General features: G+C 71.7%; 103 protein-coding genes and 1 tRNA gene (1 of these 104 running past the window's edge). 47 read left to right on the forward strand and 57 right to left on the reverse strand.

Going from position 1 to position 115343, the window contains the following annotated elements:
- A partial coding sequence (locus AWQ70_RS24180) for an HNH endonuclease signature motif containing protein (RefSeq protein WP_505795657.1) occupies positions 1–1273 on the forward strand: 1273 nt, incomplete at its 5' end.
- An 826-nt stretch (positions 1274–2099) separates the two neighbouring features.
- Here the strand turns inward: AWQ70_RS24180 and AWQ70_RS24185 are convergent.
- Entirely contained in the window at positions 2100–3365 is a 1266-nt protein-coding gene (locus AWQ70_RS24185) for an MFS transporter (RefSeq protein WP_067180065.1), read from the reverse strand.
- 413 nt (positions 3366–3778) lie between these two features.
- On the opposite strand from AWQ70_RS24185, the gene AWQ70_RS24190 reads away from it, so the two are divergent.
- From AWQ70_RS24190 to AWQ70_RS24200, 3 genes are all read left to right on the forward strand, one after another.
- Positions 3779–6175 (forward strand): chitinase C-terminal domain-containing protein, encoded by a 2397-nt coding sequence (locus tag AWQ70_RS24190; protein ID WP_084517748.1) that lies wholly within the window; start codon positions 3779–3781, stop codon positions 6173–6175.
- 571 nt (positions 6176–6746) lie between these two features.
- The gene (locus AWQ70_RS24195; protein WP_067180071.1) at positions 6747–7385 is read left to right on the forward strand and encodes a copper resistance CopC family protein; all 639 of its coding nucleotides are present in this window, start codon (positions 6747–6749) and stop codon (positions 7383–7385) included.
- Positions 7382–8560, forward strand: coding sequence for a CopD family protein (locus AWQ70_RS24200; protein ID WP_245647129.1), 1179 nt, complete (start codon positions 7382–7384; stop codon positions 8558–8560). The genes AWQ70_RS24195 and AWQ70_RS24200 overlap by 4 nt, the downstream gene beginning before the upstream one ends.
- Here the strand turns inward: AWQ70_RS24200 and AWQ70_RS24205 are convergent.
- The gene (locus tag AWQ70_RS24205) at positions 8518–9717 is read right to left on the reverse strand and encodes a hypothetical protein (RefSeq protein WP_084517750.1); all 1200 of its coding nucleotides are present in this window, start codon (positions 9715–9717) and stop codon (positions 8518–8520) included. The genes AWQ70_RS24200 and AWQ70_RS24205 overlap by 43 nt on opposite strands.
- Positions 9718–9864: 147 nt before the next feature.
- On the opposite strand from AWQ70_RS24205, the gene AWQ70_RS24210 reads away from it, so the two are divergent.
- Positions 9865–12594 (forward strand): alpha/beta fold hydrolase, encoded by a 2730-nt coding sequence (locus AWQ70_RS24210; protein ID WP_067180077.1) that lies wholly within the window; start codon positions 9865–9867, stop codon positions 12592–12594.
- Complete coding sequence (locus AWQ70_RS24215) at positions 12591–13505, forward strand: ABC transporter permease (RefSeq protein WP_067180080.1); 915 nt, start codon at positions 12591–12593, stop codon at positions 13503–13505. The genes AWQ70_RS24210 and AWQ70_RS24215 overlap by 4 nt, the downstream gene beginning before the upstream one ends.
- A gap of 76 nt (positions 13506–13581) precedes the next feature.
- Here AWQ70_RS24215 and AWQ70_RS24220 read toward each other — a convergent pair whose 3' ends face one another.
- On the reverse strand, positions 13582–14007 hold the full coding sequence (locus tag AWQ70_RS24220) for an uL11 family ribosomal protein (protein ID WP_067180083.1): 426 nt from the start codon (positions 14005–14007) through the stop codon (positions 13582–13584).
- A 117-nt stretch (positions 14008–14124) separates the two neighbouring features.
- Between AWQ70_RS24220 and AWQ70_RS24225 the strand changes: the two genes are divergently transcribed.
- Entirely contained in the window at positions 14125–15063 is a 939-nt protein-coding gene (locus AWQ70_RS24225) for a helix-turn-helix domain-containing protein (RefSeq protein ID WP_067180086.1), read from the forward strand.
- Positions 15064–15315: 252 nt separating this feature from the next.
- Here the strand turns inward: AWQ70_RS24225 and AWQ70_RS24230 are convergent, their stop codons facing one another.
- The 14 genes from AWQ70_RS24230 to AWQ70_RS24290 all read right to left on the reverse strand — a co-directional run bounded on the left by AWQ70_RS24230 (position 15316) and on the right by AWQ70_RS24290 (position 28361).
- Positions 15316–16329, reverse strand: a complete 1014-nt coding sequence (locus tag AWQ70_RS24230; RefSeq protein WP_067180089.1) for a flavin reductase — start codon at positions 16327–16329, stop codon at positions 15316–15318.
- Positions 16326–16946 carry a 4-carboxy-4-hydroxy-2-oxoadipate aldolase/oxaloacetate decarboxylase gene (locus AWQ70_RS24235; protein ID WP_067180092.1) on the reverse strand — a complete coding sequence of 207 codons (621 nt, stop codon included), beginning with the start codon at positions 16944–16946 and terminating at the stop codon, positions 16326–16328. The genes AWQ70_RS24230 and AWQ70_RS24235 overlap by 4 nt, the downstream gene beginning before the upstream one ends.
- 2 nt (positions 16947–16948) lie before the next feature.
- Positions 16949–17599 (reverse strand): RraA family protein, encoded by a 651-nt coding sequence (locus AWQ70_RS24240; RefSeq protein WP_067180095.1) that lies wholly within the window; start codon positions 17597–17599, stop codon positions 16949–16951.
- Positions 17596–18282, reverse strand: a complete 687-nt coding sequence (locus AWQ70_RS24245; RefSeq protein ID WP_067180098.1) for an RraA family protein — start codon at positions 18280–18282, stop codon at positions 17596–17598. Before AWQ70_RS24245 ends, AWQ70_RS24240 begins: the two co-directional genes overlap by 4 nt.
- Positions 18279–19310, reverse strand: coding sequence for a DODA-type extradiol aromatic ring-opening family dioxygenase (locus tag AWQ70_RS24250; RefSeq protein WP_067180101.1), 1032 nt, complete (start codon positions 19308–19310; stop codon positions 18279–18281). The genes AWQ70_RS24245 and AWQ70_RS24250 overlap by 4 nt, the downstream gene beginning before the upstream one ends.
- A gap of 33 nt (positions 19311–19343) precedes the next feature.
- Positions 19344–20348, reverse strand: coding sequence for an amidohydrolase family protein (locus AWQ70_RS24255; RefSeq protein ID WP_067180104.1), 1005 nt, complete (start codon positions 20346–20348; stop codon positions 19344–19346).
- Positions 20349–20377: 29 nt separating this feature from the next.
- On the reverse strand, positions 20378–21835 hold the full coding sequence (locus AWQ70_RS24260; RefSeq protein ID WP_067180107.1) for a 4-hydroxyphenylacetate 3-hydroxylase family protein: 1458 nt from the start codon (positions 21833–21835) through the stop codon (positions 20378–20380).
- Positions 21836–21869: 34 nt separating this feature from the next.
- On the reverse strand, positions 21870–22295 hold the full coding sequence (locus tag AWQ70_RS40650; protein ID WP_245647134.1) for an FAD-dependent monooxygenase: 426 nt from the start codon (positions 22293–22295) through the stop codon (positions 21870–21872).
- A gap of 59 nt (positions 22296–22354) precedes the next feature.
- Entirely contained in the window at positions 22355–23110 is a 756-nt protein-coding gene (locus tag AWQ70_RS40655; protein ID WP_218004640.1) for an FAD-dependent monooxygenase, read from the reverse strand.
- A gap of 116 nt (positions 23111–23226) precedes the next feature.
- Positions 23227–24267 (reverse strand): alcohol dehydrogenase catalytic domain-containing protein, encoded by a 1041-nt coding sequence (locus AWQ70_RS24270; protein WP_067180110.1) that lies wholly within the window; start codon positions 24265–24267, stop codon positions 23227–23229.
- Positions 24268–24285: 18 nt separating this feature from the next.
- A complete protein-coding gene (locus AWQ70_RS24275; protein ID WP_067180113.1) occupies positions 24286–25479 on the reverse strand; it encodes a cytochrome P450 in 1194 nt (397 codons plus the stop codon).
- Positions 25480–25507: 28 nt separating this feature from the next.
- The gene (locus tag AWQ70_RS24280) at positions 25508–26680 is read right to left on the reverse strand and encodes an NAD(P)/FAD-dependent oxidoreductase (protein WP_218004641.1); all 1173 of its coding nucleotides are present in this window, start codon (positions 26678–26680) and stop codon (positions 25508–25510) included.
- Positions 26677–26868: a ferredoxin gene (locus AWQ70_RS24285; protein WP_067180116.1), complete on the reverse strand. Its 192-nt coding sequence runs from the start codon at positions 26866–26868 to the stop codon at positions 26677–26679. Before AWQ70_RS24285 ends, AWQ70_RS24280 begins: the two co-directional genes overlap by 4 nt.
- A gap of 32 nt (positions 26869–26900) precedes the next feature.
- Positions 26901–28361 (reverse strand): aldehyde dehydrogenase family protein, encoded by a 1461-nt coding sequence (locus AWQ70_RS24290; RefSeq protein ID WP_067180117.1) that lies wholly within the window; start codon positions 28359–28361, stop codon positions 26901–26903.
- 157 nt (positions 28362–28518) lie between these two features.
- Between AWQ70_RS24290 and AWQ70_RS24295 the strand changes: the two genes are divergently transcribed.
- Positions 28519–29697: a PucR family transcriptional regulator gene (locus AWQ70_RS24295; RefSeq protein ID WP_067180120.1), complete on the forward strand. Its 1179-nt coding sequence runs from the start codon at positions 28519–28521 to the stop codon at positions 29695–29697.
- A 15-nt stretch (positions 29698–29712) separates the two neighbouring features.
- On the opposite strand, the gene AWQ70_RS39215 is transcribed toward AWQ70_RS24295, so the two are convergent.
- Entirely contained in the window at positions 29713–29886 is a 174-nt protein-coding gene (locus tag AWQ70_RS39215) for a hypothetical protein (RefSeq protein ID WP_157530335.1), read from the reverse strand.
- A gap of 257 nt (positions 29887–30143) precedes the next feature.
- On the opposite strand from AWQ70_RS39215, the gene AWQ70_RS24300 reads away from it, so the two are divergent.
- Positions 30144–32255, forward strand: coding sequence for an ATP-binding protein (locus AWQ70_RS24300; RefSeq protein ID WP_067180122.1), 2112 nt, complete (start codon positions 30144–30146; stop codon positions 32253–32255).
- Between the two features lie 97 nt (positions 32256–32352).
- On the opposite strand, the gene AWQ70_RS24305 is transcribed toward AWQ70_RS24300, so the two are convergent.
- The 6 genes from AWQ70_RS24305 to AWQ70_RS24330 form a co-directional block, all read right to left on the reverse strand.
- Positions 32353–33297, reverse strand: coding sequence for a 4-epi-cubebol synthase (locus AWQ70_RS24305; RefSeq protein WP_067180125.1), 945 nt, complete (start codon positions 33295–33297; stop codon positions 32353–32355).
- Between the two features lie 146 nt (positions 33298–33443).
- Positions 33444–34358, reverse strand: a complete 915-nt coding sequence (locus tag AWQ70_RS24310; RefSeq protein WP_067180128.1) for an LLM class flavin-dependent oxidoreductase — start codon at positions 34356–34358, stop codon at positions 33444–33446.
- A gap of 132 nt (positions 34359–34490) precedes the next feature.
- A complete protein-coding gene (locus AWQ70_RS24315) occupies positions 34491–34973 on the reverse strand; it encodes a MarR family winged helix-turn-helix transcriptional regulator (protein WP_218004642.1) in 483 nt (160 codons plus the stop codon).
- A gap of 107 nt (positions 34974–35080) precedes the next feature.
- Entirely contained in the window at positions 35081–37348 is a 2268-nt protein-coding gene (locus AWQ70_RS24320) for a hypothetical protein (protein ID WP_067180134.1), read from the reverse strand.
- 15 nt (positions 37349–37363) lie between these two features.
- Positions 37364–46555: a calcium-binding protein gene (locus tag AWQ70_RS24325; RefSeq protein WP_157530337.1), complete on the reverse strand. Its 9192-nt coding sequence runs from the start codon at positions 46553–46555 to the stop codon at positions 37364–37366.
- Positions 46556–46788: 233 nt separating this feature from the next.
- Entirely contained in the window at positions 46789–47166 is a 378-nt protein-coding gene (locus tag AWQ70_RS24330) for an ankyrin repeat domain-containing protein (protein WP_373282370.1), read from the reverse strand.
- Positions 47167–47270: 104 nt separating this feature from the next.
- On the opposite strand from AWQ70_RS24330, the gene AWQ70_RS24335 reads away from it, so the two are divergent.
- Both AWQ70_RS24335 and AWQ70_RS24340 read left to right on the forward strand, forming a co-directional pair.
- A complete protein-coding gene (locus AWQ70_RS24335) occupies positions 47271–48176 on the forward strand; it encodes a proteasome assembly chaperone family protein (RefSeq protein WP_067180142.1) in 906 nt (301 codons plus the stop codon).
- Positions 48177–48187: 11 nt separating this feature from the next.
- Positions 48188–49354 (forward strand): Gfo/Idh/MocA family protein, encoded by a 1167-nt coding sequence (locus AWQ70_RS24340; protein ID WP_067180144.1) that lies wholly within the window; start codon positions 48188–48190, stop codon positions 49352–49354.
- A gap of 152 nt (positions 49355–49506) precedes the next feature.
- Here AWQ70_RS24340 and AWQ70_RS24345 read toward each other — a convergent pair whose 3' ends face one another.
- Positions 49507–50301: a tyrosine-protein phosphatase gene (locus tag AWQ70_RS24345; protein WP_067180147.1), complete on the reverse strand. Its 795-nt coding sequence runs from the start codon at positions 50299–50301 to the stop codon at positions 49507–49509.
- A 276-nt stretch (positions 50302–50577) separates the two neighbouring features.
- Between AWQ70_RS24345 and AWQ70_RS24350 the strand changes: the two genes are divergently transcribed.
- Positions 50578–51747 carry an SGNH/GDSL hydrolase family protein gene (locus AWQ70_RS24350; protein WP_169808733.1) on the forward strand — a complete coding sequence of 390 codons (1170 nt, stop codon included), beginning with the start codon at positions 50578–50580 and terminating at the stop codon, positions 51745–51747.
- A 102-nt stretch (positions 51748–51849) separates the two neighbouring features.
- Positions 51850–52419, forward strand: a complete 570-nt coding sequence (locus AWQ70_RS42085) for a hemerythrin domain-containing protein (RefSeq protein WP_067180151.1) — start codon at positions 51850–51852, stop codon at positions 52417–52419.
- 12 nt (positions 52420–52431) lie between these two features.
- Here AWQ70_RS42085 and AWQ70_RS24360 read toward each other — a convergent pair whose 3' ends face one another.
- On the reverse strand, positions 52432–53091 hold the full coding sequence (locus tag AWQ70_RS24360) for an ATP-binding protein (RefSeq protein ID WP_067180154.1): 660 nt from the start codon (positions 53089–53091) through the stop codon (positions 52432–52434).
- Positions 53092–53224: 133 nt separating this feature from the next.
- Here AWQ70_RS24360 and AWQ70_RS24365 point away from each other — a divergent pair, with 133 nt between their 5' ends.
- The gene (locus AWQ70_RS24365) at positions 53225–54004 is read left to right on the forward strand and encodes a helix-turn-helix domain-containing protein (protein ID WP_067180155.1); all 780 of its coding nucleotides are present in this window, start codon (positions 53225–53227) and stop codon (positions 54002–54004) included.
- Positions 53995–54291 (forward strand): DUF397 domain-containing protein, encoded by a 297-nt coding sequence (locus AWQ70_RS24370; RefSeq protein WP_067180158.1) that lies wholly within the window; start codon positions 53995–53997, stop codon positions 54289–54291. Before AWQ70_RS24365 ends, AWQ70_RS24370 begins: the two co-directional genes overlap by 10 nt.
- Positions 54292–54385: 94 nt before the next feature.
- Here AWQ70_RS24370 and AWQ70_RS24375 read toward each other — a convergent pair whose 3' ends face one another.
- From AWQ70_RS24375 to AWQ70_RS24385, 3 genes are all read right to left on the reverse strand, one after another.
- Entirely contained in the window at positions 54386–55033 is a 648-nt protein-coding gene (locus AWQ70_RS24375) for an HAD family hydrolase (RefSeq protein WP_245647130.1), read from the reverse strand.
- A gap of 34 nt (positions 55034–55067) precedes the next feature.
- A complete protein-coding gene (hrpA, locus tag AWQ70_RS24380; RefSeq protein WP_067180161.1) occupies positions 55068–58946 on the reverse strand; it encodes an ATP-dependent RNA helicase HrpA in 3879 nt (1292 codons plus the stop codon).
- A 218-nt stretch (positions 58947–59164) separates the two neighbouring features.
- A complete protein-coding gene (locus tag AWQ70_RS24385; RefSeq protein WP_067180163.1) occupies positions 59165–59752 on the reverse strand; it encodes a winged helix-turn-helix domain-containing protein in 588 nt (195 codons plus the stop codon).
- Between the two features lie 246 nt (positions 59753–59998).
- Between AWQ70_RS24385 and AWQ70_RS24390 the strand changes: the two genes are divergently transcribed.
- The 3 genes from AWQ70_RS24390 to AWQ70_RS24400 all read left to right on the forward strand — a co-directional run bounded on the left by AWQ70_RS24390 (position 59999) and on the right by AWQ70_RS24400 (position 62056).
- Entirely contained in the window at positions 59999–60898 is a 900-nt protein-coding gene (locus AWQ70_RS24390; RefSeq protein WP_067180165.1) for a carbohydrate kinase family protein, read from the forward strand.
- Positions 60899–60967: 69 nt separating this feature from the next.
- The gene (locus tag AWQ70_RS24395; protein ID WP_067180169.1) at positions 60968–61261 is read left to right on the forward strand and encodes a hypothetical protein; all 294 of its coding nucleotides are present in this window, start codon (positions 60968–60970) and stop codon (positions 61259–61261) included.
- 93 nt (positions 61262–61354) lie between these two features.
- Complete coding sequence (locus AWQ70_RS24400) at positions 61355–62056, forward strand: HAD family hydrolase (protein WP_067180172.1); 702 nt, start codon at positions 61355–61357, stop codon at positions 62054–62056.
- Between the two features lie 71 nt (positions 62057–62127).
- On the opposite strand, the gene AWQ70_RS24405 is transcribed toward AWQ70_RS24400, so the two are convergent.
- Complete coding sequence (locus AWQ70_RS24405; RefSeq protein WP_245647131.1) at positions 62128–62760, reverse strand: nucleoside/nucleotide kinase family protein; 633 nt, start codon at positions 62758–62760, stop codon at positions 62128–62130.
- 47 nt (positions 62761–62807) lie between these two features.
- Positions 62808–63221 carry a hypothetical protein gene (locus tag AWQ70_RS24410; RefSeq protein ID WP_067180175.1) on the reverse strand — a complete coding sequence of 138 codons (414 nt, stop codon included), beginning with the start codon at positions 63219–63221 and terminating at the stop codon, positions 62808–62810.
- Between the two features lie 206 nt (positions 63222–63427).
- Between AWQ70_RS24410 and AWQ70_RS24415 the strand changes: the two genes are divergently transcribed.
- A complete protein-coding gene (locus AWQ70_RS24415) occupies positions 63428–64153 on the forward strand; it encodes an FHA domain-containing protein (protein WP_067180177.1) in 726 nt (241 codons plus the stop codon).
- Positions 64154–64403: 250 nt separating this feature from the next.
- On the opposite strand, the gene AWQ70_RS24420 is transcribed toward AWQ70_RS24415, so the two are convergent.
- Together AWQ70_RS24420 and AWQ70_RS40330 are read right to left on the reverse strand one after the other, a co-directional pair.
- Complete coding sequence (locus AWQ70_RS24420; protein WP_067180180.1) at positions 64404–65861, reverse strand: serine/threonine-protein kinase; 1458 nt, start codon at positions 65859–65861, stop codon at positions 64404–64406.
- A gap of 140 nt (positions 65862–66001) precedes the next feature.
- Positions 66002–66223, reverse strand: coding sequence for a hypothetical protein (locus AWQ70_RS40330; RefSeq protein ID WP_157530339.1), 222 nt, complete (start codon positions 66221–66223; stop codon positions 66002–66004).
- Between the two features lie 292 nt (positions 66224–66515).
- On the opposite strand from AWQ70_RS40330, the gene AWQ70_RS24430 reads away from it, so the two are divergent.
- The 4 genes from AWQ70_RS24430 to AWQ70_RS24440 are packed head-to-tail and all read left to right on the forward strand — an operon-like array spanning position 66516 to position 69178.
- Positions 66516–67016, forward strand: coding sequence for a cupin domain-containing protein (locus tag AWQ70_RS24430; RefSeq protein ID WP_067180186.1), 501 nt, complete (start codon positions 66516–66518; stop codon positions 67014–67016).
- A 2-nt stretch (positions 67017–67018) separates the two neighbouring features.
- Positions 67019–67411 (forward strand): ArsR/SmtB family transcription factor, encoded by a 393-nt coding sequence (locus tag AWQ70_RS37940; protein ID WP_084517754.1) that lies wholly within the window; start codon positions 67019–67021, stop codon positions 67409–67411.
- A gap of 54 nt (positions 67412–67465) precedes the next feature.
- The gene (locus AWQ70_RS24435) at positions 67466–67864 is read left to right on the forward strand and encodes a YciI family protein (RefSeq protein WP_067180189.1); all 399 of its coding nucleotides are present in this window, start codon (positions 67466–67468) and stop codon (positions 67862–67864) included.
- A gap of 24 nt (positions 67865–67888) precedes the next feature.
- Positions 67889–69178 carry an RNA polymerase sigma factor gene (locus tag AWQ70_RS24440; protein WP_067180192.1) on the forward strand — a complete coding sequence of 430 codons (1290 nt, stop codon included), beginning with the start codon at positions 67889–67891 and terminating at the stop codon, positions 69176–69178.
- Between the two features lie 82 nt (positions 69179–69260).
- Here AWQ70_RS24440 and AWQ70_RS24445 read toward each other — a convergent pair whose 3' ends face one another.
- Positions 69261–69620, reverse strand: coding sequence for a MerR family transcriptional regulator (locus tag AWQ70_RS24445; RefSeq protein WP_067180347.1), 360 nt, complete (start codon positions 69618–69620; stop codon positions 69261–69263).
- A gap of 64 nt (positions 69621–69684) precedes the next feature.
- Between AWQ70_RS24445 and AWQ70_RS24450 the strand changes: the two genes are divergently transcribed.
- Positions 69685–70014, forward strand: a complete 330-nt coding sequence (locus tag AWQ70_RS24450) for a putative quinol monooxygenase (protein WP_067180195.1) — start codon at positions 69685–69687, stop codon at positions 70012–70014.
- Positions 70015–70093: 79 nt separating this feature from the next.
- On the opposite strand, the gene AWQ70_RS24455 is transcribed toward AWQ70_RS24450, so the two are convergent.
- From AWQ70_RS24455 to AWQ70_RS42630, 3 genes are all read right to left on the reverse strand, one after another.
- Entirely contained in the window at positions 70094–70789 is a 696-nt protein-coding gene (locus tag AWQ70_RS24455) for an alpha/beta fold hydrolase (RefSeq protein ID WP_067180196.1), read from the reverse strand.
- Positions 70790–71021: 232 nt separating this feature from the next.
- A complete protein-coding gene (locus AWQ70_RS24460; protein WP_067180199.1) occupies positions 71022–71285 on the reverse strand; it encodes a hypothetical protein in 264 nt (87 codons plus the stop codon).
- Positions 71286–71663: 378 nt separating this feature from the next.
- Positions 71664–71873, reverse strand: coding sequence for a hypothetical protein (locus AWQ70_RS42630; protein WP_505795695.1), 210 nt, complete (start codon positions 71871–71873; stop codon positions 71664–71666).
- On the opposite strand from AWQ70_RS42630, the gene AWQ70_RS39220 reads away from it, so the two are divergent.
- Positions 71796–72017: a hypothetical protein gene (locus tag AWQ70_RS39220; protein ID WP_157530341.1), complete on the forward strand. Its 222-nt coding sequence runs from the start codon at positions 71796–71798 to the stop codon at positions 72015–72017. The two genes, AWQ70_RS42630 and AWQ70_RS39220, sit on opposite strands and share 78 nt — an antisense overlap.
- Positions 72014–73465, forward strand: coding sequence for a hypothetical protein (locus AWQ70_RS24470; RefSeq protein WP_157530343.1), 1452 nt, complete (start codon positions 72014–72016; stop codon positions 73463–73465). The genes AWQ70_RS39220 and AWQ70_RS24470 overlap by 4 nt, the downstream gene beginning before the upstream one ends.
- Positions 73466–73703: 238 nt before the next feature.
- On the opposite strand, the gene AWQ70_RS24475 is transcribed toward AWQ70_RS24470, so the two are convergent.
- A complete protein-coding gene (locus AWQ70_RS24475; RefSeq protein WP_067180208.1) occupies positions 73704–74510 on the reverse strand; it encodes an MBL fold metallo-hydrolase in 807 nt (268 codons plus the stop codon).
- A gap of 59 nt (positions 74511–74569) precedes the next feature.
- On the opposite strand from AWQ70_RS24475, the gene AWQ70_RS24480 reads away from it, so the two are divergent.
- Positions 74570–74986, forward strand: coding sequence for a MerR family transcriptional regulator (locus AWQ70_RS24480; protein WP_067180211.1), 417 nt, complete (start codon positions 74570–74572; stop codon positions 74984–74986).
- A gap of 418 nt (positions 74987–75404) precedes the next feature.
- Positions 75405–77630, forward strand: a complete 2226-nt coding sequence (locus AWQ70_RS39225) for a P-loop NTPase fold protein (RefSeq protein ID WP_218004643.1) — start codon at positions 75405–75407, stop codon at positions 77628–77630.
- Between the two features lie 292 nt (positions 77631–77922).
- On the opposite strand, the gene AWQ70_RS24490 is transcribed toward AWQ70_RS39225, so the two are convergent.
- Together AWQ70_RS24490 and AWQ70_RS42430 are read right to left on the reverse strand one after the other, a co-directional pair.
- Positions 77923–78552 carry a GNAT family N-acetyltransferase gene (locus AWQ70_RS24490; protein ID WP_218004644.1) on the reverse strand — a complete coding sequence of 210 codons (630 nt, stop codon included), beginning with the start codon at positions 78550–78552 and terminating at the stop codon, positions 77923–77925.
- A gap of 244 nt (positions 78553–78796) precedes the next feature.
- Positions 78797–79060: a DUF6247 family protein gene (locus AWQ70_RS42430; RefSeq protein ID WP_245647132.1), complete on the reverse strand. Its 264-nt coding sequence runs from the start codon at positions 79058–79060 to the stop codon at positions 78797–78799.
- Positions 79061–79661: 601 nt separating this feature from the next.
- Between AWQ70_RS42430 and AWQ70_RS39230 the strand changes: the two genes are divergently transcribed.
- Positions 79662–79808 (forward strand): hypothetical protein, encoded by a 147-nt coding sequence (locus AWQ70_RS39230; protein ID WP_157530347.1) that lies wholly within the window; start codon positions 79662–79664, stop codon positions 79806–79808.
- A 56-nt stretch (positions 79809–79864) separates the two neighbouring features.
- On the opposite strand, the gene AWQ70_RS24500 is transcribed toward AWQ70_RS39230, so the two are convergent.
- From AWQ70_RS24500 to AWQ70_RS24530, 7 genes are all read right to left on the reverse strand, one after another.
- Positions 79865–79939 (reverse strand) — tRNA-Val (locus tag AWQ70_RS24500).
- Between the two features lie 226 nt (positions 79940–80165).
- The gene (locus tag AWQ70_RS24505; RefSeq protein WP_084517756.1) at positions 80166–81131 is read right to left on the reverse strand and encodes an ROK family protein; all 966 of its coding nucleotides are present in this window, start codon (positions 81129–81131) and stop codon (positions 80166–80168) included.
- Positions 81132–81209: 78 nt separating this feature from the next.
- Entirely contained in the window at positions 81210–81521 is a 312-nt protein-coding gene (locus AWQ70_RS24510) for a hypothetical protein (protein ID WP_067180223.1), read from the reverse strand.
- 80 nt (positions 81522–81601) lie between these two features.
- On the reverse strand, positions 81602–82057 hold the full coding sequence (locus AWQ70_RS24515; protein ID WP_067180225.1) for a peroxiredoxin: 456 nt from the start codon (positions 82055–82057) through the stop codon (positions 81602–81604).
- Between the two features lie 79 nt (positions 82058–82136).
- Entirely contained in the window at positions 82137–82565 is a 429-nt protein-coding gene (locus AWQ70_RS24520; RefSeq protein WP_067180226.1) for a DUF3052 domain-containing protein, read from the reverse strand.
- 136 nt (positions 82566–82701) lie between these two features.
- The gene (locus AWQ70_RS24525; RefSeq protein WP_067180229.1) at positions 82702–83112 is read right to left on the reverse strand and encodes a secondary thiamine-phosphate synthase enzyme YjbQ; all 411 of its coding nucleotides are present in this window, start codon (positions 83110–83112) and stop codon (positions 82702–82704) included.
- A 9-nt stretch (positions 83113–83121) separates the two neighbouring features.
- Positions 83122–83316 carry a DUF1918 domain-containing protein gene (locus tag AWQ70_RS24530; protein ID WP_061257425.1) on the reverse strand — a complete coding sequence of 65 codons (195 nt, stop codon included), beginning with the start codon at positions 83314–83316 and terminating at the stop codon, positions 83122–83124.
- A 511-nt stretch (positions 83317–83827) separates the two neighbouring features.
- Between AWQ70_RS24530 and aceE the strand changes: the two genes are divergently transcribed.
- Entirely contained in the window at positions 83828–86578 is a 2751-nt protein-coding gene (gene aceE, locus AWQ70_RS24535; protein WP_067180233.1) for a pyruvate dehydrogenase (acetyl-transferring), homodimeric type, read from the forward strand.
- 75 nt (positions 86579–86653) lie between these two features.
- On the opposite strand, the gene AWQ70_RS39235 is transcribed toward aceE, so the two are convergent.
- On the reverse strand, positions 86654–87109 hold the full coding sequence (locus AWQ70_RS39235; protein ID WP_067180236.1) for a sigma factor: 456 nt from the start codon (positions 87107–87109) through the stop codon (positions 86654–86656).
- A gap of 250 nt (positions 87110–87359) precedes the next feature.
- Between AWQ70_RS39235 and AWQ70_RS24545 the strand changes: the two genes are divergently transcribed.
- Entirely contained in the window at positions 87360–89210 is a 1851-nt protein-coding gene (locus AWQ70_RS24545) for a S1 family peptidase (RefSeq protein ID WP_157530351.1), read from the forward strand.
- A gap of 139 nt (positions 89211–89349) precedes the next feature.
- Here the strand turns inward: AWQ70_RS24545 and AWQ70_RS24550 are convergent, their stop codons facing one another.
- Both AWQ70_RS24550 and AWQ70_RS24555 read right to left on the reverse strand, forming a co-directional pair.
- Positions 89350–89664 carry a helix-turn-helix transcriptional regulator gene (locus AWQ70_RS24550; protein ID WP_067180242.1) on the reverse strand — a complete coding sequence of 105 codons (315 nt, stop codon included), beginning with the start codon at positions 89662–89664 and terminating at the stop codon, positions 89350–89352.
- Positions 89665–89733: 69 nt separating this feature from the next.
- Positions 89734–90717 (reverse strand): PHP domain-containing protein, encoded by a 984-nt coding sequence (locus tag AWQ70_RS24555; RefSeq protein ID WP_067180246.1) that lies wholly within the window; start codon positions 90715–90717, stop codon positions 89734–89736.
- A 212-nt stretch (positions 90718–90929) separates the two neighbouring features.
- Here AWQ70_RS24555 and AWQ70_RS24560 point away from each other — a divergent pair, with 212 nt between their 5' ends.
- From AWQ70_RS24560 to AWQ70_RS24575, 4 genes are all read left to right on the forward strand, one after another.
- On the forward strand, positions 90930–91280 hold the full coding sequence (locus AWQ70_RS24560) for a hypothetical protein (protein ID WP_174552417.1): 351 nt from the start codon (positions 90930–90932) through the stop codon (positions 91278–91280).
- 10 nt (positions 91281–91290) lie between these two features.
- Entirely contained in the window at positions 91291–92451 is a 1161-nt protein-coding gene (locus AWQ70_RS24565; RefSeq protein WP_067180252.1) for a glutathionylspermidine synthase family protein, read from the forward strand.
- Positions 92452–92596: 145 nt separating this feature from the next.
- Positions 92597–93046, forward strand: coding sequence for a DUF350 domain-containing protein (locus tag AWQ70_RS24570; protein WP_067180256.1), 450 nt, complete (start codon positions 92597–92599; stop codon positions 93044–93046).
- Between the two features lie 79 nt (positions 93047–93125).
- Positions 93126–93521 carry a VOC family protein gene (locus tag AWQ70_RS24575; RefSeq protein WP_067180259.1) on the forward strand — a complete coding sequence of 132 codons (396 nt, stop codon included), beginning with the start codon at positions 93126–93128 and terminating at the stop codon, positions 93519–93521.
- On the opposite strand, the gene AWQ70_RS24580 is transcribed toward AWQ70_RS24575, so the two are convergent.
- Positions 93458–94210 carry a helix-turn-helix domain-containing protein gene (locus AWQ70_RS24580; RefSeq protein WP_067180262.1) on the reverse strand — a complete coding sequence of 251 codons (753 nt, stop codon included), beginning with the start codon at positions 94208–94210 and terminating at the stop codon, positions 93458–93460. The two genes, AWQ70_RS24575 and AWQ70_RS24580, sit on opposite strands and share 64 nt — an antisense overlap.
- A gap of 98 nt (positions 94211–94308) precedes the next feature.
- Here AWQ70_RS24580 and AWQ70_RS24585 point away from each other — a divergent pair, with 98 nt between their 5' ends.
- The 6 genes from AWQ70_RS24585 to AWQ70_RS24610 all read left to right on the forward strand — a co-directional run bounded on the left by AWQ70_RS24585 (position 94309) and on the right by AWQ70_RS24610 (position 100685).
- Positions 94309–95529: a PucR family transcriptional regulator gene (locus AWQ70_RS24585; RefSeq protein ID WP_084517758.1), complete on the forward strand. Its 1221-nt coding sequence runs from the start codon at positions 94309–94311 to the stop codon at positions 95527–95529.
- Positions 95530–95752: 223 nt separating this feature from the next.
- Complete coding sequence (locus AWQ70_RS24590) at positions 95753–96655, forward strand: ACP S-malonyltransferase (RefSeq protein ID WP_067180266.1); 903 nt, start codon at positions 95753–95755, stop codon at positions 96653–96655.
- Positions 96652–97608: a beta-ketoacyl-ACP synthase III gene (locus AWQ70_RS24595; protein ID WP_067180270.1), complete on the forward strand. Its 957-nt coding sequence runs from the start codon at positions 96652–96654 to the stop codon at positions 97606–97608. Before AWQ70_RS24590 ends, AWQ70_RS24595 begins: the two co-directional genes overlap by 4 nt.
- 63 nt (positions 97609–97671) lie before the next feature.
- Positions 97672–97911 (forward strand): acyl carrier protein, encoded by a 240-nt coding sequence (locus tag AWQ70_RS24600; RefSeq protein WP_067180273.1) that lies wholly within the window; start codon positions 97672–97674, stop codon positions 97909–97911.
- Between the two features lie 109 nt (positions 97912–98020).
- Positions 98021–99253, forward strand: a complete 1233-nt coding sequence (fabF, locus tag AWQ70_RS24605) for a beta-ketoacyl-ACP synthase II (protein ID WP_067180277.1) — start codon at positions 98021–98023, stop codon at positions 99251–99253.
- A 13-nt stretch (positions 99254–99266) separates the two neighbouring features.
- Positions 99267–100685, forward strand: coding sequence for an acyl-CoA carboxylase subunit beta (locus AWQ70_RS24610; protein WP_067180279.1), 1419 nt, complete (start codon positions 99267–99269; stop codon positions 100683–100685).
- A 177-nt stretch (positions 100686–100862) separates the two neighbouring features.
- Here AWQ70_RS24610 and AWQ70_RS24615 read toward each other — a convergent pair whose 3' ends face one another.
- Positions 100863–101339, reverse strand: coding sequence for a DUF3145 domain-containing protein (locus AWQ70_RS24615; protein WP_084517774.1), 477 nt, complete (start codon positions 101337–101339; stop codon positions 100863–100865).
- A gap of 214 nt (positions 101340–101553) precedes the next feature.
- On the opposite strand from AWQ70_RS24615, the gene AWQ70_RS24620 reads away from it, so the two are divergent.
- The 4 genes from AWQ70_RS24620 to AWQ70_RS24635 all read left to right on the forward strand — a co-directional run bounded on the left by AWQ70_RS24620 (position 101554) and on the right by AWQ70_RS24635 (position 106497).
- Positions 101554–102615: a S8 family peptidase gene (locus tag AWQ70_RS24620; RefSeq protein WP_067180285.1), complete on the forward strand. Its 1062-nt coding sequence runs from the start codon at positions 101554–101556 to the stop codon at positions 102613–102615.
- Positions 102616–102788: 173 nt separating this feature from the next.
- A complete protein-coding gene (locus AWQ70_RS24625) occupies positions 102789–103325 on the forward strand; it encodes an RNA polymerase sigma factor (RefSeq protein ID WP_067180351.1) in 537 nt (178 codons plus the stop codon).
- Positions 103322–103780 carry a peptidase associated/transthyretin-like domain-containing protein gene (locus tag AWQ70_RS24630; protein ID WP_067180287.1) on the forward strand — a complete coding sequence of 153 codons (459 nt, stop codon included), beginning with the start codon at positions 103322–103324 and terminating at the stop codon, positions 103778–103780. Before AWQ70_RS24625 ends, AWQ70_RS24630 begins: the two co-directional genes overlap by 4 nt.
- 41 nt (positions 103781–103821) lie before the next feature.
- Positions 103822–106497 carry a CHAT domain-containing protein gene (locus tag AWQ70_RS24635; protein WP_169808734.1) on the forward strand — a complete coding sequence of 892 codons (2676 nt, stop codon included), beginning with the start codon at positions 103822–103824 and terminating at the stop codon, positions 106495–106497.
- A 77-nt stretch (positions 106498–106574) separates the two neighbouring features.
- Here AWQ70_RS24635 and AWQ70_RS24640 read toward each other — a convergent pair whose 3' ends face one another.
- From AWQ70_RS24640 to AWQ70_RS24655, 4 genes are read right to left on the reverse strand one after another with little or no spacing between them, the layout of a single operon-like run.
- Entirely contained in the window at positions 106575–107393 is an 819-nt protein-coding gene (locus AWQ70_RS24640) for a sulfurtransferase (RefSeq protein ID WP_067180293.1), read from the reverse strand.
- Complete coding sequence (locus AWQ70_RS24645) at positions 107390–108529, reverse strand: alkaline phosphatase family protein (RefSeq protein WP_174552414.1); 1140 nt, start codon at positions 108527–108529, stop codon at positions 107390–107392. Before AWQ70_RS24645 ends, AWQ70_RS24640 begins: the two co-directional genes overlap by 4 nt.
- A gap of 17 nt (positions 108530–108546) precedes the next feature.
- Positions 108547–109137, reverse strand: coding sequence for a DUF5998 family protein (locus tag AWQ70_RS24650; RefSeq protein WP_067180295.1), 591 nt, complete (start codon positions 109135–109137; stop codon positions 108547–108549).
- A 57-nt stretch (positions 109138–109194) separates the two neighbouring features.
- Positions 109195–111885 (reverse strand): bifunctional acetate--CoA ligase family protein/GNAT family N-acetyltransferase, encoded by a 2691-nt coding sequence (locus tag AWQ70_RS24655; protein ID WP_084517762.1) that lies wholly within the window; start codon positions 111883–111885, stop codon positions 109195–109197.
- A 142-nt stretch (positions 111886–112027) separates the two neighbouring features.
- Between AWQ70_RS24655 and AWQ70_RS24660 the strand changes: the two genes are divergently transcribed.
- Complete coding sequence (locus AWQ70_RS24660; protein WP_067180301.1) at positions 112028–112921, forward strand: carbohydrate kinase family protein; 894 nt, start codon at positions 112028–112030, stop codon at positions 112919–112921.
- Between the two features lies 1 nt (position 112922).
- On the opposite strand, the gene AWQ70_RS24665 is transcribed toward AWQ70_RS24660, so the two are convergent.
- Entirely contained in the window at positions 112923–115040 is a 2118-nt protein-coding gene (locus AWQ70_RS24665) for a RecQ family ATP-dependent DNA helicase (protein ID WP_218004645.1), read from the reverse strand.
- A 264-nt stretch (positions 115041–115304) separates the two neighbouring features.
- Here AWQ70_RS24665 and AWQ70_RS24670 point away from each other — a divergent pair, with 264 nt between their 5' ends.
- A protein-coding gene (locus tag AWQ70_RS24670; protein ID WP_067180306.1) for a GNAT family N-acetyltransferase crosses the window boundary here: on the forward strand, positions 115305–115343 show its 5' portion. The gene runs 549 nt beyond the window's last position; the window shows 39 of its 588 coding nt (coding positions 1–39); the start codon lies at positions 115305–115307; its stop codon lies beyond the right edge, outside the window.

The following is a 115343-nucleotide window of genomic DNA, read 5'->3' on the forward strand; positions in this document are numbered from 1 at the left end:
TGAGCTTCTGGTGTTGATCAACGCGGAGTCCCTGCCGGATGACCCGCCCGCCCAGACTCACGACAGCGGGGACATCCGGGGCACGTCCAACACCTTCGACGCGACCGATACCTTCGACGTGACCGATACCTCGGACACGTTCAAGGCCGCCGAGGCCGCCGACACTACCGACGCGGCTGACGCGGCGGATGTCTCCGACACCCTCGAGGACACCGAGGCCGCCGAGGACACCGAGGCTGTCGGCATCTTCGCCACAGCGGACAGCGACGACACCGTCGACGCGGCGGATACCTCCAACACCCCCAAGGACACCAAGGCCACCAAGGCAACTGACACCTTCGCCACGGCGGACAGCGACGACGCCGTCGCCCCCTTCGACGCAGCGGGCATGGACGACACCGCCGACGCGATCAACACCCGCAACGCCGCTGACGAGGGCGAGACATGCGAGACATCCGAGCCCGACGACACCGCCTTCCTGGATCAGGGGCCCGAAGCCACGCCCGCGTCCCCTGCCGGGGAGACGACGGCGTCCGACGCCGACTGCCCGGACGCCCATGCTTCTCAGGACACGACCGCGCAGGAGCAAGGCGATCTGCGGGTGGGCGACCGGGACGGCCGGAATGACGTCACGCAGCGCCGGGACCACCGCGATGACCGAGAGGGCCTCCGAGACCGGGACAACCGAGGCGCACGAGCGGGCATGCGGGGCCGGGATGACCCGAAGGGCCTCCGTGATCCGGGCGACCGAGGCGCCAGAAAAGACAGGCAGAGCCACGGTGGCGTGCAAGACGGCCGCCGAGGGAGCGGACGGCGGGGCGCCGACTGGGCCACGCCGGGCGGGCTCGTCTCCGGACGCACCCTGCCCGGGCTGCTGCTGGCCACCGGACAGTTCCTCCCCGTCACCGACATCCACCGCCTGGCCCGCACCTCCAGCCTCACGCGCCTGGTCATGAACTCCGACGGTGAAGTCCTCGACGTCGGACGCAAAGCCCGCCAAGCCACCAGAAGGCAACGCCGGGCCATCCTCGCCCGCTACACCAAGTGCATGGTGGATGACTGCGCCCTGCCCGCCCACCTCTGCCAGATCGACCACGTCATGAACTGGTCCGACGGAGGCGCAACCGACCTGCGCAACCTCGGGCCCACCTGCCAGTTCCACAACCGCGACCGCTACCGCAACCCCCAGAACTACCGGCTCCACCGGGTGGGCAAAGACCGATGGGGATTCACCTACATCGGCCCCCGAGCCCAACGCCTACAAGCCGGATAACACCACCGCGCGCGCAAGGGGCCGGCGGGGCTCCACCACGTCGGCCCCAGCCGATGGGTGCGGGCCGGTTGACACCACCGGCCCGGCAAGGACCAGCGGAGATCCACCTACATCCGCCCCCGCTTCAGACGCCACCATGAACGGCGCGGCCAAGCACGACGTCCCGCATGACCAACACAGCCGCGAGACCTTCAGCACCACCGGGTAGACGATCAGCCTCCAGCACCACAGGAGCATGCGCACCGGGACCGGCCTGAGCGGCGACCTGACCAGGCATCAATCGCCTCGCCAGCCCTAGCAAGGGTCGAGCAAGTGCGCCCGACCTCAGCAACACCGAGGGCGGGCGACTGGCCTCCAGCAACGCCGGGGGCGGACGACTGGCCTCCAGCAACGCCGGGGGCGGACGACTGGTCTCCAAGACCACTCCCGGGAGCAGGGGCACCGAGTCCTACATGACCGGCGGCCTACCTGCACCGCCCGAGGCAGCGGTCGTCCGACCGCGACGGGCACCGCGGTGACGAGGCCCGGAGTCCGGCAGCAGAACCAAGTTGAGCGCCCCCTGGCAGCCCCGGCCTGAGCGAACCCCTGGCAGCCCCGGCCTGAGCGAACCCGTGCCCGAACCAAGTTGGGCGACCCCATGGCAGCACCGGGCTGAGCGAACCCGTGCCCGAACCAAGTTGGGCGACCCCATGGCAGCACCGGGCTGAGCGAGCCCGTGGCAGCACCGAGCTGAGCGATCCGGCCGCAATACCGGGCTGAACGAAGCCGCAGCAAGACCGGGCTGAGCGAGCCCGTGGCAGAGCCGGGCTGAGGGGGGATCGTACGTCTAGGGAACGCTCTTGATCTTCCAGACGAGGATCGCGCCGAGCAGGACGAGCCCGCCCGCCGTCAGATAGAGCACGGTGTAGCCGCCGAGGCCGGCAACGATCGGCCCTGCGATGACCGGGCCGAGCACCTGCGGCCCGGAGTTGGCGATGTTGATGAGGCCGAGGTCCTTGCCACGGCCCTTCGCGGCGGGCAGGACCTGGGTGATGAGGGCGTTGTCCACCGCGAAGTACGCGCCGAACCCGATCCCGAGGATCAGCGCCGCCACCATGGTCACGTTCCATTCCGGCCAGAACGCGAGCATGAGCGCCGGAACCGCGCTGATGGTGCCGGCGACCGTGACCACGAGCTTCCGCTTGCCCAGCCGGTCGGAGAGCATCCCGGCCAGTACGGCGGTCAGCACCACGGCCCCGGTGTAGACGAGGATCAGCAGGAACAGGCCGTCGCTCGCCTTCTCCCCCGGGAACCGCCGCTCGTAGCCCACCGCGTCGGTCAGGAAATAGAGCAGGTACAGCAGCGCCATCGCGTTGCCGAGGCTCATGAGAAAGCGGGTGGCCCACGCCCACGCGAAGTCGGGGTGTTTCCTCGGGCTGATCCAGAAGTGCCTGAGCGTGAAGGTCGGGCGGTGCTCGCGCGGGAGGGCCGGGTCCGGCGTCGTCAGCACGAACGGCAGCACGCACAGCGGCAGGATCAGGCCGATCAGCAGATATCCGGACGTGCTCCCGGTCGCGACCATGGTGACGAGGCCGACGCCGACCACCACGCCGAGCGACTGCGTGATGCCGATCCATCCCGACACCCCGCCGCGCTGGCTCACCGGGACGTGGTCGGGGACCCCGGCGGACAGCGCCGCCTGAAGGCAGTTGAGCCCGATCTGCGCCGCGCACCAGCCCAGTGCCACGCCCGCGACCGTGTTCTGCATGGAGAGGAACAGCAGGCCGAGGCAGGCGAGCAGCGCGCCGGACAGCGTCCAGGGGTGCCGCCGGCCGAACCTGCCCGCCGTACGGTCCGACAGTGCGCCGGCGATCGGGTTGGCGATGAGGGCGGCCGCCGCGCCGAGCCCGGTGACCAGGGCGAGCGCGGCCTCCTTGCCGCCGCCGGCGATCTCGCCGACCTGCTCGGGAAGGAGCACCTGCAACGGCCCGAAGTACCCCATCCAGAGGACGAGGTTGCCGAGGGAGATGAAGGCGATCCAGCGCGGCCCGACCCGGCGCACCGGCTCGGCGAGGGCTGCGGGGAGTTCGGAGGCCTGACCGGTGACGTTCATGGGCATCCCGTTCGCAAGGTGAGGGGTGCTCGGATGCTACGCCGCCCGGCCTCCTGGATGAATAGGCCGTTCCAATACTGTGATCACCATAATTCCCACGTTGTAATCTCGCAGCCGCCCTCCGCGTCCCCTCCGGCGCCCCGGTCGCCGGCCCGCTGCCGGGCCGCGCTCACGACTTTGACACTTCCGTCACACCGGTGTCATCGAGACGGCCGCCCGGCACGGCCGCAGGCCGGCGGGACCTGCCGAGACGCGCGGCGGGGGCGAAACACCATGGAGCCAGGGTTATCTTTTTGGAAACTTTCCTAAAAGAAAGCATTGACTGCCCAGGCGGGAGCGCCTAGCTTCCAGATCGACGACCCCTGGGGGCGGGGTGCGCGCGAAGTCCTGTCGCCTATGGAGGTGGCCCGCCCGTGTTCTCCTCACGACCGTCCTCATCCCGATCGCCCGCCCAGCCGCCTGCCCGGCCGCCCGCCGTGTCCGCGCGCCCGACCCGGCGCGTACGCGGGGTGCTGGCCGCGGCCGCCGCGTCGCTGGCCCTCGTCGCCGGCGCCCTCACCGGCGCCGCGGCAGCGGCCGCCGACAACGAGACCTGCCGCCCCGACGGCCTCTACCGGACGCCCGGTGTGGACGTGCCGTACTGCCTGACCTACGACGAGTCCGGCAGGGAGAAGATGGGCGCCGACCACCCGCGCCGGATCATCGGCTACTTCACCGGATGGCGTGACGGGAAGAACGGCCAGCCGTCCTACCTGGCCAAGGACATCCCGTGGAGCAAGATCACCCACATCAACTACGCGTTCGCGCACGTCGGCTCGGACAACAAGATCTCGGTCGGCGCGAACGGCCCGGACAACGCGGCGACCGGCATGGAGTGGCCGGGCGTCGCCGGGGCGGAGCTCGACCCGGCGCTGCCGTACAAAGGGCACTTCAACCTGCTCAACAAGTACAAGAAGGCCAACCCGCACGCCAAGACGCTGATCAGCGTGGGCGGCTGGGCCGAGACCGGCGGCTACCTGGAGGGGAGCGGCCGGGTGGCCTCCGGCGGCTTCTACAGCATGACCGTCAACGCGGGCGGCGGCGTCAACCAGGCCGGGATCGACACGTTCGCCGACTCGGCGGTGAAGTTCCTGCGCGACTACGGCTTCAACGGCGTGGACATCGACTACGAGTACCCCACCTCGATGAAGGACGCGGGCAACCCGCTCGACTGGACCATCGCCAACGCGCGCCGGGCGAACCTGATGAAGGGCTACGCGGCGCTGATGAAGACGCTGCGCGAGAAGCTCGACCGGGCCTCCGCCGCCGACGGCAAGTACTACATGCTCACCGTGGCCGCGCCCGCCTCCGGCTATCTGCTGCGCGGCATGGAGACCTTCCAGGTCGCCCAGTACCTCGACTACGTCAACATCATGTCGTACGACCTGCACGGCGCGTGGAACGAGTTCGTCGGCCCCAACGCCGCGCTGTACGACGACGGCAAGGACGCCGAGCTGGCGAAGTGGGGCGTCTACACCACCTCGCAGTACGGCGGCATCGGCTACCTCAACACCGACTGGGCCTACCACTACTTCCGCGGCGCGATGCCGGCGGGGCGGATCAACATCGGTGTGCCGTACTACACGCGCGGCTGGAAGAACGTCAACGGCGGCACCAACGGCCTGTGGGGCACGTCGAACGGCTCCAACTGTCCGATCGGGCTGACCACCTGCGGCGACGGCGCCCGCGGCGTGGACAACCTCTGGCACGACGAGGAGAACGGCAAGGAGGTCGGCGCCGGCTCCAACCCGATGTGGCACGCCAAGAACCTGGAGAACGGCATCACCGGCTCGTACGGCCCGGCCTACGGCCTCGACCCGGCGAACGACCCCGAGGACCGGATGACCGGCACCTACACCCGCTTCTACGACTCCACGATGGCCGCCCCCTGGCTGTGGAACGCGAACAAGAAGGTGTTCCTCTCCACCGAGGACGAGCAGTCGATCGGCGTGAAGGCGAACTACGTCAAGGACAAGGGCCTCGGCGGCATGATGATCTGGGAGCTGGCCGGCGACTACCGGTGGACCGGCTCCGAGTACTTCATGGGCGACACGCTGACGACGCTCGCCTACGACACGCTCAAGACCGCCTCGCCGTACGGCGCGACCACGGCGAAGGTGAACATCCCGGCCGAGAAGCTGGACGTCACCGTGGAGGCGACCGGGTTCCCCGTCGGCGACAGCAACTACCCGATCAACCCCAAGCTCAAGATCACCAACAACTCGCAGACGACGATCCCGGGCGGGGCCGAGTTCCAGTGGGACTACGCGACCTCCGCGCCGAACAACGCCAAGGACCAGTCCGGCTTCGGGCTGCGGGTGATCGCCAGCGAGCACACCGGCACCAACGTCGGCGGGCTCAAGGGCGACTTCCACCGGGTCTCGGTGAAGCTCCCCACCTGGCAGTCGCTCGCGCCGGGAGCGTCGGTCACGCTCGACTACGTCTACTACCTGCCCGCCCCCGGCCCGGCGAACTACACGCTGACCTTCGGCGGCAAGACGTACGGCCTGGTCTTCGAGAACGCCAGAGGCGGGACGATCTCCAACCCCTCCCCCAGCGCCAGCCCGAGCGCGTCTCCCAGCGCCTCACCGAGCGCCTCGCCGAGCGGCGGCACGTGCTCCGCGCCCGCCTGGGCGGCCGGCACGGTCTACAACGGAGGCCAGCAGGTCTCCCACAAGGGCCACACCTGGCAGGCCAAGTGGTGGACGCAGAACGAGGAGCCGGGAAGCACCGGAGAGTGGGGTGTCTGGAAGGATCTCGGCGCCTGCTGACCCGCCCCGACCCGTGTGATCTCCAAGGGGCCAGGTCTCGAAGGTCCGCCGAACCGCCCTGACCCCCGTGGTCTCCGTGATCACCGTGATCTCTGTGATCTCCGAGCGCCGAGACGTGGGCGAGAGCCTCGGCGCCCATGGAACCGCCCCTCCTGACCCTCCCACCGGCCCACCCGCCCCGAGCCCTCCCGGCTCGGGGGCGGGCGGAGCCCCTCGACACCCCGGGCCGCGTGACCCTAACGCCCCCCACGCGCGGCCCGGGGCTTTCCCGTCCCGGCACGGTTGCCCGGCACGGCCGGCCCGCCCTCGCCGGTCCTGGGGAAAGGCCGCCTCACGGGTCCCGCAGGTCTCACCGCCCGGAACCTCACGTCTCCGGCCCGTCTCCCTCGGGCGGCCGGCCGGAAGCCCGCACGGCCTCCCCCGCTTCCCCGCGCCGGAACTTTTCTCTCCCTTCGAAACCGCGGCGCCGTAGGCGATGCGGCCCTCGCCCCGTCCCGGCGGGAGCCGTACTCGTGCCGGACAGATGGGACCATGTCTGGGTCAGCAAGCATCCAACGGAAGGTCATCATCGGTGAGGCGGCTACTCACGGTCCTGCTGCTCGCCTGCGCTCCCCTGCTGGGCGTCGCGGCACCGGCGCAGGCGCACAACGTGCTGGTCGGCAGCGACCCCAAGGACGGCGCCCAGGTGTCCACCGCTCCGGAGCGGATCACGCTGAACTTCGACCAGCCCGTACGCCGGGACTTCGCCCGCGTCGCCGTCACCGGCCCGGACGGGGTCGACTACGCGCGGGGCGAGATCGCGGCGAAGGGCGACGACATCTCGGTCGGCCTGGCCCCGCTCGGTCCGGCCGGCGCGTACGTGATCGGCTACCGCATCGTGTCGAACGACGGCCACCCGGTCACGGGCACGATCACCTTCACCCTGACGACCGCCGGGACCGCCGCCGGGCAGCCCTCCCCCGCGGCGAGCGCCTCGGCCGACCCGAGCCCGTCGCCTGGCGGCACGCCGCCTCCGGTCACGGGGGGAGAGCCGGGCGCGGGTGGGGAACCGGGCGCAGGTGGAGAGCCGGACGCCTACGCCGCCGACCTCGCCGCGCAGAGCTCGTCCGGGGGCTGGGTGTGGGGCCTGCTCGTCGCCGCCGGCGCGCTGCTCGCCCTGTCCGCCTACGTGCTCGTACGCCACGACCGCCGTCTGCGAGGCGCGGCATGACCACGACCGGAGCCGCGAGGGACGCCGGGCCGCAGACCCCGCCGGACGCCCCCATGAACCCCGAGACCCCCGAGACCTCCGAGAACGCCACGAACCCCGGGAACGCCGGGAACCCGGCGAACGGCGAGGACGGCGCGAAGGCCGAGACGGCGATCGCGGCCACCGGGACGGACGGCGGGGAACCGGTGGCCCGCCCCAGGCTCGCCGTCGCCACGCTGGTCCTCGCGGGGCTGGTCGCCGCGCTGGTGTCGACCTGGGCGACCCTCCCCAGGGCCGCGCAGGGCATCGTTATGCCCGGCCCGCTCGTCGAGTACGGCCTGCCCGTCATGCGGCTGGTCCTCGACGTGGCGGCGACCGCGACGGTCGGGCTCAGCCTGCTGCCCAAGCTGCTCGGCTTCGCCGATCCGGAGCGGACCGAGCCGGTGGCGGCGCGGGCGAGGCACTGGGCGGTGCTGTCCGCGCTGGTGTGGGCCGCGTCGGCGCTCGTCTCCACCGTGCTGAGCGCCGCCGAGCTGAACCCGGGCCAGGCGCCCGACGTCGCCGCGTTCGTCGAGCGGATCGGCTCGGGCCAGGGGCTCATCGTCAGCGCCTCGTGCGCGGTGGTGAGCGCCGCCGTGGGCATGTTCGCGGTCAGGTTCGGCGAGAAGGTCCCGGCCGAGTTGCGCGTGCTGGTGGCCGCGTTCGGCCTGCTGCCGCTGCCGGTGACCGGTCACGCCTCCAACTGGTACTGGCACGACATGAGCATGGTGTCGATGGAGCTGCACGTCATCGGCTCGGCCGCCTGGGTGGGCGGCCTGCTCGCGTTCGCCGTGCTGCTCGCGGGCGACCGCGGCCTGCTGGCGGCGGCGCTGCCGCGGTTCTCCCGGCTGGCGACGGTGGCGCTGCTCGTCGTGGGCCTCACCGGCCTGTTCAACGGCGTGGTCGAGCTGCTGCTGACGCCGGGGCAGGAGTTCCCGCTCTCGCTGGTGACCACCGGCTACGGCCGGCTCGTCGTCGCGAAGATCGTGTTCGTCGGGGCGGTGGCACTGCTCGGGGGCAACATCCGCTGGCGGCTGCTGCCCGCGATCAGCCGGCGGGCCCCGACGGCGTTCGCCGCCTGGGTGGCGTTCGAACTCGCCGTCATGGGCCTCGCCTACGGCGTGGCGGTGGCGCTGACCCGCGCGCCCGTCTCCTGATCCCGGTCGCCGTCACGCAGGCGGTACTTCCACGTCGCCAGCTCGGCGGCGAGCCAGACGGCGACGAGGAGACCGCCTGCCAGCGGCCACGAGTCCACCGGGTACGGCGGCGCGGAAAGGAACCGTGCCTGCAGGGCGAGGCCGCCGTAGGTGCCCGCGGTGGCCAGGGCGCCGCCGAGCACGGGCCGCGCCAGGCGGGCGAGCATCGTGTCGCCGAGCGGCAGGCAGCCCATGAACGCCAGGTCGACGCCGACGGCGGCGAGCACGAAGAAGAACGGGACGGCCGAGGCCGGGAAGCCCATCCCGACGAAGAGCGGCCAGACCAGCGCCCGGTAGGCGACGTACGCGCCCGCGACGGCCGTGGCCGTCCACGCCCGCCCCACCATGAGGCGGGCGACGACCAGGATGAGCAGGCCCGCGACGCCGGCCCACAGCGGATAGAGCAGGTCCGGCACCGGCAGCGAGAACTTGACGATCATCTCGCGGTCCACCGCGCGGCCGAGCTGGTTGGCGGCGAACTTCAGCAGGCTCGGCTCCGCGTACGGCTCGCCGCGATCCCACGAGGCGATCTCCAGCACGCCGTACTCCTGCTGCTGGGCGGGGAAGTGCAGGTTCTCGAGGAAGAAGAGGAACAGCGCGCCGAGGACGACGCTGCGCCGCCGCTCGGTCCGCGCGTCGCCGCGCGGCGCGCCGAGCCACCAGCCCCGGATCACTCCGGCGATCATCAGCGCGGTGCCGATGAACAGCAGCGCGTGCGACGGGCTCCACGCGGTGATGTCGAGGCCGTTGACCCGGTGGTTGATCAGGTCGAGCGGGATCGCGATGAGGAAGACCCCCGTGCCCCAGACGATCAGCCGGGAGGCCAGGCGGTCCACGCCGTAACCGGTGTACCAGTGGACGATGGTCAGGCCGACGGCGATGACGGTGCCGACCGTGTTGAGCAGGTGCGGCGGGGCCAGGTCGTCGCGCAACCATCGGAAGTGCCAGGACACGTCCCAGGACGCCCCGAGCACCTTCAGGACGAACGCCGTCAGCCAGCCGAGGTAGAGGACCCGGAACAGTTCCGCCGGGGTCTCCCTGCCCGCCTCCCCCCTCGTCCAGTACGGGAGGGCCCAATCGAGGATCCGATGAGGTGTTTGCCTGAGCGTTCCAATCACGCGCGAAATGATGCCGGTCCCCTCACCTGATACGCAATCGGGAACAACCCCGATACGTCCTGGATATCCGGCCAGGGACCGGCTCGGACGGCCCCGCCGGGCGGGCGTCTCAGCCGGTTCTCAGGACGGCCTGAGTAGGCTCCCCGCATGACGCTTCGGGGTGGGCGGCGCACCTTCGCCGCCGCGGTGGCGCTCGCGCTGGTGGTCGCGGGCGGGCTCGCCTGGTCGTTGTGGCCGTCCGAGCCGCGGGTGCGCGGCCAGGATGTGGCCGTCTCCGTGATGGACGGCCCGGCCGGCGACCAGCGGGTGACGTTGGACGCCACCTTCTTCCCACCCGCCTCGGGCGGGAAGGCCCCGGCGGTGCTGCTCGCCCACGGCTTCGGCGGCAGCAAGGACGACCTGCGGGACGAGGCGGCGCGGCTGGCCGGGCGCGGCTACGCCGTGCTGACCTGGTCGGCCCGGGGGTTCGGGCGGTCCACCGGTGAGATCGCGCTGAACTCGCCGGACTACGAGGTGAAGGACGTCCGGGCGCTGGTCGACTGGCTCGCCCGCCGCCCCGACGTGCGGCTGGACGCGAGCGGCGACCCCCGGGTGGGCATCGCGGGCGGCTCGTACGGCGGGGCGATCGCCCTGATGGCCGCCGCGTACGACGACAGGATCGACGCCATCGTGCCCCAGATCACCTGGTACGACCTGGCCGACGCGCTCTTCCCCGAGTCGACGGGCCAGGGGCCGGAGCACGGTGTGTTCAAGAAGATGTGGGCCGGCCTCTTCTTCAGCGCGGGCGGCAGCGCGTTGTCCGGAGCCGCGGCCGGGGGTCCGGCCGCGCTCGCCGGAGGAGCGCCCGGCTCGACCCGGCCGAACGCCGACCAGGGCGCGGGCGGAAGCACGGATACGAGCACGGGCACGAGCACGGGCACGGCCGACGGCCCGGCGAAGGACGGCAAGACGGGCGACGGGACCGGCGGCAAGATGGGCGGCGGGACCGGCGACGGGAGCGGGACGTCCGGACGGGCCCAGTGCGGGCGGTTCCGGCCGGAGATCTGCGACATGTACCTGACCGTCGCGGAGACCGGCCGGGCCACCCCCGAGGCCGTGAAGCTGCTGCGGGCGTCCAGCCCGGTGTCGGTGCCGGGCCGGATCAGGATCCCCACCCTGCTGATCCAGGGCCAGCGCGACTCGCTGTTCCCCCTCGCGCACGCCGACGCCAACGCCCGCGCGATCGCAGCGACCGGCGCGCCGGTGGAGATGGCCTGGATCAGCGGCGGTCACGACGGCGGCGGCTCCGAGGCCGACGACGAATGGGTGGAGGAGCGCACCGCGGCCTGGCTCGACCGCTGGCTCAAGGACTCGCCGGTTCCCGGCGTGCGGGCCGGCCGGACGTCCGCGGGTGTCGAGGGCTTCACGGTGTCCCGCGACGGCGGCAGGGACCCGGGCACACGGCGCTCCGTCGTGGTCCACGCGGCCGCGCCCTCGTACGCCGGTCTGGCGGGCGCCTCGCGCACCGAGGTGCCGATCGCCGGGCCGGTCCAGCCGATCGCGAACCCTCCCGGAGGCTCCCCCGCGTCCGTCTCGGTCGTGCCGGGCCTGAGCAGCCTGCTCGGGGGCGCGAGCGCGAGCGCCGGCGTCTCGGTGGACATTCCCGGCCAGGCCGCGGTGTTCGAGAGCGCCCCGCTGACGAAGCCGGTCCACGTCACCGGCTCCCCCAGCGTCAAGATCAAGGTGTACGGCACGGGCGAGGTCACGCTGTTCGCCAAGCTCTACGACGCGAGCGGCGGACGGCTCGCCGTGCTGCCGTCGAGCCTGGTCTCGCCGCTGCGCGTCACCGCCTCCGAGTCCGGCGCCGAGACGACCGTCACGCTTCCCGCGATCGACCGGCGCTTCGACGCGGGCCACCGGCTGCGGCTGGTGGTGGCGACCACGGACATGGGGTACGCGACGCCGTCCGCGCCCGCCGCGTACCGGGTGGGCCTCGCCGGCGGAGCCGTCTCGCTGCCCGTGGACGCGTCGCTCGTCACGCCGGCGACGGGGCCCGCCTGGTGGACGTGGGCGGCGCCGCTGGCCGCGATCGTGGTCGCGGCCGGGCTCCTGCTCGCCGGCCGCCGCCGTACCGTCCCGGACGGGGGCGGCGAGCCGGACGGCGTTCCGCTGCGCATCACCGGCCTGACCAAGCGCTATCGCAACGGCGAGAAGGCGGTGGACGGCCTCTCCTTCCACGTCGAGAAGGGGCAGGTGCTGGGCCTGCTCGGGCCGAACGGCGCGGGCAAGACCACCACGATGCGGATGATGATGGGCCTGATCCACCCGGACGAGGGCGAGATCCGCATCTTCGGCCGCCGGGTCGTCCCCGGCGCGCCGGTCCTGTCGCGACTCGGGTCGTTCGTGGAGGGGCCGGGGTTCCTGCCCCACCTCACCGGCCGGGCCAACCTGGAGCTCTACTGGCAGGCGACGGGACGGCCCGCCGAGGACGCCCACATGGAGGAGGCGCTGGAGATCGCCGGGCTCGGGGCGGCGCTGGAGCGGGCGGTGCGCACGTACTCCCAGGGGATGCGCCAGCGGCTGGCCATCGCCCAGGCGATGCTCGGCCTGCCCGACCTGCTCGTGCTCGACGAGCCCACGAACGGTCTCGACCCACCCCAGATCGCCGAGATGCGGGCCGTGCTCAAGGCGTACGCCGAGGGGGGCCGCACGGTGATCGTCTCCAGCCACCTGCTCGGCGAGGTCGAGCAGACCTGTACGCACGTGGTGGTCATGCGGCGCGGGCGGCTCGTCTTCCAGGGGCCCGTCGGCGACCTGCTCGCCACGCGCTCCCCCTCCGGCGGTCCCGGCCCCCGCCTGGAGGACGTCTTCCTCGACCTGATCGGAGAGTCCCGATGAGCGTGAACGGCGCCCCGGTCCCGGCGTCCGGGACCCGCGCGGCCGGCGTCCGGACGGCGGCGGGCGGCGGGACGGCGCGCGGGTACGCGCCCGGCCGCACCCTGCCGCTGCGCGTGGAGTTCGTCCGCCAGTTCCGGCGCCGCCGGACGATGGCGATGTTCGGGCTGCTGCTCGCGCTGCCGTGGGTCCTGGTGGTGGCGTTCCAGTTCGGCCCGGCGCCCGGGCGGGGCGGCGGCGGCCTGCGGATCTCCGACCTGGCCACCCAGGGCGGGCTGAACTTCGCCGCCTTCGTTCTGTCGGTGTCCGCGAGCTTCCTGCTGGCCGTCGCGGTGGCGCTGTTCTGCGGCGACACGGTGGCGAGCGAGGCGAGCTGGTCGTCGCTGCGCTACCTGCTCGCCGCGCCGGTGCCCCGCGACCGGCTGCTGCGGCAGAAGCTGATCGTCGCGATGGCCTACTCCGCGACCGCGGTGACCGTGCTGCCGCTCATGGCCCTGCTCGCGGGCACGGTCGCCTTCGGCTGGCACGACATCCAGGTCCCGGGCACCGGCGAGACGATCCCGGCCGCCGACGTGCTGCCGAGGTTCGCCGTGGTGGTGGGCTACGCGCTGGTGAGCCAGCTCGTCGTGGCGTCCCTCGCGTTCCTGCTGTCGGTCGGTACGGACTCGCCCCTCGGCGCGGTCGGCGGCGCGGTCGGACTGGTGATCGTGAGCACCATCCTGCAGGCGGTGGAGGCTCTGGGCTCCGTCCGCGAGTTCCTGCCCACGTTCTGGAACACCGCCTGGCTCGACGCCCTCTCCCCCGACCCCGACTACAGCGGGATGATCAAGGGCGTGGCCGTGTCCGTGACGTACGCGGTGATCCTCGTCGCGTTCGCCTTCCGGCGGTTCCGGGCCAAGGACGTGGTGTCCTGAGGCGGGCGGGCGCCGCATCCCGGTCCCGTTCGCGGGGCGGCGGGATCGGCGCTCCCGCCCGCCCGGGCGCGACCGCTCATCCCCCCTCGATCGTCACGCCCATCGAACGGGCGGTGCCGGCGATGATCCTCATGGCCGTCTCGACGTCCGTCGTGTTCAGGTCGGGGAGCTTGCGTTCGGCGATGCTCCGGAGCTGGGTGGAGGTCAGGCTTCCGGCCCGGATGTGACCGGGACGCGCCGACCCCTTCGCCCCCAGCGCCTGCCGGATCAGGAACGAGGTCGGAGGCGTCTTGTACCGCAACGCCACGGACCTGTCGTCGAACACGGTCACCACCACGGGCACGACCTGGCCGCGCTGCGCGGCCGTCGCCTCGTCGTACTCCCGCTTGACGGCGACGATGTTCGCCCCTGTCGGGCCGAGCACCTTCCCGAGCTCGGCCACGGCGGCGTTGCCCGCCTCGAGCTGGATGGTCGCCTCGTGAAGCCTCCGCTTCGGTGGCATCGTTCATCCCTTCACTGGAACGTGTTTCGGGTGAACGCTAGGAATTCCAGCCGCTGGAGACTCAACCCGTCGGGGTCGGCTTGACTCTCCAGTCGCTGGAGGGTCCAGGCTGTCGGAGTGGACGACAGCACGGAGCCGCTGACCATCGGACAGCTATCGAAACGGACGAAGGTGCCGGTCCGCACCATCCGCTTCTGGTCCGACATCGGCCTCATCCCGCCCAGCGCGCGGAGCGCCGGCGGTTACCGGCTCTACGCGCCGGAGGCGGTGGCCCGTCTGGAGCTGGTGGCGACACTGCGCGACCTCGGAATCGATCTGCCAACCGTCCAGCGGGTCCTCTCCGACCGGGCCACCGTCGCGGAAGTGGCCCGCACCCACGTCGCCGCCCTCGACGCCGAGATCAGGATCCTTCGCATACGTCGTGCGGTGCTGCGGTCGATGGCCGAACGTGACAACCCACCAGAGGAGATGAGGACCATGCACAAGCTCGCACGCCTGTCCACACAGGAACGGCAGCGCATCGTCGGCGCGTTCATCGGCGAGGTGTGCGACGGAGCCGACCCTGAATCATTCGGCGCGCGGATCGCCCATACGATGGCCCAGAGCGTGGTCGAGCTACCCGACGATCCGACGACGCAACAGGTCGACGCGTGGGTGGAGCTCACTGAACTCATGAGCGACCCGGGGTTCCGGCAGCGCGTACGCCAGATGATGGTGGCCGCCGCCGAGAATCCCGCGGAGCCCTGGCAACCGCCGTTCGACCCGCAGATGGTCCTGGAGCGGGCCTGCGAGGCGCTCGACTCGGGCGTCGCACCCGAGTCCGAGCGGGCCGGAGCGATCCTGGACGGCCTGATCGACCCGGATATGCCCGTCGACGAGCGCGTCAGGCTCGCCGATGAGTTGGAGACGTTCACGGACCGGTCGGTGGAGCGGTACTGGCAGCTCGCGGGAATGATCAACGGACGGCCGCCGTTCCCGTCGAAAGTGCCCGCTTTCGAGTGGTTCATCGCGGCGCTGCGCGCCGGCGACCACCGCGCCCCGGCCGACCGCCCGTAGCCCGCGCCCGGCCTCGGCCGGGCGGTTCAGCGCCGGGATTCACGGACGGGTGCTTCACGGCCCGGCTCCGGGAACGAGCCGGGCCGAGATTCGCCGGCCGCCTCACTGGGTCGCCGATCTCGGTTCATGGCGGCACGAGCAGCTCCTGCTCGAACGACCGGTAGAGGACGTCGAGCTCGGGTGTGCGTTCGGGCCGTCCCGGGCCGTCACCGCCTCGATGTGGACGACCCGGAGAAGCCATCGCCGGACATGTCAGGACTCCTCACTCGGGGGGCACAGGCGCCGGTGCACCACGGTCAGGTGCCGCGCCATCGCGTCGCGGGCGCGTACGGCGTCGCCCGCGGCGATGGCGTCGTAGATCTCCTGATGGGCGGCCAGGGTCCGCTCGGTCGCCTGCGGGCTCGTCCCCGCCGAGTAGTGGGCGTGGCGCGAGCGGGCGAGCGACTGCAGCGAGGCCGCGATGGCGGGGTTGCCGCTGGCCATGCCCAGCGCCGCATGGAACCGCACGGACTCGGCGGTGAACAGGTCGGGCGCCGGTGCGGCACGGCGAGCCTCGTCGAGGGCCTCCCTCAGCGCGGTCAGCCCGTCAGGGAGCCGGCGGAACGCCGCCAGTTCGGCCGCGGCCGGTTCGAGGGCACGCTGCGCCTCGATCAGCTCATCGGGCGACAGCCCGCCTTCGTGCAGTTGCGCGGACAGGGCGTCGGCGAACTCCTCGATCCGGCCGTCGGGGGTGCCCTCGTCGTCGGGGTCGAGCCGCCGGTAGCCGCCCGCCCAGTACAGCAGCGGGTCGCCCTCGGTCCCGCCCGCCGCGACCACCTCCCCGATCAGGATCCGGTGGTCGCCGCCGGGGAGGATGGCATGCAGCCGGGTGTCGAACCAGCTCAGGCAGCCGGAAACGACGGGGGCGCCGGTCCGCTCCGGGGCGGTGATGACACCGGGAAACGCGCCCTCGGCCCGGCCGCGGCCCCGAGTGGAGAAGTACTGCGACACGTCGCGCTGCCCGCTCGCCAGCACACTGATCGAGAAGCAGCCCGCCGCCTCCACCTCGTCGAGGAAGGGGCTGTGGGCGTTGATCGATACGGCGACCAGCAGGGGGTTCAGCGAGAGCGAGACGAACGAGGTGGCGGTGATGCCATAGAGGTGCTCGCCGTTGCGGGTCGCCACCACCGTCACGCCGGAGGCGAACCGGCCCGCCGCCCGCCGGAACGCCGCGGCCGTGTTCACCGAGACGTCAGCCGCGACGCCGGACGCGGTGTCCGCGGTCATGACGTGACCACCGGACGTCCGAGCGGGCGGAGTCCGTACAGGTCGAGGGTGAGCTCCCCGTCCCGCAGCCGGGCCATGTACGCGTCCTCCTTGGCGGCCCGCCGCCGGGCCGCCGCCACGACGTCGTCCACGGAGGCGGAGGGGAGTACGACGATCCCGTCCTCATCCGCCACGACCAGGTCGCCGCGGTTGACCACCCGGCCCCGCATGATGACGGGAGAGCCGACGGTGCCGGGCCACTCCTTGCCGGTCCCTCGGATCGCCACGGACGTGCTGAACGCCGGGAACCCGATGGCGCGCATGCGGTCCGTGTCGCGCACCCCGCCGTCGATCACCAGGCCGACGACGCCGCGCGCCTGGGCGGCGACCGCGAGGACCTCCCCCCAGTAGCCGAACGGCGCGCCGCCCGCGTCGACCACGAGGACGTCACCGGGCTCGGCCTCCTCCAGGGCCCAGTGCAGGGGGAGGTTGTCCCCCGCCGCGGCCTGGACGGGCAACGCCCAGCCGGCGAGCCGGGCTCCGGCCCACGCCGGGCGGAACGCCGGGTCGAGGTCGCAGCTCAGGCCGGACGCCTCGAACAGCGTCGCCGCCCCCATCTCCAGCAGCTCACTGGTCATGATCACGCCTTCCGCTGCAGGTTGTGGTAGCCGTACGCGGCACGGGCCTCGGCGATAGAAGAACCGGCCAGCGCCATGCGCAGAATCCCGTCCTCGCGCTCGGCGATCTCCTCCGCCACCGCGAGCACCTGCTCCTCGCAGTCCTGCGGCACGGCGACGACGCCGTCCTGGTCGCCGATGAGCAGGTCTCCGGGGCGGACCTGCACCCCGCCGATGTTCACCGGTCCCTGCACCTCCGCGACCTCGACGCGGTCCTTTCCGGTGCGCATGAACCGGCCGCGACTGTAGATCGGGTACGCGAGGTCGAGCGCCCGGTGCACGTCGCGGCACACGCCGTCGATGACGGTTCCGGCGATTCCGCGGGCGTTCGCGACCGCGGTGAGGATGTCGCCCCACACGGTGCAGTCGGTCCTGCCGTCGTTGTCCAGCACGACCACCCCGCCCGCAGGCACGTCGTCCAGGTAGTCGCCGACGGTGCCGGGCGGCGTGCTCGCCGACACGTACCTGATCGTGTACGCGCGGCCGGCCATGCGCTGCCCGGGGCCGAGCGGCGCGAGGCCCAGCAGGCTGCCCGTACGGCCGAGCCGGTCCAGGGCGTCGGAGATGGTGGCGGTGGAGAAGCGGGCGAGCCGCTCGTCGACGGTGCCGGTCATGAGGCCGCCTCCGCGGTGATGGTCGGGAACTGGGAGTCGTGCATGACGTCGATGACGTCGCGGCCGGAGCGGACGGCCCGCGCCATGTCGAGCTCGCGGGCCGCGATGCGCTCGGCGAGCTCCAGCACCCGCGCGATCTCGGCCCTGGCGACGAACGCGACGCCGTTGCGGTCGGCGATCACGAGGTCGCCGGGGTTCACCCGGACCGTGCCGACCTGGATCGGCACGTCCATGTCCTCCTGGACGATCCGGCCGCGGGCGCTGACGGGCACGGCGGCGCGGGCGAACACGGGAAGGTCCACGTTCTCGCAGTCCTGCACGTCACGGCAGGCGCCGTCGACGATGACGCCGGCGACCCCGCGCTGGGCGGCGGCCTCGGCGAGCAACCCTCCCCAGCAGGAGACGTCGACTCGTCCGTGGTTGTCGATGACGACCACGTCGTCGCGGTCCGCCTTGGCCACGAGCGGGGTGGCGATGTGGGTGGTCGGGCCGGCGGCGGACTTGGGCGCCGCCTTGACGGTCCGTACGACACCTGCCATGACGCGGGTCGCGGGCCACATAGGCCGCAGGCCTGTCACCGCCCCGGGCAGGCCGAGCGTGTCGAGCGCGTCGGAGATCGCGCACGAGTCGAGGGCGCGGAGCCGGGAGACCTCGCTCGCCGCGCCGGAGGTGTTCTCTGTCATCGGTCAGACTCCTCACTGGTGGGTGACCAGGTCACGAATCCCATGGCGTTGCCCGTGCCGGCCTCGGTCCGGTAGCAGGGCTGGTAGTCGACGGAGCTCACCGACAACCCGGTCTCCGCGGCGATCCCGGCGACGGCGATCCAGTTGCGCAGCTCGGAGCTGCCGGACCGCATCTCCGATGCGGGAAGGGACGCGAGACGCCGCTCGTCGAAGGTCTCCAGGGCGCGGATGAAATCCCGGTCGAGGTCCTCATCGATCACGAAGTGGGACAGGCCGCCCGACGCGACGACGCCGACGCGCAGGTCCCGGGGGAAGGACGTGATCGCCCGGCCAAGCGCCCGGCCGAAGTCGAGGCAGCGCCGCGCGCTGGGCGGGTTCGGCTCGAAGAACGTGTTGATGAAGACGGGGACGAGCGGCACCTGGGACCGCTCGCCCATGATCCGCTGGTAGATGAAGCCGTAGCCGTGCGGGATGCCGTGGTTCTCGTACCGCCCGGCGGGCAGGGTGCGCGACGCCGCGATGTCGAAGCCGTCCTCCATCACGGAGGCGATGAGGTGCAGGGCCAGCTCCGAGTGGCAGGGGCGGGAGACGGTCCGCTCGGGCACGTCGCCGAGCGCCGCCTCCCCCAGACCCGGCTGCATGGCGGCGATCTGCTCGGGGGTGAACGGCACGTGGTCGACGGCGTCCCCCCAGTAGAGCGCGAACGCGGGCAGCAGCTCGTCGCCGTAGACCTCTTTGTGGTCGCTGCTGACGATCACGACGATGTCCACCTCGGCGGCGGCGAGGTGAGCGCCGAGGTGATCCATCGCCCGCTGGCAGGCCGCCCACCGCTCCGCCTGGACGTTGGGCGCGCACTCATGGGAGAAGTCCTCCCGCGCGGCCTTGAGCTGCTCGAATGTGTACCGGCCGCCGCGGAACTCCAGGGTGGAGCTCCGGCGGTCGGCCTCGCCCCGCTCCGGCCAGCGGATCGAGGGCGTCTTGAGCTGGGGACCGTGTGAGGTGCCGATACCGGCTACGACCCTTGCCATGATCTGCCTTTCTTCGGTGTCGCGCTGCGGGACTCAGAGGCGGAACAGAGCGCTCGCGTTACCGCTGAAGATCGCCTCGCGGTCGGCGTCGCCAAGCCAGTCGATGTCGCGGACCAGCAGGTGGATGTCGTCGAACCAGCGCCCGTTCTCGGGGTTGATCTGGGAACCGGTGCCGGGCTTCTCGGTGCCGAACAGACAGCGGTCGACGCCGACGACCCGGACCAGCAGCTCGATGGCCTCCTGGGTGTAGAGGCAGGTGTCGAACCAGAGGCGGCGCAACTTCTCGATGTACGGCGTGCCGCCGCCCCGGACGCCGGACGGCAGGAACCGGCCGGCCTGGTACGGGACGGCCCCGCCGCCGTGGGAGACCACGATCTTCAGGTCGGGGAAGTCGCGCAGCACGTCGGACGACAGCAGGCTCCAGATCGCGACCGTCTCCTCCTGAATGAAGTGGAGGCTGTACGGCTCGCGCGCCGGGGGCCGGCAGCCCGCGGCGTGGATCAGCGCGGGCACGTCCAGCTCGCACAGCGCCTCGTAAACGGGGTACCAGTAGCGGTCGCCGAGCGCCGGCGGCGTCGCCGTGCCCTCGTACGGGTCCGGGTTGAGCAGCGCGCCGACGAAGCCGAGCTCGGTGACGGTGCGGCGCAGCTCGCCGACCCACTCCGCGGGCGTCAGATCGGGGCTCTGCGGCAGCCCGGCCACGCCCTTGAACCGGCCGGGGTACAGCTCGCAGGAGCGGTGGATGATGTTGTTGGTCTCCTCGGTGAACCACCGGACGATCTTGTTCGGCTGCTCGCTGTGCATCATCTGGTACGGCCGGGGCGAGATGAGCTGGACGTCCACGCCCGCGCCGTCGATGTGGTCGAAGTGGGAGACGTCGCCGAAGCTGGGGTGCGGCTCGGTGTGCGCGGCGCGGATCTGGTCGTCGCTGATCTTCGGGGCCTTGCCGCCGTGCGCGCCGCGGTGCGAGAGCAGCCCGGCCTTCCACGCGTACAGCTCGGCGGGGGCGGACACGTGTCCGTGAACGTCGATGATCATGGTGTTCCTCCTGGGTACGTGGCGCCGGGTCAGGCGGTGAGCGGGGCGGAGACGAGTTCGGTGAGCCGGCTGTCGACCGCCGAGCGGTCGTAGGTCCGCAGCAGTCGGGTGCGTCCGGCGCCCGGGTCGCCCCGGTGCAGGTACTCGTAGAGTTCCTGGCGGGAGCCGAACCCGTCGCCGACGAGCTCCCAGGCGATGCGGAACAGGCGTGCCTTGCGGTCCACGTCGATCTCGTGGCCGCGCATGTACTTCTCCAGGAACGGCCGCAGCTCCGGGTTGGCCAGGTCGGCCTCGGTCGGCTGCATGATCAGGCCGGAGGCGCCGATGCGGCGGACGATCTCGACCACGCGGGCCGAGACGTCGGCCGACCAGAAGCCCAGGCCGTAGCTGGGCGCCGGGGCGAGCAGCCCGCCGGGAGTGGACCGGGCCGACGCCTCCGCGCCGACGATGCCCAGGCGCAGGGTCTCGGCGTAGGAGATCAGCTCTCCGAGGTTCTCCTGGATGCCGCGGAAGCCGTGCACGCCGATGCTCTCGGCGATCATGGCCGCCACGGACACGAAGACCTTGAGCCGCTCGTGGAAGCGGATGTGGGTGCTCTGCATGCTCCAGGCGTTGATGCGGCTGAGGCCGCGCACCGCGAGCATGCTGTCGCCGAGGAGGAACAGCCGCTCCCATGGGATCTCGACGTCGTCGAAGAACAGCATGGCGTCCTGCTCGTCGAACCGGCGTCCCAGCGGGTGGCTGTGGCCGTTGCCGTGGTCGCCGAGCGGCTCACGGCACAGGATCTTCAGACCTTGGGCGTTCATCGGCAGCGCGAACCACAGGACGAACTCCTCGGCGCCGCGCTGGGCGGTGACGCCGTTGAGGTAGACGAGGACCTCGTGCGAGAACGGCGCGAGTGTGGCGAGTTGCTTGGCACCGCGGATCACGACACCGCGCTCGTTCTCCTCCACCACGCGCAACGCCAGGTCGGGGTCGTCGAGCGGGCTCGCGCCGCGGTCGATCTGCGGGTCGCCGAGGGCGTGGGTGAGCACCAGGTCGTGCTCCATCGCGTACCGGTGGTAGTTCACCGCGTTGGCGCCGAAGCCCGACCGGCCCTTCTCCAGTTCGTCGCGGTAGTCGTAGAGGCCGACCACGACGTTGGCCATGAAGTCGGGCGAGCGGCCGAGCTGCCCCCAGCTCTCCCGCATCCACCACTCCGCCGCGGCGAACTTCGCCCGCAGCTCCTCCGCGGTGGTGGGCAGCGCGTACGAGCGGCTCACCCGGTTGCCGGTCTCCGGCGAGATGAAGGTGTTGAGATCGCGGGCCTCCGGGTCGGACAACCGCAGGTCGAACAGCCGCGCGAACTCGTCCACCACGCCGCGGAAGGCGGGGTGCTCGGCGACGTTCTCCACGCGCTCGCCGGCCAGCCACACCTCGCGCCCGTCGTTGAGGCTCCGGCGGTACCTGTCGCCGGTCATGGCGCCGAGGGCGTTGGATATGTCCATCGTTGACTCCTCATGAGTGTCGGGATGTGCGGGGTCAGGGGCGGGCGAGCGCGGCGTGGGAGTATCCGGCGACCGCCTGGTAGCTCTCGCTGAACCGCCTGATCTCCTCCGGGGACATGACGTCGTCGATCCGTTCGAACGGGCGGTCACCGGTGCGGTCGTAGACCTCCCGCAGCAGGGCGTCCGGCGGGTTCACCCGGTTGGTCAGCACGACGCGGGATGTTGCCGCGAGGCGCTCCGTCTCGTACGCGCGCAGGGCCTGGTACGGGTCGCCGCTCTCGGCCAGACGGGCGGCCAGGACGCGCCCGTCGAGGATGGCCTGGGCCGCGCCGTTGGAGCCGCGCGGCACCATCGGGTGCGCCGCGTCGCCGAGGAGCGTGACCCGGCCGACCGTCCAGTGGTCGAGGGGGTCCTGGTCGACCATGGGGTACTCCAGCACCTCTTCGGCCGCCCGGATCATGGCCGGCACGTCCAGCCAGTCGAAGGCCCAGTCGGCGAAGGGCTCGATGAAGTCCTCGATCAGCCCCGGGCGGTTCCAGTCGCGTGCGTCGCGGATGGGCCCTCGACCTCGGCCACCCAGTTGACCAACTGGTCCCCGCGGGCGTTGACGCCGTCGCGGATCGGGTAGATCACCATCTTCCCGGTGGCGAGCCACCCGGCCCGCACCATGCTGGCTCCGGTGAGGAAGCGCGGCCACACGGTGGTGCCGCGCCACATCATGTAGCCCGTGTAGTGCGGGGCCGCGCCGCTGTGGAACTGCTTGCGCACGACCGAGTGCACGCCGTCCGCGCCGACGACGACGTCGCCGGCGACCTCCGAGCCGGAGCCGTCCCGGTGCGTGACGTGGACGGTCGCCGACCGCTCGTCCTGGGTGACGTGCGTCCCGCGGTGGTCGAGCAGCACCGCGTCGCGACCGAGCCGGTCGTACACGGCGGCGAGCAGCACCTGCTGCAGGTCGCCCCGGTGGATCGAGAGCTGCGGCCAGTCGTACCCGGCGAATCTGCCGGCGGGCTCGCGGGCGACCAACTGGCCGAACCGGTTGAAGAACGCCGACTCCCGTGTGGTCACGGCGACTTCGGCCAGGGCGTCCTCCAACCCGAGCCGGGCCAGGTTCCTGGTCGCGTGCGGGAGCAGGTTGATGCCGACGCCCAGGGCGCCCAGCTCTGGGGCCGCCTCGAGCACCACGCACTCGATCCCCGACCGGTGGAGTTCGAGCGCCAGGGTGAGACCTCCGATCCCCGCCCCGAGGACGATGACCCTGGGCTTGGTCGCCATCTGCGACTCCTTTCGTGTGGTCCGACTAGAAGAGATCCGGCTGACCACGGCATGACGGCATGGCCCGTCGGCGCCCTGGCACCGCGAACTTCGCGAATCTGGGGTGGATCCGGAGGTCAGGCCGTCCGGAGGATCGCCTTCAGCGCTGTGCCGCCGTCCATCCCGGCATAGCCTTGGGCGAGGTCGTCGAGGTCGTACACCCGGTCGACCAGCGGCGAGGGGTCGAGGCGGCCGTGCACGACGTCGTCGATCAGGCCAGGCAGGTAGTGCCGGGCCGGGGCGACGCCGCCCGCGAGCCGTACCTGCCGTCCGAACAGCCGCATCGGCGGGATCGCGCCGACGCCGTGCGGGACGCCGACGAAGCCGACCGAGCCGGCCGGGCGTACGACGTCGAGAGCCGTGTCGAAGGCCGCCTGCATGCCGACGCATTCGACGACCCGGTCGGGCAGGCGGCCGCCGAGCAGCTCGCGCACCGCGGGGACCGGCGACTCCTCGCGCGAGACCCGCAGTGTCAGAGCGCCGGCCTCCTCCGCGACCTTCAGCCGCTCGGCCCGCTCGCCGAGCAGGACCACACGGTCGGCGCCGGCCCGGGCCGCGGCCATCGCGGCGGAGATGCCGACCGCGCCGTCCCCGATCACCGCGACCGTGTCGCCGCGCTCCACGCCGGCGAGCGCGACACCGTGCGTACCCGTCGCGAACACGTCGCAGAGCGGGATCAGCTTGCGGGCGAGGTCGTCGTCGATCTGCGGCTCGTCCCAGGGCAGCGTCACGAGGGTCGCGTCGGCGTGGGGGACGCGGATGCTCTGCGCCTGCGCGCCCTCCCAGTCCTTGCCCCAGATCCCGGCGTGCGCGCAGAGCGGCTGCAGGCCGCGCCGGCACTCCTCGCAGTCGCCGTCGGAGAACAGGAACGGCGCGATGACCGTGTCACCAGGGCGCAGGGTGCGCACGGCGCCGCCGACCTCGCGCACCCGGCCGATGAACTCGTGTCCGATGCCGCCCTCGCCGTGCGGGACGAGACCCCGGAAGGTCCACAGGTCGGACCCGCAGATGCCGGCGTAGCGGATGTCGACGACGACGTCGTCCGGATCCGCGATCCGGGGTTCGGGGAGGTCCCTGACCTCGATCCGCCCCGGCTCGGAGAACCACGCTCCACGCATGATGCTGCTTCCGACCTTTCAGGCTGTCTCGGCGACCGGGCGCACGGTGGTGGGCAACGCGTCGAGCCCGCGGATGAGCTGGTTGATCCGCCGGACCGGAGCGCCGACCTCGAACCTCTCGACCCGGCGGGCCAGAGCGGCGAGGATCGAGTGGCCCTCGAGGCGGGCCAGCCCCTGGCCGGCGCAGCCGTGCATGCCGTACCCGAACGCGAGGTGGTCCACGGGGTTGCGCCGCACGTCGAAGCGGGTGGGGTCCTCCCATTTGCGCTCGTCGCGGTTGGCCGAGGCGTACAGCATCATCACTCGCGACCCGGCCGCGAGCCTCAGGCCGTCGACGTCGACCTCGCGGGTGGCGACCCGGCAGAAGAACTGCACCGGGGACTCGATCCGCAGCACCTCGTTGAGCGCGGAGGGGATCAGCGTGGGGTCCTGGCGGACCAGGTCCCACTGCTCCGGGTTGTGTGCGAAGTACCAGACCGCGTTGCTGATCGCGTTGATCGTCGTGTCCAGACCGGCGGTGACGTACGCCGACATGAGGGGGACGCACGACTCCTGGCGGATCTGGCCGGCCGCCGCGGCATCGTAGATGGCGCGGCCCATGCTGCCGGGGGTGAGCTGGTCCGGCTCGATGCTCGACAGGTACGCGAGCTGGTCCTCCAGGAGGGGGAACGCGGCGTCGGTGCGCGGTCCGGGCGGACCGCTGGCCGAGAACGCGGCGTCGGCCCAGCCGAGCACCTTGTCCCGCCCGTTCTGCGGCAGGCCGATCAGGTCCAGGACGATGGAGATGGGGAAGGCCCGCGCGAGGTCGTTGACCGCGTCGAAGGCGCCCTGTCGTACGAGGGGCGCGACGAGCTCGTCCGCGCGCCGCTCGATGTCGGCCTTGAGCTCCCGGATCGCCTTGGGCGACAGCCGCGACGCCAGGACGTCGCGCAGCTGGTCATGCTCCGGCGGGTCGGTCGCGATGATCATTCCCTGGGTGGCCTCGTTCGCGAGGTCGTTCAGCCCGATGCCACGGGCCGAGCTGAAGGACTCCCAGTCGGCGAGGCCCGCCCGGACGTCGGCGTACCGGCCCATCGCGTACGACCGGTAGCGCGGAAGGTAGACGACGGGACCGGCGTTCCGGATTCGCTCATAGATGGGGAACGGGTCGGTCAGGACGTCGTCGGTGAAGAGGTCGAGGTCCAGAGACGGGATCTCGGAGATGCTGGTCATCCTGTACTCCTTCGGGAGGCGAGGCAGGCTAGGGGGTGGTTGCGATCTTGCGTAGCTTGACCAGGGGCGTCCGGTGGTTCACCGTCGCGGCGGCCACCGGGACGCCGTCTCGGGTCCACTGGATGAGCGCGCTGTGTTCTTCGAGAGATCCGGTGAGGACGTTCGGCGTGGATCCCGGCACGATCTCGCCGCAGACCTTGATGTCGAGTCCCCACTGTTCGGTCCAGTAGTACGGCGACGGGCGGTAGGCGGGCGCCTCGTCGCCCATCAGCAGCGCCGTGGCGGCGGCACGCGCCTGGGCTATCGCGCTCCCCCAGTGGGGCGAGCGCCGGGGCCGGCTGATGCGCTCGCTCACGCGGGCCACGACGTCACCGGCCGCGACGATGCCCGGGGCGACTCGGCACCGCTCGTCGACGAGCAGGCCCGCCGGGCCGCCGAGCCCGGAGTCCGCCAGCCACTCGACGTTGGGCAGGTCGCCCACGGCGCTGACCACCACGTCGGCCTCCAGGAGCTCCCCTTCGAAGGTCCGCACGGCCGTCGGGCGGCCGTCACCCGGCAGTTCCACGCCACCGGGCGCGCGGACCAGCCGCACGCCCTCGTCCAGGGCGGCGCGGGTCATGTGCTCGGCCAGGAAGGCGCCGAACTGCCGCACCAGCGGAGGGTCCTGGTCGACGACGGTGACGGCGAGCCCGATCCCGCGCGCCGTCGAGGCGATCTCCATGCCGAGGAATCCGCCGCCGACGACGATCAGCGAGGTCGCCTCGGCGAAGATCGCGCGCAGCCGAACCGCGTCGTCCAGGTCGCGAACCACCAGCTCACCTGCGTCGCCCGCCTGCGGGTCGTACGGCCGCAGCCGCCGGGCCCGCGCCCCCGAGGCCACCACCAGGCCGTCGTACGGGAGCTCTTCCCCGCCGTCGAGCAGCACCCGGCGGCGGCCGCGGTCCAGGCCGACGGCGCGGGACTCGGTGCGGAGGTCGATATCGGCGCGCAGCGGCGATATGAATACGGATTCCGGTGTCTCTGCGCCCTTGAGCATCCCCTTGGACAGCGGCGGCCGGACGTAGGGCGCGTGACGCTCGTCGCTGACCACGGTGATCGAGCCCTCGTGGCCCTGCTGGCGCAGGGCGTCCGCTGCGGTGACGGCGGCCACCGAGCCGCCGACCACCACGACGTCCCCGCCGCTCCCGATGCCGCCCGTCACGGCTCCAGCCTCAGCGCCGCTACCGGGCACACCCGCACGGCGGCCTCGGCCTGCGCGGCGTCGCCGGACGCGACCTCCTCCGACAGAACCTTCAGGTCACCCTCGTCATCGAGCTCGAGCAGGTGCGGCGCGGCCTCGGCGCAGAATCCGTAGCCCTCGCAGCGCGCCTCATCGACGATGATCCTCATGTCAGCACCTCAGTCAGGAAATATCCGGAAAATCAGACGGGGTAGGTGGGCGGGGCGGGCCGTGCCGTGACCCACTGCCAGAAGGTGAACTCGTCCAGGTTCCAGTGGCCGCCATAACGGCCGCCGTTCCCGGACGCACCCATGCCACCCATGGGGATGTGCGCGGCGTCGTTGATGGTCTGCCCGTTGATGTGGACCATGCCGGTGCGCAACCGCTCGGCCAAGGCGAGACCCCGCGACACGGACCCGGTGTGGATCGCCGCGGACAGGCCGTACTCGGTCAGTCCGGCCAGTTCGACCGCCTCCGCGTCCGAGGAGAACCGGGTCACGGGGATCACCGGACCGAAGATCTCCTCGCGGAACGCGCGCACGCCGGGCGTGACCCGGTCGAGCACGGTGGGCTGGTAGAAGGGCCCGTCGTGGGAGCCGCCGGTGCGCAGCACCGCGCCCGCCTCGACCGAGCCGGTGACGATGTCGTGGACGCGCCGCGCCTGGCGCGCGTCGATGAGTGGGCCGACCCGCACCTCCGGGCGTCGCGGATCACCCATGACGAGGGACCGGGCGTGCGCGGTGAGCCGCTCGACGTACTCGTCCGCGATGCTCTCGTGCACGAGGTGGCGGCCGGTCGCCATGCAGATCTGGCCCTGATGCAGCAGCGAACCCCAGGCCGCGTTGTTGACCGCCGCGTCCAGGTCCGCGTCGTCCAGGACGATGAGCGCGTTGTTCCCGCCGAGCTCGAGCACGACCCGCTTGAGCAGGCCACCGGCGATCTCGCCGACCCGGCGTCCGGTCGCGGACGACCCGGTGAACGAGATCACCCGCGTGTGCGGCGAACAGACGACGGCCTCGCCGACCTCGGGGCCGCCGGGCAGCACGTGCAGCAGTCCGGACGGCAGGCCCGCGGCCTCGAACACCCGGGCCAGCGCGACGCCGCCACTCAGCGTGGTCTTCACGTCCGGCTTGAGCAGGACGGCATTGCCCAGCGCGAGCGCGGGAGCCACCGACCTGATGGCGAGCATGAGCGGAGCGTTCCACGGCGCGATCACACCGACGACGCCGACAGGAACCCGCCGGGCCATGCTCAGCACGGACACGTCCTCGTGCGGCAGGAGCTGACCGTACGGCTGGTCCGTCAGGCCGGCGGCCGAGCGCAGCTCGTCCAGGGCCTTGGTCACCTCCTGCTCGGCCTTGACCCTGATGCCCCCGGTCTCCCTGATCATCATCTCGACGATGTCGGCCCGCATGGACTGAAGGGCGAGCGACGCCCTGGCCATCACGGCGGCGCGCTCCTTGTAGGAGGCGCGGGCCCATTCACGCTGGGCCTCGGCCGCGACCGCGCCGGCCCGCTCGACGTCCGCCTCGTCGGCGAGACCGATCTCACCGATGCGCTCGCCGGTCGCGACCTCCACCACGTCCGCGGTCCCGCCGCCGCCACGACGCCATCCGTCCGAGAACAGGTGTGCGGAGACCGAGGCGAAGTCACATTGGCTCACTGAAAACGCTCCAATCAGCGGGGGGCGACCAGCGAAAACGCTGGCCTACGTCGGCGTTTCCAGGAGGTTACGCCGCACGATCTGGCGCCACCTCGCCACGAGTGAACTAATCTGCGTGCCAAAACTCCGACACGGTGTCGCAACGGGAGGGATCGGCGTGAGCCTCGACGACATGGTCCAGACGCTCGCGGAGCAACTCGGCGGCCCGGTCGTCCTGTACGACGCCGACCTGAACCTCGTGGCATTCAGCGTCCACGAGGACGACGTCGACGAGGCCCGCCGGTCGGTGATCCTCTCCCGCAGAGCGAGCGTCCGCGCCAAGGAGATGATCGCGGCTTACCAGGTGCGCAAGGCCCGGTCCCTGGTCCGGCTGCCCCCGCACGGGGACACGCCCGCCCGCATCGTGTACCCCGTGTGGCATGCGGGGCACGTCCTTGGATATGTCTCCTATATCGACAAAGGAGCCGACGAGGAGCCGAGGCCTCAGCACCAGCGGGTCCTGTCCGCGGCGGAGCCGGAGATCGGGGCGATACTGGCTCTGCGCGCCCTGCAGCGCCACCATTCGTCGGACGAGTCGCGCCGCCTGCTGTCCGAGCTCCTCTCCGATGACGTCGCCGCCAACGAGGCCGCCGCGGCCGAGCTGCTCGAAAGTGGTCTGGTGAGCTCGGCCGCCCGCTACTCCGTGATGGTCTTCCGGCCGGCCCAGCAGCCGATCCGTCCGTCGGGCGCCGCCAGGCTGGCGATCGAGCAGGCACTTTCGATGATCGCCAGGTCGACGTCGCTCAAGGCGTGCGGGGCCGTGCTCGGCAATGAGGGCGTGCTGGTGATCCCCCGGCCGGTGAACCCCGAACGGCTTGCGGGCCTGCTCAGCGGGCCGGGACTGGAGTCCCTGCGGGCCGGAGCCGGCGGGCCGCGTGAGTGCCTGGCGCTGGTGCGCGCGTCGTACCGCGAGGCGGTCATGGCCTGGCGCGTGGCGACGGCGGACCCGACCGGCTACGGCGTGTCGGCGCGCTGGGAGGACCTCGGGATCGACCGCCTGCTCATCCAGTTGCCGCTCGACTCGCTCACCGTGGAGGACCTTCCGGTCACGGTACGGCGGCTGCTGCAGGCCCCCTCAGGTGAGAAACTCGCCGACACCCTGGAGGCCTACCTCGACCACGGCGCCGACGCCCAGGCCACAGCCCGCGATCTCGTCATCCACCGCAGCACGCTGTACTACCGGCTCGGCCGGATCAACGACATCACCCAGTGCGACCTGGCCGACGGCCGGGTACGGCGCGAGCTACACACCGGTCTCCGCGTCGCCACCCTCGCCGGCCTGCGCGTCGCGGTGTGACCGATCGGGGTCGGACTAGTCCCAGTGCGGGGGGCGTTCCTCGATCAGTCGCGCGTCGTCGGACTCGGCGTCGCCGCGCCACTCGCCCCATCCGAGGTCGGTGTCGTCGCTGGTCTGGTCAGGCAGCACCGACAGACCCTCGTCGAAGAGGTCCACCGGCCGCATGTCATCCGGATGCCGCTCAGTCACACGACGATGGTAACCGGCCCCGCTCTCGCCCGCGGGCCCGCCGCCGCGAGGTCGAGGCCCCGGCGGGGTGGTTCCGGTCGTGCGTTCCGGCCACGCACGGAGGGCGGAAAATCACTAGAAATCCCCGCATAATCGGGCGAGAGCGAATATTTCCCCCTGCGGTAGAGGTCGAAGATCCCGGACCCGAACATTCAACCGTCAGCAAAGGTACGATGCGGAAACAGGTAGCAGGCCGGACGCGACCCCCGTGAGGCGGCATGGCAACGCCAGCAGGATGGCGTGGAGAGGGCAACCTGCCCGCGGAGCTGACCAGCTTCGTGGGCCGGAGCAGGCTTCTCGCGACCATCAGACAGCGACTGCACGACTCCCGACTGGTCACCGTGACCGGGATCGGAGGTGTGGGCAAGTCCCGGACGGCTCTGCGCATCGCCCACCTGGTGCGCCAGCAGTTCAAGGACGGTGTCTGGTACGCCGACCTCGCGCGGCTGCAGGACGCCGGCATGGTCCAGCACACGATCACCTCGTCGCTCGGCATCGCCGACCAGTCGCACCGGGCGGGCTCCGAGACCCTCGCCGAGTGGCTGGGCGACCGCGAGATCCTGCTCATCCTGGACACGTGCGAGCACCTGGTCGACGCCTGCGCCGAGCTGACGCAGGACCTCCTCACCCGTGCGCCGAACCTGCGGATCGTCGCCACGAGCCGCCGCTCGCTCAACGCCCCCGGTGAGTTCACGATCGCGATCCCGCCGCTCGCCGTGCCCGGCGACGACCCCTCGGAGAGCCCGTACACGAACGAGGCGGTGCAGCTCTTCGCCGAGCGGGGCAGCGCGGTCGTCCCCGACTTCGTGGTGGACGAGAGCAACGTGTCGGCCGTGTCCGAGCTGTGCCGGCGGCTGGACGGCATCCCGCTCGCCATCGAGCTCGCCGCCGTACGGCTGCGCGCGCTGTCGGTCGAGCAGATCCTCGCGCTGCTCACCGACCGGTTCAGCCTGCTGGCCGGCGCCAGCCGTACGGCACTGCCGCGGCACCAGACGCTGCGCGCCGCTATCGGCTGGAGCCACGAGCTGTGCGAGCCGGCCGAGCGGCTGCTGTGGGCCCGGCTGTCGGTGTTCGCCGGCGACTTCGACCTGGACGCGGCCCGGTTCGTCTGCGCGGGAGACGGCCTGGAGGCCGCGACCGTCCTCGACGTGATCTCCGGGCTGGTCGACAAGTCGATCCTGTTCAGCTTCCCGACCCCGGTCGGCCAGCGGTACCGGCTGATCGACACGCTCCGGCAGTACGGCGCCGAGTGGCTGGAGAAGCTCGGCGAGACCGAGGCGCTGCGCCGCCGCCACCGCGACCACTACCTCCAGCTCGCCCAGCGCGGCGAGCACTCCTGGTCCGGTCCCCGCCAGGTGCAGTGGTACGCGCGGATGCGGCAGGAGCACGACAACGTCCGGGTCGCGCTCGACTACTGCCTGTCCGACGCGGTCGAGGCCCGCACCGGGCTGGAGCTGCTGTCGTCGTTGTGGTTCCTCTGGGTCGCGTGCGGGTTCGCCCGGGAGGGCGCGGTCTACCTGGAGCGGGCGCTCGCGGCGTCCCGCGTGCCGAGCAAGGAACGATGCAAGGCCCTGTGGGTGCTCGCGTACATCCGCAGCGCGCAGGGCGACCTGCCGGGCGCGCTCGCGGCGGCCGAGGAGTGCAGCAGCGAGGCGGTGCGGGCCGGCGACTCGGGCGCCGTCATCCTGGCGACCAAGATGCAGGGCACCACCGCGATGCTCCAGGGCGACGCCAAGAAGGCGACCGCCCTGCTCGGCGTGGCGATCGAGTTCCACCGGGGCGGGCGCGAGCTCAACCCCGGGCTGCTGCCGGCGATCGTCGAGCTGTCCATGGTCCTGTTCGCGCAGGGCGACTTCAGCGAGGCCGAGGGCCTGCTCGACGACTGCCTCAAGGTGTGCACCGAGCGCGGCGAGCAGTGGCTGCGCTCCTACGCCTGGTACGCCAAGGCCCAGGTGCAGCGGGCCACCGGCCTCCGGGACGAGGCGCTGGAGAGCTGCAAGTCCTCGGTGCGGATCAAGCGCCACTTCCACGACGTCCTCGGCATCGTGCTGTGCGTGGACGCGATGGCCGGGCTCTACCTGGAGATGGGGCGGCCCGAGCACACCGCCCATCTGCTCGGCGCGGCGCAGACGAACTGGCGGACCTTCGGGCTGCCGCAGTTCGGGTCGCCGTTCTTCACCAACGAGCACGAGCAGTGCGTCAAGGAGTGCAGGAGGCTCCTCGGGGACGCGGCCTACCAGGAGGCGTACAACCGGGGCACGCGTCTCTCGCTCAGCGAGCTGATCGAGTACGCACTGGACGACTTCGACGAGTCGCCTCTCCCGGGCTGACCACCCGCGGGCCGGGACGGCGGCGGCGGGGACGACCCTCGCGGGAGGCCCGGGGCCGCGATCCCGGCCCCGGGCCTTCCGCGCGCCATCCCCCGGCTCAGTCCACGGGGACCGGGCAGACGCCCACATAGCGGGAGCTGGTCAGCGAATAGTCCACGCTCCCGCTGATCCAGCGTTCGAGGCCCTTGACGTACGCGTCGACCGCGGGCGAGCCGAGGGCGTCGAGCGCGGGCCTGAGGGCGACCATTCCGGCGACCGCCTCGTTCCGCATCCCGCCGATGAGGTCCATCGCCTCCTGCGTCGAGCACCCCTTGTGCCGCCGGAGCACGCTGACGAGGTTGTTGTTGATGTTCGGGCCCGAGCGTTCCTTGGCGTACGAGATGAGGTCGTTGTCCCAGACGACGACGTCGTTGGCGTGCTCGGTGATGGCCCGCACGTGCGGGTGGCGCCATTCGCCGGGGGTCAGGTAGACGCCGGCGGCCACGTCGACGAGCGCGAAGACCGTGAGCATCGCGCCGGTCCTGCGCCGCATGACGATGTAGTCGTCGAAGGAGGGGACGATGTCGTGCTCCCTGTTGGCGGCCTCCCAGACCTGGGCGAAGAGGTAGTCCTTGGTCATGGCCCGCCACCGGTCGAGCTGGTCGGCGTTCCCGGCGGCGGCGATCCTGCTCTTGATCTCCAGCAGCGAGCGGGCGAAGACGTTTCCGACCGCGTCACCCTCGTCGAGGTCGTCGATGACGGAGATGAACTGCGGGAGCGCCCTGGCGATCTCGCCCGCCGCCCGGTCCGACTCGCAGAAGGCGTCGTCGAAGGCGAACAGCCACACGCACCAGTCCGTGACGAGCCGGCACAGCTCCCGGGCGGCGTACGGGTAGGTTCGCCCGCCCAGCCACCCGTACCTGGCCCTGCCGTACCGTTCGAGGTTTTCGGCCCCCTCGATCATTCCGGACGCGGCCAGCCAGGCCAGCGTGTCCCTGTCCACTTCCTCGACGTACGGATTGACCTCGCTGGGGAACGGGCAGGTCAGCGCGGGGATACGCAACGGCGCTCTGTTTTCGGCAATTGTGGAAGGATTCGACACGCCCAACAGCATGACTACGGAACCGACAAATCGCTACACCTTTCGTTGACATTTATGGGCTGTCGCAAGCTTTATGAGGTTGCGAGGCGTGATGAGGGAAATGCGGCTCAGCGGCCCTCCTTCGCGATCGCCTCGCGTACGGCGGGGACGATCTCTCCGGCCCAGCGGCCGAGGAGGACGGAGTCCGGCGCGTCGTGGCCCGCGGAGAAGAGCGTGAAGCCCGAGGCGCCGTGCTCCAGCACGGCCCCGGTCAGTTCCTCGACCCACTGGCCGGCGGAACCGCCGATCCAACGGCCCTCCCGGTCGCGCGTGGCGGGCAGCGGCCGGTCGGTGACGCGTCCGGGGAGATTGAAGACGGTGCGGATCTCACGCGGGTCGCGGCCCGCGGCGGCCGCCGCTTCGTCGATGACCGGCCGCGACGTCCGGTATCGCTCGCTGAGCCAGTCCGCGGCGTGGCCGGGGATCCAGCCGTCGGCCACCCGGCCGGTGGCGGCCAGGGATCTGGCGCCGACCGACCCGGTCCACACGGGAGGCGCGGCCACGGGAGCCGGCTCGATCCCGTTCACCTGGTAGTGGCGGCCCCGGAAGGTGACCGGCGAGCCCCCGCCCGACAGCGACTTGATCAGGACGATCGCCTCCTCGAAGGCGTCCACCGCGTCGCCCGGCGACAGCCGCGGCACTCCCATGTCGGAGATCCGGTCCCACAGCCCGCCCGCGCCCATGCCGAGCACGACGCGCCCGCCCGACAGCGCCGACAGCGACGTCACGGTCCGCGCCAGCATGGGAGCGGGCCGGGTCGGCAGGTTGGTGACGTTGGCGAAGCCGGAGATGTGCCGGGTGCGTCCCAGGACGAACCCGAGGGAGGCGTAGGCGTCCAGGCGTCCGCCGACGTAGGGGTGGTCCGACAGGGAGAAGTGGTCGAGCCCGTCACGGTCGGCCTGCTGAGCCATCTGCAGCAGTCGCGGCGCCTCGTCGATGCCGCTGTGCGCGCCGAAGCCGAAGACGACGTGTTGTTCGGACAATGCTCCGCCTTTCCTGGTGGCCGGCAGCCGGAACGACCGGAACCGCCGGACAAAAAAATCAGTTCGTGGCACGAACCATATTAGTTCGTGCCACGAACTGCAATTCCCGGCGCCGGGCGAGGCGGCGCGGTCTCAGCGCCCGCGGCCGCCGGCGGCTCCCTCGTCGGGCTCCAGGAACACCGCCGGAACCTTGTTGTCCAGCACGACCCGGCCGAGCAGTCCGGCGAGCGTCTCCTGTTCGGCGGCGGCGAGCCCCGCCGCCAGTTCCCCGACCCGCCGGCAGGTCTCGGCGTAGAACTCCTCCGCCAGCACGCCGCCCCGACGGGTCAGCGCGACCCGCACCGCGCGCGAGTCCTGCGGGTCCGGCCTGCGTTCGACCAGGCCGTTGCGCTCGGTGCGGTCCACCAGGCCGGTGAGGCTCGACTTCGCCAACCCCAGCATCGCGCCCAGCTCGCTCATGCCGTACGGCTGCGCCATGAGCACGCAGAGCAACTGCCCCTGCTGCGCGGTGAGGCCGTGATCCCGGGCGGAATCGGCGTACACGGCGTTCACCAGGAACGTGGACCGCACCAGCGCGGCCACGGCTCCCATCCGGCCCTCATCATGCTTTCCCACGCGGCCAGGCTAACATCGAAACGCCCGGTAGTTCGCGAGACGAACTAGCCGCGTTCCGCACACGAGAACGCATGGGAGCGGCGCCGCGCGCGTATCCCGACCGGGGCTCAGGCGCGGCTCAGGGTGAGCGTTCCCTCCCCGCTCCGCCTGATCACGATGACGGCGTAGACGCCGGACACCTTCGGGTCCGCGATGGTGACACGTTCGGCCTTGCCCGGCCCGCCCGCCGCGGAGCGGCGGGCCTTGGAGCGCGGCAGCCCCCAGGTTCCGGAGTCCGGCGCCATCACGAAGAGGTCGACGTCCTGCCCGCCCTGAGGCGTGACGGTGAACGTCGCGGGCACGCCCTGTTCCACCCGGGTCGTACGGATCTCGACCAGCCGGTCGGCGCCCATCGCGACCTCCATGGGCGTGCCCTTCTCCAGGTCGCCCTCGGGCGCCTCGGCCACCTCCAGCGCGTACTCCTGGTGGTCGGCGTCCCCGGGGGCGCTCGCGATTAAGGCGTCGTCGGCGGAGGCCGGCTGCACGGCGACGAAGTCCGCGTTGGCCGCGGCCGGATCCGAGCTGCCGACCGGCGTCTTGGAGTGATCGGGAGGGTACACGTCGAGGTCGACGTTCCCGCCGCTCGCGGGGGAGGCGACCGCCGCCACCACGGACCACCTGCCGGCCGTGGTGGCGAAGACCGGCAACATCGGGACGTTCGCGGGCCAGCGGGCGATCTTCCGGTCGAAGACGTCCTCGTAGCGGTGCCCTTCGCTGATGGTGTTCTGGAAGAGCACCGACTTCGCGACGAAACGGTCCTGCTCGCTCAGCCCCGCCACGAACTGGCCGACGGTGTCGGCGGGCGCCTTCCTGAACGCGGCCACCACCGCCGCCGGGCCCCAGCCGGCGACGTCCCAGTACTTCTCGTTCCGGGCCCCGGAGTCGGCCAGGTCGAGGAGCGCGCCGGCCACCCGGCCCTCGACGTCGGCCCCGCTGTCCCAGCCCTGGGTGAACCAGGTCGGGCTCTCCATGTCCTCCGGAGGGTCGGTGGGCTTCCACCGATAGTGCGTGTCGCCGTAGGTCTGGACCGCGAACCAATCGGCCCATCCCTCCGTCCAGGCGCACCTCTCGCCCGACCGGATCGGTCCGTAGTGCTGCGAGCAGGAAGCCTCGGTCGGCGGCATGTGGCCGTAGGTGTAGTCCATGATGAAGTGACCCACCTCGTGGGCGACCGTCATCTTCTCCAGATGCTCCGACGCGTCCAGATGGATCTGGAAGCGGTCGGTGCATTTGCCGGAGACGACGCCCGGGCAGTAGTGCGAGAGGGGCACGACGACGTCGGGCTTCCATTTGACGGTCAGCCGCTGACAGGCGGCCTCACCGGGCTTCCAGCAGTCGTTGCCCGGCTGACCCAGCCATCCGGTGTACGCGCTCCACGCGTCGTGGAGGCGGGCCATGATCCGGAACGCGCCCTCCATCTCGTCGCCGGGCGCGGCCGCGTAGTCGATGATCGTCGTGTCGGTGGCCAGGGGCACGTCCTTCACCACGGCGCTGTTGGCGAAGTAGTCGAGGCCGGCGCCGGTGCCCGGCTCCTCCACCGTCCACAGCGGGGCCACCGTGGACACCATGAGATAGACGTCCTGGCCGGTGCCGTCCTCCTCGATGCCGGGGAAGCACGCCCTGTAGCCGCCCGTGGCGTCGGACGTGACCTTGCCGAGCAGGTCGGGGGACCCGACCTCGTCCTTGTCCCACACCTCCACGGACACGCTGGGCGTACCCCTGACCGCTCCCGTGTCCGGCTCGACGTGCGTGACGCGCCCGCGCACGCAGGTGTCGCCGGCGAGGGTCGCCGCCGGCGCGAGGGTCTGCTCGGGACGGCTGGGGCGCTCCCGTCGCAGCCCGAAGGTCGACGACTTCTCCCCGATCGTGAGATAGGCGAGCCCCTCGCTGCTCGGGCCGGGCCGTTCGTCCCGCGCCCGGACGTAGATCGAGGCGGGGCCGGGCGTGACCGCGGTGACCACGCCCTCGAAGCGGACGGGTTTCCCGCGCCGGGCCCGTTCCGTACGGCTCGCGCGGTCCACGGGGCTGCGCCCGATCATCGCCGCCGTGTGGTCGAGGCCGGCGGGCGGGCGCACCCAGCGCAGGGTGTCCGGCAGTTCGATGGTGGTCATGGCGTCCGGAACGTCCTGTTTCGGGACCACCTCGACGGTGAGCGTCGCGTTCTGCCCGACGGCCGGAGCCCGGTCGAGCGAGACGGACACGGTGAAACAGTCCCCCGGAGCGCACGCGGGCGCCGCCGCGTGGGCCGGGGCGGGGACCGCCGCGGTGAGCCCCGCGGCGATCCCTCCGACGATCAGCAGGTCCGCCAGGGCGGCGGCCGTCAGTCGGCGTAACATCGGCGTCTCTCCTGATCAGCCCGCGCAGGCGACGGGCGAGTCGAAGTGTCCGGGTGAGGTGGGGTACGGCGAGCCGCTGTCGTTCGCGGGGATCGCCAGCTCGCGCGCGCCCGAGGCGTCGCCCGCTCCGCGGCCCGCGCCGGCGCCCCAGGCCACCTTGGCCAGGAAGTCGAGCATCGCCGGGGAGTGCTGGCGGACGATGTTGTGGCCGCCGTTGGCCGGACCGCAGTGCGTGTAGAGGTTGAACGAGCCGTTCCAGTCGATCATCTTGTCGCCGGGGTTGGGTCCGTTGGCGGTCCGGTCGCCCTGCAGCACGTCCCGATCCGCGCCGCCGTACTGCCAGTCGACGCCCTGGTGGTGCTGGTCGTCGGCGGCGGACGCGTTGTCCTTGTCCGTCATCCGGAACCACAGGCAGGGGTCCACGACGGTCGTGAGCGTGCCGTCGGGCATACGCCCGGGGGCGCACGCGTCCGGGTAGGAGCCGCGCGGGTTGTAGTCGAGCAGGTCGGCCCCGGCGCCTCCGAAGAGGTGGTCGACGAACCGGTCGCCGGTGCCCCGGGCGGCCGGGTCGAACGCGCCGCCGGAGAGGCAGTCGGCGGTCGCGGCGTCGAGGACCGGGTCGCAGCCCTTGCCGCCCCAGATGACGTCGTCGCCGTCTCCGCCGAAGACCTCGTCGCCGCCGCTGTCGCCGTTGACCAGGTCGTCGCCGGCGCCGCCGTGCATGTTGTCGCGGCCCGGCCCGCCGCGCATGCGGTCGTCGCCTCCCGCGGCGAAGCCGTCGTGCGGCATGGCGGCGCTCACCCATGTGTCGCCGTCCGCGTCGTGCAGCAGGTCGACGCGGCGGTCGTAGGAGCCGAGCGGGAAGCCCCGGTAGGTCTCCTTCGGCGGGGCGTTGAGGCTGACCGTGAAGCCGAGCCGCTGCGCGTCCCCGGCGTCGATCCGCTCGTTCACCACGCCGCCGCGGTCGCCGAGCATGGCGTCCTCGCCCTCGCCGCCGTACATCTCGTCGTCGCCGAGCTCGCCGAACAGGTCGTCGTCGCCGGCGCCGCCGTGCAGCCGGTCGTCGCCGTCCTGGCCCCACAGCCCGTCGTCGCCCGTGTCGCCGTACAGGCGGTCGTCGCCGTAGGCGCCCTCCGGCTCGCACGTCGCCCGGGCCTGGGTGCAGAACCGGGTGGAGTCGCCGGGCAGCGCCGGGTCGTGCGTACGGGCGCGCGTCGCGTCGGGGGGCGCCTGCCCCGCCGGGTAGCGCTCGGTGTAGACGCGCTCGCCGCTCGCGGTGAGCGTGCGCACGAGCGAGCCGTTGTCGCCGAGCAGCACGTCGGCTCCGCCGCCGCCCTCGATCGCGTCGCCCTCGTCGGCCGCGCCCGGCCGGGCCGAGCCGCCGATCAGGTCGTCCTGTCCGGGGGTGGCGTCCTCTCCCTCCAGTTCCGCGGGCTCGCTCGCGGTCCCCTTCCAGCCGGGGTCGTCGAGCGGCTCGCTCGTGGTCTGGGCGGACTCGGCCGACAGCGGGAGGTCGCCGCGGATCTGGTCCGCGCCGCCGCCGCCCTCGGCGTAGTCTCCCTGGCCGCCGCCGGAGATCTGGTCGTCGCCGTCCTGTCCCCACAGCACGTCCACGCCGGAGCCGCCGGAGACGCGGTCGGCGCCGGAGCCGCCGCCGAGGAGCGTGACCGCGCGCGGAGTCATCGGCTTTCCGTCCGACCCGGCTCTGACCGTCACCCGGGCCGGCTCGCCCTCGCGCGTCACCAGGGCGTTGTCGCCGAGGACGACATCGTCTCCGGGGCCGCCGAAGAGCGCGTCGGCGGCGTCGTCCGCCGCGACGCCCGAGCCGCCGACGAGGTCGTCGTCGCCCCGGCCGCCCTCGATCCAGTCCACGCCGGGTCCGCCCTCGGCGTGGTCGTCGCCGTCCCGGCCGTGCAGCCGGTCGGGGCCGTCCTGGCCGAGGAGGGTGTCGTCGCCGGGGCCGCCGTCGGCGACGTCCGCGCCGACGCCGCCCTCCAGGCGGTCGTCACCGGGGTCGCCGAACACCCGGTCGGGCCCGATCCCGCCGTACGCGATGTCGTCGCCGGCTCCGCCGTGGATCACGTCCGGGCCGCCGGCCTCCTCCGGCGTCCCGTCCCGGTCGAAGGGACCGGTGGCGTCGCCGTTGTCGCCGACGAGCCGGTCGGCCCCGTCGTCGCCGTAGAGCGTGTCGCCCCCGTCGGCCCGGCCCGCCGTACGGCTGCCGCCGACGACCAGGTCGTCGCCGGGGCCGCCGAAGGCGGTGTCCTCGCCCGCCTCGCCCACGACGGTGTCGTCCTGGGCTCCGCCGTACAGGGTGTCGTCGCCGGGGCCGCCGGTCACCTCGTCGGCCCCGTCGTCGCCGAACGCGGTGTCGTCGCCCGAGCCGCCGCTGACGGAGTCGTCGCCCGCGCCGCCGGACAGCCGGTCGTCGCCCCGCTCGCCGCAGACGCGGTCCCGGCCGCCGCCCGCCTCGACCCGGTCGGCTCCGCCGCCGGCCGAGACGGTCTCCGCGCCATCGCCGCCGAGGACGAGGTCGCGGCCGTCGCCGTCGCCGTCGTGCTCCTCGCACGGCTCGGCCCGCTGCCGGTCGCCGAATATCGTCGCGCCGCCGTCGCCGCCCACGATGTGGTCGTCGCCGTCGCCGCCGACCAGCAGCTTGGCCGAGGGTTCCACGCCCGCGGGCAGCGGCAGGTGCCGCACCTTCCTGACCGGTCCGAAGTCGTCGCGGCCCTCGGCCTCGCCGACGTCGGACGGCTCCGCGATCACCCAGTCGTCGCCGGGGCCACCGAAGATCTCGTCCTTGCCGTGACCGCCCGCGAGGACGTCGTCTCCGCCGCCTCCGAGGATCCGTACGTGCTCGCCCGGCCGGGAGCCGCCGGCGACCAGGTCGACGGCCTGCCCGCCGTACACCGTGTCGTCGCCCGCGCCGGTGTCGACGAGGTTCGGGCCCGAGTCGGGCGGACCCGCCGCGTCCGGGCCGAACTCCTCGCGCGGCCCGGTGTGGATCTCGTCGGCGGCGGAGCCGCCGGTGAGGGTGTCGCGGCCCGGCCCGCCGACCAGCAGGCTCGGCTGGGCGCGGTAGCGGGGCGACGGGTCGGTCACGGCGAGCGGGCTGTCGGAGGCGACGCCGATGGTGTCGTCCCCGCCGTTGCCCCACAGGTGGTTCCGGCCGAGCCCGGCGGCGATGCGGTCGTCGCCGTCGCCCGGGCCGTCGGCGGGCGCGCCGGGCAGGCCGTCCGCGTCCCAGTCGGCGACCTCGACCTTGCCGACCTTCCGGATGGCGGGGGTCAGGCGGCCGTCACCGGCCACCCAGCCGCCCGCGCCACCCACGGTCAGGTGGTCGTCGCCGGGGCCGCCGGCCACGATCGCGACCCGCTTGCCCTGCTCGTCGTACAGGTCGGCACTGGTGATCTGGTCGTCGCCCGGACCGCCGTCCACGATGTTGGTCCCGGAGCCGGCCAGGATCATGTCGTCGCCGTCGCCGCCGAACGCCACGACCTTCCGATCGAACGGGTACGGCGCGCCGGAGTCGTCGGCGTACCCCTGGAAGACCAGCCGCAGCGCGCCCTTCGCGCCGCGCCCGTCGGCGAGCACCCGGTCGAGGCCGCCGGTGCGGTGCTCCTCGCGCACGCCGAGCGCGCTGACGACGAAGCCCTCGTCGCCGGGGAGCTGGCTGACCGTCCACTGCTCGGCGTCGTCACTCGGCTTGGCCGTGCTGCCGCCCCTGGCCGCGCGCATCGGGCCGATGTGCAGCACCAGCGCGCTTCCGCTCTCGGTCGCGAGCTTCGGCGGGTCCTCGTCGCACTTCGGTTTCGCGGAGAAGTCGAGCAGCGTGGCCTCGACGATCGTCCAGTCGAAACGTTTCTTGAAGATCGAGAACCCGATCTCCACCCAGGCCTTCAGGTAGACCTTGAGCTTGCCGTCCATGGTGAACAGGCACAGCGGGTTGCGCAGCAGGACGCCCGAGAACTCGTAGAACCTGAACTTGCCGTCGTTGTTCGGGTCGGCCCAGAGCATGGAGACGGTCAGCGCGATGCCGCCGCTCACTCCCGCCTTGACGAGCAGCAGGTCGACCGCCGCTCCGGCCTCCAGCGTGCCGTACAGCGTGATCGCGGGCAGGGGCCGGCCGCGCTCGTCGGCGGTCCTCAGATAGAGGCTGTCGAGGATCTGGAGATCGGCCTCGCCCTGCTCGATCGCCTTGCGGATGCCGTACGTGTCGAAGCCCGCCCTGATCCGCGCCTCGACGCCGGCGGTGCCGGAGATGACCACCATGATGGGCGGCGGCGCGTACACCGGGCCGAAGGACTGGCTGTAGGTGAAGCCGAGGCGCAGCGGGCCGGAGTCGTACTCGACCAGCTCCACGTCCTTGCCCATCAGCAGACTGAAGATCGACCGGCCCGCGTTGTCGAGCACGGGGAAGCTGAAGCCCGCGCTCTTGGAGCGCGTCATCGGTCCCTGCTCGGCGGCCGCGGCCTTGCCCTCGCCCTTGCCCTTGGCGCAGTTCCTGGCCCCCTGGTCGAGCGCCGCGAACAGGTCGTCCGTCTTCGGGGCCACGTCCTTGATCAGGGAGTCCGCCACGTCCGGCGAGTTCGCCGTGGTGAGCGCCCGGTCCCCGGCCACGGTGAAGTCGCCGATGGGGATGTGCAGCTCGCCCTGGCAGTCGGGAAGGGAGGAGACCAGCTTCAGGATCTCGACCGCACGCTCGATGAACTGGGTCGCCTTGCCGCCGCCCAGCGTGTTGTACTTCTCGGCGATCGTCATCAGGTTGACGTCGCCGCCGCCCGCGGCCCGGCTCAGGTCGGACAGCACCGGAATCGGCGCGTAGAGCTGGTCGACCACCGGCCGGACCGGGTCGGTGAGCCGTTTGACCTGGGTCACCACCGGGCCGAGGACCGTACGGAAGAAGTCACCGGCCTCCAGGTTCACGTTCGTGAACGCGATGGACAGATTCGCCGGGTCGGGGGCGCCTCCCTTGGTGAGATCCCAGTCGAGGTGGAAGTCGCCGAACAGTCCCGGGAGCATCGGCGAGCCGGGCGTCACGGTGAAGCGCCAGTCGATCGCCGTGTTGGCGTGCAGCGAGGTCTCCACCAGGTCGCCGGCGTCGGCGAGCTGGGCGAGCCCGATCCGGCCGACGGGCTTGAGCCCGATGCCGAAGGTCCCCGCGAACAGGTCGGGCGACTGCGGCGTGCGGTTCTTCAGGGTGATGTCCAGGATGGCCAGCTTCGCCGTGATCTCCTCGGGCAGCGAGACGTTCACGCCGACGTCGGCCCGCGGCCTGCTGTCCGGCGTGGCGTCCACGTAGAAGCCGCTGGTCCTGTCCAGGCCAACAGTCGCCTCGATCCGCCAGCCGACCTTGGCCTGCACGCCCTTTCCGGGGCCCTGGCGCAGCGCGAGGCCGGGGATGCCGATGTCCAGCCGCCGCTCCAGGCTCGCGCAGCCCTCGACGCAGCCCTTCGCCGGGTCGACGACGCCCTTGCCGACGCTGATCTTGAACGCGATGCCGGTCAGCTCGGCGCCCTTGGCCTCGTCACAGGCCTCGGGTTTGGCGGGATCGGGGTTCGGCGCCTGGACGCAGGTGATCAGCGGTTGCACGCCGGGGCCGATCTTGGGCGCCAGCTCGGCGTTGTACCACTCGCGCAGGCCCTTGCCGGTGCCGCTCGGCACCTTGCCCATCGCCGCCTTCACCTCCGCGCGCTTGGCGCCGATGAAGTCCGCGCCCTGCTGCAGGTCGTGGCCGACCATCGGCAGCTTGCCGTCGTATGCGGCGATGCGCATGCCGGTCTCCAGCGCGGCCAGGTAGCGGTCGATGCCCTCGCCCAGGTTGCTCCAGTCCAGCTCCAGCCCCGCGGGCAGCGTGGAGAAGTCGAACGAGGGCAGCTCCAGCCGGTCGATGTCGCCGGGCAGCTTCGTGGTCAGGTCGAACATCTCGGCCAGCCGGGCCGCCCTGGGCAGCCGCAGGACGAGCGCGTGCTTGCCGTCCGCGGTGATCGGGTTGCCGGCCAGGTAGGCGGGCAGCACCGCGCACAGCGCGAGATCGGTCTCGTCGCGCCGGGGGTCGCGGTCGCAGGAGACCGGCTCGCTCGTCTCGTTGAGCGCCAGGTCGAGCCCGGAGAAGAAGTCCCCGACGGGCACCGGCTCCTGCGACTCACCGCCGTACCGGAGGCCCACGCCGTAGTCGAGCCTGGCCTGCAACGGGTCGTCGCCCGCCTTGCCGATGGAGAGGGGCAGCGGTCCGACGTCGGCCTTGACGACGCCGTCGAGCCGCGCCTTCGCCTCCAGGTCGACGCTGGACCCGGTGTCGATCAGCAGGTCGCGGGCGAGGTCGAAGTCGCGCTTGAGCGCCACCTGCAGGTCGAGCCGCACCTGGCCCTCGATCTCGGCGTCGAGCGTGCCGGAGCCCGAGGCGGCGACCAGGCTGCGCTCGCCGAAGGAGAAGCGCAGCGGCTCCTTCAGCGCCGCCTTCTTGTCGTACGCCAGGGAGAGCCGCAGCCGGCCGTCCTCGTAACCGATGCGGACCTGGCCGCCCAGCGCCTTGTTCAGCTCGGCGACCAGCGCCTGCACGGTGTCCGGCGGGGCCGCGGCCAGCCGGTCGACCGCGTCCCTGAGCGGCGAGCGCAGCGCGTACGCGGCGCCCGGCTCGGGGAGCGCCTGGCCGAACTTCGCGGTGAACGCCATCGTGTGCTCGCCGCAGACGGCCGAGACGGTCATCAGACGGGTGCCGATGATCACCCCGCGGCCGATGTGCGCCCGGGTGAACGTGCGCGACGGGTCGGTGACGAAGCCGTTCTCGCCGCCGCACGCGCCGTCGCCGTACACGACGCCGGGGCCCGAGCCCATCTCCTCGGCGGCGACCAGGTCGGAGACCGAACGGCCGAGGAGCGGCAGCTTCGTCGTCATCGCCTTGCCCACCTGCCCGCTGCCCTGGACCCGTTCGAGGTAGGTGGCCAGCGCCCCCAGCGACTTGATCAGCGCGCCGAACAGCGCGCGGGGGTTGTCGGGGTCGAAGGCGAAGCCCTTGACCTCGCCGAGCCGGTCGAATCCGCGGAAGGTCAGCGCGTCGGGCGTGCGGATGTCCGGCATCTCCACGTCGCCGGTGACCTTGCCCCCGAAGAAGTCCGCCATCCCGGGCACGCCCAGGGTCAGCCTGGCCTGGGCGGCGGCGTCCACCTGGGACGTCAGGATCGCGCCGGGATCGCTCGCCAGCCGCTCGAACAGCCGCGTCAGCGGTATGTCGCCGACGTTCTTGAGCGCGACCTTCACCAGGTCGCCGCCCTTGCTGCCGGTCATGGAGAGGTCTCCGGTGAGCTGCACGCCCAGGTAGCCGACGACGGCGTCGACGTTGACGGAGCTGCGGACCGACACCCTCGCGCCGAACAGGTCGCGGCCGGTACGCAGCATGACCCGGTCGGCGGGCCTGGGCAGCTCGGTCACCACGGTCGAGCCGCCGTCGGGGTTGGTGTGCTTGTAGGGGCAGGCCTTGCCCTGGCCGTCCGGCCGGGTGGCGCAGGCCTGCCCGGTGGCCGCGTCCCCGAGGTCGAGCACGACCGTCGCGGAGGCGTGGTAGCCGCGCATCACCCCGGCCACCGAGGTGGCCGCGTTGGCCTGCGCGAGCCCCGCGCGGGCCTTGAAGACGTCGCCGAAGGAGACCTGACCGATCATCGGGTCCGCCGCGGCGATCCGGTACGGCGTGCCCGCCGCGGGCACGCCTCCGCGCCACCCGTCCTCGGCGACGGTGACGGTGTCGGCGGTGTTGTCGGCCACGACGCCGGTCGACGTGCCCGCGGTGACCAGGCGTCCGGCGAACTGGCCGGGTGTCCACTTCTGGCCGGAATGCTTGAGCGTCGTGGCGGTGTAGGTGACACCCGTGCCCGCCCCGCTGCTGGTCTGTCCGGCGGGGTTGAGCGGCTCGGGCACGGGGTTGACCGTGCGATCGACGACGAGCGTGAAGACGATCTTCTTGGTGGTGTCGTCGTAGCCCGCGTCGGCGACCTTGATGATGGCGCCCCCGGGAAGCCCGCGCGCTTTGGCGAGCGCGCCGAACATGTCCTGGATCGAGGTGAAGGTGGGCCGGCCGGTGTTCCGGTCGACGCTCTGGGAGACGAACGTGTCGAGCGCCTCGGACACTCGGACGGCGTCGGCCAGGGAGCCGCGCATGAACGGCAGGTCGACGTCGCCCTGGTCGCCCCAGCGGGCCCGCTGCACGGCGGTGATCGCGTTGGCCAGGTGGCCGAGCCCGTCGAGCAGGTCCTTCGGGGTGAGCGCCTGGAAGCGGCCGAGCCGGTCGAGGTCGTCCTGGCTCACGGTCACCTGGGGCCCGCCCACGGCGATGTCCGGCCAGCTCACGGCGATGGTCGCGCCCGCGCCGCCGACCTGCGCGCCGGCGAACGGCTGCGCGGTCACCTCCAGCCCGGCGGTCGCCGACCCCTTCCTGGAGAAGGCGAACAGCCCGGCCGCCGCCCCTTCCGCCCCCAGCTCCCGCAGGTCGAGCCGGCCGTCGCCGTCCGGGTCGGAGGAGGTGGAGGCGAACGCGGCGGTGAAGGAGAGCGCCGAGCCCGGCGACAGGTCGACGCCGAGGATGCCGAAGGCGGCCGACGGCTTCGCCCCCGCGACCAGCCGCCCGTCCGCCTGGACCGTCAGCGCGGCGTCCTTGCCCAGCCAGACCGACCCGGTGGCCGGGTCGTAGCCGAAGGAGAGCTTGGCGGCGAGCTTCAGCGCGACGTCGACGCCGCCCGAGGTGTCCAGCGAGATCCTGGGCTGCGCGCTCGCGATGGAGACCGGCCGGTCGGCCACGTTCCTGGTGATCTCCAAGGTCAGGTCGAGGCGTCTGGTCCGCCCGTCGGTGCCCGCCTTCGCCAGCAGCCGCCCGGCGCGCGGGCCGGGGATCTCGTACGCGTCCTCGAGATCGTCCAGGCTGGTGAGGTCCTTGAGCCGGTCGTACATCGCGACCTGGAACAGGTCGGCCAGGCCCAGGGCGTCCTCACCGCCGGGGACCAGGCCGACGAGGGGCAGCGGCTCCCCCATCGGGCCGAGTTCCGCCAGTCCCTCGCCGAGTGCGGCGAAGCGCTCGACCGCGGAGAGGAACGCGGTGGTCTCCGCGTCCCTGCTCGTCGCCGCGGCGGCGGGAGGCACCCCCGTGACCAGTCCCGCCAGCACCCCGAGCACGCACAGAACACCTAATAATCGCTGCCGCATCGCCAAGACCCCCATACCGGACAGCCGAGATATCGGGGATCTGTGTATCGACGGGCTCTTGTGAACGGCTTGGCGGCCACTCCAAACGCAGCGTGCGGCCCATGCGGTCGCCCGGGCGGTCACCCGCGCGGCCGCACCCCGACGGCCGACCGCGGCGCCTCATGGCGTCACGATCGGCGTCAGGCGGCGGCGTCAGGCGGCGGCGTCAGGCGGCGGCGTCAGGCGGCTTCAGGGGGCGGCGTCACGGCTCAGCCGACGTCGAACAGGCCGTCGAGGCCGAACATGCGCGCGGTGTCGATCGCCGACGGCGTCCCGGCGCGAGGATCGGCGCCGGCCCGCACGAGGACGTCGACCACGTCGAGCTCCTTCTTGAACACGGCGCCCGCGAGCGGGGTCTGCCCGCGGTCGTTGGCCCGGCCGGGGTCGGCCCCCCGTTCGACGAGCGCGCGCACGGTGTCCGCGTGGCCGTGGTAGGCCGCGAGCATGAGCAGCGTGTCCCCCTTGTCGTTGCTCAGGTTGACGGGCACGCCCGCGTCGACGTACGCGCACAGAGCGGCGGTGTCGCCGGCTCGCGCGAGCCCGAACAGCTTGGTCGCGAACTCTTCCAGTTCCGGGTCCGGCTCCATGCGAACCATTGTCCACCGGTAGGGTCCAGCACACCGACGCGGAATCCGTGGGACCTCTCGCTGGTTCTCCAGAGAAACGTTGACGAGGAAAGGCTGGGACTCAGGTGCTCGACCCGACGGATCTCTACAGGCTCGACGGGGACGCCCCCGAGCTGGCCGATCCGGTGCTGCTCTACCATTTCGAGGGCTTCGTGGACGCGGGCGGCGCGGGCCGGCTGGCGCTCGGGCACCTGCTCGCCGAGCTGGACCACCGTCTGATCGCCACGTTCGACGTCGACCGCCTGCTCGACTACCGCTCACGCCGTCCGGCGATGGTCTTCGACGGCGACCACTGGGTCGACTACGAGACCCCGGAGCTGGCGGTCTACCTGGCCGACGACGCCACCGGCACCCCGTTTCTGATCATGACCGGTCCCGAGCCCGACCGCGAGTGGGAGCTGTTCACCGAGGCCGTGGGCATGCTGGCGACCCGGCTCGGCGTCGGCAAGATGGTGACCGTGCACGGCATCCCGATGGGCGTCCCGCACACCCGCCCGCTCGGTCTCACCGCGCACGCCAGCCGCCCCGAGCTGGTCTCCGGGGCGCCCAGCCCGTTCGGCAAGGTCCAGGTGCCGGGCAGCGTGGCCGGTCTGATCGAGCTGCGCCTCGGCGCCAAGGGGCACGACGCGCTCGGCTACGCCGTACACGTGCCGCACTACCTCGCCCAGGCGGAGTACCACCAGGCGGCGGTGGCGGCCCTGGAGGCGGTGACCCGGGGCACCGGCCTGGTGTTCCCCACCGACACGCTCCGCGCCGCCGCCGAGAAGACCAACGCCGAGATCGAGGAGCAGATCGAGGCGTCCGAGGAGCTGTCCGGCGCCATCCGCGGCCTGGAGCAGCAGTACGACGCGTTCCAGGCGGGCACCGAGCGGCAGAACCTCCTCGCCGAGGACACCCCGATGCCGACGGGCGAGGAGCTCGCCGCCCAGTTCGAGGCGTTCCTCGCCGAGCGGGACGACCGCGAGGGCTGAGGCCGCCGGTCATGTCACGGGAACCTGAGATCCGTGTCGGCCTCGTCGGGTACGGCACGGCCGGCGAGTTCTTCCACGCGCCGCTGATCGCCGCCACGCCGGGCCTCCGGCTGGCCGCGGTGGTCACCGGGGACCGGGAGCGGGCCGGCCGGGCGCTGCGGGCGCATCCGGGCGTGGACGTGGTGGCGTCGGCCGGTGAGCTTCCCGGCCGCTGCGACCTCATCGTGATCGCCTCTCCGAACCGCACGCACGTGCCGCTGGCGCGGGCGGCGCTTGAGTCGGGCCTTCCGGCGGTGGTGGACAAGCCGCTCGCCGGGACCGCGGCGCAGGCCCGCGACCTGGTGCGGCTGGCCGCCGAACGCGACCTGATGCTGACCGTGTTCCAGAACCGGCGGTGGGACGGCGACTTCCTGACGATCCGCCGCCTGCTGCCCGAGCTGGGCACGATCCGGCGGCTGGAGTCCCGGTTCGAGCGCTGGCGGCCGGTGCCCAAGGGCGGATGGCGCGAGCTGGGCGGCGCGGACGAGATCGGCGGCGTGCTCTACGACCTCGGCAGCCACCTCGTCGATCAGGCGCTCCAGCTCCTCGGCCCGGTCTCCACCGTGTACGCCGAGACCGATGTGCGCAGGCCGGGTGTGCGGTCCGACGACGACGCGTTCATCGCGCTGACCCATGTGAACGGCGCGCGCTCGCATCTCTGGATGAGCGCGGTTGCGGGACGGCTCGGCCCCCGCTTCCGCGTGCTCGGCTCGCGGAGCGCGTACGTGAAGTGGGGCCTGGACCCGCAGGAGGCGTGCCTGCGCGCGGGCGAGCGTCCCGACTCCGCCGCGGCCCCCGGGGGGACCGGCCCCCTCGCGGGACGGGACGGCGAAGGCCGGGGAGCGGAGCCGCCGGATCACCGGGACGCGCTCCGCGTCCGGGACCACGGCTGGGGCGTCGAACCGCCGGACCGGTGGGGCGAGCTGGGCGTCGAGGGCGACAACCGCCGGGTGCCGACGGAGCCGGGGGCGTACCAGGAGTTCTACGCGGGCGTCGTGGCGTGTCTGCGGGACGGCGCTCCCCCGCCCGTCGACCCGCGCGACGCCGTGGCGTCCCTCGCCGTTTTGGAGGCGGCCCGGCACTCCGCGGCCACCCGCACCGTCGTCTCCGTCGTCGAACCGCCGGAGACCTCCCGCTGAGCCGTTCACCGGATTCACCCGAACGTTGTCAGCACACGGTCATCGTCACCGACAGTCGTCCCGGCCCGGCTTCCCGGAACGGCGTCGCGCCGGGACGCGTCCTTCCGTCCCGGCGCGACGCCGATCGACCAGTCGGTCACACGGTCACACGGTCAGGCGGTGAGGCGGGAGCGGAGGGCCTCGGTGTCGCCGTCGGTCCAGCCATTGCGTTCCAGCCATCCGAAGGGGCCGCCGAACCGCGTGTCGAGGGTGCGCAGGAACTGCTCCATGTACTCCGGGCGCGGCAGGTGGTGGTCGGCGGGCTTGCCGTCGAGGTCGGCGCGGTAGGTGTCGCTGGCCCGCAGGCGGGCGAGGACGCCTTCCAGCCGTTCTCCGGTGGCGGCGTAGTCGGCGACGATCGCCTCCCGCGTCACCCCGGCGACGGCGAGGGCGAGCGCGCTCACCACGCCGGTGCGGTCCTTGCCCGCGGCGCAGTGGATCAGCGACATGCCGTCGTCGCGGGCGAGCACCCGCAGCGCCGCCACGACCGAGTCGGGCCGGGCGCGCAGATATCCGTAGTAGTAACCGGTGACCCGCAGCTCGTCGTCGAGGCTGTGCGACCGGCCCCAGGGCAGGACCTTGTCCCCCTCGATCGTGTCCGCCTCCACGTCGGTGAAGCGGCCGGCCTCGGCGAAGAGGCTGTGGTGGTGGTGGCCCACCTCGGGGATCCGGGTCAGCGGGCCCGGCCCCTCCAGCCGCACCTCGGCGTACGAGCGCAGGTCGACCACGTGTCTGAGCTTGAGCTCCTCGACCAGCAGGGACAGATCTCCGCCGGTCAGCCCCTGAAGGTTGTCACCTCTGAGGACCCGCCCGAAGCTCGTGGTCCCTCCGTCCTCGGTCGGCAGACCGCCGAGGTCCCTCACGTTGACGGCGCCGTCGAGTGCAATCCAACGTTCGTTCTCGTTCATCGCCTCGACCCTATCCGGCGTGTGCGTCCGCGCCGGGATGGGCGAGTGAATCCTCGGTGACGGGCCGCCGTCCTCCCTACCTGTGATCTTTGGCCGCGACGTGCCGGACCGGGCCGGATGGCGCGACAGGTGTGACCGTTTTTCCCGGATGATTCCTCGTTGACTGATGCGTCAACTGTGACAATTGCCCGTAATGTAAGCCGTCGCACGGTGCGATCAAACAGGAGGACGACGATGCGACGGCCGGTTCACCGGGGGGCCATGGCGGTAGTGGTCATGACTGCGGTGATGGCGGGAGTGCTTCCCACGTCACCGGCCGGGGCCGAGTCCCGGCGCCTGGTGGGGACGTGGTCCACCGCGAGCGACCGGCTCACCCCCACCGACCGGCTGGCCGTCACGATCGGCGGTCAGACCGTCCGCATGGTGGCGCGCACCAGCATCGGGGGATCCGCCGTGCGCGTCCGCCTGTCCAACGTCTTCGGCACCGCGCCGGTCACGTTCAAGAACGTGCACCTGGGCCTGCAGGCGTACGGGGCCGAGATCGTGGCCAAGAGCAACCGCCAACTCACCTTCGGCAAGCGGAAGTGGGTCACGGTACGCCCCGGCCAGGCCGTCTGGAGCGACCCGCTCACAGGGAAGTTCTCCGGGCGTCAGGACCTGGTGGTCAGCGCGTACGTCCCGACCGCCGTCGAGGAGGTCACCGGCCACGACCGGGCCTACGCGACGACCTACCTCTCCACGCCCGGCGACCACGCGGCGAACGAGTCCTCGGAGGCGTTCGCCACCACCAGCACGCAGTGGTACTTCCTGGACCGGATCGCGGTGACGGCCGGCGGCGACTCGGGCTCCGTCGTCGCGCTGGGCGACTCCATCACCGACGGCACCGGCCAGGGCAACGACGCGAACCGGCGGTGGACCGACTACCTCTACCAGCGGATCGGGCGGCTGCCGGCCAAGAAGCGGATGGGCGTCCTCAACGTCGGCATCGCCGGGAACCGGGTGCTGCAGCCGGGCGTCGGCCCCAGCGCGCTCAGCCGGTTCAAGAGGGACGCGCTCTCCCAGCCGGGCGTCCGCACGATCGTGGTCCTCGAAGGCATCAACGACATCTCCCGCGGCGAGTACACGTCGGCGAAGCCGCTGATCGACGCGTACAAGAAGATGATCAAGCTGGCGCGCGCGAAGAAGATCCGCATCCTCGGCGGCACGCTGACGCCGTTCTACGGCTACTCGACCTGGACGGAGGAGCGCGAGGAGATCCGCCAGGAGGTCAACGTCTGGATCCGGACCAGCAAGGCGTTCGACGGCGTGATCGACTTCGACCAGGCGGTGCGCGACCCCGGGTTCCCCGCGCAGCTCGCCGCCGCCTACGACCACGGCGACCACATCCACCTCAGCGACGCCGGACGCCGCAGGCTCGCGTACGCGGTGCGGCTCTCCCAGCTCTGACGCCCCTCTGACGGCCCTCTGACGACCCTTCGACGGCGCCGCCGGGCGGCGTTGGCCGCCCCCTCCCCGGGTAGTGAACGGATTCGCGAACGAGGAGGAGACATGGCAGTGGACGTCATCGGCCTGATCACCGCGGACCACCGTGACATCGAGGCGCTGTTCGAGCGGATCCGGGAGACGCCGGAGAACCGCCCGGCGCTCGTCGCCGAGCTGGCGGCGAAGTTCGTCGCGCACTCCCGCGCCGAGGAGGAGAAGGTGTACCCGGTGCTCGCGAAGAAGGACCCGTCGGAGAAGAAGGAGGTCCACCACGGCGCCGAGGAGCACCACGAGGCCGAGGAGATCCTCAGCCGCCTGATCGCGGCCGACCCCGACGGACCCGACTTCGACGGCCCGTTCCAGGAGCTGGTGGGGGCGATCACGCACCACGTCGAGGAGGAGGAGAGCGAGGTGCTGCCCGCGCTCGCGAAGGCGCTGCCGCCGCGGCGGCTGGCGGAGATGGGCCGGGAGTTCAGCGAGCGCAAGGCGCGGGAGCTGAGCGGCCCGACCAGGCCCGCGGGCCGGTCGAAGGAGGAGCTCCTCCAGGAGGCCGAGAAGGAGGGCGTCCAGGGCCGCTCCCAGATGACCAAGGAGCAGCTCATCACGGCGATCAAGGAGAAGAAGAGCGCCGCCTGACGGGAGCCGCGTTCAAGGGGGCCAGGCGAGGAGCTGGAACCAGACCGACTTGCCGTACGGGGTCGGGGTCCAGCCCCAGCCGTGGGCGAAGGTCCGGACGATGGCGAGGCCGCGCCCGCCGATGTCGAGGTCGCCGGCCCGGCGCGGGCGCGGCAGCGCGAAGCACGAGTCGTGGACCTCGACGACGATCAGCTCGCGCTCGCGGCAGACGGAGATGCGGATGGTGCTCGCGGCGGGCACCCCCTGCGCGCCGTGGGTGATGGCGTTGGTGACGAGCTCCGAGGCGAGGAGCTCGGCGACCTCCGGGACGTCCTGCGCCGCCTCCCAGTCGGCGGCGACGTCCCGCACGAACCGGCGCGCGGACGCCAGGCACCTCCCGTCGGGCGGGATCCATTTCTCGCCCAGGACGGGGGCGGGGCGGCCCGGGGCGTACGGGCGGCCGCAGATCGCCGCGCGGGCGGTGACCGCGCCGCACGCGGCTCCCCCCGCGTGCCCGCCCCATCCGAGGGCGCCGTCGAATCCGATCTGGCCGCAGAGCCCGGCGTGACCGGCGAACCCGGCCTGGCCCCCGAAGGCCCGTTGACCGGGCCCGGCCTGACCGGCGGGTCCCTGGCGCCCCGCGGACGCCGTGTGAGCGGTGGATGTCGTACGGCCGGCGGTCGCCTTTTCCATCGGTGCTCTCCCGCGTTTCGGATTCCCGGATCCAGGTTGCCGAGCCGGGGCTACTGTCAGTAAAGGATTCGTTACCAAGGCCGCGCTTTGCGGATCGGGTCCGCGCCATTGAACTCCGGCAAAGGAGGACATTGTGGTCGACTCCTATTCACCACAGGCGATATGGGGCAGGGAACTGCGCCATTACCGGCAGGCGGCGAGCCTCACCCAGGCACAGCTCGCCGAGAAGATCCACTTCAGCGAATCCCTGATCAGCGGTGTGGAGACCGGCCAGCTCCCGGCCAGTCCCGAGTTCGCCGACGCCTGCGACCAGGCCCTCGCCACGGGCGGCGCGCTCGGCCGCCTGCTCGACTGGCGCAAGGGCCAGGTCTTCCCCTCCTGGTTCGGCAAGTGGCGCGACAAGGAGCAGATGGCCACGACCCTGCGGACGTACGAGCCCCTGCTCATCCCCGGCCTGCTCCAGACCGAGGCGTACGCACGGGTGGTGCTGCGCGGCGACGAGACGGCGGTGGCGGGCCGCCTGCACCGGCAGCTCATCCTCACCCGCGAGGAGCCCCCGCCCCCGACCCTGAGATGCGTGATCGACGAGGCCGTGCTGCATCGGCCGATCGGCGGCCCGGAGGTGATGCGCGAGCAGCTCGGCCATCTGGTCGCGATGACCGGCCCACGGCTGAGCGTCCAGGTGGTGCCCGAGGGCATGCACTCCGGCCTGCTCGGAGGTTTCGTAATCGCGACCCTGGAAGGCGGAGCCGACGTACTGTATGCGGAGACCGCCGTCCGTGGCATCGCCACCAGCGATCCCGACGACGTCGGCACAGCGATCGAGCGGTTCGAGGCGATACGCACTGAGGCGTTGCCGCTGAAGATGTCCCTCGGACTCATTGAGAAAACGGTGGAGGAACGATGGACCTGAGCAAGACGCGCTGGCGCAAGTCGAGCTTCTCCGGCGACAACGGCGGCAACTGCGTCGAGGTGGCGGAGGTCACCGGCGTCGCCGGGCGCCCCGCCCACGCCCGCGCGATCGGCGACGGAGATCCCACGAGGGGCCGCGTCTCCGGGATCGACCACAAGAGGGGCCACGACCGGCTGATCGCCGTACGCGACTCCAAGGACCCCGACGGCCCCCGGCTGTTCTTCACCCCCGCCGAGTGGGACGCGTTCGTCGCGGGAGTCAAGGCCGCCGAGTTCGACCTCGGCTGAGCGCACGCCGGCACCCCGCTTCCGGCCGTCGGCCCCTCCACTCGACGGCCGGAAATCGGGGGCCGAATCCGGCGGTCGCGGGTGAGCGCCGGGGTCAGGTGAGCCGGGCGGCGAGGTCGGCGAGGCCGTCGACGACCATGTCGGCCTGGGCCGCCTCCGGACGGTCCGCGTGGAGATAGCCCCATGGGCCCCGGCGCAGCAGCGCGGCGCGCATCCCCGCCCTCCTCGCCGGCAGGACGTCGTTGTCGATCCGGTCGCCGACGTAGAGGATCTCCTCCGGGCGGCGGCCCGCGACGGCGGCGACCTTGGCGAAGAACTCCGGCGCCGGTTTCTCCACCTCCCACGCGGCCGAGGTGTGGATCGCGTCCACCGGCAGGTCCATGGCGAGCAGCGCGTCGTACGCCTGGCTCGGCTGGTTGCCCGCGACGATCAGCTCGTATCCGGCGGCTCTGAGCGCGGCGAGGCTGTCGCGCACGTCCGGGTAGAGGTCGTCGCCGTCGAAGTTCTCGCGCAGGCCGCCCGGGTCCTCCTCGCGCCAGGCCGCGATCTCCGCGTCGAGGTCGAGGCCGGGCCGGATCACCTGGAACGCGTCCGCGTGCGAGCGGTCGAGCGCGGCCATCCCGCCGAGCACGCCCATGAACGTCAGGCGGGGCACCCCCAGCCGGTCGGCCCACCGCGACCAGATGCGCGTCTCGTCGATCAGCGTCTCACCGACGTCGAACACCAGTGACCGGACGTTCACGGCCGCTCCTCCACGCTTCTCTCACGCTTTCCCGTCACAGCCGCTCCATCGCCTTGCGGATGCGTTTCTCCGAGATCGGGGCCGGGGTCCCGAGCTGCTGGGCGAAGAAGCTGACCCGCAGCTCCTCGATCATCCACCGGATCTCGCGTACGGCCGGGGCGTCCCGCTCCGCCGGTTTGAGCCGGTCGAGCAGGTCGCGGTAGTCGTCCTCGACGTCGTGGACCAGGTGCATCCACTCGCGGTCGCGGTACGGGTCGTCCGGGAGCTTCTGCAGGCGGCGCTCGACCGCGCGCAGGTAGCGGTGCAGGTCGGGCAGCCGGGCGTATCCGGTCGCGGTCACGAAGCCGGGGTGGATCAGCCCGTCGAGCTGCTCCCTGATGTCGGCGACCGCGTCCGCCGGTCCGGCGATGGCGTTCTGCACGACGTGCCAGGTCGCGAGGACGCGCTCCACCTTGCCGACGACGTCCTCGGTGGTGTCGTACAGGCCGGCGCGCACGTGATCGTGCAGCCGCCGGAACCCCGCGGCGTCCCAGGCGGGCCCTCCGGCCTCGGCCATCAGCCGGTCGGCGGCGCAGGCGGTGCAGTCGTCGAACAGCTCGGCCGCGCCTCCGTGCGGGCTGCGGCTGAGCGCCAGCTTCTGCGCGGTGGTGAGCCCACGCAGGATGGCCTTGGCCGGGTTGACCGAGCCGAGCAGCAGCAGCCGCCGGGTGCCCGCCCACATCGCGCGCTCCTGCTCGGCGGGGGTGTCGAACATCCGCACCGCGACGCTGCCGGTCTCGTCGACGAGCGCGGGATAGGCCTTCATCCGGCCCTGCTCGAAGACCCGGGGCAGCGTGCCGATGGTCCACTCGCGCAGGCCGGTGCGTTCCAGGTCGTCGGCCGCCCTCGACAGCGTCGCGCGGAGCCGGGGGGCGAGCCTGCGTTTGAGCCCGTCGAGGTCCTTGTCCTCGGCGATCACGCGCTTCCTGTCGTCGATCACCCGATACGTGATGCGCAGGTGGTCGGGCACCTGGTCGGGCGCCCACGCGTCGCGCGGGATCGTCACGCCGGTCATCCGGTGCAGCTCCCGCTCCAGCACGTCGAGCAGCGGCTCGGCCGGAGCCCCACCCTCGTGCGACACCCGTTCCAGTACGGCTTTCGCGTAGTTGGGGGCGGGCACGAAGTTGCGCCGGAGCTGCTTGGGCAGCGACCTGATCAGCGCGGTGACGAGGTCCTCGCGCAGCCCGGGGATCTGCCAGTCGAACCCGGACGGCTCGACCTGGTTCAGCACGGCGAGCGGGACGTGCACGGTGACGCCGTCGGCGTCGGTGCCCGGCTCGAACTGGTAGGTGAGCCGCATCCGCTGGCCGCGCTGCCGCCACGCGTCGGGATAGTCCCTCGCGCTGACGCCCGCGCTCTCGTTGACCAGCATCTCGGGCGAGAACGTCAGCAGGTCGGGCTTGGCGGGGGCGGTCTTCTTCCACCAGCTGTCGAAGTGGCGGCCGGAGACGACGTCGGCGGGGATCCGCTGGTCGTAGAAGTCGAACAGGGTCTCGTCGTCGACGAGGATGTCCCGGCGGCGCGCCTTCTCCTCAAGCTGCTCGACCTCCTGGAGCAGCTTGCGGTTCTCGTGGAAGAACTTGTGGTGGGTGCGCCAGTCGCCCTCCACCAGCGCGTGCCGGATGAACAGCTCGCGGCTCAGCTCGGGATCGATCCTGCCGTAGTTGACCTTGCGCTCGGTCACGATCGGCACGCCGTACAGGGTCACCTTCTCCAAGGCGACGACGGCGGCCTGGTCCTTCTCCCAGTGCGGCTCGCTGTACGTGCGCTTGACGAGGTGCTGGGCGAGCGGCTCGACCCAGCCCGGCTCGATCTTGGCGTTGACCCGGGCCCAGAGCCGCGAGGTCTCCACCAGCTCGGCGGACATGACCCACTGCGGCTGCGCCTTGGCGAGCGCCGACCCCGGGAAGATCGCGAAGCGGGCGTTGCGCGCGCCGATGTACTCGGTGACGGGACGGCGCGGCCCGTCCGGCCTGCGCGGCGCGCCCTTCGACTCCATGACGTCCTTGACGCCGATGTGCGACAGCAGCCCGGACAGCAGCGAGACGTGCACCCGCTGCGGGTCGGCGTCCACGCTGTTGACGACGACGCCGAGGTTCTTGGCGACCTGGCGGAGCTGGCTGTCGATGTCCTGCCACTCGCGTACCCGCAGGTAGTTGAGGAACTCGGTACGGCACAGCCGGCGGAACGCGCTGGAGGACAGCTCGCGCTGCCGCTCCTTGATGTGCTTCCACAGGTTGAGGTAGGTGACGAAGTCGGATTCCTTGTCGGCGAACCTGCGGTGCTTCTCGTCGGCCGCCTGCTGCTTGTCCGCCGGGCGCTCGCGCGGGTCCTGGATGGACAGCGCCGCCGCGATGATCATCACTTCGCGCACGCAGCCGTTCTTGTCGGCCTCCAGCACCATGCGGGCCAGGCGCGGGTCCACCGGGAGCTGGGCGATCTTGCGTCCGACGGGGGTCAGGCCCTTGGCGTCCAGGGCGCCCAGCTCGTGCAGCAGGTTGACGCCGTCCTTGATCTGGCGGCTGTCCGGCGGCTCGACGAACGGGAACGCGGCGATGTCGCCGAGACCGAGCGAGGTCATCTGGAGGATGACCGACGCCAGGTTGGTGCGGAGGATCTCCGGGTCGGTGAACTCGGGTCGGCCGAGGAAGTCCTCCTCGGAGTACAGCCGGATGCAGATGCCGTCGGAGGTGCGGCCGCAGCGGCCCTTGCGCTGGTTGGCGCTCGCCTGCGAGATCGGCTCGATCGGCAGCCGCTGCACCTTGAGCCGGTGGCTGTACCGGGAGATGCGGGCGGTTCCGGGGTCGATGACGTACTTGATGCCGGGGACGGTGAGGGAGGTCTCGGCGACGTTGGTGGCGAGGACGATGCGGCGGCCCCGGTGCTGCTGGAAGACGCGGTGCTGCTCGGCGGCCGACAGCCGGGCGTACAGCGGGAGGACCTCCTCGTCGCGGCCCTTCAGCGCGTCGGCGGTGTCGCGGATCTCGCGCTCGCCGCTGAGGAAGACGAGGATGTCGCCCGGCCCCTCGGCGCACAGCTCGTCCACGGCGGCGGCGATGGCCTGCGTCTGGTCGTCGTCCTCCTCGACGGGGCGGTAGCGCACCTCGACCGGATAGGTGCGGCCGGAGACCTCGACGATCGGCGCGTCCCCCGACGGCGAGGCGAAGTGCCGGGCGAACCGCTCGGGGTCGATCGTGGCCGAGGTGATGATCACCTTGAGGTCGGGCCGCTTGGGCAGCAGCTGCTTGAGGTAGCCGAGGATGAAGTCGATGTTGAGGCTGCGCTCGTGCGCCTCGTCGATGATGAGCGTGTCATAGCGCAGCAGCATCGGGTCGGTCTGCATCTCGGCCAGCAGGATGCCGTCGGTCATCAGCTTGACCAGGGTGCCGTCGCTGGAGTGGTCGGTGAAGCGCACCTTGTAGCCGACGGCGTCGCCGAGGGAGATCGACAACTCCTCGGCGATGCGCTCGGCGACGGTCCGGGCGGCGATGCGGCGCGGCTGCGTGTGGCCGATCAGGCCGTGGACGCCGCGCCCCAGCTCCAGGCAGATCTTCGGGAGCTGGGTGGTCTTGCCGGAGCCGGTCTCGCCCGCGACGATCACGACCTGGTGGTCGCGGATGGCCTCCAGCAGGTCGTCCTTGCGCTGGCTGACCGGGAGTTGCGGCGGGTAGCTGATCGGCGGCACGGCCTCGCGCCTGGCCGCGACCCGGAGCTCGGCCGCCTCGATGTCGGCGGCGATCTCGGCGGCCACGGCCTGGCGCGCCTTGCCGTCCCTTATCTTGCGCATGCCGTCGATGCGCCGGCGGAGCCTGCGCTGGTCGCGCAGCATCAGGTCAGGCAGGCTGCCCTGCAGATCGGCGAGCGTAGTTTTCATCCCGCCGTAAGCATAGGTACGGCCGGGTATGTCTCCGCCACCGGATTACCGCCGGGCTGATCTCCGCGTCGTGGGCCCGCCGGGGTCCTGCCCGAATCCGCGTCGCCGTGGCCGGGCGGGAACGGGGGCGTACGCGCCGCCTTCCGCATGGCCGCGCCGTGTCCGCCGGGGTCAGGCCGGCCGGCGGCGTCGGCTCCTCCCGCCCCGCCGAGTCCGCTTCACGCCCGGCGTGGAACGCCCTGGAACTTGTAGCCGACGTTCCGCACGGTCACGACGCGTCCGGCGTGCCGTCCCAGCTTCCTGCGCAGCCGCAGGATGTGGACGTCGACGGTGCGGGCGCTCTCGTCCCCGTACCTGTCCCACACGGCGGCCATGATCTGGCGCCGGGTGTAGACGCGGCCGGGCGCGGAGCAGAGGAAGTCGAGCAGCTCGAACTCGCGGTAGGTGAGCTCGATGTCGTCGCCGTCCACCCGCACCACCCGCGCCGAGCGGTCCACGACGAACCCGTCCGTCCCGGCGTCGTGCGCGTACGCCGGGGGCGGCCCGGACGGCGGCGGGGTCCCCGGGACCGGCGGGGGCAGCGGGACGACGCGCCCGACGATGATGAGCGCGGCCTCCGCCCCGGGGATGGGGACCACGCTGAGGACGGTGCCCTCGTCCGGCCCGGCCGGTTCGCCGGCGGGCGCGCCGACGGAGTCCCGGAGCGAGTCTCGGGCCGGCTCTCGGACAGGGTCTCGGACCGGCTCTCGGGCCGGTTTTCGGGTCGGCTCGCGGGCGGCGAGGTCGATGATCTTCGCCTGGCTCATTGCCTTCTCCTTCGGACCTGGTGACGTGCCGGATCTTGTGGAACCGGCGGCCGACACGCGGCGGCGCAGACCCGGAGCAGGTCGATGTGACGACGCTCGGTGAGTACTCGCCGTGGTCTCATGCCGGAATCATGACACCGAAAATCCATGGCGTCCAGGTAGGGATTTAGGAAAACTACCTCCGGTCGCCGTCCACTGCCAGACTGCGAGGCGAGGACGGCCGGACGGCACCCAGCGGGAGGAACAGTGATCATCGTGTGCGGCGAGGCGCTCATCGACCTCGTCCCGGCGGGCGCCGAGAACACCTGGCGCGCCGTGCCGGGAGGCGGCCCGGCCAACACGGCCGTCGCCCTCGCGCGCCTCGGAACTCCGGCGCGGCTGCTGTGCCGGTTGTCGCGGGACGGGTTCGGGCGACGGCTGCGCGACCACCTGACCACGAACGGCGTGGACCTCTCCCTCGCCGCCGAGGCGGCCGAGCCGACGACGCTCGCCGTGGTGGATCTCGACGAGCACGGCTCCGCCGACTTCCGCTTCTACATGGAGCGCACCGCCGACTGGCAGTGGACCCCCGGAGAGCTGCCCGCGTCGCTCCCGCCCGGCACCCGGGCCCTGCACGTCGGCTCGCTCGCTTCCGTCCTGCCACCCGGGGCCGACGTGCTGCGATCGTGGGCCGCCCGCCACCGCGGCGAGGCGACGGTGGTCTACGACGTCAACGTACGGCCGGCCGTCCTGCCCGGGCGGGAGCCGTACCTGGAGCGGGTGGAGGCGTGGCTCACGGCCGCGCACGTCGTCAAGGCGAGCGAGGAGGACCTCCGGTGGCTGCACCCGGAGCGCCACCCGCTCGACACGGCCCGGACGTGGCTCGCGGACCACGGCCTCGACCTGGTGCTGGTGACCAGGGGTGCGGCCGGAGCGGTGGCGCTGCGCGCGGACGGCCCTCCCGTGGAGGCGGCCGGCGTCCCCGTGCGGGTGGTGGACACGGTCGGAGCGGGGGACGCCTTCACCGGCGCGTTCCTGCACGCGACGGCCGACCGGGGCATGGGGCTCGCGGACGCCCTCGGTTATGCGGTCCGTGCCGCCGCGCTGACCTGCACACGGGAGGGCGCGGCGCCGCCGTCGCGGGCCGAGGTCGATGCCCATCGTTGAGCGATACGCACCGTTTATCCGATATTGCGGAGGGTAACACCAGAGCGAAAGCACCACCCAGGGGGGAAAATGATCAGCACACTCCACAAGATGGGGCTGCGCTCCAGCATGATGTACGCGGCCGGACTCGCCTCGATCGGCCTCGCGGCCACGTCATGGTTCGTGTCGAGAAACTACGAGGCCGCGGGCCGGGATCGTGCCGACCGCTGGGGGATCTTCATCGGAGAGTGGGCGCCCACGTTCTTCGGCATGGGGGTCGCGCTCCGCATGGAAGAGATGCGCGACATGAAGCGGCACGAGATGTCGGAGTGGCAGGAGACGCAGCAGCAGGCCATGCGCACTCCCTCCCGCGCCGGAGTGTGAGCCGATCGGGAGCCCGCGGTCCCACCTGCCGCGGGCTCCGCCGTACCCGGAGGCGGTGGGAACCGGCCCGGGGCCTCCGGGGAGAATGGGCCGGTGAGCACTGACCTCGGCTATCCCGATCCGCCCAGCCCGGCGTTCCTCTTCGACCTCGACGGCACCCTGATCGACAGCGTGTACCAGCACGTGATCGCCTGGCGCTCGGCGCTCGCCGGGCTCGGCATCGACCTGTCGGTCTGGCGGATCCACCGGCGCATCGGCATGAGCGGGGGCCTCTTCGTCACCGCGCTGCTGCGGGAGACCGGTCTGTCCCTGACCCAGGAGCAGATCGACGACCTCCAGGACGCGCACGCCGCCGCCTACACCGAGCAGATCGAGTCCGTACGACCGCTGCCCGGGGCGTCCGCGCTGCTGTCCGAGCTCACGGAACGCGGGGTGCCGTGGGCGATCGCGACCAGCGGGTACGCCAAGACCGCCCGGCGGGCGCTCGACATGCTCGGGCTGCCGGAGGACACCCCCATGGTCACCCGCGACCTGGTGCGGCGGGCCAAGCCCGACCCCGACCTGTTCCTCGCCGGCGCCACCCTGCTGGACATCGACCCCCGGTCCGCCATGGTGGTCGGCGACAGCGTCTGGGACCTGCTCGCCGCGCGCCGCGCGGGGGCGCTCGGGATCGGCCTGCTGTCCGGCGGGTACGGCAGGGACGAGCTGGAGCGCGCGGGCGCGTTCCGGGTGTACGCCGACCCCGCCGACATGCTCAACCGCCTCGACGAGCTGGGCGTGCGCCAGAACCCCTGACACTCCCGGACAACGTCCGGCGGAGGGACCGCCCGTCGAGTGCCGGTGCGCGGCATGGACCGGGGCGCCGGTCAGCCGGTGACGATCGTGAGGTCGGCGCGGGCCCGGACGTCGTGGGTCGCGTAGAAGCGCTCCTCCTGGTCCGCCCAGCGGGTCCAGTGGGGCAGATAGAGATCCCCGTCCCGCGCCAGCGCGCGGGACCTGCGGACGTCGTCGGGCGCCTTCACCCAGATCAGGCCGCTCAGGAACGGCGCGGCGCTCCAGGCCCCGCAGCCGACGCCTTCGACGAGGAGCGCCCCCGCCGCGGGCTCCTCGTGCCATTCGGCGTACTCGCCGGCGGTCCAGTCGAATCGCCGCCACCGGGCGGGACGGCCCAGGCTCAGCGGCCGCAGGACCCATTCGACGAGGGCCTCCACACCGCCGAGCAGGCCGTCCCAGCCGGGATAGAGGTCGTCCATCCGGACGAGCGGCAGCCCGCGGGCGGTCGCGAGTGCCTCGGCGAGGGTGGACTTGCCCGCGCCCGACCGGCCCTCGACGGCCAGCACGCGCGTGCGCCCCGCCCGCGCGGGACGGGCGAGCAGCAGGTCGACTCGCTGCCGTAGCGGCTGACCGCCCCCTGGGCCGACCGGGGCGGGTGGGAAGGCAGCGAGGCTCCGGTCACCCGCGCACGGCCGCTCCCCGTCCGGCCCCGCCACCTCTCGCACGCCCTCACATCCCCCGCCCGGCGACTCCGGTCATCCATGATGCGTCGTCACGCGCCGTAGAACCACTTCGAGGTCCAGATCCTGATCCACTCCCCCGGCGGGTAGACCCGGCCGTTGGCAACGATCCACCTGGTCCGCGACCGTACGCAGTCGACGTCGGGCCAGTGCGGCGACCCGTACGCGTTGGAGTTCTTGCCGTTCGGGAGGTCCCGGTAGGGTCCGATCGCGCCGCAGGTGAAGTGGCTGTTCGCGTCCCGGCTCAGTTGCAGCGTGCCCCCGGTGCGGTTGTAGACGATCCCGCAGGGGTTGGTGATGCCGCCGCAGGACGCGCCCCGGGCCGGGACCGTCGCCGGGACGGACGACGCCGCCGCGGCCTGGGCGGCGGGCGCCCCGATCATCGTCAGGAGCGCCGCCGCGGCCCCCGCCGCCGCTGCCCCGGCTTTCGTGCGTGCAGAGAACATTTCTCCCCCATGTCTCTTCGCCTTCCGTGGAGCCGGGGAATCCGCCGTCGCCGATACGCGAATTAACGCCATGTGCCCGCTTTCCAGCGTTTTGCGGCTTTCCCGGTTTTCTCCGGTCATCGCCATGCTCGGACATGATCCCGATTTTGCTAACCTCGAAGATTCAAGGGTGCTCGATCGCCGCCCATACGGAGGACGCGGAGAGAATGCGGACGATCCTCGTTCAGACCGAGGCTCCCGGTCCCGGGTCGTCCACGCTGGAGATCCGTCCGGGCCGTGAGATCAGTTTCGGCCGCGGCGACGTGGCCGCGCCGGTCGACTTCCCGCTGCGCCACCCGGGCGTGTCGCGGAGGGCCGGCGTCATCAGGGCCGTCGAGGACTACTGGCTGCTGACCAACCTCAGCCGCTCCGCGACCCTCGTGGTGGAGAACCCCGAAGGCGGCGGCGAGTTCCTCAAGGTGCCTCCGGGGCGGGCCGCCGCGCCCGTGCCGTTCGAGTTCGCCCGCGTGGTGCTGCCGGTCGCCGAAGGGTCGTGCACGTTCCTGGTCTTCGCCTCCCAGCACAGCTACATCGACCTGGACGCGCCCGAGAGCACGTCGGGAGAGCCGACGTTGTCGGCGTTCTCGGTGGACGAGTCGGCGAAGTACTTCCTGGTGCTGGTCGCGCTCTGCGAGCCCCGGCTGCGCGACTGCTCGTCGTCGGTCATCCCGACCGTTCCCGAGGTGCTGGAGCGCCTGGAGCGCGTCCCCGGCTGCGCCGACCTGACCCGCGCGGCCGTCAACTTCCACATCGACTATCTGGCCAGGACGAAGCTGCGCGTCAAGGAGGCGTCCGGCGCGCGCAAGGCCGACTGGCAGCGCGCCGCGCTGGTCTCCGTCGCGCTCCGGTTCGACCTGGTCACCGAGCACCACCTGACGCTGCTGGACGGCTGAGCCGCTCCCGGCGGACGCTCCCCGGAGAGGCGGGGCCACGGCGGGCGGTCGCGCCGGGTGGTCACGACCGGCGTCACCGCCGGCGGTCGCGGCGGGTGGCCACGTTGGTAGTCGGCGCCGGTCTTCGGCGGGCGGTCACGGTTGGTGGTCGGCGCGGGTGGTCACGGCCGGTGGTCACGGTTGGTAGTCGGCGCCGGTCTTCGGCGGGCGGTCACGGTTGGTGATCGGCACGGGTGGTCACGGCGGGCGGTCACGGTTGGTAGTCGGCGCGGTGGCGGCGCACCCGTTCCACGTACGGCTGGAAGCGGGCCGGCACGCCGTTCTCCCCTCGGATCACGTCGTCCGACGACCGGAACGCCGCCGCCCCGAGCAGCCCCGGATCGCCGGGCACCCCGGCGAGCAGCGGCAGCCGTACGCACAGGTAGCGGCCGACCGCGGGGATGCTGTCCTCGGGGGGCAGCGGAGGCGTGGGGATCTCGCCCCTCCTCTCCGCGGGGAGATAGAACCGCATCACGGACGGCGTCCACCGGGCCAGGCCGTACTCGTCCTTGGCCGGATCGGACAGGTCGGGGTCGAAACCGCTCTCCGTCTTGAGGATCGCGGCGACGAGCGCGGGCGTCAGGCCGGGCTCGTCGCACATCGTGCCCGCCTGGACGATCAGGCCGCGGTACTGGCGCGGGATGTCGGAGCCGGTGCGCAGCCAGCGCGCGTAGGGATCCGGCCCGCCCTCCACGGCGGTCGCCCCCGTGCCGGCCGCGAGCGTGAGGAGGGCGGCGGCGGCCAGCCCGGCGACGCCGCGTCCCCTCCTCCCGTCCGGGACGCGTACGGTGCCCGCCAGGACGCGGGCCCGGCGGAGCTGGAACGCCGCCTCGGGCCGCGACCTCGGCCGAGGCGCGAGGCAGTCGGCGATCCAGGCCCGCCAGGCGTCCGGCAGCGAGGCGGGAAGCGCGAGGGGCCGCTCCCCCGCCACGTACTCGGCCGCCGCGACGTAACGGGCGCGGGCGGTCGGCGCGTCGAACGGCAGGCGCCCGGTGAGCAACTGGCACGCGGTCACGCCGAGCGCCCAGATGTCGGCCGAGGTCCGTACGGCGTAGCCGCGCTCGGTCAGCGGCTCGCCCCAGCGCTCCGGGGGCACGTGGTCGACCGACCCCGCCGGGGGGAGGTAGCCGTGGGTGCCGTCGATCTCGGTGGCCAGCCCGAAGTCGGCGAGCCGGACCGAGCCGTCGGCCATCAGGAGGACGTTGCTCGGCTTGAGGTCGCCGTGGAGCCACCCCTCGGCGTGCAGGTGGGCCAGCCCCTCGCAGATCTCGGCGATCAGCCTCGGCGCGTCCGGCACGGGTGCTCCGGCGCGGAGCAGGTCGGCCAGCGACCTGCGGGCCGGCTCCATGACCAGGACGCAGGCTCCGTCGAGGTCGGGGTCGTCCGCGTCGTCCACGACGAGCGTCTCCATGACCCGCACCACGCGCGGGTGCCGCAGGGCGCGGTGCAGGCGGATCTCCCGCTGGGCCATGTCCCGCAGGTGGCGGAGCTGGCGGCGGGTGACCGTGCCGGTGGGCAGGAACTTCAGCGCGGCAGGCTCGCCGTCGCCGGTCACCGGCCGCCCCTCGTACACGCTGGCCCAGCTTCCGGAGGCGATCGGCCGGGTCACCCGCCAGTCGCCGACCCGGTATCCGACCGGCACGCTGATCGCCCAGCCTTGGGTGTCCATGCGGTGTCCCGCCTTCCGTGCGACCTTGACCGATGATCGCCACGCGGTGTCATGCTAGCGCCGAGATTCCCCCGTTTCGGGGAAACGGCCACACCCGAAAAGGGCCCTGGCCGCATCCCGGCTGGGCCCCTTCTTTCCTCCTAATCGCCGCCGTCTCCCCCGTCACCGCCGAATCCGGCGTCTCCGCCTCCGCCGTATCCGCTGTATCCGCCGCCTCCGCCCCCACCGCCGCCACCCCCGGTCGGTGGGTCGTCAGACGAGAAGGTGACGGCGAGCAGGAGGCCCAGGAAGATGAAGAACACGAGGACCCCGGGTCCGTCCGCGTCCCGGTTGACCGCCACCATAAGGATGAGAGCGCCCATCAGCATCAGGATTACGCCTCTGAGGATTGCGCGCACGGCGACCTCCTTGGTTTTCCGGGGACCTCACCTTTTCTCACTGAAAGTAATGAAGTCAATACACCCCATTTTTCGCCAGGCGTCGCGGGGCCTATCCGTTCAACGGCTCTTTCTCTTTAATCAGGAGGTCTGCCCGTGCTGTTCAAGCCCACCGTCGTGCAGTCGCGCGGAGTGGACGGGTCGCTGTTCACCTCCTGGTACACCCGCCGGCGACGTGCTTATTCTAAAAATCCTTGGATTTTGTGAGGAGAGCACGATGTCCTACCCGCAGCCGCGATACCTGGGCGAGACAGGCGAGAACAGCGGCGTCTTCCGGCTCGGGTCCACGCCGCCGGACCTGCGGATGCGCCCGGACGGCCGGGGAACCGGCCTGCACTACCTGGCCACCGGCGCCTCGACCGGCGGCCACTTCGGCCTCTACCGGTGGGACATGGACCCCCAGCCCTCCGGTCCCAGCCCGCATTTCCACCGCACGATGACCGAGTCCTTCTACGTTCTTTCCGGCACCATCCGCCTCTACAACGGAGAACGCTGGGTGGACGGGACGCAGGGTGACTTCCTGTTCGTACCGGAGGGCGGGATCCACGCGTTCCGGAACGAGTCGGGCGAGCCCGCTTCGATGTTGCTGCTTTTCACCCCCGGAGCGCCGCGCGAGGCGTACTTCGAGGCACTCGCCGAGATCGCGACCACCGGGCGGCAACTCGGCCCCGAGGAGTGGACCGAGCTGTTCGCCCGGCACGACCAGTACATGGTCTGACCGTGGCCGGATTCCCCGAGAAGCCGATCTACCGGGAGCTCGCCCGCATCGGCAAGGTGTTCGGGAGCCCCGTACGGCTGCGACTGCTGGACGTCCTGGGAGAGCGCGAACGCACGGTCGAGGAGCTGGCCGAGGAGGCGCGCGTCCCCCTGAAGAACACCTCGGCCCAGTTGCAGCACCTGCGAGCGGCCGCGCGCCGTCGAGATCGTGGCCTACTGCGGCGGGCCGTTCTGCGTGGTGTCCCCCCGGGCCGTCACACTCCTGCGCGATCACGGCATCACCGCCTGGCGCGACTCCGGCCGCCGGGTGGAGACCGGCTGCCCCCGTCCCTGCACACCCCAGGACGGCGGCGCCGAAAAATCTTCCTCGAAATCTCGCGAGGATGTCGAGAATGAGGTCACCTGCTTCGACCTGGGGTGCAAACGCCGACAAGCTCAGGGAGCGAGACCATGAAGTACATGCTGCTGATGCAGTTCAGTGAGCAGACCGATCTTCCGCCCATCCACACCTGGCCGGCCGAGGACGTCAAGGCCCACATCGAGTTCATGCGCGAGACGAACGACAAGTTCGTCAAGGACGGCGTGTTCGTCGACGCCCAGGGCCTCGCGGGCCCGGACCAGGCCCGCATCGTACGCGCCGGTGACGGCGCCTCCCCGGTCGTCACCGACGGCCCGTTCCCCGAGACGAAGGAGTTCCTCATCGGCTGGTGGATCGTCGACTGCGAGACCCCCGAGCGGGCGGTCGACCTCGCCGCCTACATCTCGGCCGCGCCCGGGCCCGGCGGCAGGCCGCTCAACATGCCGATCGAGGTGCGCCAGGTGATGTCGGCGCCGCCCGAGGAGCTGTGACCGGGCTGCCGGGCTGAAGCGAGGGTGAGCACGTCAGCCGTCGACGACCTGCTGCGCGAACTCGCGCCGCAGGTCGTCGGCCTGCTCACCCGCCGTTTCGGAGACTTCGACGCGGCCGACGACGCGGTGCAGGAGGCGATGCTGGACGCCCTGGACCAGTGGCCCGCGCGGGGCGTGCCGGACAACCCCCGGGGGTGGCTGATCCAGGTCGCCCACCGCCGGATGGCCGACCAGGTGCGCAACGAGCAGGCGCGGCGCCGCCGCGAGGAGCTGGTGGCCGCCCAGGAGCCTCCGGAGAGACGGACCGCTCCCCCGGCCGAGGACGCGCTCGAGGCGGACCGGGACGACACGCTGATCATGCTGTTCCTCTGCTGCCATCCCGCGCTGACCCCGGCGTCGGCGATCGCCCTCACGCTGCGGTCCGTGGGCGGCCTCACCACGGCCGAGATCGCCCGCGCGTTCATGGTGCCCGAGGCGACGATGGCCCAGCGGATCAGCCGGGCCAAGCAGCGCATCAAGGCGTCCGGCGTGCCGTTCCGGATGCCCGCCGCCGGGGAGCGGGCGGCCCGGCTCGGCTCGGTGCTGCACGTGCTGTACCTCATCTTCAACGAGGGCTACGCCAGCAGCGCCGGGCCCGGCCTGCACCGGATCGAGCTCTCCCAGGAGGCGATCCGGCTGACCCGCGTCGCCCACCGGCTGCTCCCGGACGACTGCGAGGTGGCGGGCCTCCTCGCCTTGATGCTGCTCACCGACGCGCGGCGCCCCGCCCGCACCGACGCGTCCGGCACACCGATCCCGCTCGCCGACCAGGACCGGAGCCTCTGGGACGGCCGGGCCGTCGCCGAAGGCGTCGCGCTCATCACCCGCACCCTGGCCAGGGGCTCGGTCGGGCCGTACCAGCTCCAGGCGGCGATCGCCGCGCTGCACGACGAGGCGGCGACGGCCGAGGAGACCGACTGGCCGCAGATCCTCGCGCTGTACGGCCTCCTGGAACGGATGTCCGACAACCCCCTGGTGTCGCTCAACCGCGCCGTCGCCGCCGCCATGGCCCACGGGCCCGCCACCGGCCTGCGGATGCTCAAAGCGCTCGACGGCCGCCTCTCCGGGAACCACCGCTTCCACGCCGCCCGGGCCCACCTGCTGGAGATGGCCGGTGACCACGCGGCGGCGATCGAGGACTATCGCGCGGCGGCGAGCCGGACGACCAGCATCCCCGAACGCGACTACCTCACCACCCGCGCCGCCGGCCTCGCCACCCGGGACGTGCCCCTTCGCGGCCAGCAGCCTGGCACGACCTCCCCGCGGCCGATGTAGCCGAAGCGGGCGAGGGCCAAGCCCTCACCGATGCCCCGCCGCCCCGCCGACGGAGACGGATTCCCGGCGTGTGACGACGGATTCAGGCGTGGGCGAGTGCTCGGGTTGAGGCGTCGAGGATGCCGCCCAGAGCCGCGCGCGCCTGGGTGAGGTCGGCGATGCGGGAGTCCAGCTCGGCCAACTGGGCTCTGACGTGGTCGAGGACGCATGCCTGGAGCTCGGTGCCGTCGCCGGCGAAGCAGGGCATGAGCTGGCGGATGACCCTCGTGGGGAGCCCGGCCGCGAGCAGGGCGCGGATGCGGGCGACGGTGGCGGGGGCCTCGGGATCGTAATGGCGGTGGCCGCCCTCGCTGCGGTGTGAGCTGAGCAACCCCTGGGCCTCGTAGTAACGGAGAAGGCGTACGGCCACGCCCGTTTCGCGGGACAGCTCCCCGATCTTCATGTGACCCACCCCACAACGAAGCGGCTTGAATCTGACACCGATGTCACATCCTAGGGTCGCTCACATGACGACGACATCGACCACGCGACCGCCCGTTTCGCTCTACGGATTCCTGACCCCCAAGCACGGACACGCCGACGCCCTCAGGAAGCTCCTGACGGACCTCGTCGAGCCGTCCCGGGGGCACGAGGGCAGCCTTCAGTACCACCTCCACGAGCAGGAGGACGGCCGATTCTTCCTCTACGAGGTCTGGCGTTCCCAGGAAGACCTCGACCGGCACAACGCGACCCCGCTGCTGCGCGCCTTCATGGACGAACTGCCCGAGCACATGGAAGGGGCGCCCGAGGCCTATTTCGGCGCGATGAGGAGCCCCTATCCGGACACCGTGGTCTGACCGAGCCGCGGCGGACGGCAGCTCTCCGAGAGATCGAGAATCCGGCAGGCCGCCGCGGCGGGTCACCACGAGCGCGGGCTCACCTCGCGGCCGCGTCGAGCAGGATCCGTGCCAGCTCGCGCGGCTGGGAGAACATCGGCCAGTGGCCGGTGTCCATCTCCACGAGCCGCCAGTGCTCACTGGTCAGCAACTCGGCCACGTCGTCGGTCGGCTTGTCGCCGTCGAGCAGGCACTTGATGTACGTCGCCGGCAGCTCGCCGAGCGGCCGCTCCAGCACGGCGGGCTCGGTCAACGTCGCCCCCGGGTGCGGGGTCGAGCCGGCCACGATCCGGGCGATCTGCTGGTCGGTGAGCCCCTGGCCGTCGTAGTCCGCCGCGGCCAGCGGCGGCCAGAAACCCTGGTTCTCGGCGATCGACGCCTCCACCACCTGGCCACCCGGCCAGCCGGAGACGAATGCCGCCCCGGGCCTCGGAACGTTAGAGTCGACGAAGACCACGCGGGCCAGCCGGTCCCCGATCCGCTCCGCCGCCTGCCCCACGGGGATGCCCGAGTAGCTGTGCCCGACCACGACGACCTCGCGCAGGTCGAGCCGTTCGACCAGATCGACGATGTCCTGGACGTGGGTCTGCTGCCCGGCCGGCGCCCCTCGCTTCTCGGCGAGGCCGGAGAGCGTCAACGGGTGGGCGCCGTGGCCCGCCGCACGCAGCTCCGGGACCACCTCGTCCCACGCCCACGATCCGAGCCACGCGCCGGCAACCAATACGTATTCCGCCATGGCGGAAACTTAGCGAAGCCGTCCGACAATTTCGTCTCGGTCGCCGATCGGCCGGGAACACGACCCGGCCCCGCTCCGCCGACATGACCGGCCCCCTGGGGAGAGGTCCGCGTCGCCGGCGGGGCCGTACGGCCCCGGCCCCGCCGGCCGGTCAGGCTGAGGCGGCGTCCGGCGGAGAACCGGTCGTCACCTCGCGTGTGGTGCGACTACTGACGCGAGGAGTCCGCGTCGCTCAGCGGTCGGTCCACAGATGCCAGAACCAGTCCCCCTCGGAGCAGGTGTAGTGCCCCCAGTGGCCGCGGTCGATGCCGCCCTGGCCGGCCGAGACGCAGTTGGAGTGGCTGGTGAACCAGTCGCGGTACACGTCGTCTCCGGCGGGCAGCCGACCGGCGGTCGAGGTGGTGGCGTGGGCGGGGGTGGAAAGGATGAAGGGGGTGGCGAGCAGAGCCGCCGCCGCGAGCGCCGCGGGCACGGCCTTCACTACCGGCTTGATCATGGATTGACTTCCTCCAGGGAGAACCTCCAAGGGCGGCCACAGTATGTCATCAAGCCATTACAGAGAGTAGAGACAAAGCGTGCGCGAGACCCGACCGGTCACCAAGCGTCCTCCGGACACGTCCGGCCGCCACACGGCGCACCCGGCGAAGCGGCGCGTCGGCCCATGTGCGCCACTCGGCCTGACCCGGGCATCAGGTCGCGGAGAATCCGACGGGATCGAGCGGAGAGGCCGACCGTCGTCCCACCCGACCAGCCGCGCACGACGAGGCCCGGCGACCTCGGCGGTCAACTAGCCTCCGTTGGCTGCGGGAGACGATCGGCGACCTCACCGCCCAGCCCTGAAACCCGGGGGCTCGGCCCCCTTGCCCGCCGCCGATCAACGCGGAGCGGAGGCCCCGCCTGAGGCATCAAGGGACCGGCCCCGGGACTCAGCGAACCAGGCCGCTATCTCCCGCTCGTCATGCAGATAGGAGTACGGCCGGCCGGGGCCCACCGGCAGGTCGACGCCGTGGAGGAGACTGAGCGCCCACCAGACGAGATCGTCGTCTATTTCGTCGCCATCCCACTGCGCCGCCCAGCGATCCACCTCGTCACGGGTGGCGGAACCGTCCAGGAGCGCGACGAACTGGGCTTCCACCTGAGCGCGAGTGGGCGTCATCCGTCCAGGATCGCATTGCCGGCGGCGATCTTCTCACGTGCCGAATCGATCCGTGATATGTCGCTGACATGACCACGAGAGGGACGGCACTGGGCGCCCTCTGCGCATTGCTGGACCGGTCGCTCGTGCAGATCGCGGAGGCATCAGCGGACGCACGGACCTACGACCAGCAAACGATCTACGAGGTCTCGGACGTGTGGGACAACAACACTTTCCCGCTGTTCCACGCTGCGACCGCCCTCACCTCGACCGGTCGTGAGCGGCGTGCCCGCGCGGCCCTGGCGTGGATGGCCGATCTCGGACCGGGGCGGCGGAGCTGGATGCTCGAGCAGGCCGACGCGACGGGGCACGCGCTGGAGCGGATACTGCCACCACCGGCCGCGAGGCCCCTGTACGCGAGGGACTTCCTGGGACGGGTGCGCCCGCCGTTCATGCGGCTGACCGCCGAGGCCGCGCTCGAACTCGGCACGGACTACGACCTGGCCGCCACCGAGGTCCGCACCCTGTCGCTCGAACGGGCCGGCACCCGGTTGACCGGGTCGCTGGTCCTGGTCGTCCCGCGCCGCTACGACGGTGGCCCTCGGGCGGGGGAACCGGCCGCGTTGCACCTGTCGGTGAAGGATGTCACCGGCATACGTTTCGACTCCGATGACCGAATGGGAGTCGCCCTGGAGCACGGCGCGGAGGGGATGGTCGTCGGCCTCGGTGCGGGCGGAAGTCTGCGCGCCGCCAGTGGCACCGTTCACCTTGATGACCCGGCCTGGCATCTTTCCGCCGCGGGCCGTGCCGCCGACAGACGGACCCCGCCCCGCGAGGAGCGACCTCGCCGTACGTCCGAGCGACGGCGACGGCACCCGGAGGGTGCAGCCCTGGTCGCCGCGACGATCCTGCAAAGCGCGATGCTGGAGATCCGCATGGTCCGCTGCGCCCACCTCGCCGATCGGATCCCCGTCCGGCCGCTCGCCGGCGCGCTCTTCGGCGCGGGAACGGGCATCCTCGCCGCGGGCGCCCGGCGAGGCGGCCGCCGTGAGCACGCGTTCCACGAACTGATCAATGCCTGGATCACGGACACCGGCCCCGTCCTGACTCCGTTGGTCGCGGACCGGTTGCGTCACCTCGCCGACACGACGCGGCTCCCGGACAGCAGCAGAGCATGGATCGCGGAGGTCACGGGACGAGAGGCGGCGCATCCGCCCCCCGCCACGGAGCCGGTACCCGACCTTCCCTCGGAGGCCGAACTGCGGTTCGTCCAGTACACAGCCGCACACGAGCGGCACGGGTCGGCGCAAGACTCCTCCGCCGTCCTGAACCTCGCCCTGCCGGCCGGTTCACCCGACGCCCCGAACCGGCCCTGGCGGCTGCGCGCCCTTGAGGTCGGCGACGTGGGCCGGTTCCGGCTATGGACCGACGCCTTCGACGGCCCGCTCGGATTACGAACGGCCGGGGCGGCGAAGGCGATCGAGTCCCTGATCATCGGCGACGACGCCCTCAACGTTCATGGGAGCGAAGCCGGGCCGTGACGCGGTCGTCCCTCGACGACTGTACGGTCCCCTCCTCGGCCGGCCCCCGCCGGATCAGTCCTGTTTCACGGGCTCCCGCGCGGCGAGAAAGCATGCGCTCTGCGCCGCCCCGGTCCGCGCCGGCGTCGCCTCGGCCACGCTGCACCGGCACTTGCCTCTCGGCAGCGGCCACTGGAGGCCGTCTTCCACGGCAAGGTCGAAGCCTTGCGCGCCGCCGCCATCTGCCTGCGCCTGAAGCTCATGATCGGACGCGGTCGAACTCCCAGGGATCGTGTGCGGATACGACGGTCACTTCATCCCCGTGTTCGCGCACGAACACCCGCAGCCGGGCTTGGGTGGCGATGCGGGCCGCCTGGTCCACCTGGGATTCGTGCTGCACGATGTCCATGAGCGGATGCCCGTGCGGGCTGTCGTCGTCCAGTTCGCGGTGGTAGAAGTACGCGTCACCCGCGTGCAGCAGCCATCGGCCATCATGCCGTACGGCCACTCCGGCATGACCGGCGCTGTGACCGCCGAGCGGCACCAGCAGGATCTCCGGTGGCAGCCCCTCCAGCGGACGCGCCCCGGGGAACCCGAACCAGTCCTGACCTCCGTCGCGGCCATAGGTGATCCAATGCGGATCGTGGGCCCAGTGGGCGGGGCGGTAGCGGCGGCTCGGAGCCCCGGCCAGTGCGGCCCTGTATTCGGCTTCCAACACATGAACCCTCGCTTGCGGGAAGTCAGGCAGCCCGCCGGAGTGGTCCACATCGAGGTGCGTGACCACGATGTCGCGAACGTCCGCCGGGTCATGCCCCAGGCGGACGATCTGGCGGACGGCGGTCTCATCCGGGTCCAGAAGCGGTTCGGCCAGCGCGACCCAGTCGGCGGCCAGCGACTCCTCGGGCCGCCGGACATCGTCCAGCCCGAGACCGGTCTCCACCAGCACGAGGCCGGCGTCATCGGTTTCGACCAGCAGGGCGTGGCACACGATCGGCATGGGAGTGAGGGCGCCGCAGGTCGGCTCGATCTCCCGCAGGGACCCGACGTTCAGGTGATGGACTTTCATGCGCCCTAGACTGCGACTTGAACCGCGGTTCAAGTCAAGGAGACAAGGAAGTCACCGGAGTGGACGAGACGTTGCTGGACATCGGCGAGGTAGCCGAGCGCACCGGGCTGGCCCCCTCGGCGCTGCGGTTCTACGAGCGCCAAGGTCTCATCTCCAGCGCAGCCCGCAACGGTCTGCGCCGCGCCTACCTGCCCGAGGTGCTGGAACGCCTCGGATTGATCATGTGCGCCCGCAGCGCCGGCTTCGGAATCGCCGAAATCGGCTCATTCCTGGGAGCAGGCCCCGGCGACCAGGAGATACGCGAGAAGATGGCGGTCAAAGCCGGCGAGTTGAACCAGCGCATCGCCCAGTTGATCCGGTTGCGCGATGCTCTCGACCACGCCGCGACCTGTGACCACGAGCCTCTGACGGACTGCCCCGACTTCAAGCGAGCCGTGTGGAACGCCCGAACCGAATCGACCGCCTCTTCCCATTGACGCGGAGCAGCACCGACCCGCCGCCTTCAGCGAACCCGGCGGCCGCCTGCCACTCCGCCGACCGCCCACCGAGAAGGGCCGCGTAAACCGCGGCGGCCCTCCGGATCCGATGTCGCCCCGGTCCCACAGTGAGGAGGAGATAAAGAACGGAAGTTCGGCCGACGTCGGCCGAAGCTCTGCCCGCTGAATCAGTGAGACGTATGCCGCCGTCGTCCGAGGCCCCATATGCGCTGGACTCTGCTCGTAAACCACAGCCATGCGCGAGGCGTCAATCTTGCGAGGTCTGACCGGCCTCGCCGCATACCAGAGGCGGCCAGGCGGGCAGATCGCCACCGCAAGCCGTCCCGCTTCAAGCGCAACACCTCCGGTCTTCGAATTGGAGAAGATGTTCGTGGGCATTAGAGGATGGCTCTCCGGTGTGATCGAAGAATTGAACGACGATCACGATTCAAGCGTCACCTCTCAAGACCCATCACTACGCCTGAAGCTGAGGAGGCTGACAAAAGCCGCGCTACAAGAAGAAGAGATCAGCCACGCCATGGCAGAGTCAGGGGTCGACCGAGCTCGGATCTACGATACGACTTCTCGCCAGTTCGACAAGATTCTCGAAGAGGCCCCCGGCGAGTATCACGAATATCGTCTCGCCTTTGACGATTATACGGCCGCCCTGGAGTCCTCCGTCGAATCGGCATCAAATAATCCGACAAGGAAGTTGTTGCTTTCAGGGAGCATACTGGGCTGCTCGATCGGGGCAGCTTTACTGATATTCGGTCTGATACTGGGGTTCTGGCTGGACTCCACGGGAACAACAATTATGACCGTCGGCCTTGCCGTGCTTCTCCTGTCCGCCGCCCTGTTCGGTGCGACTCGCGCAAGAGCGACAGATCTCGGTCAATACTTATCTTTCAGGATCACGGACAACCCTTATCGCAGACGCATGGTTTCCGCTCGCGCCCAGCTGATAACTGTGATCGTCGATCGCAATCTCATCGTTCCCGCACTGCGGCAATCAATCAACCATGCGCGACGAGACCGCCTCGGCCAGAAATTCGCCGTAGAGGACAGCCGCGGCCTCAGCGATCTCCATGAATCCGCATACCGTGTGCCGACCGCGGTGGCTCAAGAACTGAGCGAGCTTCTTGAGCAACTGTCGGGTGGCAGCATCGGAATCGCAGGACCTCGCGGAGCTGGAAAGTCTTCCCTCATGCGAATCTATTGCGAGGCTCGGAACAGCAGCACCACCGCGGATGTCCGCTGCATGGTTTCCGCCCCTGTTGACTATGTGGCGCGCGAGTTCGTTCTTCTCCTGTTTGCGATGCTTTGCCGGAGCGTGTCTCAGAGGTTCGGGCATCGACACGCAGCGACCTCGCGCCGGACAATCTGGCGCAAGCTGGAGTACTTTGCGATCGAAGCGATAGGGCTCACCATCCTTATGTCGGTCTTCGGCGGCCTTCTGTGGGTCGCACTGTACGTCGACACACCGATTGTTATTTCGATAGTCTGCCTCTTTGTCGGCGGAATGAACCTGTTGATTGCCGCCGGAGAGATTATTCGACTGGTCCGCCAGGGGCACGCTTCAAGGAGGGGTCACCACTTGAGGCGTATTGCACAGCGCAACCTCGCAAAGATTCGATATCTGCAAACACAGAGTGCGTCATGGTCGGGAAGCATGAAGACCAGCCTGACCCTGCCGGTCGGCCTGGGAATCGATGCTCAGAAATCTCACGGCGTATCCCGCGCAGAACAGCCTTTGAGCTATCCAGAGATCGTGCGGGAGTTCCGACTTTTCGCCAGAAAGGTGTCGCAACATGTAACCGGCAGGGGTGGACGTGTCATTATCGGCATCGACGAACTGGACAAGATCGGCTCGGCCGAGCAGGCCGAGAAATTCCTCAACGAGATAAAAAGCATCTTCGGCATTCCGCAGGTATATTTTCTGATAACCGTGTCCGACGACGCCTTGACCGCGTTCGAGAGAAGAGGATTTCAACTTCGCGACGCCTTCGACAGCTCCTTCGATGAGATCGTACGCGTGGAGTTGCTCTCCTACGAGGAGTCTCGCCGACTGCTCTATCGACGGGTGATCGGACTGACCGAGCCCTATGTCGCTTTCTGTCATGCCCTGTCGGCCGGACTGGCGAGAGACTTGATAAGAACCGCTCGATACGTCATCCGCGCCGCCGACCTGGATTCGGATTTTACTCGAACCTGCCGCAGCGCCGTAAGGGCCGATGTCCACAGAAAGGCTCGCGCCCTTTCTCGACTTCCCGCCGTCGAGGACGATGCGCGACTGCTTCTGCAGCTACACAGGATCGAGAGCGGTCATTACGAAAGCCACCCCCTCCGTCAACTGCTTAACGAGGTCCTGCCATCTACGGGCGGCGAGGCCGAACGAACTCTGGCACTTCGGCGACAGTTCGCAACATACATATACTTTGGCATGACCTTGGAAGATATCTTCACTGAAGACCTTGATGAACGCCGGGTTGAGGCGGCGGCGGACAACTCCTCGGGGCTCTGCGCATTCGACATGCTTGCGCGGACCCGATCCGCCATGGGCGTCAACAGCGAGTTCGCGTGGCAATTGATAAGCGATTGCCGTCGCGCATGGGATCTTGAGACGTGCGACAGTCCCTTTGCTTGATCAAATAGCGGAAGAGCTTTCGCAAGACCCTCGCGTGCCGGCCACGAGTGGTCCGCCCCTGCCCTGATCACCTCGTACGCCGTCGACCCGCCGCGGAGCGACAGTGGGCCGGCGGACGGAGGGGCAAACCCGGCCTCGCGTGTATGTTCACCGGTCGCCGTTCCTCGATCAACGGATGCCGACCGCTACAGACGGGCTCGAGCCGTAGGAGACGGTCTGCTGGGCCTGCCTGGGTCGCGGCGGACGACCAGGCTTCCACCCAGCCGGCTACAACCGACTCCGCTCGGGGCGATCAGCCCGCTGCCGAGGCCCCCGCCGGAGGCGTCTCGGACGCAAGGAGCGCAAGGGTTCCGACGAGGTCCTGAGTCCACGTGTATTCGATGACCGGCAATTCGAACCCCATGGTGAACCGCTCGACGAACTCCTTGGTGGGGCGACCGCCGAGTCGCTCATAGAAGGCGATCGCGGGGACGTTGTCGCGCAGCACCTCGAGGTAGACCACCCTGCCAGGGTGATGCGTGGCAGCCCAGGAGAAGGCACGGTGTACGAGTTGGCGGCCGATGCCGGAACGCTTGTGCCCGGGTTCGACATGGAGGTTGTCGAGCAGGAGACGACCGTCGGATTCGAGGGTGAGGTACACGAATCCCACGAGGGCGGTGCCCTCGGCGGCGACGAGCAGGCACGAGGCGTGATCCGATTCAGGGGTGACGGCAGCGAGTCGGGTGTTCCACGCGGCCTTGCGCTCGTCGAGCAGTGACCCGTTCAGGTAGCCGGCGGGCATGATTCCGCTGTAGGCGGTCTGCCAGCTACGGGTGTGCAGTTCCGCGATGCGCTTGGCGTCATCGTGGGTCCCGAATCGGATGTGCATGGCGTAGAGGTTGGCATAGGCACTGATAGATCCGGTAATCGCCAGGAGTGTCATCCTGAGAGCGGGATGTGCCACGGAAGCGGTGCGGCAGCGTCGGCCCGAAGGACATGGGCCTGCACACCATCGACCTGCCCGACGACACCCGAGTGATTCGCCGCACCATGACTCAGTCCGTCCTCAGCATCAAAGCGGCCCGGCCCCGCAAGGCCGGTCGTGTTTCCTAGGGAATCCGTCAAGTATGTGGTGGGACAGAAATGTCAATCATGTTCTGGGGCTGGACAAAGCAGGGCCAGTACACCTACCGCTCGACCCCGCGCTCCGCCAGCAGCTCGCGCCAGGTCTTGCCGCCCCGAGGAATCGGCTTGCCGACGTCGGCCAGTTCCTGGACACGGGTGCCCCGCTCGTAGACGTCTCCGCGGCCCTGCGGATCTTTGACCGAATCGCACGCGATCAGCCACCAGGTGTGGATGAACTCGTTCAACCGACCGAGGTCCAGACTCGCGCGGACCTCAGCCAGGACGACGTCAAGACCTGCGTCGAACCCATCTCGGTCCTGTGACACGACCAACGCTCTACGGATTGCGCGCAGATTCTTCTCCGGAAGAGGACCTTTGGGAGTGAACTCCTGTGGTTGCGCGCCTATGCCGCCAGTGTACGTACGGGTGCCCAGCGAGGCGCAGCCAATCGCACGACTCCCAGACGTGCTTCGCCCTCCGGACCCAGCTCTACCGTCCTCGGCGCCTCGGCACCAGCAGGGACGGCCCGAGCCGAGCCCTGGATGGCCAAGTAGCTTCAGGCGAATGCGCCGTGCAGGCCGAGTTCATCAGCCGGGCGACCGTGCAGCCGCCACCTCGATCCCTTCACGGTGCAGTTGCCGCCGGGCGGGTGGCGAGCCACGCCACTGCTTGAGCTTGTTGAATCAGGGTTCGACCACCTTCCGTAGCTGTCGACGCCTCCATCGAAGGCGAGTGGCCACCCGCCTCGGCGGCCTTTGCGCAGCCGGTTGTGGACCTGGTCGGCGCGTTCGGAGATGGTGGTGCCGATCCGACATGCCGGCGTGGCTCGTCGGATCGCGAGCGCGCCATGAACGCCGTTATGTCCCCTCGCCCAAGGCGTTCGCGCGAGCGGTCTTCGCCTCCTCGCCCACCAGGTAATGCACGGTCGTGCCCGGCAGGGTGGGCAGCTCGGCCCAGTGGGTGATTGACAGCGTACGCGCCGCGATGATCTACCAGCGCCGCAGGGCGGAGGCGGACAAGAACATCGCCGACGCGATGAATCGCAAGATCAAAACAGCCAAGATCCAAAGCTGATGGCACGTTAATGGCACGAAGCCCCGTGGCGTGATCGCTACGGGGCTTGTTTTGGCTGGTGGGCGGTACTGGGTTCGAACCAGTGACCCCTCGCTTGTAAGGCGAGTGCTCTACCGCTGAGCTAACCGCCCCAGACGGGACTACACCTTACGACACCGGGACGCCTTTCAGCACATCGGGAGATCGACGCGCGCCCACTCTCGGCAGTCCTCGCGCTCCCGGGATCGCCGCCCGCGCCCCCTCCCAGCGGTTCTCGCGCCCTCAGGAGCGTCCCCGGCCACCGTCCGGCTCGCGAAGCCGCGTCCCCTGGACGATGGCCGCGGGACGCCGGAAGGGCACTTCCCCGTCGCGCGGCCATCACGGCGACGAGGGCTCACGGCCGTCGAGCAGGGTCTCCGGGGTCCAGTCGGCGCCCATGCCGGGCACGCCGGCCGCCTGCCAGCCGAGCAGGGCCGCGCCCAGCATGCCCGCGTGTACGCCGAGGGCCGCCGGACGGAGCTCCGGGGGCTCGCAGAAGGCGAGCCGCGCGGCGAGCCGTTCGCGCAGCGGATCGAACAGGACGCCTCCCGCCTCCCCGAGCCCGCCGCCGATGACGATCAGCGAGGGGTCGAGCAGCAGCGTGTACGACGCCAGCGAGATCGCCAGCGCCTCGATCGCCTCGTCGAAGACCTCCCGCGCCGCCGCGTCGCCGGAGGCCGCCAGCTCGACGACGTCCTTCGCCGTGGCCGTACGGCCGGAGCGCCGCTCGTAGCGGCGGGCGACGGAGGACGCGGACGCGTAGGTCTCCAGGCAGCCGATCTGGCCGCATGCGCACGGCTCGCCGGAGGGCCAGACGGTGGTGTGGCCGATCTCGCCGGCCCATCCATGGGCGCCGCCGTACGGCTCGCCGCGGACGACGACGGCGCCCGCGATGCCGGTGCCGATGGGGAGGAACAGGAAGTCGGGCACGTGGCGCCCGGCGCCGAACACGCTCTCGGCCAGCCCCCCGGTGCGTACGTCGTGCCCGAGACGGGCGGGGACGTCGCCGGGCACGAACTCCTCGGCGGGCACGTCGCGCCAGCCGATGTTGGCGGAGTAGACGGCCGTGGAGGAGGTGACGATGCCGGGCACGGCGAGGCCGACGCCGGAGGGCTCCGCGCCGAAACGGGAGCGCCCGTGCCCGGCCAGCTCGCCCACGTACGCATGGATGGCGGCGACCACGGCCGCCGCGCCCCGCTCGCGCTCCGTCGGACGCCCCGGGAACGGGGTCACCTCGCCGGAGCTCGTGACGAGCCCGCCCTTCATCGACGTACCGCCCACATCGAGGGCAACCACGTAACTCACCCGGACATCGTCGTCACCAAAGGACGTTTTCGCCAAATCCGGCAGCAGAACGGGCGGATCGGGAACGTCCGAGGACGATCAGGAACGCCCGAGGACACGGCTGAGCGCCGCCGCCACCTCCGCCGACAGGTCGGGCGACCCGGATGTGGAGACCAGCGACTCGCAGGAACGAGCGGTCCGTACGGCGCCGCACGAGCGGCACTCGACCTCGCCGAGCCGGCAGATCAGCGCGGTGGAACCGCACGAGACGCACGCGTCGAGATCGAGATCGTGTGCTTTCTGGCAGTCCGGGCAGATCAGGACCTGCGTCTCGTGGCGCACCCCGCGTTTCCAGGGACTCGCGCCGCGGGCCGGGTCGGTCTGCCGGGCCCCGCAACGGAAGCAGGGCATCTTCGCCTCCCGTATGGCAGGGTCACAGGTGTGTGAGCACCTTCCGGTACATCACAGGTGTGTGAGCACCTTCCGGTACATCACAGGTGTGTGAGCACCTTCCGGTACTCGGTGACGTCACGCGCCGCCCCGATCGGGTTCACGACCTTCCAGCGGATGACGCCCTCGCGGTCGAGGATGAAGGTGCCGCGCACGGCGACACCCTTCTCCTCGTCGAACACACCGTACGCCCGGGCCACCTCACCGTGCGGCCAGAAGTCCGAGAGCATGGAGAAGGTGTAACCCTCCCGGTCGGCCCAGGCCCGGTGGGTGAAGACGGAGTCGACCGAAACGGTCAGCACCTCGACGTCGTCGGCGACCGAGGGGAGGAGATCGTCACGGATCGCGGTCAGCTCCCCGTGGCACACGCCGGTGAACGCCAGAGGGTAGAAGACGAGCACCACCACGCGGCCCCGGAGGTCCGAGAGACGGACGGGGGCGCCGTGCTGGTCCTGGAGTTCGAAATCCGGAGCCTGTTCCCCGACTTCCACCGACATGCGCGCCTCCCCTGGCCTGATCGCACATCATCCTGCCGCACGGCGTCGCCGGGCCGTACGGCAGGGCGTCGGCGTCAGCTCAGCGGCGGGCCTTCGGGGCCACGAGCCGCGTTCCCGACCAGTCCCGGGCGGCGCTGATGCTGCTCGTCTGGGAGAGTCCGGCGGTCGTCGCGTCCTCACCGATGTCACTGGGCTCCACGTGGCCCTCACGGCCCGCCTTGGGGGTCAGCAGCCAGATCTGGCCTCCGTCGGCGAGTGCGGTCATGGCATCGCTGAGAGCGTCGAACAGATCGCCGTCACCGTCGCGCCACCACAGCAGCACCACGTCGACGACGTCCTCGTACTCCTCGTCCACCAGCTCGTTGCCGGTCAGCTCCTCGATGGACTCGCGCAGTGCTTCGTCGCAGTCCTCGTCCCAGCCGACTTCCTGCACCACCTGACCGGCTTTGAGGCCGAGTCGTTCGGCCAGGCCGCGCTCGCCCTGCGCCTGACCCGCGGTCGCGCTCACGTTTATCCCTCCTGCTTGGGTGACCCCGCCTGCAATGCGGTTGTCCGGCTCCTCTGAGAGCCATGCTTCGGCACAGTCCACACGCTGTGACCCACCGTCGTCAACGGTCGCCACGACCGGTGACCCGCACCGTTATCTATAAACCCGACAAAAACGACAAACGAACACGCCGGTCGGGGTTGTCCACGTTGAGATCGACGAGGGACACCGACTGCCAGGTGCCCAGCGCGAGGCGCCCCTCCAGCACCGGAAGCGTCGCGTATGGCGGGATGATCGCGGGCATGACATGGGATCTTCCGTGCCCCCGGGAGCCGTGGGCATGCCTCCACCGGTCATCCGCGGGAAGCAGGTGGCCGAGCGCGGCGAGAAGGTCCTCGTCGCTGTCCGACCCCAGTTCGATGAGCGCGATCCCCGCCGTCGCGTGCGGCACGAAGACGTGCAGCAGTCCGTCTCCCCCGCACTCGCGCGCGAACTCCTCGCACTCACGTGTGATGTCGTGCACCCGCTCGCGAGAGCCGGTCCGCACCGCGATCTCTCTGGATTTCACAGCGCGATATTACGATCCCCGCTGAGCTGGGACGACGACAGCGTCCGGGCCGGGGAACACCAGGCCGGTGTGTCCGTCGTCGAAACGGACGACGTACGGCGGCTCGCCACCGGGCCCGCGTACCTCGATGATCTCGCCGCGCTTGTCATGCTCGCCCACGACGGTCCCATGCACCAGGAGCCGGTCACCCACCGTTGCCTGCATCTCGTTTCCTCCCTCTCTCTCCAGAGCCTGATACGGCTTTCGCCCACAGGGAAGGGGAGTAACCCATCCTCCGTAAGAGGGAGGAACAACGCATACCGAAACGTTACGCTGTCCCATCGCCCCGCGCTCGGCGGATGGCCGGCGGGTTACGCCGGGGACACCGAGGAGGCGTACGCGCCGGGCGGGACGGGCAGGACGGGGAGCGGGAGACGGCCGGCCGCCACGCCGGAACGGCGCCTCGGCCACCGCGCGAGGCGGCACGGGAAAGGCCGGCGCGGCGTGGCCGGGGCGGCGGCCGCACGGGGAGACTCAGCGGGTTGATCCCCCGGACAGGGACGAGGCTGGGCAGTCTGCCAGAATCGTCCTACCATCGGTGGTCTAGGCCATGTATCCCTGCCTGCCAGCAGGGACATCCTGGTTACCCGGCAGTAGAGATGCACTTTCCGGGGCAAGCGGCCAGGATGGAAGTGCCTAGACAAAGACATAGTCCATCCTCGGAAGGCGAGACCCAGTGGCTTCCGGACGCCAGCGCTTCTCGATCATCAGTGACGGCCTACCCAGCCAGTTGCCTGATGTCGACCCGAGCGAGACCAGGGAATGGCTCGAATCGCTCGACAACGTCATCAAGACGGAGGGCCGCACCCGCGCCCGATATCTGATGCTCCGACTGCTGGAGCGGGCCCGTGAGCACCAGGTCGGCGTGCCCGGCCTGCGCAGCACGGACTACATCAACACCATTCCACCGGAGAGAGAGCCCTGGTTCCCCGGCGACGAGTACGTCGAGCGCCGCATCCGGGCCTACATCCGGTGGAACGCCGCCGTCATGGTCACCCGGGCCAACGCTCGCACCAACGTCGGCGGCCATATCGCGACGTACGCGTCCGCGGCCTCGCTGTACGAGGTGGGCTTCAACCACTTCTTCCGCGGCAAGGACCACGGCGAGTCGGGCGACCAGGTGTTCATCCAGGGGCACGCGGCGCCGGGCATCTACGCCCGCGCCTTCCTGGAGGGCCGTCTGTCGGCTCCCGAGCTGGACGCGTTCCGGCAGGAGCTGTCCCACGGGATCAAGGGCCTGCCGTCCTACCCGCACCCGCGGCTCATGCCGGACTTCTGGGAGTTCCCCACGGTCTCGATGGGCCTGGGGCCGATCGGCGCCATCTACCAGGCGCGGTTCAACCGCTACCTGCTGAACCGCAAGATCAAGGACACCAGCCGCAGCCACGTGTGGTGCTTCCTCGGCGACGGCGAGATGGACGAGCCCGAGTCGCTCGGCGCGATCGGCCTGGCGGCGCGTGAGGAGCTGGACAACCTCACCTTCGTCATCAACTGCAACCTGCAGCGCCTCGACGGACCGGTACGCGGCAACGGGAAGATCATCCAGGAGCTGGAGTCCTACTTCCGCGGCGCAGGCTGGAACGTCATCAAGGTCGTCTGGGGCCGCGACTGGGACCCCCTGCTCGCCGCCGACGTGGACGGCGTCCTCGTCAACCAGATGAACACCACGCCCGACGGCCAGTTCCAGACGTACTCCGTCGAGACCGGCGAGTACATCCGGGAGCACTTCTTCGGCAGCGACCCGCGGCTGCGCAAGATGGTCGAGCACCTGACGGACGACGACATCCGCAAGCTGTCGCGCGGCGGCCACGACTACCGCAAGGTCTACGCCGCGTTCAAGGCGGCCCGCGAGCACGTCGGCCAGCCGACCGTCATCCTCGCCCAGACCATCAAGGGCTGGACCCTCGGCAAGGACTTCGAGGCGCGCAACGCGACGCACCAGATGAAGAAGATGTCGAAGGCCGAGCTCAAGGAGTTCCGCGACCGGCTCTACCTGCCGATCCCGGACAAGGACCTCGAAGGCGACCTCCCACCGTACTTCCACCCCGGTGAGGACAACGAGGAGATCGCCTACATGAAGGAGCGCCGGGCCGCGCTCGGCGGTTTCCTGCCGAAACGGCACACCCGGGCCAAGGCGCTCAAACTGCCCGGCGACGACGTGTACAAGCAGCTCGCCAAGGGCTCCGGCAAGCAGAACGTCGCCACCACCATGGCGTTCGTCCGGCTGCTGAAGGACCTCATGCGGGACAAGGAGATCGGCCACCGGTTCGTGCCGATCATCCCCGACGAGGCGCGCACCTTCGGCGTCGACGCGATGTTCCCGACCGCCAAGATCTACTCGCCGCACGGGCAGACGTACGAGGCGGTCGACCGCGAGCTGCTGCTGTCGTACAAGGAGTCAACCGAGGGCCAGATCCTGCACGAGGGCATCAGCGAGGCCGGCTCGATGGGCTCGGTCCTCGCCGTCGGCACCTCGTACGCCACGCACGGCGAGCACATGATCCCGATCTACATCTTCTACTCGATGTTCGGGTTCCAGCGCACCGCCGACCAGATGTGGCAGCTCGCCGACCAGATGGGCCGCGGCTTCCTGCTCGGCGCGACCGCCGGCCGCACCACGCTGAACGGCGAGGGCCTCCAGCACGAGGACGGCCACACGCCGCTCATCGCCTCGACCAACCCGGCCGTCGTCTCCTACGACCCGGCCTGGGCGTTCGAGATCGCGCACATCGTCAAGGACGGCCTGCGCAGGATGTACGGCGAGTCGCCGGAGAACGTCTTCTACTACCTCACCGTCTACAACGAGCCGTACCCGCAGCCCGCGCAGCCGGCGGACGTGGACGTCGAGGGCATCCTCAAGGGCCTGTACCTGTTCGCCCCCGCTCCCTCGACCGGGGGGCCGAAGGCCAACATCCTGGCCTCCGGCGTCGCCGGGCCGTGGGCGCTGGAGGCGCAGCGTCTCCTCGCCGAGGACTGGGGCGTCGACGCGGCGGTCTGGTCGGCCACCTCCTGGGCCGAGTTGCGCAGGGAGGCCCTCGCCGTCGAGGAGCACAACCTGCTCAACCCCGACGCCGAGCAGCGCGTGCCGTACGTCACGAGGAAGCTGTCCGAGGTGCAGGGCCCGTTCGTGGGCGTCAGCGACTACATGCGGGCCGTGCAGGACCAGATCGCCCAGTGGGTGCCCGGCGACTGGAGCTCGCTCGGCACCGACGGGTTCGGCCTGTCCGACACGCGTTCGGCGCTGCGCCGCCACTTCCACGTGGACGCGGCGTCGATCACGCTGGCGGTGCTGACCCAGCTCGCCCGGCGCGGCGAGGTCAAGCCCGAGGTGCTGCGCGAGGCGATCGCCCGCTACCACCTGAAGAACGGCGTGACCGAGGTCGGCGCTCCGGCCGAGAGCAACGACACCCAGTCGATGGGCGTGTAGCTCCCAGGTCTCCGGGTCCGCCGAGGCGGACCCGCCCTCCGGGCCCCGGACACTCGTGTCCGGGGCCCGGTCGTCTCACTCCTTCTCGGGGCCGACGAACAGGATGACCCGCCCCTCCGCTCCGGCCACCGCGTCGTGGACGTACCACTCCGGTTTCACCTGGTCGCGGCCGAGCCCGTCGGGATGGGGTCGGAGGTAGCCGCCCTCCCGTTGGAAGGACAGCGCGGCGGCCGGGTGCGGGCCGACGGACACCGGACCGCCCCGCTGGTCGGGAGCGGCGACCGACAACGCCACCATCCCCGCCACGGCGACCACGGCGGTCAGGGGGACGCCGACGAGCAGCCACGGTCGCGCCCGCTCCCCGGCCGGCACGTCGGCGAGCCGCCTCCAGGCCACGAGGAAGGTCTCGGCGAGGGCGTCGGCCGCGTCCTGGCCGTTCTTCGTACGGCGGACGAGATAGGCGAGCACGGCGTCGTGATATTCCTGGTACAGCTTCTCGAAGCGGTGTCTTCTGGTGTCGGGAGGCCCCAACGGCCCTCTCCTTTCCGGGGACGCCGTGGCGTCGCGTCTCGGTTCTGACACCCTCCACGTGTCCCGCTCGCCGCGGAGCATCTCGCGGGCCGTTTCGCCAGACGTTTCGGCGGAATGTTCGGTGGGATGTTCGCCGGGGCGTTTCCCAGCCCGGCGGCTCGGCCTCGCTTTCGTCCGCGCCAAGTCAGTCACAAGCGATGGACAAGACGGGTAGCCGACGATTGCCCGCGTGAATGGATATTTCAGGACATTGAGCAGGGGGTTGGCCGCAACGGCGGCGATCGCCCTGCTTGCCGTGGGGACCCCGGCGGCACCCGCCGCCTGGGCCGACGGCGACGAGAACGTCTCCGTGGGCACGCTGCTGGCGGCCCGCACCCACCCGGCCGTCCAGCTCACCAGCCTCACCTTCAGCGGCGAGGTGGTCGTCCCCACCGCGGACGTCCGGCAGAGCGCTCTGAACGAGCTCGTGTCGCAGATCCAGGTCCTGGTGGCGGCGGGCAAGATCCCCTCGGACGAGCCGAGCATGTACAAGTACATGTTCAAGCGCATGGCCGCCGACGTGAACAAGTACCTCGTGCCGACGTCGCCCAACCGCACCGTGGAGGCACGGGTCGGCGGCATGTGCACCGGCTGGTGGGTCACCCCCGACGGCTACATGGTCACCGGCGCGCACTGCGTGGACATGAGCGACCAGGAGCTGTCCCAGACCTTCGCGCAGCAGGCGCTGCAGAAGTTCAACGAGGAGGACGCCAAGGAGGTCATCTCCGGGCTGGAGAACGTCGTCGCGGACGAGGAGCTCATCTCCGCCGCGCAGCAGGTCTACATCAACTTCAACTCCGCGCACATGAAGCTGGAGAACCTGCAGAAGAGCCTCTCGGTCCTCCAGTCGCTGCCGGGAGGCGGCGTGGACAAGACCGCCAAGGAGGTCCCGGCCGAGCTCGTCTCCGTCGGCGAGAGCTACCCCGGCAAGGACTTCGCCCTGCTGAAGGTCAACAACCAGCAGAACCTGCCGACGGTGCCGCTCGGGGACGACTCCGACGTCCAGACCGGCAACACGCTGTACATCAGCGGCTTCCCCGGCCTGGTGACCAACACCCCGTTCTTCAGCATCGAGTCCAAGCTCGACCCGGCGATGACCGAGGGTCCGTACAACGCCAGGCGCACCACCACCGAGGGCGTGCCGTACATCCAGACGCAGGCGCCGTCCTACCACGGCAACTCCGGCGGGCCCGTGTTCAGCCGCGAGGGCAAGGTCATCGGCATGCTGATCGCCGGGACCGTCAGCGAGGGCGGCGAGGCGTCGGAGAACGAGAGCTTCGTCCTGCCGGTCTCGATCATCAAGGAGAAGCTCAACGAGAAGAACGTCAAGCCGTCGGCGTCCCTGACCACGACGAAGTACGACGAGGCGCTCGACGCGTTCTTCGCCAAGCACTACAAGGACGCGCTGCCGCTGTTCCGCGAAGTGCAGACGCTCCACCCCAACCACCCGTACGTCGCGAAGTACATCACCGACTCGCAGCAGGCGATCTCCAGCGGCAAGGACGAGAGCCCGCAGCCGATCTGGCTGTGGATCGTCATCGGCCTGGGCGTCCTGATCGCCGTCGTCGGCGGCCTCGTGCTGCTCATGGCGCTGCTGCGCCGCCGCAAGCGCGCCGCCACCCCTCCGCCCGCGTACGGCCAGGCGTACGGCGGCGTCCGCGCGGCGGCGATCAGCAGGCAGGACGAGCGCCCGGGCTGGCAGCAGGCCGCCCCGCAGCAGTACGCGCTGCCGCAGGGCCCGTCCGCCGAGTCCTCGGGCGGGTACTCCCCGGCGGACCGGCAGCAGGGCGGATACCCCTCCCAGCAGCAGCAGTACGGCGGGCGGGACTACGACCGGGGCGGCTACGACGACCCGCGCACCGGGCGGCCCCAGCACCAGCACCAGCAGCCGCAGTACGACCAGTACGGGCAGCCGATCCAGGCACCGGACGGGGCCACGCGGTACGTCCGCCCCGCTCCCGCGGCGTACCAGCAGGGGGGCGAGCGCGACGTGGCCGACCTGGAACGCGAGGTCGCCGAGCTGCGCCGCCGCCTCGGCCAGCGGCAGCCGCCCGATGCCTGAGCCGGAAGGCCCGCCGGAGGATCCCCGGCGGGCCTTTCACTCGTCTCCGTCCGTCTCCGCGCGTGCCGGGAGCCGCCGCTACGGCGTGGCGCCCCGGTCACCCCGCGTGGGGCTCACCGCCGGCATTCCCGGCCGGTGTTCAGGACCCGAACGCGTCGCGGGTGCGGGAGAGCCGCCCACCGTCCGGCTCGGGGAGACGTTCGCCGGTGGGCTCGGCCGAGAGGATGCGGTTGAGCCGGAACACCCGCACGTCGTCGCGGAGCCGGCACCAGGCCACCAGGTACCACACGCCTCCGCGTCCGCCGAGGAAGACGCTCGGCTCGACCTCGCGCGTGCTGGTCGCGCCCTTGACGCCCGCGTACTCGATGCGCAGCACCTGCCGCTCGAGCAGCGCCCGGTCGATGGCGCGGCGGACCGCCTCCTGCCTCTCGTCGCGCACGTCCTGGTGATCCATGCCTCGACGCTACGACCGCAACCCGACATATCCCGGTATTGGCGGCCTGTCGCGATGGCCACAGCCCTGTCACCCTCGCGAGCGCGTGTTGACGATCCGGTCGGGCGGGATGCCGCACTGCACGGCCCTCGCGCACCCGTAGCGCTGCCAGTCGAGCTGGCCGGGCGCGTGCGCGTCCGAGTCGACGGAGAAGTCGCACCCCATCTCGTACGCGAGCCGCATCAGCCGCTTCGGCGGGTCGAGCCGGTCCGGCCGAGAGTTGATCTCCACGGCCACGCCGAACCTGCGGCACGCCTCGAACACGATCTCGGGGTCGAACCGCGACTCGGCCCGCCCCCTGCCCTTGACGACCCTGCCGGTGCAGTGGCCGAGCACGTCCACGTGCGGGTCGGCGATGGCCGTGACCATGCGCCGGGTCATCTCCTCCGGCTCCATCTTCAGCAGGGAGTGGACGCTGGCGACGACGACGTCCAGCCGTTCGAGCAGTTCGGGCTCCTGGTCGAGGGAGCCGTCGGTGTTGATGTCGACCTCGATGCCGGTGAGCAGCCGGAAGGGGCGCAGTTCCTCGTTCAGCGCGGCGATCACGTCGAGCTGGCGGCGCAGCCGGTCGGCGGACAGGCCGCGCGCGACGGTCAGCCGGGGCGAGTGGTCGGTGACCGCCAGGTACTCGTGCCCGAGGGCGACGGCCGCGGCCGCCATCTCCTCGATCGGCGATCCACCGTCCGACCAGTCCGTGTGGCTGTGCAGGTCGCCCTTGAGCGCGGCGCGCATCGCGGCGGTGGCGTCGTCGAGGTCGACGTCCCGGGTGTCCTCCAGCCGCCTGAGGTACGTCGGGACCTCGCCGTTCAACGCCTCGGTGACGGCGAGTGCGGTGACCTTGCCGATGCCCTTGAGATCGGTCAGGCCGCCGGTCCCGGCCAGTCGTACGAGCTCGTCGCGGGGCAGCTCGGCGACGGTGGCCGCGGCGCCGCGGAAGGCGCGGACGCGGTACGTCGGCTCGCCCGCGCGCTCCAGCAGGAACGCGATGCGCTTCAACGCCTCGACCGGATCCACAAACCAGTTGGTACCCAGAAATATCGGATCGTTACGGAAACCAGCGGAGAGGAACCCGTCGGGGTTGTATGCCCGTTGATCCCCCCGAGCGGTACGCTGTGCCGACCCCGACCTACAGGAGCCCGATGACCGCCCCAGGGGAGAACCCCCAGATACCGCGTCATCCGATGGCGATGGGTCAGAGCGCCACCCCGCCGACGAAGCCGCGCGGAATGTCGTCCACCGCCGTCAAGCTCGGCGCGATCGGCGTGCTGTCCGCGCTCGTGGTCGGGTTCTGCGCGGCGCAGGACCGCTACGAGGAGGTCGGCGCCGACTGCGTGGACATGAGCAGCCAGAACCCCGACGGCTCCTACGTGGTGGTGGACGACGACTACTGCGACGAGGGAAGCGGCCACTACCGCGGCTCGCACGGCGCGTACGGCTGGTACTACGGCGGCAACCGCGTGGGCAACCGCGTCCGCCAGGGGACGACGCTCAAGCCGGCGGACGCGCAGATCACCACCAGGTCCGGCCGGGTGGTCCAGCGGGGCGGCTTCGGGTTCCACTCGGGCGGCGGGGGCTGACCGCGCGCCGATGAGACGTGAACCATCGACCCCGCGCGACGGCTGGGCGGAGCTGATCGAGTCGCAGGGCCTCGCCTTCCACCGCTCGTCGCACCCCGGCGACCTCGACCGCCCGTACTGGGACGAGAGCGTCCAGTACGTCTTCACCATGGACGAGGTCCTCCGGCTGGAGGAGCAGGTCGAGGAGCTGCACCGGATGTGTCTGGCGGCGGTGGAGCACGTCGTCGCGCACGACCGGATGGCCGAGTTCGCGATCCCGGCCCACTGCCGGGCGGCGGTGGCCGAGTCGTGGCGGCGCCGGGACCCGCACCTGTACGGCCGGTTCGACCTGCGCTACGACGGCGCCGGCCCGGCCAAGCTGCTCGAGTACAACGCCGACACGCCGACGAGCCTGGTCGAGAGCTCGGTGGTGCAGTGGTTCTGGCTGAAGGACCTCCATCCGGACGGCGACCAGTGGAACTCGATCCACGAACGGCTCGTCGACCGCTGGCGCGCGCTCGCCCCCGGTTTCCCGACCGGCCCGACGCACTTCGCGTGGACCGGCGCGGACGAGACGGGCGAGGAGGCGATGACGCTCGGCTACCTGCAGGAGACCGCCGACCAGGCCGGGCTGAAGACCGTGGCGATCGCGATGGAGGACATCGGCTGGGACCCGCCGAACCGGCGTTTCGTCGACATGGAGCACCGGGTGATCCGGTCGTTGTTCAAGCTCTATCCCTGGGAGTGGATGGTGGCCGAGCCGTTCGGCGGGCACGCCATCGCCCAGCAGGCGGCCATGACCTGGATCGAGCCGCTGTGGAAGATGCTGCTGTCCAACAAGGCGCTGCTGGCGATCCTCTGGGAGCTGTATCCGGGCCATCCCAACCTGCTCCCGGCCTACCTGGACGGGCCGCGCGGCATGTCGTCGTACATCGAGAAACCGTTGCTCGGACGCGAGGGCGCGTCCATGCGGGTCGTGTCACCCGGCCTCGCCCTCTCCACGTCCGGCGACTACGGGACCGAGGGGTTCGTCTACCAGGAGTTCCTGCCGCTGCCCGACTTCGACGGCCGCCGCCCCGTGCTGGGGGCCTGGGTGGTGGAGGACGAGTCGGCCGGCCTCGGCATCCGCGAGACGTCGGGCCTGATCACGGATGACACCTCCTCGTTCGTCCCCCACCGCATCGCGTCCTGACCGTCCCGCGGCGCCGCGTGGCCTCCCGGACACGCCGGCGCGCCGACGTGTCACCGCGGCGACGCGCCGCCGCGGTGTCGCCGCGCAGTCCCCATAGGGATCCGATCCCCCGAACCGCCCGCCCAGGGCCACCCATCAAGGAGCCATGGTGTCCAACCAGTCCACCCCCTTCGCCGAGGTGCTCGGCAACGGAGCGCTGGCGATCGGCGCGTACGCCGTGCTCGGCGTGCTGCTGCTCGTCGCCGGCTTCTACGCCGTCGACCTCGCCACGCCGGGACGGCTCAGCCGGCTCATCCGCGAGGAGCGCAACCCCAACGCCGCCGCGCTGGCCGCCTCCGGCCTGGTGGCGGTCGGCCTGATCGTCGCCGCGTCGATCTGGTCGTCGGGCGGCGCGCTGCGCGAGGGGCTGATCGCCACCCTGGTCTTCGGCCTGGTCGGCATCGCCGTCCAGACGATCGCCATGATCGTCTTCGACCGTGTCGTCGGCATCCCGGTACGGACGCTGCTCGGCGAGGCGACGCTCCAGCCGGCCACGATCCTGCTGTCGGCCACCCACGTCGTCATCGGCCTGATCACCGCCGTGGCCGTGGTCTGACCCCGGCCCCCGGCCGTCCCCCGGAAGATGTCCGATTCCTTCAAGACGGCAGGCGCCCCCGGCTTCTAGGGTCGGGGGCATGGCACCGACCTTCAATCTCATCGGCCTCGTCGTCTCCGACATGGGCGCGTCGCTGGCCTTCTATCGGCTTCTCGGCCTCGACATCCCGGCGGAGGCGGACTCCGAACCCCACGTGGAAGTGACGCTCCCCGGCGGGCTGCGGCTCGCCTGGGACACCGTCTCCACCATCCGGTCGTTCGACCCCGACTGGACGGCGCCGGCCGGCGGCTCCCGCGTCTCGCTCGCGTTCGCCTGCGCCGACCCGCAGGAGGTGGACCGCCTCTACGACGACCTCGTCAAGGCCGGGTACGAGGGCCACAAGGAGCCCTGGGACGCCTTCTGGGGCCAGCGTTACGCGCTGGTGCGCGACCCGGACGGCAACGGCGTGGACCTGTTCGCGCCGCTCCCCTCCTGACCTCCGACCAGGACGCCGAGCGGGACGCCCGCCAGGGTCTTCACCTCACGGCTCAGGTGCGCCTGGTCGGCGTACCCGGTGCGGGCGGCGACGGCGGCGTGCGGCAGACCCGTCCTGGCCAGTGCGACGGCACGGTCCATCCGCAGGATCCGCATGAGCGTCTTCGGCCCGTATCCGAACGCGGGCAGGCAACGCCGGCGAAGCTGCCGCTCGCTCAGGCCCACCGCGTGCGCCACGTCGGCGACCGCCGTACCCGCCCGGAGCATCGCGACGACTCCGGGGACGGCCGGATCCGGTGGGTCCCCGGCGCCGAGCCGGGAGAGGACCAGCTCCTCCAGAGCCGCCCCGGGGCGCGGCGCCGCGTGGACGCGTCCGGCGAGCCGCCGCACCTCGGCCCGGGGCCACAGGTCGGCCAGCGGCACCCGCAGCCCGCGCAGCTCGTCGGCGGGCACGCCCAGGAAGGCGGGCGCGGTCCCGGGCGCGAACCTGACGCCCGTGTAGCCTCCGGGGTCCCCCGTTCCCGTCGTCACGTGGGCGACCGGGTCCGGCCCGGTCACCAGCAGCTCGCCGCCCACCCACAGCAGGTCCATGCAGCCGTCGGGGAGGATCCGCAGCGGCGTCCCCGGGCTCGCCCCCGGCCGCCGCCACACCACCGCCCCGGGAACCCGTGACGGCCTCTCGCGATACATGCCCCCAGCATTCCACCCGTACGGCGCGGCTCGCCCGGGTGGCGGCCGCCACACCCTCTCCGGCCACAGCATCGGCGTTGACCTGGCACGCTAGAACCGTGACGGAGCGGAGCGAGCCAGCAGGCAAGAACAGCGTCCCTGTCAACGGGCAGGCCCGTCCGGCCGGCCGGACGGACGACAGGGTGCGCAAGGACACCGCGCGGCGGCTCGACCGGGCGATGGGCAGCCTGGGCACGGCGGCCATGGCGCGGATGGAGGAGCAGCTCCCCTGGTACCGCGCCCTGTCGGCCGAGGACCGGTCGTGGGTCGGCCTCGTCGCCCAGGCCGGGATCGCCGCGTTCGTGGACTGGTTCGGGCACGCGGGCGAGGGACGGCCGACGCCCAACATCGAGTTCTTCGGCACCGCGCCCCGTGAGCTGAAGCGCAGCGTCTCGCTCCAGCAGACGGTCGACATGGTCCGCATCGTCGTCGAGGTCGTGGAGGCGCAGGTCGAGGAGCTGGCCTCGCCCGGCGGGGCCGACCTGCTGCGCCAGGCCATGCTGCGCTACACCAGGGACGTCGCCTTCGCCGCCGCCCAGGTGTACGCCCGGGAGGCGGAGGCGCGCGGCTCCTGGGACGCCCGGCTGGAGGCGCTCATCGTGGACGCGCTGGTGCGCGGCAAGGTGGACGACGGGCTGCACTCGTGGGCCGCGGCGCTCGGCTGGACGTCGTCGCCCGTGGTCGTCTTCGCCGGTCACACCCCGGGCGACGACCCGCAGAGCGTGATCGACGGCCTGCGCGACAGGGGGCGCCGGGTGGGCTACGACCTCCTCGCGGGGGTGCAGGGCGACCGGCTCATCGTCATCGTGGGCGGCGCGGACAGCATCAGGGACGCCGCGCGCAGCGTGGTGTCCCGCTTCGGGCCGGGGCCGATCGTGATCGGGCCGGAGGTGCCCGACCTGCACGCGGCGGCCGGCTCGGCCCGGGCGGCGATCGCGGGGCTGCGCGCAGCTGCGGGCTGGCCGGACGCGCCGCGCCCCGTGCTGGCGGAGGACCTGCTGGCGGAACGCGCCATCGACGGCGACCCGGCCGCCCGGGCCCAGCTCGTGGAGAACGTCTACACCCCCTTGGCCGGGACGCCGCTGCTGGACACCCTCGCGACGTACCTGGAGCAGGGGACGTCCCTGGAGGCCACCGCGCGTCTGCTGTTCGTCCATCCGAACACGGTGCGGTACCGCCTGAGGAAGATCACCGAACTCACCGGCTACCAGCCCACCGAGGGCCGGTCCGCCTTCACCCTGCAGGTCGGGCTCATCCTCGGCCGGCTGGCCCCCGCCTAGACGCACGGGCGCGGACCCGGGCGAATCCCGATCGGGGACGGCGGCGAGTGCGCGACATCCGGCGCATCGGCGACATCGGCGACATCCGCGCGCCCTCGCACCGAGGGTCGCCGTGGCGTAACCCGGTGGAAACGGGGACTGTAGGTTCCCTACAACGCGATCACCGCAAACTTCGTCCGGATCTCCATCTCTGTGGCGAACCCCTACAGGGCAGGGTTGTGATGTGCTCGTCATCGTCTCTCCGGGCCAAGGCGCCCAGACCCCAGGTTTCCTGAGCCCGTGGCTTGAGATCCCCGCTTTCCGTGACCGGATCTCCGCCTGGTCCGAGATCGTGGGCCTCGACCTGATCGCGTACGGGACCACGGCGGACGCGGACGAGATCCGTGACACGGCCGTCGCGCAGCCGCTGCTCGTGGCGGCCGCGCTCGCGTCCTTCGACGTGCTCGGGGTCGCGCCCGACCTGGTCGCCGGGCACAGCGTGGGCGAGCTGGCCGCCGCCGCCATCGCCGGGGTGCTGACCCCCGAGCAGGCGCTCGGCCTCGTCCGGGACCGCGGCCAGGCGATGGCCAAGGCCGCCGCCGTCACCGAGACCGGCATGACCGCGGTGCTCGGCGGCGTCGAGGACGAGGTGCTCGCCGCCATCGACAAGCACGGCCTCACCCCCGCCAACATCAACGGCGCGGGCCAGATCGTCGCGGGCGGCACCCTGGCGCAGCTCGCCGCGTTCAAGGAGGAGCCGCCGCAGCGGGCGCGCCTCATCCCGCTCTCGGTGGCGGGCGCGTTCCACACGGTGCACATGGCCCCGGCCGTCGACCACCTGCGGGCGGCCGCCGCGGACCTCACCCCGGCCGACCCCCGCGTCACGCTGCTGTCCAACGCGGACGGCGCGGCCGTCGCCACCGGCGCGGAGTACCTCCGCCGCCTGATCGACCAGGTCAGCAACCCGGTCCGCTGGGGTGCCTGCATGGCGACCATGGCGGAGCTCGGGGTCACCACTATGATCGAGCTCCTGCCCGGCGGCACGTTGACCGGCCTGGCCAAGCGGGGCCTGAAGGGCGTGCGCACCTTCGCCCTCAAGACGCCGGAGGACCTCGAAGCCGTCCGAGAGGGGTTGAACGAGCAGTGAAACTGTCCCAGGGGGCTCCGGGGGCCAAGATCCTCGCGTTCGGCGGCTACCAGCCGGCCGACATCGTGACCAACGACGACCTGGCCGGGCGGATCGACACCAACGACGAGTGGATCCAGACCAGGGTCGGCATCAAGGAGCGGCGGGTCGCCGGGCCGCACGAGTCGGAGATCGACCTCGCGACCCAGGCGGGCGGCAAGGCCCTCGCCGCGAGCGGCCTGTCCAGCGCCGACATCGACCTGGTGATCGTGGCCACCTGCACGCTGGAGGCGCAGATCCCGAACGCCTCGGCCCGGGTGGCCCACCGGCTCGGCATCGACGCTCCGGGCGCGTTCGACGTGAACGCCGCCTGCGCCGGTTTCTGCTACGCCCTCTCCGCCGCCGCGGACGCCGTACGCTCCGGATCGGCGACGAACGTGCTGGTCGTCGGGTCCGAGAAGCTCTCCCAGTGGGTCGACTGGAACGACCGCGCCACCGCGGTGATCTTCGCCGACGGCGCGGGCGCGGCCGTGGTCGGCCCGTCCGACACGCCGAGGATCGGCCCGGTCGTCTGGGGCAGCGCCGGTGACAAGTCGGATGTGATCTCCGTCGAGAATCGCCAGTCCTTCCTGCACCAGGAAGGCCAGACGGTGTTCCGCTGGGCCACGACCGCGCTTCACCCGGTGGCGAGGCTGGCGTGCGAGCGTGCGGGCGTGGACCCCGCCGAGCTCAGCGCCTTCGTCCCCCACCAGGCCAACCTGCGGATCATCGAGGCGATCGCCCGCAAGCTGGGCGCCGAGAACGCGGTCATCGCCAGGGACATCGTGCTCGCCGGCAACACGTCGGCGGCCTCGATCCCGCTGGCGCTGTCCCGCCTGATCGAGCGCGGCGAGGTGCAGTCGGGCGGTCTGGCCCTGCTGCTCGGCTTCGGCGCCGGCCTCACCTACGCCGGACAGGTCATCGAGATCCCCTAACACTTTGTACGGCCCGCCGTGCAAACCCTGAAAAACCCGAAAAATCCAAGGAGAAACCGCGACATGGCACTGACCGAGCAGGAGATCCTCGCCGGCCTCGGCAAGATCATCAACGAGATCACCGGCATCCCGGCGGCCGAGGTCACCCCGGAGAAGAACTTCGTGGACGACCTGGACATCGACTCGCTCTCCATGGTCGAGATCGCCGTCGCCGCGCAGGACGAGTTCGGCGTCGAGATCCCCGACGACCAGCTCAAGCACCTCAAGACCGTCAAGGATGTCATCAACTTCATCCAGGCCTGAGCGGAGACCGCCGAGCGGGAGCCCGGCGGTCCCCACCCCCGCCCCACGGCCTGGCGAATGTGCCGCGGCACGTTCACGCACACGACCAATCAATGAGGAGTGCAGACAAGTGAGTACGAACCGGGTACGTGTCGTTGTCACCGGGCTCGGCGCGACGACGCCCCTCGGTGGAGACGTCGCCTCGACCTGGTCGGCGCTCCTCGACGGGCGGTCGGGGATCCGTCCCATCACCGAGGACTGGGTCGACACCGTGCCGGTGAAGTTCGCCGGTGTCGCGGCGGTCGATCCCTCCGAGGTGCTGCCCAGGCCCGAGGCGCGGCGCCTGGACCGCGCCGAGCAGTTCGCCCTGATCGCCGCCCGGCAGGCCTGGCAGGACGCCGGCGCGCCCGAGGTCGACGGCGAGCGTCTCGGCGTGGTGGTCGGCAGCGGCATCGGCGGCATCGGCACGATCCTCTCGGCGTACGACCTCTACCGCGAGAAGGGCTGGAACCGGCTCTCGCCGTTCACCGTGCCCATGCTCATGCCGAACGGCTCCGCCGGCTGGATCAGCATCGAGCTGGGCGCCAAGGCCGGGGCGCACGCCACGGTCAGCGCCTGCGCCACCGGCGCCGAGTCGATCGGCTACGGCATCGACATGATCCGTTCCGGCCGCGCCGACGTGGTGGTGGCCGGCGGCACCGAGGCGGCGATCCACGGCCTGAACGTGGCGTCGTTCGCCGCCGCGCGGGCCATGTCCACCCGCAACGACGAGCCCGAGCGGGCCTCCCGGCCGTTCGACAAGGGCCGCGACGGCTTCGTGCTCGGCGAGGGCGCGGGCATCGTGGTGCTGGAGTCCGAGGAGCACGCCCGGGCGCGCGGCGCCCGGATCTACGCGGAGGCGGCCGGCGTCGGATACTCCAGCGACGCCTACCACATCACCGGCATCGACCCCGAGGGCCTCGGGGGCCGGCAGGCCATGCTGCGCGCGATCAAGGACGCGGGCATCGCCCCCGCTGACGTCACCCACGTCAACGCGCACGCCACCTCCACGCCGCTCGGCGACGAGATCGAGGCCCGGGCGATCAAGGACGCCATCGGGAGCCACGCGATCGTCACCGCCACCAAGTCGATGACCGGCCACCTCCTCGGCGGCGCCGGCGGCATCGAGTCGATCTTCACCATCCTGGCCCTGCACGAGCGCATCGTGCCTGCCATCGCCAACCTCGACGACCCCGCCGACGGCATCGAGGTGGACCTCGTTCGCGGCGAGCCCCGCAAGCTCGACGGCGACCGGTTCGCCGCGATCAACAACTCGTTCGGGTTCGGCGGACACAACGTCGCCGTGGCCTTCACCTCTGTGTGACTAGGAGCCTCAGATGACTGTGCTTGACAACAGGGTGGTGACCGCGGCCTCGGACGAGGAGGCCGCCGATCCCCGTGATCCCCGGGTACGGCTCGGCCACCTGCTCGACGAGGGCTCGATCCGGCTGATCACTCCCGAGGACAAGAGCGGCGTCCTGGCCGTCACCGGCCGCATCGAGGGTGTGCCCGTGGTCGCGTTCTGCAGCGACGGCCGGGTGCAGGGCGGCGCGATGGGCAGCGAGGGCTGCGAGCACATCGTGCACGCGTACGACGTCGCGGTCCGCGAGCGCGTCCCGGTGATCGGTGTCTGGCACTCCGGCGGCGCCCGCCTGGCCGAGGGCGTCGAGTCGCTGCACGCGGTGGGCCGCGTGTTCGCCGCGATGACCAAGGCGTCGGGCGTCGTCCCGCAGATCTCGGTCGTGGTGGGCCCGGCCGCGGGCGGCGCGGCCTACGGCCCCGCCCTCACCGACATCGTGATCCTGGCCGACAACGGCCGGATCTTCGTCACCGGGCCGGACGTCGTGCGCAGCGTCACCGGCGAGAACATCGACATGGCCTCGCTGGGCGGCCCCGAGCCGCACAGCAAGCGCAGCGGCGTCGTCCACGTGACCACCAAGACCGAGGCCGAGGCCCTGCTCAAGGCCCGTCAGCTCGCGTCGCTGCTCGGCCACCAGGGCCGGGTGCGCGACGTCGACGAGGTGGACTTCAGCGACCTGCTGCCGGACAACCCGCGCCGCGCGTACGACGTGCACCCGCTGGTGAACGGCCTCCTCGACGAGCCCGGCGTCGAGCTGCACCCCAAGTGGGCGCCCAACATGGTGACCATGCTCGGCCGTCTCGGCGGCCGCACGGTCGGCGTCGTCGCCAACAACCCGATGCGGCTCGGTGGCTGCCTCGACTCCACCTCGGCCGAGAAGGCCGCCCGGTTCGTCCGGATGTGCGATGCCCTCGGCGTCCCGCTGGTGGTCCTGGTCGACACGCCCGGCTACCTCCCCGGTGTGGGACAGGAGCACGACGGCGTCGTGCGCCGCGGCGCCAAGCTGCTGCACGCCTTCGCCGAGGCGTCGGTGCCCCGGGTGACGCTGGTCACCCGCAAGTCGTACGGCGGCGCCTACATCGCGATGAACTCGCGCGCGCTCGGCGCGACCCGCGTCTTCGCGTGGCCCACGATGGACGTGGGCGTGACGGGCGCGGTGGCGGCGGTCCGGATCCTCAAGCGGCGCGAGCTCGCCGCCGTGCCGGAGGAGGAGCGCCCGGCGCTGGAGGCCAAGCTGGCCGAGGAGCACGAGAAGTTGTCGGGCGGTGTCGCCCGCGCCATCGAGCTCGGGGTCGTGGACGAGATGATCGAGCCGGCGAAGACCCGGGGCGCGATCGCCAAGGTGCTGGCCCAGGCCACCCCGGCGCGCGGCGCGCACGGCAACATCCCGCTCTGATCGATCCGCTCCGACGGCGACGACACAGGCGCCGGTCCAGTTACTGGACCGGCGCCTGTTCTCGTGTCGGGGTCCCGTTTCCGGGGCGGGCCGCCCGTGCGGCCCCTGACGCGGACGTCTCGCGGCCCGATCTCTCCGGGCCCGTGCCTCCTCGTTCGGATCGCTCGGCGGGGCGGATCAGACCGCCGCGTGCAGCCAGCGGACCGGTGCGCCCTCCCCGGCGTACCGGAAGGATTCGAGCTCCTCGTCCCACTGCTTGCCGAGCAGCCGGTCGAGCTCGTCCTCCAGGACGGCCCGGCCCTGCGCGGCCATCAGCATGACGTTGCGCAACCGGTCCTCGGGGATCAGGATGTCGCCGTTGGCGCCGACGACGGCCGTGAAGGCGCCGAGCGTCGGCGTGTAGGCGTGCCGGGAGCCGTCGACGCCGGGCGAGGCGTCCTCGGTGATCTCGAACCGGATGCGCTGCCAGGCCATGAGCGACGATGTGATCGCCGCCGCCGTCCCCGGGCGTCCTTCCCACTCCGCCTGGGCGCGCACGGTCCCGGGCGCGGCAGGCTGGGCGGTCCACGTCAGATCGACAGGAACGCCAAAAACGCCTGCGACGGCCCACTCGATATGCGGGCACAACGCAGGCTGAGCCGAGTGGACGTACAGCACGCCACGAGCAGCAGCCACCGGACCTCCCAAATCGCATGAGGTGCGCCTTCCCCAACGGCCTCACACTGGGATGATCACAAGTGACTGAAGGAGAGACTACCGTCCGTCGCAGTCAGGCACCAGAGGGGGGTCATACCGATTAAGGCTTGACAGCGATCTGTATAGGGAAGACTACGTCGAGTAAGGTTTTCGAAGCGAAGGGCCCACCCCCATGAGCTCATCGGCCGACGGCCTCCCCGCGGTCCAGCTCGTCGAGCCCGAGCCCGGCCGCCCCGCACTCATCCGTCCGGGAGAGCTGATCACCTCGTCGCTGAGCCCGGTCTCCCGATGGGCCGCCGCCGCCGTTCCCGCCGGACCGGCCCATCACCTGCGGCTGCCGCCCGACGTCGACGTGCTCGGCCTCGCGGGCGAGTTGCGCGACCGGGGACATCGGGCCTCCCCCAACCACGTCCTGCTCGGGCAGCCGCTGCTGTTCGGCGGTCCCGGCGGACGGCCGGTCCCCGCCCGGGCCGTGCCGTACGAGCGGGAGGAGACGTGGGGTGTCACGGTCGCGGTGCTCGACACCGGGCTGGCCCCGCACCCGTGGCTGACGGAGTGGTACTCCGACGAGATCGCGGAGGTCCCCGACTCCGACGGCGACGGGGTGCTCGACGAGCAGGCCGGGCACGGCACCTTCGTGGCCGGGCTGGTCCTGCGGGAGGCCCCCGGCGTGGGATTGCGTGCCGTACGGGTGCTCGACAGCCACGGGGTGACCGACCAGGCGACGCTGCTGCGCGCGCTGGCGCGGCTCGGCGGCGAGCGGATCGACGTCCTCAACCTCTCGATGGGCGGTTACACGGTGGACGACGAGCCGCCGCTCGGGCTGGCCGAGGCGCTGCGCGGCTTCCCCGCGGTGGTCGCCTGCGCGGGGAACACCGCCTCGTCCCGGCCGTTCTGGCCTGCGGCGCTGCCGGATGTGGTCGCCGTGGGGGCGCTCGACGGGCGGGCCCGGGCCGCCTTCTCCGCGTACGGCCCGTGGGTCGGCGCCTGCGCGCAGGGAGTCGGGCTGGCGAGCAGCTTCCTGGAGCATTCGGCCTTCCGCGGCTACGCGACGTGGAGCGGCACGTCGTTCGCGGCGGCGATCGTCGCCGGCGCGGTGGCCCGGTTGTGCCGGGAGATGCCGCCCGCCCGGGCCGTACGGCACGCGCTCTTCGACGGCCAGCGGGTGCCCGGCCTCGGCGTGACCGTGCGGCGGCGGCAGGGCGAGGGGACGGCGGCCGGCCCCGTCCGTTGATCGGCGCCCGCCCCGCCAGTGATCCGGTGAACCACGTCCGCTGATCGGTGACCGCCCCGTCCGGTGATCCGGTGAACCACGTCCGGTGATCCGGTGAAAGGCCCAGCCGGACTCCTCCCCGGCCGGTAGGGTGATCGCGCTTCGCATCCTCTCCGACGCGCGGGGTGACGGACATGTTCGCAGAGAAGACGTTCCCGGTGCCGGACCAGGCGGCCTGGGAGGAGCTCGTCACCCGGTTCGGCGGCCGGATGTGGGCGGTGGCCCGCGCGTGCGGGCTCGGCCCGGCCGACGCGGCCGACGCCGTCCAGGGGGCCTGGCTGCGCATGGTCGAGAGCCTGGACGCCATCCGCGATCCGGAGCGGATCGGCGCCTGGCTGGTGACGACCACCCGGCACGAGGCGGTGCGGCTCGCCCGGCGGGCCCGGGGGGAGCGCCCGGCCGCGGACCGGCTCCCCGAGCTGCTCGCCCCCGATCCCGCCGCCCCCGATCCCGCCGCCTCCGTGGCGGACGCCGACTACGGCCGGCGGTTGTGGTCGCGGCTGGAGGGACTGGCCGAGCCGTGCCGCTCGCTGCTCCGCCTGTACGCGCTCAACCCCGACGCGAAGTACGCCCAGATCTCCATGCGCCTCGGACTCCCGATGGGGAGCATCGGGCCGACCCGCTCCCGGTGCATGTCCCGGCTGAGGGCGCTGATCGAGGAGGAACGGTGACCGACGACGACCACCTGCCCGCGTACCTGCTGGCCGCGCTGCGCATGGCCGCCGGCGCCGATCCCGTGCCCGCCCGCGTGTCCCAGGCCGCGCGCGACGCCTTCGCGCTGCGGCTGCCCGGCGCCGTCGTGGCCGCGCCGTACGAGATCGAGCCGGCCGTGGGGGCCCGGTCGGAGGGGCGGCCGGCGATCCACAGGTTCGCCGCGGACGGCGTCACGCTCGACGTCGAGGTGACCCTCACCGACGGTCGCCTCGACGTGGCCGGGCAGGTGTCCCCCGCGCCCGGCGCGGACACCCTGATCGAGGTCCGCACTCCGGACACCGGCCGGAGCCGCGCCCCGTCGGACACGGGCCACTTCGCGGTGACCGGGCTGCCTCCCGGATGGGTCAGCGTCGTCTGCCGCCGGCCGGGCCGCGCCCCGGTGGCCACGCGCTGGCTCCACGTACGCGATTGACCTCCGTGGACGCCGGCCCGGCGCGGAGCGGGCGGCACGGCGTGGACGATCTTCCGCGGGACCGGGGTGCGGAGACGGATCCCGTCGTCCGGGCCGAGCGCGCGGTCTGGTTGTCGGCCACCGATCCGGAGCTCGCCGAGTCCGAGGCCCGCGCGCTTCTGGCCGAAGCGGAGTCCGTACCTTCCGGGGAGGGCGACGCGGGCCGGGCGCGGGCGGCGTCGGACGCCCGGTACGCCGAGGCGGTGCCGGTCGCCCTGCGGGCGGCGGCCCTCGCGGCGCGGGAACTGGGCGACATCGATCTGGCGGTCGAGCGGCTGGAGCGGGCCGTCACGTCCGGCGCGGGCTTCCCGAACCGGGTGGCGCAGGCGCGGATGTCGCTGGTGACGATGGTGGCGGAGCTCGGCGACCCCGAGCGGGGGCTGCGGCTGGCCGGCCTCGCCGAGCGCGACCTCGCCGGCGCCGACCTGGCCCGGCTCGGGGTGCAGCGGTCCGCCGCGCTCATCCTGCTCGGCCGGTTCCGCGACGCCGTACGGCACTGCGACGAGGCGCTCGGCGGACTGGACGGCGATCCGCGCTTCCACGCGGGCGGCCTGCTCAACCGGGGCGTCGCCCGTACCTACCTGGAGGAGTACGAGCGGGCGGAGGCGGATCTGTCGGCGTGTGCCCGGATCGCGCGGAAGGCGGGGCTCGGCCATCTCGCGATGCTCGCCGAGGGCAACCTGCCGTTCGTCGCGGCACGGCGCGGCGACATCTCCGGGGCCTTCGAGCGCTTTCGGACCGCGGAGACCACGCTGTTCGGCTTTCCGGAGCGGCTGGCCGCGATGCGGACCGACTTCGCGTACGCGCTGGTCGCCGCGCGGCTGCTCGGGGAGGCGCGCACGCTGCTGGAACGGGCCGTGCCGGATCTCGCCGCGTCCGGCGCGCAGGCCGGGCTCGCGGACGCCCGGCTGCTGCTGGCCCAGGTCGAGCTGCTCACCGGGGCCGCCGCGGACGCCCACGCCTCCGCCGAGGCCGCGCGGTCGGAGCTGCTGCGGCAGGGCCGCACCGCCCGGGTGCCGCTCGCGACCGAGGTGGTGCTTCGCGCCCGGCTCGCGCGGGAGCGGCCGACCCGGGAGCTGCTCGGCGAGATGCTGGCCTGCGCCCGCGACCTCGACGTCGGCGGCGCGTTCTCCGACGCGGCCGCGCTGCGCCTGACCGCCGCCGAGGCGGCCCTGGGGATCGGAGATCGGCGGACGGCGCTCGACCAGCTCGGGCTGCTGGCCGGCTCCACCGCCCGAACGGCGGTGCGGCAGCACGCGCTGGCCGTGCTGCGGCACCTCGGCGGCGACCTGCCGGGCGCGCTGTCCGCGGCCCGCGCCGGAGTGGCGGCGGCACTCGCGGGTCCGGGAGCCGGCCGGGGAGTCCCGGAGGGGGCGGCGGTCGGCGAGACGGCCGATCCGGCGGGGACGCCTCCCGTCGAGGCGCGGGCGTACGCGGCGCGGACCGCCGAGAACCTCGCCCGGTTCTGCCTGCGGCTCGCGCTGGAGTCGGGCGACCCGTGGACGGTGCTCACCTGCTCGGAACGCCTGCGGGCACTCGCCCGGGACGGTCTCAACGGGACGGGCCACACATCTGAGGGGGATCCGGCGTCCGGAGAGATGTCACCGGACGGCTTGCCAGGCCGGATGGGCCAGGCGTCCGGAGAGACGCCGTGCGACGGGCTACCGGGCGGGACCCGCCACGGGGCCGAGGGGGAGGTGCCGCGGGACGGCCTGCCGGTGGAGCCGGAGGCGTCCTGGGGGTCGCTGATCGAGCTGGTGCGCGACGGCGAGGATCTCGCCGCTGTGCTGGTGACAGCCGGCCGCCGCGTCCTGCGGCCGCTCGGCTCGTACGCGGCGGCGGCCGAGGCCACCGTGCGGGGCCGGTACGCGCTGCGGCGGCGCAACCTTCGCGACGTCCAGGTCGAGAGCGGCCTCGAACGCGACCTCGCGACGCTCGACGAGGCCCTGCTCGGGCCGCTCGGCGTGCCCGCCGGGCCGGTGACGATCGTGCCGACCGGCGCCCTGCACACCCTGCCCTGGCCGCTGCTCCCCTCCCTGCGCGGCCGTCCCGTTTCCGTGGCCCCGAGCGCCACCTCCTGGTTCGGCGGCCGGAAGGCGGCGGCCGCGACGCGGGACCCGGTGGTCGTGGCGGTCGCCGGGCCGGGGCTGGAGCACGCCGAGGCCGAGGCCGACGCCGTCGTACGGGCGCACCCGGGGGCGGTGCGGGTGGCCGCGACGAGGGCCGAGGTCCTCGCCGCCCTCGGCCGCGCCGACGTGCTGCACGTCGCCGCGCACGGGACCTTCTCCCCTCGCGGCCCGCTGCTGTCGCGCATCACGCTCGACGACGGGCCGCTGATGGCGTACGACCTGATCCGGCTGGACCGGGCGCCGAGCCTGGTGATCCTGTCGGCGTGCGACGCGGGGATGGCGCACGCCCCGGTGGACGGCGCCGTGCTCGGGCTGGCCGGCGCGTTCCTCGCCCGGGGAGCCCGATGCGTGATCGCGGGCGTGGTGCCGGTGCGCGACGACGAGGCACTGGCGCTGATGACGGTGTTCCACCCGTACCTGAGGGAGGGACGCACCCCGGCCGAGGCCCTCGCCCTGGCGGCCCGCGCGACCGACGTGGCGGGTTTCGTGTGCTTCGGCGCGGGCGACCGCCCCCTGACCGCGGGTCAGCGAACGGCCGGGGCGTCCTGACCCCGCCCGGCCGCGCGGGGGGGATCGGATGAGCGGCTTCCGGGGCCTTCGGGTCCCGACCGGTCGGCGCGGCCGGGTCAGCCGGTGGCCACCGGGCGGGAGGGGTCGGCCACCCAGTTGGACCAGGAGCCGACGTACAGCGCCGCGGGGATGCCGGCCAGCTCCAGCGCGAGCACCTCGTGCGCGGCGGTGACCCCCGACCCGCAGTAGGCCCCGACCGGGACCCCGTCGACCGCGCCGAGGGTGTTGAACCGTTCGCGCAGGAATTCGCGGTTGTGGAACCGGCCGCCGGGCTCGACGTTCTCGGAGGTGGGCGCGCTGACCGCGCCGGGGACGTGCCCGGCCACCGGGTCGATCGGCTCGACCTCGCCGCGGTAGCGCTCGGCGGCGCGGGCGTCGAGCAGGACGCCGTTCGCGGCGAGGTCGGCGGCCTGGCCGGCGTCCAGCGTCGGCATGCCTCCCGGCGCGGCGGTGAAGTCGCCGGGCGCGGGGTCCGCCCCGGGCCCCTCCTCGATCGGGAGCCCGGCGTTCCGCCAGGCCCGGATGCCGCCGTCGAGGACGCGCACGTCCGGGTGGCCGAAGTAGCGCAGCGTCCACCACGCCCGCGCCGCCGCCGTAGAGTCGGCCTCGTCGTACACGACCACCGGGCGGGAGCCGTCCACACCGAGGCGGCGCATCGCGGCCTGGAAGTCCGCCGCCTCGGGCAGCGGGTGGCGCCCGCCCGGGCCGGGCGCGGCGGCGAGGTCGGAGTCGAGAGCGCAGAAGACCGCGCCCGGGATGTGGCCCTTCAGATAGGACTCGCGGTCGGACGGTCCGCCGCCGAGCCGCCAGCGGACGTCGAGGATCGCGGCTCCGTCGAGACCGGCGAGCTCTTCCGGCGTGACAAGCGTGCTCATCGTGCACTTACCTCCAACAATGGGACATTTTGCTCGGCCGCAGTCAGGGAGCCGTGGTAGCCGATCATCGCCGCTTCGACCGCCTCCGTCCGGGAGGCGACGATCGCGCAGTCGCCGTACGGCACGGCCACGACGTCGCCGATGCGGCCGAGCCACTCGCGGCGTACGCCGGGGCCGAACCATCCGGCGTCCACGGCCTCCTCCCTGGAGACCACCCAGGCCCGGCCGCGCAGCGCCTCGGCCCACGTCTCCAGGACGGCCGGCGCCGCGCCCTCCGCGGTGTAGAGGTGACGGACCCGCGCCTCGCCGCCCAGCAGGGCGACCCCCTCGCGCAGCTCGGGCCGCAGGTCCACGTCCACCTTCTCACCGGCGTTGACCATGCCGTGGTCGGCGGTGATGTACATGGCCGAGCCGCGCGGCAGCGACTCGGCGATCCGCCGGGCCATCCGGTCGACGACGGCCAGCTCCTCCAGCCACTGGGTGCTGCCCCAGCCGGTCTCGTGCCCGGCCGCGTCGACGCCGCCGTAGTAGACGGTGACGAAGGACCGGCCGCGCAGCGCCTGCCGCACGCCCTCGACGCGGTCGTCCACGCTCTCCGCGGCGACGTGCCGTACGCCGCGGTAGACGGCCCGGGTGAGACCGGTGCCCCGGAACGCGCCGGGCGCGACGTAGACGGGGTCCACACCCGCCGCGGAAAGCCGCTGGTAGACCGTCTCGGCCGGCTGCCACCAGTCGGGATCGACGGCGTGGCCCGGCGCGGTCCAGCGCAGGCAGTTGAACAGCCGCCCCTCACCCGGGACGGCCATCAGGATGCCGACCATCCCGTGCTCGCCCGGCGGCGAGCCCGTGCCGAGCGTGGCCAGGCTGGTCGGCGTCGACGACGGGAACCCGGCGGTGAGCGTCCGCCCCCACTGGGCCGAAAGGAACGGCGCGGCGTCCGGGTGGGCGCGAAGCAGATCGGCTCCCAGGCCGTCCACGAGGAACAGGCAGACCCGCTCGGCGGGGTCGAGCCGCAGCGTGTTCTCCGCGCCGGCCCCGAGTGAGGCCAGTACGGATCCGGGCAGGTCGGCCAGCGAGGCCCCGCCGTACTCCGGGACGTACGGCACGGCGGAGCGCCCGGGGCGGGACTCGGTCACGTCGCCTCCAGGACGGGTCAGCCGGCGGTGTGCGCGGTGGCCTCGGAGAGGGCCCTGGCGAAGTCGAGCACGCGCGAGACCGCCTCGGGGCCGTCGGCCGCCTCGCTCACCCGCAGCGACAGGTCGTCGGCGGTGATCGCGCCGGTGTAGCCGTGGTCGGCCTCGCAGTTCTCGTCGCCGCAGGTCGCCGGCTCCAGATCGACGTGCGAGATCGCCCCCCACCCGATCGTCAGGGTCGCCTCGGTGGGAGGGACCCCGGGCACGTACGAGGCCGGGTCGGGGACCACCCGGGTCACCGCGACCGACTGGATGCGGCTGAGCCGTACGGCCTCGGTGGTGGTGGAGGCGTGCGAGGCCGGCATCCCCTCCGCCGGCGGGTGCTCGTCGGTGTGGCAGACCAGCAGCCGGGTGGGCGACAGCACCAGGACGGTGACGTGTCTGCGCACCTCCATCGCCGGGTCGAAGGTGGCCTCGTGATGCACGACGTACGCCGTGACCTGTTCCTTGCCAAGGGCGGAGTCGACCGCGTCGGCGACCAGGTCGGGGTAGTAGCCGCTGCGCTCGATCGCCTCACGCATGCCGGAAGCGGAGACTCGGGTTTCCCTCATGGGGTCCATCCTGCCCTGTAAGGGACACCGGTTTCACACTCACGCGAAACCGGCTCCTCACCGCAGACGGCGCGGCCCGACGTCGAGTCGGGGCCCGACCTCCGGGCGCAGCACCGCTCGCGCGCCCAGCACGACCACGGACGACTCCCCCACCAGGACCTCGTCCAGGTCCATCCGGCAGACCTCGGGCAGCGCGTCGGCGAGGAGCCCCACCCTGACCAGCAGGTCCTCCAGCGCCTCCACGGCCACCGGCGGGTAGCCGTACTCGCCGAAGAGCAGCGGCGCGGCCCGCACCGAGCGGACGAGGGCCGCGGCGTCCTCCGAGGTGAGCGGAGCGAGGCGGTGGGCACGGTCGCCGAGCAGCCGGGCGGCGACGTCGCCGAGCCCGAAGGACACCACCGCGCCGGCGTCCCGGTCCTGCGTCACGCCGACGACCGTGGCCGCCGAGGGCTGCGGGGCCATGTGCTGCACGGCGATCGTCATGTCCGGGCCGATCGTCGCGGCGAGGTCGGCGTACGCCTGGCGCAGGCTGCCCGGCTCGCTCAGGCCGAGCCGTACGCTGCCGGACCTGCGGGGCGCGTCGGGGTCGCCCGCGGCCACCTGCCGGATCACCGGTTTCAACGCCACGGGCCAGCCGAGCCGGGCGGCGGCGGCCACCGCCTCGTCGGCCGAGGCGACCGGCTCGGCCGGCCACACCTCGACGCCGTAGCAGGCGAGCAGCTCCGTCGCGTCGATCTCGACCTGCTCGTCGCCGGAGGCCAGCGCGCCGGCGACCAGCCTCCTCGCCCGCGCCGTGTCGACGCCCTCGACGACCGGGGGCGTGCCGACGGGCTGCTCGCGCCACCGGGCGTACCGCACGGCGTGGGCGAGCGCGCGGACCGCCTCCTCCGGCGCCGGATAGGACGGGATGGATCCCCTCGGCGGTCCTTCGCCGGGGACGCGCAGCTCGGCGGGCATGCCCAGCTCGCCCTGGAAGGTCGCCAGCACCGGCTTGCCGGACTCCGCCGCGACCCGGACCAGCTCGGCGGCGACCTCGGCGTGGCCGCCCGGGATCGGCGGCATGTAGATCACGACGGCCGCGTCCACGTCGGGGAGCACGCCGCCGAGCGCGTCGGCGAACTCGGCGCCCCCGGCCCGCGCCCCGAGGTTGACCGGCGGCACCGGCTCCAGGCCCCGGGCCCGGCAGGCGTCGACGGCGAGCAGCGCGAGGGCGTCGGAGTTGCTCACCACGCCCACCCGGGGGCCGGCGGGCAGCGGCTGGTGGGCGAGCAGTTGCGCGACGTCGAAGAGCTGGGCCAGGTCGTCCACCCGGATCACGCCCGCCTGCTGGAACAGCGCGCTCAGGGCGGTGTCGGGCAGGCGGAGGACCCGGGCCGCGTGCCCGGTGGGCACCCCCTGGCTCTTGACGACGACGACCGGCTTGGTACGGGAGATCCGCCGGGTCAGCCGGAAGAACTTGCGGGGATTGCCCAGGGACTCCAGGTAGAGCAGGATCACGTCGGTCGCCGGATCCTCCTCCCAGTACTGCAGAAGGTCGTTGCCCGACACGTCGGCCCGGTTTCCGGCCGAGACGAACGTCGAGATGCCCATGCCGCGCTGGGCCACCCGCTGCAGCAGGGCCGTGCCGAGCGCGCCCGACTGGCTGAAGAACCCCACCCTGCCCCTGCCGGGCAACGTCGCGGCGAGTGTGGCGTTGAGGCGGACCGCGGGGTCGGTGTTCGCGATGCCGAGGCAGTTCGGGCCCACCACGCGCAAGCCGTACGCGCGGGCGATGCGGACCAGCTCGTCCTGGCGGGCGCGGCCCTCGGGCCCGGTCTCCCCGAAGCCGGAGGAGACCACGACCAGGCCCTTCACCCCTTTCTCCGCGCACTCCTCCACCACGTCGAGCACACCCTCGGCGGGGATCGCCAGCACCGCGAGATCGACCTCGCCGTCGATCGCCGACACGCTCCGGTACGCGCGTACCCCGGCCACCGCCCTGACCTCGCGGTGGACGGGGTAGACGGGGCCGGTGAAGTCGGCGGCCAGCAGGTTGCGCAGCACGGTCTGGCCGATGCCGCCGGGCTCGCGGCTGGCGCCGATCACCGCCACCGATCCGGGCTTCAGCAGCCGTTCGATGGACCGCGCCTCGGCCCGGTGCTCGCGGGCCGCCGTCACCTGCACGGAGGTGTCGGTGGTCGCCAGGTCGAGCGTCATCCGTACGACGCCGTCCTCGAAGTGGCTCTGCGCCGTGTATCCGGCCTGGCGGAACATCGCCATCATCCGGTGGTTGGCGGGCAGCACGTCGGCGATGAACGTGCGGATCCCGCGCTCCCTCGCCGCGGCCCGCAGATGTTCGAGGAGCACGGAGGCCATGCCCCGGCCCTGGTGCGCGTCCTCCACGAGGAACGCCACCTCGGCCTGGTCGGCCGGATCCACCCGGTCGTAACGCACGACCGCGACCATCTCGGTGCCGATCGTGGCGATGAGCGCGACCCGGTTGTCGTAGTCGACGTTGGTGAACCAGGTGATCTCGCGGTCGGTGAGCTTGGGCCGGGGGCCGAAGTAGCGGAAGTAGATCGACTCTTCGGAGAGACGGGAATAGAACGCGCGCATCAGATCGGCGTCGTCCGGCCGGATCGGCCGCAGATGGGCCGTTCCACCGTCGGAGAGTACGACGTCCGCCTCCCAATGGGCGGGGTAGCGGGATTCCACAGACCCGAGGGTAGTCCCGGCGCACGACCTCCTGGCTGGGCAACGCTTGTGCATCGACTCCGCCCGACTGACGGGCCGACCCCCACGACGTGGCCGGAAGCTGTTAAGTTTCTCGGCATAGCCCTCAAAGCCCGGCGAGGACGCCGACCCCTCCGGCGGACTCACCTCAACGAGCAGCTGGCAAGGTGGTGACATCATGACGCGTGTCGTCGTGGTGGGCGATCTCATGACCGACGCGCTCGCGCGCGCCCGCTTCCCCCTCGCCCGGGCGAGCGACACTCCGGCGGTCGTGACCATGCACGGTGGCGGGTCGGGGGCGAACATCGCGTCCTGGCTGGCGGTCGAGGGCAACGAGGTGGCCTTCATCGGCCGCCGCGGCGCCGACATCACCGGCCGCAACCGGGACATGGAACTGATGGGCTACGGCGTCGACGCCCGGCTCGTGATGGACCCCGAACGGCCCACCGGCACCTGCGTGGTGCTCGTCACCCACAAGGGTGAGCGGACCATGTTGTCGGACCCGGGGGCCAACGCCGCGCTCGCGCCCGAGGACCTGCCGCGGGACCTGTTCAGCGGGGGCGCCCACCTGCACATGTCGGGATACACGCTCATCAACGAGGGCTCGCGGGACGCCGGACTGGCCGCGCTCGACCTTGCCCGCCGGGCGGGCATGTCCATCTCGGTCGACTGCGCGTCGTCCGCCCCGGTCGAGCGCACGGGCGCGGAGCCGTTCCTGGAGTGGACCCACGGCGCCAAGCTGCTGCTCGCCAACGCCGACCAGGCCAAGGTGCTGACCGGCCGGGACGAGCCGTCCGCCGCGGCGAAGGTGCTCACCGCCTGGTTCCCCCAGGTCGTCATAAAGCTCAACAAGGACGGCGCCCTCTGGTACACCAACAACCGGTCCGAGCCGGTGCGGGCGTCCGCCGAGACGATCGACCGGCTCGTGGACGGCACCGGCGCGGGCGACGCCTTCGCCGCCGGTTTCCTGCCTCCGTGGCTGGCCGGCAAGCCGCCGGCCGAGGCCCTGGCGGCGGGCAACGCCCTCGCCGCCAAGTGCATCTCCTACCTCGGCGCCCGCCCCCGCCTCTAGCTCACGCGGTCACGGCCAGGGCGAGGGGCAGGACGGCGGGAGCTCCCGCATGCCGGATCTGCGCCGCGGCGAGCGTCATCGTCCAGCCCGTGTCCACCCTGTCGTCCACCAGCAGGACGGGACCGCCCGCCGCCGCGATCCGCTCGGCGAGGTCGCGCGGCATGGCGAGGGTGGCGCGGACGGCGCCGACCCGCTGGGCGCTGTTGTACTGCCGTCCCGGCGACCCGGCGCGGTAACCCAGCTCTCCCAGATATTCCAGGCGGCCGATCTGCGCGATGCGCTCGGCCAGGCCGCGGACGAGCAGCGGCCGGGAGGCGGAGGGGACGCTGACCACCGCGACGGGCCGCGCCGGCCACTCCCACGACTTGAGCACGCCCAGGACCGCACCGAAGACGTCGTCGGGAACCGGCCCGTCCTGCCCGGCGAACAACTCGCGCAGCCGGGTGCCCCAGCCGATGTCGGTGAGACGGCCCAGCACACGCCCCGTCTCGGCCGACAACTCGGGCTTGATCCTGCCCTTCAGGTCGGCGAGGCCGGTCGGCCACTGGCGGCGTGCCTCCAGGTCCACCCCGGGTCGGGCCAGACGGTCGTGCGCGACCCGCACGTCCTCGGCCGCGACCTCGGCGGAGCGGTGGGCCCCGGTGCAGTTGTCGCACCGGCCGCACGGGCGGGCCTCGTCGTCGTCGAGGTGCCCCCGGAGGAACTGCTCCCGGCACTCGGTGGTCGCGATGTACCCGAGCATCGCCTCCTGCTCGGCCGCCCGTTCGGCGGCGACCCGGCGGTAACGGTCGGTGTCGTACGCCCAGGGCTCTCCGGTGGCCTCCCAGCCGCCCTTCACCCGGCGGACCGCGCCGTCGACGTCGAGCACCTTGAGCATCATCTCCAGCCGGCTCCGGCTGAGATCGACCCGCGTCTCCAGGGCCGCGGTCGACAGCGTGCCCTCCTCGGCCAGCACCGCGAGCGTCGTGCGGACCACCTGCTCGGGCGGGAACGCGAGCGAGGCGAAATAGGACCAGATCTCCCGGTCCTCCGCGCCGGGGAGCAGGATCACCTCGGCTCTCTCCACGCCGCGGCCCGCGCGGCCGACCTGCTGGTAGTACGCCACGGGAGACGCGGGCGCGCCGACGTGGACGACGAACCCGAGGTCCGGCTTGTCGAAACCCATGCCCAGGGCGGAGGTGGCGACCAGCGCCTTGATCCGGTTGCCGAGCAGATCCTCCTCGGCGGCCAGACGCTCGGCCGGATCGGTCTGCCCCGAGTAGGCGGCCACCGGGTGCCCCTGCTCGCGCAGGTACGCCGCGATCTCCTGGGCGGCGGCCACGGTCAGCGTGTAGACGATGCCCGATCCGGGCAGCTCGTGCAGCGTCCTCGCCAGCCACGCCAGGCGCTGCTCGGCCCCGCGGAGCCGTACGACGGACAGGTGCAGGCTCTCGCGCTCGAGGGGGCCGCGCAGGACGAGGGGGGCGGCCGGGTCGTCCCACTCGGGACTCGCCGCGAGCTGCTCGGCCACGTCCCTGGTCACCCGCGCGTTGGCGGTCGCGGTGGTGGCGAGCACGGGGATGCCGGGCGGCAGCTCGGTCAGCATCGTGCGCAGCCGGCGGTAGTCGGGCCGGAAGTCGTGCCCCCAGTCGGAGATGCAGTGGGCCTCGTCGATCACGACCAGCCCGGCGCTCTCGGCCAGCTCGGGCAGCACCTGGTCGCGGAAGTCGGGGTTGTTGAGCCGCTCGGGACTGACCAGCAGCACGTCGATCACACCCTCGGCGACCTGGGCGTAGATCTTCTCCCAGTCCTCCGGGTTGGCGGAGTTGATCGTGGCGGCGTGGATGCCCGCGCGCTCGGCGGCCGCGATCTGGTTGCGCATGAGAGCCAGCAGCGGGGAGACGATCACGGTCGGCCCCTCGCCCAGCTCGCGCAGCAGCGCGGTCGCCACGAAATAGACCGCCGACTTGCCCCAGCCGGTGCGCTGCACGACCAGGGCACGCCGCCGGTCCATCACCAGCGCCTTGATCGCCGACCACTGGTCGTCACGCAGCCGCGCGTGCTCTCCGGCGAGCGCCCGCAGGCGTGCCTCGGCCTCGTCGCGCAGCGCCCGCTCTTCCCCTGCCACTTCTGCTGTCACGGGTCCTTGCTACCAGTTCCCTCCGACTGTTCGCGCCCTGTCGCCGGGTCCTGTGGACAACCCCCGCCCCGCCGAACGCCCGTACGCGGCCGAGGATGACGGTGCGGACGGCCTGCCCCCGCGCCCCGGCCCCCGCCGATCACGCCGGTCGCCCATGCCGACACCCCGCCGCCGGTCGCCGTGCCGGTCGTCCGGGCCGAATCACCCTGCCGGTTCCGGTCCGGTGACGTGCAGGAGAACGGACATGGTTGGATGAATCCCGTTATGGACGTGACCACCTGGTACCTGGAGCAGACCGACCCC

This window comes from Microtetraspora niveoalba (genome assembly GCF_001570405.1).
Lineage (GTDB): Bacteria > Actinomycetota > Actinomycetes > Streptosporangiales > Streptosporangiaceae > Microtetraspora > Microtetraspora niveoalba.

Coding starts and splice junctions, on each gene's coding strand:
- AWQ70_RS24660 (WP_067180301.1), top strand. CDS start 112,028: ATGACGCGTGTCGTCGTGGTGGGCGATCTCATGACCGACGCGCTCGCG.
- AWQ70_RS42085 (WP_067180151.1), top strand. CDS start 51,850: ATGGCAGTGGACGTCATCGGCCTGATCACCGCGGACCACCGTGACATC.
- AWQ70_RS24300 (WP_067180122.1), top strand. CDS start 30,144: ATGGCAACGCCAGCAGGATGGCGTGGAGAGGGCAACCTGCCCGCGGAG.
- AWQ70_RS24575 (WP_067180259.1), top strand. CDS start 93,126: ATGGCACCGACCTTCAATCTCATCGGCCTCGTCGTCTCCGACATGGGC.
- AWQ70_RS24445 (WP_067180347.1), bottom strand. CDS start 69,620: ATGAAGATCGGGGAGCTGTCCCGCGAAACGGGCGTGGCCGTACGCCTT.
- AWQ70_RS24460 (WP_067180199.1), bottom strand. CDS start 71,285: ATGATCAAGCCGGTAGTGAAGGCCGTGCCCGCGGCGCTCGCGGCGGCG.
- AWQ70_RS24600 (WP_067180273.1), top strand. CDS start 97,672: ATGGCACTGACCGAGCAGGAGATCCTCGCCGGCCTCGGCAAGATCATC.
- AWQ70_RS24220 (WP_067180083.1), bottom strand. CDS start 14,007: ATGCCACCGAAGCGGAGGCTTCACGAGGCGACCATCCAGCTCGAGGCG.
- AWQ70_RS24370 (WP_067180158.1), top strand. CDS start 53,995: ATGGACCTGAGCAAGACGCGCTGGCGCAAGTCGAGCTTCTCCGGCGAC.
- AWQ70_RS24420 (WP_067180180.1), bottom strand. CDS start 65,861: ATGGACACCCAAGGCTGGGCGATCAGCGTGCCGGTCGGATACCGGGTC.
- AWQ70_RS24565 (WP_067180252.1), top strand. CDS start 91,291: ATGAGACGTGAACCATCGACCCCGCGCGACGGCTGGGCGGAGCTGATC.
- AWQ70_RS24455 (WP_067180196.1), bottom strand. CDS start 70,789: ATGGCGGAATACGTATTGGTTGCCGGCGCGTGGCTCGGATCGTGGGCG.
- AWQ70_RS24270 (WP_067180110.1), bottom strand. CDS start 24,267: ATGCGTGGAGCGTGGTTCTCCGAGCCGGGGCGGATCGAGGTCAGGGAC.
- AWQ70_RS24285 (WP_067180116.1), bottom strand. CDS start 26,868: ATGAGGATCATCGTCGATGAGGCGCGCTGCGAGGGCTACGGATTCTGC.
- AWQ70_RS24515 (WP_067180225.1), bottom strand. CDS start 82,057: ATGTCGGTGGAAGTCGGGGAACAGGCTCCGGATTTCGAACTCCAGGAC.
- AWQ70_RS24185 (WP_067180065.1), bottom strand. CDS start 3,365: ATGAACGTCACCGGTCAGGCCTCCGAACTCCCCGCAGCCCTCGCCGAG.
- AWQ70_RS24430 (WP_067180186.1), top strand. CDS start 66,516: ATGTCCTACCCGCAGCCGCGATACCTGGGCGAGACAGGCGAGAACAGC.
- AWQ70_RS24580 (WP_067180262.1), bottom strand. CDS start 94,210: ATGTATCGCGAGAGGCCGTCACGGGTTCCCGGGGCGGTGGTGTGGCGG.
- AWQ70_RS24410 (WP_067180175.1), bottom strand. CDS start 63,221: ATGTTCTCTGCACGCACGAAAGCCGGGGCAGCGGCGGCGGGGGCCGCG.
- AWQ70_RS24510 (WP_067180223.1), bottom strand. CDS start 81,521: ATGCCCTGCTTCCGTTGCGGGGCCCGGCAGACCGACCCGGCCCGCGGC.
- AWQ70_RS40655 (WP_218004640.1), bottom strand. CDS start 23,110: ATGGCGACCAAGCCCAGGGTCATCGTCCTCGGGGCGGGGATCGGAGGT.
- AWQ70_RS24345 (WP_067180147.1), bottom strand. CDS start 50,301: ATGAACGAGAACGAACGTTGGATTGCACTCGACGGCGCCGTCAACGTG.
- AWQ70_RS24275 (WP_067180113.1), bottom strand. CDS start 25,479: ATGACCAGCATCTCCGAGATCCCGTCTCTGGACCTCGACCTCTTCACC.
- AWQ70_RS24450 (WP_067180195.1), top strand. CDS start 69,685: ATGACGACGACATCGACCACGCGACCGCCCGTTTCGCTCTACGGATTC.
- hrpA (WP_067180161.1), bottom strand. CDS start 58,946: ATGAAAACTACGCTCGCCGATCTGCAGGGCAGCCTGCCTGACCTGATG.
- AWQ70_RS24470 (WP_157530343.1), top strand. CDS start 72,014: ATGACCACGAGAGGGACGGCACTGGGCGCCCTCTGCGCATTGCTGGAC.
- AWQ70_RS24655 (WP_084517762.1), bottom strand. CDS start 111,885: ATGCACAAGCGTTGCCCAGCCAGGAGGTCGTGCGCCGGGACTACCCTC.
- AWQ70_RS24255 (WP_067180104.1), bottom strand. CDS start 20,348: ATGATCATCGACGTTCACGGACACGTGTCCGCCCCCGCCGAGCTGTAC.
- AWQ70_RS40330 (WP_157530339.1), bottom strand. CDS start 66,223: ATGGGCGCTCTCATCCTTATGGTGGCGGTCAACCGGGACGCGGACGGA.
- AWQ70_RS24240 (WP_067180095.1), bottom strand. CDS start 17,599: ATGACCGGCACCGTCGACGAGCGGCTCGCCCGCTTCTCCACCGCCACC.
- AWQ70_RS24415 (WP_067180177.1), top strand. CDS start 63,428: ATGCGGACGATCCTCGTTCAGACCGAGGCTCCCGGTCCCGGGTCGTCC.
- AWQ70_RS24330 (WP_373282370.1), bottom strand. CDS start 47,166: ATGGAGCCGGACCCGGAACTGGAAGAGTTCGCGACCAAGCTGTTCGGG.
- AWQ70_RS24530 (WP_061257425.1), bottom strand. CDS start 83,316: ATGCAGGCAACGGTGGGTGACCGGCTCCTGGTGCATGGGACCGTCGTG.
- AWQ70_RS24475 (WP_067180208.1), bottom strand. CDS start 74,510: ATGAAAGTCCATCACCTGAACGTCGGGTCCCTGCGGGAGATCGAGCCG.
- AWQ70_RS24325 (WP_157530337.1), bottom strand. CDS start 46,555: ATGGGGGTCTTGGCGATGCGGCAGCGATTATTAGGTGTTCTGTGCGTG.
- AWQ70_RS24235 (WP_067180092.1), bottom strand. CDS start 16,946: ATGACCAGTGAGCTGCTGGAGATGGGGGCGGCGACGCTGTTCGAGGCG.
- AWQ70_RS24340 (WP_067180144.1), top strand. CDS start 48,188: ATGTCACGGGAACCTGAGATCCGTGTCGGCCTCGTCGGGTACGGCACG.
- AWQ70_RS24435 (WP_067180189.1), top strand. CDS start 67,466: ATGAAGTACATGCTGCTGATGCAGTTCAGTGAGCAGACCGATCTTCCG.
- AWQ70_RS24230 (WP_067180089.1), bottom strand. CDS start 16,329: ATGACCGCGGACACCGCGTCCGGCGTCGCGGCTGACGTCTCGGTGAAC.
- AWQ70_RS24640 (WP_067180293.1), bottom strand. CDS start 107,393: ATGAGCACGCTTGTCACGCCGGAAGAGCTCGCCGGTCTCGACGGAGCC.
- AWQ70_RS24570 (WP_067180256.1), top strand. CDS start 92,597: ATGGTGTCCAACCAGTCCACCCCCTTCGCCGAGGTGCTCGGCAACGGA.
- AWQ70_RS24550 (WP_067180242.1), bottom strand. CDS start 89,664: ATGGATCACCAGGACGTGCGCGACGAGAGGCAGGAGGCGGTCCGCCGC.
- AWQ70_RS24610 (WP_067180279.1), top strand. CDS start 99,267: ATGACTGTGCTTGACAACAGGGTGGTGACCGCGGCCTCGGACGAGGAG.
- AWQ70_RS40650 (WP_245647134.1), bottom strand. CDS start 22,295: ATGATCCGGGCGGCCGAAGAGGTGCTGGAGTACCCCATGGTCGACCAG.
- AWQ70_RS24245 (WP_067180098.1), bottom strand. CDS start 18,282: ATGACAGAGAACACCTCCGGCGCGGCGAGCGAGGTCTCCCGGCTCCGC.
- AWQ70_RS24350 (WP_169808733.1), top strand. CDS start 50,578: ATGACTGCGGTGATGGCGGGAGTGCTTCCCACGTCACCGGCCGGGGCC.
- AWQ70_RS24360 (WP_067180154.1), bottom strand. CDS start 53,091: ATGGAAAAGGCGACCGCCGGCCGTACGACATCCACCGCTCACACGGCG.
- AWQ70_RS24490 (WP_218004644.1), bottom strand. CDS start 78,552: ATGACACTCCTGGCGATTACCGGATCTATCAGTGCCTATGCCAACCTC.
- AWQ70_RS24385 (WP_067180163.1), bottom strand. CDS start 59,752: ATGAGCCAGGCGAAGATCATCGACCTCGCCGCCCGCGAGCCGACCCGA.
- AWQ70_RS24650 (WP_067180295.1), bottom strand. CDS start 109,137: ATGAGGGAAACCCGAGTCTCCGCTTCCGGCATGCGTGAGGCGATCGAG.
- AWQ70_RS24210 (WP_067180077.1), top strand. CDS start 9,865: ATGACGCTTCGGGGTGGGCGGCGCACCTTCGCCGCCGCGGTGGCGCTC.
- AWQ70_RS24395 (WP_067180169.1), top strand. CDS start 60,968: ATGATCAGCACACTCCACAAGATGGGGCTGCGCTCCAGCATGATGTAC.
- AWQ70_RS24260 (WP_067180107.1), bottom strand. CDS start 21,835: ATGGACATATCCAACGCCCTCGGCGCCATGACCGGCGACAGGTACCGC.
- AWQ70_RS24250 (WP_067180101.1), bottom strand. CDS start 19,310: ATGGCAAGGGTCGTAGCCGGTATCGGCACCTCACACGGTCCCCAGCTC.
- AWQ70_RS24560 (WP_174552417.1), top strand. CDS start 90,930: ATGTCGTCCACCGCCGTCAAGCTCGGCGCGATCGGCGTGCTGTCCGCG.
- AWQ70_RS24320 (WP_067180134.1), bottom strand. CDS start 37,348: ATGTTACGCCGACTGACGGCCGCCGCCCTGGCGGACCTGCTGATCGTC.
- AWQ70_RS24620 (WP_067180285.1), top strand. CDS start 101,554: ATGAGCTCATCGGCCGACGGCCTCCCCGCGGTCCAGCTCGTCGAGCCC.
- AWQ70_RS24625 (WP_067180351.1), top strand. CDS start 102,789: ATGTTCGCAGAGAAGACGTTCCCGGTGCCGGACCAGGCGGCCTGGGAG.
- AWQ70_RS24200 (WP_245647129.1), top strand. CDS start 7,382: ATGACCACGACCGGAGCCGCGAGGGACGCCGGGCCGCAGACCCCGCCG.
- AWQ70_RS24215 (WP_067180080.1), top strand. CDS start 12,591: ATGAGCGTGAACGGCGCCCCGGTCCCGGCGTCCGGGACCCGCGCGGCC.